Here is a 112,484-nt window from a genome sequence, read left to right on the forward strand (position 1 = left end):
GGTCATACGCTTTGAAGTCACCAAAATACTTGGTGATCGCTGCGGTCAGCGTGGTCTTGCCGTGGTCAACGTGGCCAACTGTACCAATGTTCACGTGCGGCTTATTACGCTCAAACTTTTCCTTTGCCATGATGGCCTCCTTTTTCGGTAATGAAGGGAGCGTGATACCCACGCTCCCTCAAATCGTCGCTTATGCGAATTTTGCCTGAATCTCGTCCGAGATGTTCTGCGGAACCGGATCGTAGTGGTCGAACTGCATCGTGAACTGGGCACGGCCCGACGACATCGAACGCAGAGTGTTGATGTAGCCGAACATGTTCGCCAGCGGAACAAACGCGTCAATCGCGATGGCGTTGCCGCGCGGTTCCTGACCAGACACCTGGCCACGACGCGAGGTCAGGTCGCCGATGATACCGCCGGTATATTCTTCCGGGGTGATCACTTCGACCTTCATGATCGGTTCCAGCAGCTTCGCGCCAGCTTTGCGCATACCTTCACGCATACACATACGGGCCGCGATTTCGAACGCCAGAACGCTCGAGTCAACGTCGTGGAACTTACCGTCCAGCAGGGCAACCTTGAAGTCGATCACAGGGAAGCCAGCCAGCGGGCCGCTATCCATGACCGAGTTGATGCCTTTTTCAACACCGGGGATGTATTCCTTCGGAACAGCACCACCAACGATGCGGCTTTCGAACGAATAGCCTTCGCCTGCCTCGGTTGGCTGGATCTCGAGCTTGACCTCGGCGAACTGACCCGAACCACCCGACTGTTTCTTGTGGGTGTAGGTGTGTTCGACCGGCATCGAGATGGTTTCGCGATAGGCCACCTGCGGCGCACCAATGTTCGCTTCCACCTTGAACTCGCGCTTCAGACGGTCAACCAGGATGTCCAGGTGAAGTTCGCCCATGCCCTTCATGATGGTCTGACCGGATTCCAGATCAGTTTCCACACGGAAGGACGGGTCTTCGGCGGCCAGACGGGCCAGACCCTGAGACATCTTTTCCTGGTCGCCCTTGGTTTTGGGCTCAACCGCGATCTCGATCACCGGATCGGGGAAGGTCATGGTTTCGAGAACCACCGGATCCTTCGCATCACACAGGGTGTCACCGGTGGTGGTGTCTTTTAGACCCGCCAGCGCGATGATGTCGCCTGCAAACGCTTCTTCGATCTCTTCCCGGTTGTTGGAGTGCATCATCATCATACGACCGATGCGCTCTTTCTTACCTTTGGTCGAGTTCAGGATCGAGTCACCCTTGTTCATGGTGCCCGAGTAGATCCGGGTGAAGGTCAGCGAGCCAACGAACGGGTCGTTCATGATTTTGAACGCCAGACCCGAGAAGGCCATGTCGTCATCTGCACGACGTGCGATGTCACGAACTTCTTCTTCGTCGCCGGGTTTGAAGCCCATGTAATCAACAACGTCCAGCGGGCTGGGCAGATAGTCGATCACAGCGTTGAGCAGCGGCTGAACGCCTTTGTTCTTGAACGCAGACCCACCCAGAACCGGAACAAACGCGATGTCCAAGGTCCCTTTGCGCAGCAGGGCGCGCAGGGTCGGAACGTCGGGCTCATTGCCTTCCAGGTATTCCATCATCGCGTCGTCGTCCATTTCGACGGCCGCTTCGATCATCTTGCCGCGCCATTCGTCAGCCAAGTCTTTCAGGCTGTCGCGGATCGGTGCTTTGATCCAGCTTGCGCCCAGATCTTCGCCCTGCCACAGCCATTCTTCCATGGTGACCAGGTCGATCAGACCTTCCAGCTCGGACTCGGCACCAATCGGAATACCAACCGGAACAGCGCGTGCGCCGGTGCGGTCTTCGATCATGCGAACGCAGTTGAAGAAGTCTGCGCCGATCTTGTCCATCTTGTTGACGAAAACCATACGCGGAACCTTGTAGCGGTCAGCCTGACGCCACACGGTTTCGGTCTGGGGCTCAACACCGGCGTTTGCGTCCAGAACGCAGACGGCACCGTCGAGAACCGCCAGCGAGCGTTCAACTTCGATGGTGAAGTCAACGTGGCCGGGGGTGTCGATGATGTTCAGGCGGTGCTTGGGGGTATCGGCGGTCTGACCGTCCTCGGTGCGCTCCCAGAAGGTGGTGGTCGCAGCCGAGGTGATGGTGATGCCGCGTTCCTGCTCCTGCTCCATCCAGTCCATGGTGGCTGCACCATCGTGCACCTCACCGATGTTGTGGGATTTACCAGTGTAATACAGGATACGCTCCGAGCAGGTGGTCTTACCTGCGTCGATGTGCGCCATGATACCGAAGTTACGGTACAGTTCCAGCGGATATTCGCGTGCCATTTTTGATAAGCCTCTGAATTACCAGCGATAGTGGCTGAAGGCTTTGTTCGCCTCGGCCATCTTGTGGGTGTCTTCGCGCTTCTTCACGGCGGTACCGCGGGACTGTACAGCGTCCAGCAGTTCACCGGCGAGGCGTTCTTCCATGGTGTTTTCGTTGCGGCCGCGCGCAGCAGTGATCAGCCAGCGGATGGCCAGTGCTTCGCGGCGTTCGGGGCGAACCTCGACCGGAACCTGATAGGTTGCACCACCAACCCGGCGCGAGCGAACCTCGACCGACGGTTTGATGTTGTCGAGCGCTTCGTGGAACACTTCGACCGGTGCGCGCTTGATCTTGTTCTCAACGCGGTCAAAGGCGTTGTAAACGATGCGCTCTGCGACCGACTTTTTGCCGTCGATCATCAGGTTGTTCATGAATTTGGTCAGTACCTTGTCGCCAAATTTGGCGTCAGGCAGGACTTCGCGTTTTTCGGCGGCGTGACGACGTGACATATCAGCCTCTCCTTCTTACTTGGGACGCTTCGCGCCGTATTTCGAACGACGCTGCTTACGGTCTTTGACGCCCTGAGTATCCAGAACACCGCGCAGGATGTGGTAACGCACACCGGGAAGGTCTTTCACACGGCCGCCACGGATCAGAACAACCGAGTGTTCCTGCAGGTTGTGGCTTTCACCGGGGATGTACGAGATGACCTCGAACCCGTTGGTCAGGCGCACCTTGGCAACCTTACGCATCGCCGAGTTCGGTTTCTTCGGTGTGGTGGTGTAAACACGTGTGCAGACGCCGCGTTTCTGCGGGCACTGCTCCAGGTGCATGGACTTCGAGCGTTTTACTTTGGGCTGCCGCGGTTTGCGGATCAGCTGTTGAATAGTTGGCATTCCGGTTTCTTCCCCGTTTTGCAACACACATGACATGCACGCGGGTTGCGTGCGGTTAAATTCGCTGCACTCATGCGTCCACAAGCGCAAAACCCGCGAGCGTTCCCATTCCGAGGTGAACGTCGCGGTTTGTTATCAGAGGGCGCGAACGATAAAAGTGTCCGGGCCTTGACCAGTTCATTACTGAAATCGGTTATGGGGCGGCCCCCGGTACCGAGATGTCGCGCGTATTAAGCGGAGTCGGCGCCAGTGTCAACAGCGCTTGGGTATAGCCGCCGCTTTGGGCGATTTGCGCCTGGTTATCAGGCTTTGGTCAGGGTTTCCAAGGGCGCAGTGCATTGCAGCGCCCGCCGCGCAAGGGCATAGTCTGCCGGCCATCCAAAGCACTGGACAGAATATGCAAGTCATCGGCCTGTGCCGCTTTTCCTATCCCGCCATCGGTGGCTTTCAGATCGAGCATGACACTGTCGACGCGCGGCGGCGATATCTTTACGCCCCTGAGCGGCTGAATGAGCGGTTCAAACTGTTCGAAACCATCACCCTGCCCTGCTTGCGCAGCCAGACGGTTGAGGCGTTTGATTTTGTGATTGTGGTCGGAGACTGCCTGCCGCAAGCGGCCCGGGACCGGTTGCAGGATCTGACGGCAGGCATGAAACAGGTTCGCATCATCGCCCGCGCCCCGGACGAGCATCGCACGGTTATGAAATCCGTTCTGAATGACGCGCGGCGTGATCCCGCCGCAGGGTGCCTGCAATTCCGGTTGGATGACGATGACGGGGTGGCCGTTGATTTTGTCGAACGGTTGCGCCGCGCCGTCGACGATTGTGCGGGATTGATGCAGGGCAATCACACGGTCGCCATCGATTTCGCGCAGGGTTATCTGGCCGAGCTGGCACAGGGCAGCCTGCGCGCCATGCCGTTGCACCGCAATCTGATATCGGCGGGTCTGGGCATGTATGTCGAGGGCGGCTGCGATCTGACGATCATGAACTTTGCCCATCAACGCATGGGCAGGTTCATGCCTGTTGTCAGCTATGCGGACTCACCGATGTGGATCAGAACGCTGAACGGGTTCAACGACTCGCCCAAGGCGCGCAAGGGCAAGCTGAAACTTGAGGTGCTAACCGGCGATGAAAGCGCTGCGTTCGCCAAACGCTTTGCGATTGATCTGTCCGCAATTCAGCGCGCCTAGCCCGTTGCATGAACGACCCGCTCGCGGAACAGGGTGAAAAGCCCTGCCCCGACGACCAGAGCGGCCCCGATCATCGTGACGGAATCCGGCCAGTCGCCAAAAACCAGCCAGCCCAGTGCCAAGGCCCAGATCAGGCTGGAATAGCGGAACGGGGCGACAAATCCGACCTCGCCCACGCGCATGACCATGACGCTGAACAGGTAACCCATCAGGACAAACACCGCCGCAGATCCGATCAGCGCCCCGGTCAGGGCCGGAACCGGCACCCAGCCCTGAAACGCCGATGCGATCCCGGCGGCCAGCGTGATCGACAGGGATGTGGCAAGCGTCACGACCATGGATGGCACCTCGGGCGACATGCGGCGGGTGATCAGGTCGCGAACGGTGACCGAAGCCACGGCGATGAGCGCATAGATCGCGTAGATGCTGAACCCCTCGGGGCCGGGGCGCACGATCAGCAACATGCCCGCAAAGCCCATCCCGATGGCCAGTATGCGACGCCAGCCGATGCGTTCACCAAAGAACAGTGCAGCGCCAAGTGTTACGGTCAGCGGCAGCGCCTGCAGCACCGCCGTCACATTGGCCAGCGGCATATGCATCAGCGCGGTCAGGAAAAAGAACGTCGCGGACAATTCCGCCACACAGCGAAACGCGATCAGCCATCTGTCATGGTGCGAAAAGTTCAGATGCAGCGCGCCCAGATGGCGGGCCAGCAGATAGACAAGACAGGTGGCCAGCGCCCCCCGCATGGCAACCAGCTGAAACAGGGGCATATCCTGACCGACAATTTTGACAAGCGCGTCATTGACGGTAAATGCCGCCATGCTGCCCATCATCAGCAGCGCGCCTTTCAGGTTCGGGGTCATTCGGGCTGAATCCGATCACAAATGAATGGTCCTATTGGCCCGTCCGGTCGACGCATTGTCAACTCATCAATAGCGGGTCATGCCTGCCGCGCTGCGATCCTGCGGACATCGCCGCGGGGGCTGAAACTTGAAAAGTTTCAGGGACGGTTTCTTTTCAAGAAACCGATCGGCGCAATGAAAAAGGCCCCGCATAACTGCAGGGCCCTGATCGGTTTTATATCTCGGCGCTTATTCGCGGCTTTCCGGTGTTTCCACCAGCACATCCAGCTCGTCACCAACCATATCGTCATCCATGACAGGTGCGGCCAGAGCAGCGGCGGCTTCGGCCTCTTCCCGGCGGGCTTCGATCACCACATTGTCGCGCGATTGCGCAACCTGACGCACGGCCTGGGTCGCCCCACCGGTACCAGCAGGGATCAGACGACCGACGATGACGTTCTCTTTCAGGCCAACCAGTTTGTCCTTCTTGCCCTGAACCGAGGCCTCGGTCAGCACGCGGGTGGTTTCCTGGAACGACGCCGCCGAGATGAACGAACGCGTCTGCAGCGAGGCTTTGGTGATCCCCAGAAGGATCGGCTCGCCCTGTGCCGGACGACCACCGCGCTGAAGCGTCTTCTCGTTGGCTGCGTCGAACTCCTGCTTGTCGACATGTTCGCCTTTCAGCAGGGTGGTGTCGCCTGAATCCAGGATCTCCCACTTCTGCAGCATCTGGCGCACGATGACCTCGATGTGCTTGTCGTTGATCTTCACGCCCTGCAAGCGATAGACGTCCTGAACCTCGTCGATCATGTAATCCGCCAGCGCTTCGACACCCATGATGGACAGGATGTCATGCGGAGCCGGGTTACCGTCCATCAGGTATTCACCCTTCTGGATGAAGTCCCCTTCGGCGACCGGGATGTGCTTGCCCTTGGGTACCATGTATTCGATGGTCTCCATGGACTCGTCCGCCGGTTCGATGCTGATGCGGCGCTTGTTCTTGTAGTCGCGGCCAAAGCGCACGTAACCATCGGCTTCTGCGATAATCGCGTGATCTTTCGGACGACGGGCTTCGAACAGTTCGGCCACACGCGGCAGACCACCGGTGATGTCCTTGGTCTTGGCGCCTTCACGCGGGATACGTGCGACAACGTCACCGGCTTCGATTTGCTGGCCATCTTCGACCGACAGGATCGCATCCACCGACATTGGATAGTGAACCGGGTTGCCCGCGTCATTGCGGACCGGCTCGCCATCTTCACCGACCAGAATGATCTCGGGCTTGAGGTCGCTGCCTTTGGGGGCGGCGCGCCAGTCAATCACGATCTTCTGAGTCATACCGGTTGCATCATCGGTCTCATCGCGGACAGCGAGGCCCGAAACAAGGTCAACGTATTTCGCGGTACCGGCTTTCTCGGCGATGATCGGCAGGGTGTAGGGGTCCCATTCGAACAGCTTGTCGCCACGAGCCACTTTGGTGCCGTCCTTGACGAACAGCTTGGAACCGTAGCCCAGCTTGTGGCTGGCACGCTCTTCGCCGTGCTCGTCGCTGATCACCAGCTTCATGTTCCGGCCCATGACCAGGCTTTCGCCTGCGGCATTGACCAGAATCTGCGGGTTCTCAAAGGAAACGACACCTTCCTGGCTGGCTTCCTGGAACGACTGCTGACCACCTTGGGCAACACCACCGATGTGGAAGGTCCGCATCGTCAGCTGTGTACCGGGTTCACCGATCGACTGGGCGGCGATGATGCCGACAGCCTCACCCGTATTGACCATGGTGCCGCGCGCAAGGTCACGACCGTAGCAGGTTGCACAAACGCCTTCCTCAGACTCACAGGTCAGAGGCGAGCGGATGCGCATCGACGCGATACCGGCCTCGTCAATGGTGTCGGCCATACGTTCGTCGATCAGTTGACCGGCTGCGACCAGAACCTCATCCGTACCCGGACGCAGAACATCGTCTGCGGCCACACGGCCCAGCACGCGTTCGGCCAGCGAGGCGACAACCTCACCGTCGTTCACAGCTGCTTCGGCGGTGATGGCGCGCTCGGTGCCACAGTCGATCTCACGAACGATGCAGTCCTGCGCCACGTCCACCAGACGACGGGTCAGGTAACCCGAGTTCGCCGTCTTCAGAGCGGTATCCGACAGACCCTTACGGGCACCGTGGGTCGAGTTGAAGTACTCGAGAACGGTCAGACCTTCTTTGAAGTTCGAGATGATCGGCGTCTCGATGATGTCACCGTTCGGCTTTGCCATAAGGCCACGCATACCGCCCAACTGTTTCATCTGAGTGACCGAGCCACGCGCGCCCGAGTGGGCCATCATGTAGACCGAGTTCGGTTCCTGCTCGGACCCGTCCTCTGCCCGATCCGACGACGAGATCGTCGACATCATAGCCTCGGTGACGCGGTCGTTACACTTCGACCAGGCATCGACAACCTTGTTGTACTTTTCGCCCTGAGTGATCAGGCCGTCCATGTACTGCTGTTCGAAGTCTTTCACCTGACCGCGGGTGTCATCAACGATGCCCCACTTGTCGTCGGGAATGACCATGTCGTCCTTACCGAACGAGATGCCCGCCTTGAACGCTTCTTTGAAGCCCATCGACATGATCTGGTCACAGAAGATAACCGACTCTTTCTGACCGCAGTAACGGTATACGGTGTCGATCACCTGCTGCACTTCTTTCTTCCGCAGCAGACGGTTGACCAGCTCGAACGGCGCTTTGTTGTTCATCGGCAGCAAGGCACCCAGACGCAGACGGCCCGGAGTGGTCTCGAAACGCTTCTGAACTTCGTTGCCTTCGTCGTCGATCTGCGTGATCCGCGCGGTGATTTTCGAGTGCAGATGCACCTCACCTGCGTCCAGCGCGTGCTGGACTTCTTCGATAGACCCAAAGACCTTGCCTTCGCCGGGCATACCTTCGCGTTCCAGGGTCACATAGTACAGACCCAGGATCATATCCTGCGACGGAACAATGATCGGCGCGCCGTTTGCAGGCGACAGAACGTTGTTCGTCGACATCATCAGAACACGCGCTTCCAATTGCGCCTCAAGGCTCAGCGGAACGTGAACGGCCATTTGGTCACCATCGAAGTCGGCGTTAAAGGCCGAGCAAACCAGCGGGTGCAACTGGATGGCTTTACCTTCGATCAGGACCGGCTCGAATGCCTGAATGCCAAGACGGTGCAGCGTCGGCGCACGGTTCAGCATGACAGGGTGTTCGCGGATCACCTCGTCGAGGATATCCCACACTTCGGGACGCTCTTTCTCGACCAGTTTCTTCGCCTGTTTCACGGTCGAAGACAGACCCTTGGCTTCTAGGCGCGAGTAGATGAACGGCTTGAACAGCTCCAGCGCCATCTTCTTGGGCAGACCACACTGGTGCAGCTTGAGTTCTGGACCGGTCACGATGACCGAACGGCCCGAGAAATCGACGCGTTTCCCCAAAAGGTTCTGACGGAAACGACCCTGTTTCCCTTTCAGCATGTCCGACAGCGATTTCAGCGGACGCTTGTTGGCGCCGGTGATCACGCGGCCACGACGGCCGTTGTCGAACAGAGCATCCACAGATTCCTGCAACATCCGCTTTTCGTTGCGGACGATGATGTCAGGCGCGCGCAGCTCGATCAGACGCTTCAGACGGTTGTTCCGGTTGATGACGCGGCGATAGAGATCGTTCAGATCCGAGGTCGCAAAACGGCCGCCATCCAGCGGGACCAGCGGACGCAGTTCCGGCGGAATGACCGGGATCACGGTCATCACCATCCACTCAGGCCGGTTGCCCGACTCGAGGAAGGATTCAACAACCTTCAGACGCTTGATGATCTTCTTGGGCTTCAGTTCGCCGGTCGCTTCGGCCAGATCAGCGCGCAGCTGCTCGGCTTCGGCTTCCAGATCGATCTGGGCCAGCATCTCGCGGATGGCTTCGGCACCGATATTCGCGGTGAACGCGTCCATGCCGTAGGCATCCTGCGCATCCATGTACTCTTCTTCGGTCAGCATCTGGCCATAGGTCAGGTCGGTCAGACCGGGCTCGATGACAACGTAGTTTTCAAAGTACAGAACGCGTTCCAGATCGCGCAGCGTCATGTCCAACATCAGACCGATACGGGACGGCAGCGATTTCAGGAACCAGATGTGGGCTACGGGCGCGGCCAGTTCGATATGGCCCATACGCTCGCGGCGGACTTTCTGCAGGGTGACTTCCACGCCGCATTTCTCGCAGACAACGCCGCGATACTTCATCCGCTTATATTTGCCGCACAGACATTCGTAATCTTTGATCGGGCCAAAGATACGCGCGCAGAACAGGCCGTCACGTTCGGGCTTGAACGTCCGGTAGTTGATGGTTTCGGGTTTCTTGATCTCGCCATAGGACCAAGACAGGATCCGCTCGGGCGACGCCAGCGAGACCTTGATCTCGTCAAAGACCTTCGGGGGCGTCAGCGGGTTGAACGGGTTGTTGGTGATTTCCTGGTTCATTTGTTACCTCAAATCTTGCGGAAGGGGGGAGAGGGGAGCGGAAACTTTAAAAGTTTCCGCCCAAGAATTTTTTCAAAATTCTTATTCCTCAACCTCCGCATCCAGGAGTTCCATATTCAGGCCGAGGCCACGGACTTCTTTCACCAGAACGTTGAACGATTCCGGTACGCCCGCTTCAAAGTTATCCTCGCCCTTGACGATCGACTCATAGACCTTGGTCCGGCCCGCGACGTCATCCGATTTCACGGTGAGCATCTCCTGCAGGGTGTAGGCGGCGCCGTAAGCTTCCAAGGCCCAGACCTCCATCTCACCAAAGCGCTGACCACCGAACTGCGCCTTACCACCCAGCGGCTGCTGGGTAACCAGGCTGTACGGCCCGGTCGAACGCGCGTGGATCTTGTCGTCCACAAGGTGGTGTAGTTTCAGCAGGTACTTGATGCCCACGGTCACCGGACGCGCGAATTGCTCACCGGTGCGACCGTCGAACAGAACCGACTGACCGCTTTCCGAGAAGCCCGCACGCACCAGCGCGTCGTTGACGTCTGCTTCCTTGGCACCGTCAAAGACCGGGGTAGCGATCGGAACACCGCGGGTCACATTGCCCGCAGCCTCGATCAGGCCATCCTCGTCCAGACCGGTGATGCCTTCTTCGTAGACATCTTCGCCATAGGCCAGCTTCATCGCTTCGCGCACCGGGGTCAGATCGCCGGACCGGCGGTATTCACCCAGAGCGTCGTCGATGTTCAGACCCAGACCGCGCGCGGCCCAACCCATGTGGGTTTCAAGGATCTGACCAACGTTAATACGCGAAGGCACACCCAGCGGGTTCAGACAGAAGTCAACCGGCGTACCATCGGCCAGGAACGGCATGTCTTCCATCGGAACAACCTTGGAGATCACACCTTTGTTCCCGTGGCGACCGGCCATCTTGTCGCCCGGCTGCAGCTTGCGCTTCACAGCGATGAAGACTTTGACCATCTTCATCACACCCGGCGGCAGGTCGTCGCCACGGCGGACTTTCTCGACCTTGTCCTCGAAACGGGCGTCCAGAGCACGCTTTTGCACTTCGTACTGCTCGTTCAGAGCCTCGACGATTTGTGCGTCCTGCTCACCTTCCAGTGCCAGCTGCCACCACTGACCACGGGTCAGGGTTTCCAGCAGATCCTCGGTGATCACCGACCCTGCCTTGACGCCTTTCGGGCCTTTGACAGCGGTTTTGCCCAGGATCAGGCCTTGCAGACGCGCATAGATGTTGCGGTCAAGAATCGCCAGCTCGTCGTCCCGGTCACGGGCCAGACGTTCGACTTCCTCACGCTCGATCTGCAGCGCACGCTCGTCTTTTTCGACGCCGTGACGGTTGAAGACGCGGACCTCAACGACCGTACCGTAATCGCCCGGCTTCACGCGCAGCGAGGTGTCGCGCACGTCAGATGCTTTTTCACCAAAGATGGCGCGCAGCAGCTTTTCTTCCGGGGTCATCGGGCTTTCGCCCTTCGGAGTGATCTTGCCGACCAGAATATCGCCCGGCTCAACATCCGCGCCGATGTAAACGATGCCCGCCTCGTCGAGGTTGCGCAGCGCTTCTTCACCGACGTTCGGGATGTCGCGGGTGATCTCTTCCGGGCCCAGCTTGGTGTCACGGGCGGCGACTTCAAACTCTTCGATATGGACCGAGGTAAAGACGTCATCACGCGCGATACGTTCCGAGATCAGGATCGAGTCTTCGTAGTTGTAACCGTTCCACGGCATGAACGCGACGACCACGTTTTTACCAAGCGCCAGTTCACCCATATCGGTCGACGGACCATCGGCAATAACCTCGCCCTTCTGGACGGTGTCACCCACCTTGATCAGCGGACGCTGGTTGATGCAGGTGTTCTGGTTCGAACGCTGGAACTTGCGCAGGCGGTAAATGTCAACGCCAGCGTCACCCAGTTCCAGATCTTCGGTGGCGCGGATAACGATACGCTGGGCATCGACCTGGTCGATGATACCGGCGCGTTTCGCCTGAATCGCAGCACCTGAGTCGATCGCAACCTTTTCCTCGATCCCGGTGCCGACCAGCGGTGCCTCGGCCCGCAGCAGCGGAACCGCCTGACGTTGCATGTTCGAGCCCATCAGAGCACGGTTGGCGTCGTCATTTTCAAGGAACGGGATCAGCGATGCAGCGACCGAGACCAGCTGTTTTGGGCTTACGTCGATCAGGTCCACATTCTCACGCGGGGCAAGGGTGTAGTCACCGGCCTGGCGGGTCGACACCAGATCGTTGATGAACTTGCCATCAGCGTCCAGGGTCGCGTTCGCCTGCGCCACGGTGTGACGCATTTCCTCGGTCGCGGACATGTAGTGAACCTCATCGGTCACCTCGGCGTCTTTGACGACGCGGTAGGGTGTTTCGATGAAGCCATACTTGTTCACGCGGGCAAAAGTGGCCAGCGAGTTGATCAGACCGATGTTCGGACCTTCGGGCGTTTCAATCGGGCACATCCGACCATAGTGGGTCGGGTGTACGTCGCGCACCTCAAAGCCTGCGCGCTCACGCGTCAGACCACCGGGGCCAAGCGCCGAGAGGCGGCGTTTGTGGGTGACTTCCGACAGCGGGTTGGTCTGGTCCATGAACTGCGACAGCTGCGACGAGCCAAAGAATTCACGAACAGCAGCCGCAGCCGGTTTCGCGTTGATCAGATCCTGCGGCATGACGGTGTCAATCTCGACCGACGACATACGCTCTTTGATCGCGCGCTCCATGCGCAGCAGGCCAACGCGGTACTGGTTTTCCATCAGTTCGCCGACCGAACGCACACGACGGTTGCCGAGGTGGTCGATATCGTCCACGTCGCCTTTGCCGTCACGCAGTTCAACCAGCGCCTTGATGCAGGCCACGATGTCTTCGCGGCGCAGGGTGCGCAGGGTGTCCGGCGCGTCCAGAGCCAGACGCATGTTCATCTTCACGCGGCCAACGGCGGACAGGTCATAGCGTTCACTGTCGAAGAACAGCGTGTCGAACAGGGCCGAGGCCGCTTCGACGGTGGGCGGCTCGCCCGGGCGCATGACGCGGTAGATGTCCATCAGCGCGCTTTCACGGTTCAGGTTCTTGTCCTGAGCCATGGTGTTGCGCATGTAGGGGCCAACATTGACGTTGTCGATGTCCAGAACCGGGATGTCGGTGATACCCGCATCCATCAGGTCCTTGACGGTGCCACCGATCAGATCGCCGTCTTTGTCATACTCAAGGCTCAGCTCATCACCGGCTTCGACATAGATCGCGCCGTTTTCTTCGTTGATGATGTCCTTGGCGACATACTTGCCGACGATATTGTCGAAGGGCACCAGCAGGTCGGTGACAGCGCCTTCGTCGATCAGCTTTTTGACCGCGCGCGGGGTAACTTTCTTACCGGCTTCGGCAATCACTTCACCGGATTTCGCGTCGATCAGATCATATGTCGGACGGGTGCCGCGCACACGCTCTGGGAAGAAGGGCGTGACCCATCCTTTCTTCTTGTCCAGCTTGTAGGACACGGTGTTGTAATACGCGTCCATGATCGCTTCCTGATCCAGACCCAGCGCATAAAGCAGGGTTGTCACAGGCAGTTTGCGGCGACGGTCGATACGGGCGAAGACGATGTCCTTGGCGTCGAACTCAAAGTCCAGCCAGCTGCCGCGATACGGGATGATGCGGCAGGCAAACAGCAGTTTGCCCGAGGAATGGGTCTTGCCCTTGTCGTGATCAAAGAACACACCGGGCGAGCGGTGCATCTGGGAGACGATCACACGCTCGGTGCCGTTCACGATGAAGGTACCATTCGGCGTCATCAGGGGCATGTCGCCCATGAACACGTCCTGTTCTTTGATGTCCTTGACCGATTTCGCGCCGGTATCCTCATCGACATCAAACACGATCAGACGCAGAGTGACCTTGAGCGGCGCGCTGTAGGTCATGTCGCGCTGCATACACTCTTCGACGTCGTATTTGGGTTTTTCCAGATCGTATTTCACGAACTCCAGCACGGAGGTTTCGTTGAAATCCTTGATCGGGAATACCGACTGGAACACACCTTTGATGCCTTCGCCGTCTGTGGGCTGTTCTGCATCGCCGGAGCGCAGGAAAAGATCATAAGAAGATTTCTGTACCTCAATGAGGTTCGGCATTTCCAAAACTTCGCGGATTTTGCCGTAATATTTACGAAGACGTTTCTGGCCAAGGAACGTTTGAGCCATGTCAGATGTCACCTTTCGATGTTCTCAGCGGGCAAAGACACCGTCGGGCCCCGGCATCTTGCACAATCGAGACAACACGTCCGGATCAATTCGTGGCCACCGTCCCGAAGGCGGCCTCCCGATCCGAAAACCGTGTCTTAGAAAACGCCCCCTTGATTGAGGCCCTTTCTAAGACAGGTTCGGCTGGACCCGGATTTCTCCGGACCCAGCCAAATTTTGCGGCGCATCAGCGATGCACCTGTCGGTTGGCTTAGGCCAGCTCGACTTCGGCGCCAGCTGCTTCCAGCTTGCCTTTGACTTCTTCGGCTTCGTCTTTCGACACGCCTTCTTTGATCTTGCCGCCAGCTTCGACCAGTTCTTTGGCTTCTTTCAGGCCCAGACCGGTGATGCCGCGAACTTCTTTGATCACGTTGATTTTCGAAGCGCCGGCGTTCTTCAGAACGACGTCGAATTCGGTTTTTTCTTCCTCAGCTGCGCCACCGGCGTCGCCACCGGCTGCGACCATTACGGCGCCGCCAGCTGCGGGCTCGATGCCGTATTCGTCTTTGAGGATGGTTTTCAGTTCTTGTGCTTCCAGCAGGGTCAGACCCACGATGCTTTCTGCGAGTGCTTTCAGATCAGCCATTTTATCAGCTCTTTCCGTTTACAGTGTGTGTTCCAACGTCAGGGGCAATTCCCTACGCAGATCATTCAGTGCCAACCGCTTACGCAGCTTCCGCCTTCTCTTCGATGGTGGAAAGGATGCTTGCGATATTGCTTGCAGGTGCGCCAATCGCGCCGGCGATGTTCGAAGCAGGTGCGCCAATGCAGCCCACGATCGAAGCAATAAGCTCCTCGCGAGACGGCATTTTCGAAACTGTTTCGACGCCTTTGCGGTCCAGAGCGTTCTCGCCCATTGCACCGCCAAGGATTTCGAACTTCTTGTTCTCCTTGGCGAAGTCCTCGGCCACCTTGGCTGCTGCCACGGGGTCCTCGGAATAGGTCAGAACGGTCATCCCTGTCAGCAGGTCGGCCATGCTTTCACACGGCTTACCCTCAAGGGCGATTTTGGCGAGCCTGTTCTTGGCAACACGCACGGCACCACCCGCGTCACGAGCACGTGCGCGAAGGTCCTGCATCTCGGCAACTGTCAGACCGGCGTAGTGAGCAACCACTACGACGCCAGAGCTTTCGAAGATTTGGCCGAGTTCCTCGACCACTTTCTCTTTCTGGGCTCTATCCACAGTTCTCTCCAAGTTAGGGGCGATACCTCACCCCGGCTCATATTTGCCGAGGGGTTAACCCCGGCGTTCAGGTCCGTTGTTACGGGATTGGCCAAAATGCGCCCGAGGATCGTGACCCTCAGAATTCTTTGGTCTTACCCGTCTCAGGCAGGGAATTAAGGGGCCATATGGCACCACCCACCGTCTTGGACGAAACGAAAGAAAGCGCACGACGAATCGCACGCTTTGTTCCGCAGGTCTACTTAGGGCAGATGGGCGGGGTTTCCAAGAGGTAAATCGCGTCGAACTTTCGAAATGCCGGGCATCCAGTTGGTTCGGCGTTTGACCACTATTGTCCGTAATTCGGCAGACATGATTGTGCAATAATGTCAGATGACATCTTTCGCGTTTTGGCCGAGGTTCCAACTCAGATCAGATACACGCTCAGAGGAGCCTGACACATGTGCCGAATTGCCGCCTATTCCGGGCCCAGCATACCGCTGGAAAACATCATCGTAAAACCGCGTCATTCGCTTCTGGAACAGAGCCAACATGCCAACGAGGCAAAGCTGGCCGTGAACGGTGACGGCTTTGGCATGGCTTGGTATGCCGATCAGGTACGACCCGGTCTTTACCGTGATGTTCTGCCAGCCTGGTCCGATGGCAACCTGAACGACCTGTGCCGGATGATCCAATCGCCGCTATTCCTTGCGCATGTGCGCGCATCCACCTTTGGCGAGGTTTCGCGGTCGAATTGCCACCCTTTCACCTTTGGAAAATGGTCCTTCATGCACAATGGCCAGATCGGGAATTTTGCCCGGCTGCGCAGACGGTTGGAAACAACCCTTACGGATGAGCTGTATGTGGCAAGACGCGGCTCCACAGATTCCGAATTGCTGTTTCTTCTACTGCTGGCCAATGGTCTGGAGGTTTCTGTGATCGATGCCGTTGAAAAGACGCTGCACCAAATCCTATCGCTGGATGTCGATCGGAATGAACCAGACCGAATGGCCGTCGCACTCTCGGATGGCACGACCTTGTATGCGTTTCGCTATTCCTCGGATCAGCGCAGCCCCAGTTTGTACTTTGGAGAGGGGTTGGATCACGGTGGCAAAGTGATCGCGTCAGAGCCTTTGGATAAAGGAACCGGTATCTGGACCCCGATAGAAGAATCCGGGTTCTTTACGCTGAAAAACAATGTGGCGCACCACATTAGCCTGACATTGGAATAAAAAAGAAAGGGCAGCCTCGGGAGGCTGCCCAATACAATTCATAGCATAGCCGCAGGGCTTATTCGCCCGATGCAGCCGCCACATCCAGCGTCACGCCGGGGCCCATGGTCGAGCTCAGCGCGATTTTCTTCATGTAGGTGCCCTTGGCGCCCGACGGCTTTGCCTTGGCCACAGCCGAAACAAAAGCGCGGACGTTTTCGGCCAGCTTGGCTTCGTCAAAGGACGCTTTGCCGACGCCAGCGTGCACAACGCCACCTTTTTCCGCCTTGAACTGAACTTCGCCGCCCTTGGCTGCTTCCACGGCCGCTTTTACGTCCATGGTCACAGTGCCGACCTTGGGGTTCGGCATCAGGTTGCGGGGGCCCAGAACCTTACCCAGACGGCCAACGACAGGCATCATGTCCGGGGTGGCAATGCAGCGGTCGAATTCGATGGTGCCGCCCTGAATGGTTTCCATCAGGTCTTCTGCGCCAACGATATCCGCGCCTGCTTCTTTCGCTTCGTCGGCCTTGGGGCCACGCGCAAACACAGCAACGCGCATCGCTTTGCCGGTGCCGTTCGGCAGGCCGACAACACCACGAACCATCTGGTCTGCGTGACGGGTGTCAACGCCCAGGTTCATCGCGATCTCGATGGTCTCGTCGAATTTCGAAGTTGCGTTGGCTTTGACCAGGGCAACTGCTTCTTCAACCGACAGGTTTTCCTTGCCGGCGACAGCTTCGCGCGCAGCGCGGGTACGTTTACCGAGTTTTGCCATCTTACTTCACCTCGATGCCCATAGAGCGGGCCGAGCCCAGGATGATCTGCATTGCGCCTTCGACGTCGTTGGCGTTGAGATCTTTCATTTTGGCTTCGGCGATTTCGCGAACCTGCTTGGAGGTCACGGTGGCCACGGTCTCACGACCGGGGTTTTCCGCACCGCGGGGACGGTTACGCTTGCCAACCGGCTTCAGACCAGCCGCTTTTTTCAGGTAGTAAGACGCGGGCGGCGTCTTGATGTCCATGGTGAAGGACTTGTCCTGATAGTAGGTGATCACGGTCGGGCAAGGTGCGCCTTGCTCCATATCTGCGGTCTTGGCGTTGAACGCCTTGCAGAATTCCATGATGTTGATTCCGCGCTGACCCAGCGCCGGACCAACTGGCGGCGACGGGTTCGCCTGACCTGCAGGAACCTGCAGCTTCATTGTACCAGCAAGCTTCTTGGCCATTTGGTTTCTCCTTGCTCAACTCTTTCTGGTCGCGACCGGAAAGATATGTGTGATGTGGTCCGATCCGGTGCACGCGTGCGCCTCGTCTCCCACAGGGATTGCTGCCTTTGGCAACAGAGCTGGGCCATACTAGCGTTGCGCCGGGATGGCAAGCATTTTTACGCACGCCCCCGCTTGCCCGAACCTAAGCTTGAAATGGCGGCGTAACACCGCCAGAATTCTAAAATGTGCACCGAAAACCGGGTCGGATGCGCCCTCAGGACTTTCGGTATATGCGACATGTCAGACAACCCGCAGCGATCAAAGAAGATAGATGCCCTGATCGAGTGGATGGCCAACGGGGCCAGACCCGCCGCCAATGCGGTGGACATTATCGAGGGCATTTGCACGCGCCTGCTTGATGCGGGTGTTCCAATTGACAGGTTTGGTCTGTTCATCTGGACCTTGCACCCGAACCTGACCGGGCGGCGGTTCATCTGGAAAACGGGCGGCGGCGTTGACCGTTTCGATGCTCCGTCTCAGATTTTCACTACCGAAATCTATACTGAGAACCCTCTGCCACATGTCATTGAACGCAGAGAACCCATCCGCCGCCATCTGGAAGATCCGGATTGCCCCGAGGATTACATCATCGTCGGAGAACTTCGCGAGCAGGGGTTCACCGACTACCTGGCGCAACCGCTCATCTACATCAACGGCGATACACATGTGTGTACATGGTCCAGCGCCTCGCCCGGCGGGTTTTCAACTGAAGACCTGACCGTCCTGGAGAGGGTTCGCGGCCCGTTGGCGCGGCTGACCGAAGCGTACATGTTGAGGCTTGATGCAACATATCTTCTGTCGACCTATGTCGGTCGCAACAGCGGAGCGCACATCCTGGACGGCAAAGTGCATCGCGGCGATGGCGATGAGATCGAGGCCGTCATTCTGTTTGCCGATCTCAAAGGGTTCACCCAGCTCTCTAACTCGGTTTCAGGCGGCGCGCTTGTCCATCTGCTGAACGATACGTTCGATTGTCTGGTTCCGGCAGTTATGGACCACGGGGGTGAGATACTAAAGTTCATGGGCGACGGTTTTTTCGCCATATTCCCCACAAGCGAAGCCCTGCCACCCGACACGCAGATCAGGGCCGCCAATTCGGCGGTGCGCGCTGGCTGCGACGCGCTGAATGCCGCAGATTTCGGCAACAAGCTTGGCGTTCGAACGGCGATTCACCATGGCCGTTTTCACTATGGCAATATCGGCGGCGGGGACCGTCTGGATTTCACCGCGATCGGTCCGGATGTGAATTTGACAGCACGATTGGTCGCAGCCGCAACCGAGTTGAATTGCGACAACGTATTGTCAGAGGCTGCCGCAGCGATACTGCCTGAACCATGCGAAAGGGTTGGGACCATATCCCTGAAAGGGTTTGGACAGGATCAAACGGTCTGGAAGGTCAGAGACGTGACGTAGCAGAAAGACCGTTCACCCCTGCGCCGGGGGCACGGCCCGCTGATAGAGATGCCAAGTGGTGTGGCCGAGGATCGGCAATGTGATGATCAGGCCCAGAAAGGCCGGGGCCAGCGACAGAATCATGGTGATCGTGATGATCGCAGCCCAGCCCAGCATCACCACCGGGTTTTCCGCCACAACGCGGATCGACGTCACCATGGCGGACACGAAATTGATTTCCCGGTCAAGCAGCATGGGCATGGCGATGACAGTCACCGAGAATAGGGCCGCCGACAGGATCGCGCCGACACAGGTGCCGATCGCAAGGAATGTCCAGCCTTGTGACGTGGTAAAGACAATGTTCAGAAACCCGTCAAAGTCCGAGAAGGATACGTTTTGCAGCGTGATCGCCAGCCAAAGCCGGACCTGATAGATCCACACCCAGAAAATGAACAGGGTGACAAAGGCCATCCAACCCATCTCGCGCTTGCGCTGATTGGCCATGACGGTCAGGATGTCGGACCAGCCAAAAGCCTCGCCCTTCTGCAATCGGCGGGACATTTCATACAGCCCTGCGGCCGCAAAGGGTGCGACCAGCGGAAAGCCGACGATGGCGGGAATGATCATCCAGATCTTGCCAAGCCAAATCAGAGCCCAGACCAACACGATCCCGAACAGTGCATAGAACAGGCCAAAAAAACCGCTTAAGACCGGACGCGCCAGAAAGTCAGAAACCCCGGCCTTCAGCGACGCGACGATATCATCCGCGGTCACCTTGTTGATCTCGGGCATCGCCTGTGGCGGTGGCGTGGAACCCGCAGTTCTGGGCGTCATCACATGGTCCTCCACCCAGGAATGTGCAGCAGCGGGGGCGTGGGGGCAAGGGCGTGTGCGGCAGAGAGGTTTGCATGGGTCACAAAAAACGCCGCGCTGCTTTGGGCAACACGGCGCAATTCTGTACGACGAAAAGCGTTTTAGCTTTGTTTCGTGACCTGCGTGAAGTCCAGTTCGACCGGGGTTTCCCGGCCAAAGATCGAGACCGAGACTTTCAGCTTCTGGTTCTCGTCGTCCACGCCTTCGACCATGCCGTCGAAATCCTCGAACGGGCCGTCGTTGACCTTGACCTTCTCGCCAACTTCAAAGCTGATCATCAGCTTGGGTGCTTCTTCGCCTTCCTGAACGCGGTTCAGGATCTGGTTCACCTCGGCGTCGCGCATCGGCATCGGACGACCTTGAGGGCCCAGGAAACCGGTGACGCGGTTTATCGAGTTCACAAGGTGATAACCCTGATCCGACATTTCCATATGCACCAGCACATAGCCGGGCATGAAACGGCGTTCGGTCGTGACCTTCTTGCCCCGGCGCACTTCAATCACCTCTTCGGTGGGGACCAGAACCTCGTCAATATCGTCCTCAAGGCCCTGTTCAGCCACCGACGTGCGGATCTGCTCTGCGATCTTCTTTTCGAAATTCGAAAGAACGCTGACCGAGTACCACCGTTTCGCCATGAACCTGTCGTCCTTGTTTGCCTTTGGGCCGCGACTGCGCCCGTCGTTGAAATTCTGTCACGTCACCCGGAATAAAAAGCGGCGCGCGGTCCGAATCGCCGCACGCCCATTCCGAATAGTCCCGCGTCACCTACTAGCACATTGCATGAGGTGCAAGGGGGCAGTGCCGCCTCAACCGGCCTAGCTGAACGCGCCCAGCACCAATTGCAGACCGCCGCGAATGCCCAGATCGACAAGCGCAAAGAACACTGCCGTCAGCGCCGCCATGATGAACACCATCACAGTGGTCAACAACACCTCGCGCCGGGTTGGCCAGACGACCTTGGAAACTTCGGCGCGGACCTGCTGAATGAACTGGATCGGGTTTGTGGTGGCCATGAGGCTTGATCTCTCTGCTAGCGGATGGGCCGGACATAACCGGGCATTGCGGCAATTTCAAGGGTGCTCAGGGCTTAGGCCTGTCATCCCATTCATCGTTCAGGATGCGGCGCGAGTCGCCTTCGGGGTCGTCATACTGGTTCGAGCGCACGGTATAGACAAAGGCCACAAGGCCAACCCCGCCCAGAAACAGGGAAATCGGGATCAGATAGACCAGAACTTCCATGGCGTTTACCTCAGCCTCAGCGCGTTGAGCGACACGGTGATCGACGAGGTCGACATGGCCAAGGCTGCGATCAGCGGAGTTGCCAGGCCAGCCACGGCCAGAGGCACCGCGATCACGTTGTAGACGGTCGCGATGCGGAAATTCTCGCGAATCCGTTTGGTGGCCTTGATCGCGGTATCGCAAGCATCGGCAATGGGGGACAGGTCATTGCCCAGCAGTACGATATCGGACGCCACCCGCGCCGCATCCAGCGCCGAAGCCGGAGAGATCGAGACATGCGCCGCCGCCAGCGCCGCCGTGTCGTTCAGCCCGTCGCCCACCATCAGGACGCGATGGCCCTGATCGGTCAGCGCCTGCACCTTGGTGGCCTTGTCCTGCGGCAGGGCCTGCGCGATCCAGTTTTCGATGCCCAGCTTGCCAGCCAGCGCGCGCACCGCGCCTTCGGTATCGCCCGAAATCAAGATGACCTCTTTGCCCGCCTTGCGGAACGCGGCGACAGCCTCGGCCGCGCCAGCGCGCAGGCTGTCGGTAAAGGTAAAGCGCAGGGGCGCTTGCGATCCGATGGCGAGCCACGCAGAGGTCTGCGCGCCATCATCGCCGCCGACCCAGGCCGCACGGCCCAAACGGACGCGTTGATCACGATACAGACCTTGGGTGCCATAGCCGGGCACCTCGACCACGTCGCGCAAGGCAGCTGGTTTGATCCCGGCGTCGCGCGCTGCATTTGCAAGAGCCAGCGACAAGGGGTGCGAAGATGCCTCGGCCAGCGCCAAAGCGACTTCGAGGTCAGCGCGGGAGTGATCGCCCAGATTGGTCAGTTCGGGCGTGCCCGAGGTCAGAGTTCCGGTTTTGTCGAACACAACCGTATCGACCTCGGCCAGCCGTTCCAGCGCAGTGGCGTGTTTGATCAACATGCCATTGCGGAACAACCGCCCCGAGGCTGCAGTCGTCACCGCAGGCACCGCCAGCCCCAGCGCACAGGGGCACGTGATGATCAGAACGGCGGCGGCGATGTTCAGCGCGGTGCGGATATCGCCAGAGTAGATGTACCAGCCCAGAAAGCTGAGCGCTGACAGGATATGTACCCCGGGCGCATATAGCTTGGCCGCCTTGTCCGCCAGTGACGTGTACCGCGAGCGGCCTGATTCTGCGATGGCCACCAGATCGGCCATACGGTGCAGCGAGGTATCTTCGCCCACCGCCGTGGCGCGGATGGTCAGGGGGCCGGTCAGGTTGACCTCACCGGCGCTGACGGCCAGTCCTTCCTGCGCGAATACGGGCAGGGTTTCTCCGGTCAGCAACGATCGGTCGAGTTCGGATTGGCCCGAAACAATCTCTCCGTCCACCGGCATTCGGCCGCCGGGGCGGACAAGGATCAGGTCGCCAACATTCAGCGTGGCGACGGCGACCTCTTCCTCGACGCCGTCTGACAGGCGGGTGGCGCGGGGCACTTCCAGCGCGGTCAGTTCTTCGGCCGCGGAACGGGCAACAGCGCGGGTGCGATAGTCCAAGTACCGTCCGGCCAGCAGGAAGAAGGTCAGCGTCAGCGCGGCGTCGAAATAGGCGTGTTCCCCACTGAGCGCGGTCTCCCAAAGCGATGTCACCAGCGCCAGAAGGATCGCCAGCACGATGGGCACGTCCATGTTCAGGCGGCGCACCCGCAGGGCGCTCCAGGCATTGGCAAAGAAAGGCTGTGCCGAAAAGGCAATCGCAGGCAGGGCAATCGCTGCCGATATCCAGTGGAACATGTCGCGGGTCGCATCCGAGGCCCCCGACCATACCGACACCGACAGCAGCATCACGTTCATCGAGGCGAACCCGGCCACGGCCAGTCGCATCAGCAGATCCCGCCCGGCTTTGTCTGACTGGGTGGCGGACAGCGCGCCGGGGTCCAGCTCGTGCGCCTCGTATCCTGCACCTTCGAGAACCGGGATCAGATTGGCGGCCGTCACATGCGGCCCGGCTTTGATCATGGCGCGCTTGAGGGTCAGGTTGACGCGGGCATCCTCGACACCGGGCACGGCGTTCAGGGCGCGTTCAACGGCTGCGATACAGCCCGAGCAGTGGATGCCCGGCAAAGACAGCGCGATCTGCACGTCGACAGGCACAGGCCGCGCCGGTTCCGCCGGGGCCGCGATGCAGCCGGGGCAGGCTGCGGTGCTGTGGGTGGTCTGCGCCGTCACATCCCTAGCCTTTCACAAAAAGCGGGATGCGTTGGGCGAACTCGGCCCCGTCGCGGTCCTTGGCCAGCAGGCGTATATTCCAGTTCCCTGCGCCCAGTTGTGCAGGTGTGGAATAGGCGGTGCCATCAAAGGTGAACTCGGGCGAGAAATCTTCTTGCACATGAGTCGCGCGGCCCACAACGGCCTGCAACTCGGCCACCTTGACCGGCGCGCCGGTCTGATCGGTGATGCGCAGGATCAACAGGCCGCCGGTAACCTCGGCGTCGATTTGCCATCCCAGCGCCTGCTGTTCCTGAAGGCGTTCGTTAAACTCCTGACTGGCCACATACGAGTTCTTGACCTCAAGCCCCGGAAAAGTTTTGACCGCGTTGTAGGCCAGAACCATGTTGACCGCGATGATCACACCAAAGGCGCCGACAAATACTGCCAGGGCGTGTTTCCCCGTGAATTGACGTTCCGCCATGTTCAGTTCCCCCGTCCGTTGAACGTGGTATCCTTATACGCGCGCTCGCCGCTTTCCAGATCCTCGACCCAGATCCGCACCGATGTCGAATCCGCGCCAGCAGGTGCGGTATCCGGTGCTGCAACAATATACACGCGCGTCAGTTGCGCGGTATCTGCTGCAACAGTCACCGTATCACCCTCGACCCCTTCGATCTGGATCTGCAAGGCGGGGCTTCCGACCAGCGACAGCTGGAACGGGCGCTCTTCGCCGTGCTTGTTGCGCAGGCGCACATCATAGGTGTTGCGGATGGTGCCATCCGACAAGGTCACAAATGTCGGATTGCGCACCGGCGCGACCGTCAGATCGATATCCGAGCGGATGAACAGCGCAAAGAGCAGGGCAAACCCGACCAGAGCCCAGAGCGCCGTATACATAATCGTGCGGGGCCTGAAGATGTGTGTCCAGACGTTCTTGGGCGGCTGACCGGCGCGTTCATTGGCCTCATCACTCAGCGCCATATAATCGATCAGGCCACGCGGCTTGCCGATCTTGGCCATCATGTCGTCGCAGGCATCGATGCACAGCGCACAGGTGATGCATTCCAACTGCTGCCCGTCGCGAATATCGATCCCGACCGGACAGACATTCACGCAAGCCATACAGTCGATGCAATCGCCCAGTTCGCTGTCAGCCGTTCGTTTGCCCTTGCCGCGCGGCTCACCCCGCCATTCGCGGTAGCCGACGACCAGCGTGTCCTCGTCCATCATGGCCGCCTGAATCCGGGGCCATGGGCAGGCATAGATGCAGATTTGTTCGCGCGCAAAGCCCCCAAACAGGAATGTAGTGCCGGTCAGGATCAGTATCGTGGTGTAGGCTACCGGATGCGCGTTGCCTGTCACCAGATCGCGCGCCAGCGTCGGCGCATCGGCAAAGTAGAACACCCACGCGCCGCCGGTGGCCAGCCCGATCAGAAACCATGCCACCCATTTCGTCAGCCGCAGGCGTGCCTTGCGGAAATCCAGCTTTTTCTGCCGGTGTAAACGCAGGCGCGCGTTGCGGTCGCCTTCGATCCAGCGTTCGACCAGAATATAGAGGTCGGTCCAGACCGTTTGCGGGCAGGCATAGCCGCACCAGACTCGACCCAGCGCCGAGGTGAACAGAAACAGGCCCAGCCCTGCCATGATCAGAAGACCGGCAACGAAATAGAATTCATGCGGCCAGATTTCGATCCAGAAGAAATAGAATCGCCGATTGGCCATATCCAGCAAAACCGCCTGATCCGGCAGGCTTGGCCCACGGTCCCACCTGATCCAGGGCGTAATGTAATAGATGCCCAATGTTATGCCCATGATGATCCATTTCAGGTTACGAAATGGACCGTAAACCCGTCTTGGGAAAATAGGCTCCCTGGCCGCGTAAAGGCTGGGGGCGGGGTCGGAATCGCTCACGGGGTTGGCTCCGGATATGGCTGTTTTGCAGGCGACTTTTTCCAGATCATACACCGGTCAACTTTGATTTGGGTCAAAAGCGTATCGAAAAGGCACCTTTTGTCACACCTGACGCGCCTGCCGCTTGAGCCAGCCCAGAAAGGTCTTTACCGCAGGTCTTTGCGGCGTTTGTGGCGTTACGATGTGGTATCCAGCGGCATCGGGCTCGGAATGAAGTTCGACGATGCGCCCGCTGAGGATATCCTGCTCGACGAAATGTCGCACGGTCACAGTCACGCCCTGCCCCGCACGCAGCCCGTCCAGAACCAGATTGCCCGGCATTGCAATCCGTCCGGCCCCCGGCTGCATTTCCGCCCCACGCCGGGATAACCACGCGGACGCCTCGGTGGTGCCGATTTCCTCGAGCCACGGCAATTGCGCCAGTTCTGCCGGGGACCAGTTGGTTTTGCCGCCAAGCAGTTCAGGTGCCGCCACGATGACCATCGGGGTCTGTACCAGCATCTGCGCATCGACGCCGGGCCATCCGCCGGCCCCATAGCGGATGGCAATATCCACACCGCCGGGGCGCAGGTCGACAACTTCGGGCGAGGGGTCCAGAATAAGGTCGATCTCGGGGTGTTCGGATCGGAACGCCGGAAGCCGTGGCATCAACCAGGACGCCGCAAAGGACGGGGTCAGCGATATATGCAAAGGCCGGTCCGAACCGGTGCGCACCAGCTCGTTCACCGCCGCCCCGATCGATCCGAAACCCAAGAGCAGCGCGCGCGCCAGATGTTCACCCTCGGTCGTCAGGGTCAGGGTCTTTCCGCTGCGGTCCAGAAGCGCGACGCCCAGATGCGATTCGAGCGCGCGCAATTGCTGGCTGATGGCAGCGTGGCTAACATTCAGCGCAGCACCGGCCCGGGCCACATTTTTCTTTTCGGCGAAAGCCGCAAAAGCCCTGAGCGAGGCCAGAGGTGGCAGAGACAACCAATCCATATGTAATCCTGACTTACATATGGACAGAGTAATTGAGTCGCAATTCAACCGTCAACGGTGAATTCTAAGGGCAATCGTCCAATCGGAAAGGAGACCGTCATGCTTACGATTTATGCCAAGTCCTTCATGACCGCGACCAGACTTGATGCCCCGCATATCCGCGACGCGCCCAAGCCGAGTGCCCCCAAACGTCGTTGGCTGCCAGTCGGTCATTGGTGGTTGCAGAATAAGCGCGATATCGATTTGTGCGATCTGTGATAAGGTGCACGTCACCGAAACAGGGCGTTGGCCCAATCCGGGAAAATCGGCACCGGCTGTTCAGGAAACGCGCGAACAGATGGAACAGCCGGTACCGCAGCCTCTGGGCGACGTATCGCCCAGAGGTTTTCTTTGACCCTTACTGACCACCGCCCAGCTGGTGGACATAGGCCGTGACCGCCCGGATCTGCGCCTGGGTCAGGCGGTTTTCCCAAGCGGGCATCACGCCAAAGCGACTGTTGGTCACGGTCTCGGTCAGCGCCTCTTCGCTGCCGCCATAAAGCCAGATCGCATCGGTCAGATTCGGGGCCCCCTGTGTGATGTCGCCTGCGCCGTCCTCTCCGTGGCACACCGCGCAATTGTCTGCAAAGACAACCTGCCCAGCTTGCGCCGCCGCATCGTCGGTTTGTGCATTGGACAACGACATCACGTATTGGACCACCTGCTTGATCTCGTCATGTTCGAGGATTTCACCAAAGGCGGGCATCTCGGAGTAGCGGGCATCGTCGCTTTCCTCGTTGCGGATACCATGCGCGACCGAATACTCGATCTCTTCCATCGTACCACCCCAGAGCCACGCGTCATCCAGCAGGTTCGGGAAACCCGGCGCACCCTGCGCGCCCGAGCCGTGGCACTGTGCGCACCATGTCCGGAACACCGCGCCGCCTGCGTTTACCGCATATTGCTGCAGCTCGGCATCCTGCGCGATGTCATCCAGCGAGGTTTCCACCAGCTTGGCATTCCAGGGCGCGTTGGCTTCTTCGAAGGCAACCATCTCTTCTTGCACGAGGCCGCGGGACGACCAGCCCAGCACGCCCGCCGTTGCCGACTGAACCAGCGGCCACGCGGGATACATGATCGTGTAGATCAGGCCCCAGAAAATCGTGGCGTAGAAGGTCCACAGCCACCAGCGCGGCATCGGGTTGTCGAATTCTTCGATACCGTCCCAGCTGTGGCCCGTGGTATTCGGATCGCCCGGCTGTTTATCATGTGTCTTGCTCATTGCCGCGCCTCCTTGGATGTGGCGGGTTTGTCTTGCTGGGGTGCGGGTGCATCAACATGCCGGAAGGGAATGTTGGCGGTGTCCTTGTATTCCTTGCTGGCACCGGGACGGAAAACCCAGATCACGATGCCGATAAAGAACACAAAGAGCAGAAGCAGCATCCAGCTGTCAGCGAACTGTCGCAGGATTGTGTAAAGTTCCATCACACCCTCCTTAGCGGTTTGCGTCCGGGGTGAAGGTCGAGAAATCGACCAGCGTACCCAGCATCTGCAGATAGGCCACCAGCGCGTCCGCTTCGGTCAGCTCGGGCTGGCCGTCAAAGTTGCGCACGCTGACCTTGTCGCCATAGCGTTCCAGCAGTCCGTCATAGTCGCTGTCGGGATCGGCCTGCGCCCGGAAATCCGCCTGCGCATTTGCCAGCATCTCTTCGGTATAGGGCGTGCCCACAACCGCGTTCGCTGCCATGATGTCACCGATATACTTGCCGTCCAGCTTGCGGTGTTCGAGGAAGCCGTATTTCGGCATCACCGATTCCGGCACCACAGATTGCGGGTCACGCAGGTGGTCCACATGCCACTGGTCCGAATAGCGACCACCGACACGCGCCAGATCGGGCCCGGTGCGTTTGGACCCCCACTGGAACGGGTGGTCATACATCGACTCGGCCGCCAGCGAGTAGTGGCCATAGCGTTCAACCTCATCCCGCATCGGGCGGATCATCTGGCTGTGGCAGACATAGCAGCCTTCGCGCAGATAAATCTCGCGCCCTGCCATCTCCAAGGGGGTGTAGGGGCGCATCCCCTCCACCTTTTCGATTGTGTTCTCAAGGTAGAACAGCGGGGTGATCTGCACGAGGCCACCGATGGTCACGACCAGAAAGCTGAAGATCAGCAGGAGGGTCGCGTTGGTCTCGAGGATCTTGTGTTTGTCGAGAATTGCCATTGCTCCGGCCCTCCTTATTCAGCCGGGACCGCGACGGTCAGGCTGGCCTCTTTGGCCGGTGCCTTCCGCACAGTCATCCACAGGTTGTAGCACATGATGACCGAGCCAGCGACGAACATAACGCCACCCAGAGCACGCACCACATACATCGGGAACTTGGCCGCCACGGTGTCGGCGAACGAGTTCACCAGGAAGCCGTTGGCATCCACTTCACGCCACATCAGGCCTTCCATGATACCGGTGACCCACATCGACGCGGCGTAGAGCACGATGCCGATGGTGGCGAGCCAGAAGTGCCAGCTGACCATCTGCAGCGAATACAGACGCTCACGCTTCCACAGGACGGGCACCAGATAGTAGAGCGCACCAAAGGTGATCATACCGTTCCAGCCCAGCGCACCGGAGTGAACGTGACCGATGGTCCAGTCGGTATAGTGGCTGAGAGAGTTCACAGCGCGGATCGACATCATCGGGCCTTCGAAGGTGGACATGCCGTAAAAGCCGACCGAGATCACCATCATCCGGATCACCGGGTCTGTGCGCAGCTTGTCCCATGCGCCCGAAAGCGTCATCAGACCGTTGATCATGCCACCCCAGGACGGCATCCACAGGATCACCGAGAACACCATGCCCAGCGTCGAGGCCCAGTCGGGCAGCGCGGTATAGTGCAGGTGGTGCGGACCGGCCCAGATATACAGGAAGATCAGCGCCCAGAAGTGGATGATCGACAGCTTGTAGCTAAAGACCGGACGCTCGGCCTGTTTCGGGATGAAGTAATACATCATGCCCAGGAAACCGGCAGTCAGGAAGAAGCCCACAGCGTTGTGGCCGTACCACCACTGGATCATGGCGTCCTGGACACCCGACCAGACGATAACAGATTTCGAACCCCAGATGCTGACCGGGATGGTCATGTTGTTGACCAGATGCAGCATGGCGACGGTGACGATAAACGCCAGATAGAACCAGTTTGCCACGTATATGTGGGGTTCTTTCCGTTTGATGATCGTGCCGAGGTAAACCGCCAGATAGGCGACCCAGACAACGGTCAGCCACAGATCGACATACCATTCAGGCTCGGCATATTCTTTCGACTGCGTACCGCCCAGAATATAGCCTGTCGCGGCCAGAACGATGAACAGCTGATAGCCCCAGAACACGAACCATGCGAGGTTGCCGCCCCACAGGCGCGCGGCGCTGGTGCGTTGAACCACATAGAACGAGGTTGCGATCAAGGCGTTGCCACCAAAGGCAAAAATCACTGCCGAAGTGTGCAGCGGGCGCAACCGGCCAAAGTTCAGATAGCCCTGCGCCCATTCGAAATTCAGCGCCGGAAAGGCCAACTGGAACGCAATGAAGGTTCCGGCCAGAAACCCGACAACGCCCCAGAATGCGGTGGCGATCACGCCATAACGGATGACGTCATCCATGTATTCGCCCGAGCGATCTGTAAGTATATCTGGCTCATCGGTGTTTCTAAGCGTCCAGATGAACAATCCTGCGGCGATAATCATCACCAGAATCGCATGTACCTGATACGCCAAATCCCGTGCATAGTTGGACCCTATGGCAGCAAACAGCACCACAAGACCAAGCACGATCAGCTTGATGTAATTCGACATATTGCGTCCCTTTGCCTTACCCCGCGCGAGTCGCTTGTCGCACGAAGCCTTTTTTGCTGGCTGCCGTTCTGTCCGACGACAGCCTCTGCTGCTTTGATCTGTGTCAAGACAATAGCCTGATTTCTGTGACACGCATAAGGAATTGAATACGTTGCGTGGTTGCTTGCGACCAAACGCCCGAACACATGAGGCCGATATGGCGTACAAATCCCTTCTTACGGTCATGACCGAAACCAAGACCGCGCAGGCGGCGCTGTCGCAGATGGTGGCTCTGGCCGAGGCGCAGGACGCCCATGCCGAGGCGCTGTGCCTGGGCGTCGACCGCAGCCAGACCGGATATTACTATGCTGGCGCGAATGCCCTGATCCTTCAGGAAACCCTGAGCCGCGCCAACGCCGAAGCCGAAGAGCTGCTGGGCTTTGCCAATGAGGTTCTGGGAAAATCCGGTGTCCGCTGGTCTTCCGAAAGCGGAGTCGCGCAGATCGCCGACATTGGCCGCCACGTGGCCCATCGGGCGCGGTTTTCTGATCTTGTCGTGCTGCCGCAGCCCTATGGCAAGGACCGCGGCGCCGAGGCAGAACCGATCATCGAGGCCGCCATGTTCGAAGGACACGCGCCGGTTCTGGCCGTCCCTGACGAGAGGCAGCCATTTTCAAAACCGCGCACCGCTCTGGTCGGCTGGAACGAAAGTGCCGAGGCGATGCGTGCCATCCGCCTTGCGCTGCCGTTTCTGACACAAACCGATCTGGTCAGGATCGTCGTGATCGATCCTCCGCGCCACGGGCCCGACCGCTCGGACCCCGGCGGGATGTTGTCGCAAATGCTGTCTCGCCACGGAATCAAATGCGAGATCGACGTGTTGAGCAAAACCATGCCGCGCGTCTCGGACATCCTGAACCGCCACGCCGCCGATACCGAGGCTGACATGATCGTCATGGGTGCCTATGGCCATTCGCGTTTCCGCGAAGCGATTCTGGGTGGCGCAACCCGCAACATGCTGGAACAGGCAGCGGTGCCGGTGTTTATGGCGCATTGATGGGGGTGATGACCCGCCTGCTTTATCCGTCGCGACCGGGCTCGCTTGGGTTGTTGGAGAACAGCGCGATCTTGTTGCCCTGCGGGTCGCGGAGGTAGCCAACATAGAATTGAGGGCCGTAGGCGTCGCGAAAACCCGGTTGCCCCTCGTCATGACCCCCTGCGGCAAGTGCGGTTGCATGAAGGTCTCGCACTTGTTGCTGGTTTCGCGCTTCAAACGCGACCATCGCCCCATTCCCGGTCGATGCAGCGCCTCTGTCAAACGGGCGTTTGACGTAAAATTCGGGCAAAGCCGACAGCTGGCCCGGCTGTACGGGCAGCGAGTAGCTCAGGTCTCCGTGGTAATATTCCAACTGATAGCCAAGCGCAGGCAGGAACGCCGAATAGAACCGTTCCGCAAGGGCAATATCGTCGACACCAACGGTAACATAGGCGATCATTCCGGAAGCTCCCGCTATTGAGGCCATCAGGCCCTTCGACCAGACGGCAAATCGGATCTCAAGCCTTCCGCACCAAACCGATCAGGAACAGCAGGATTACCGCACCAACGGTTGCAAAGAATATCTGCGAGAACAGGCCGCCGCCGACAGCAAAGCCCAGCGCCGGAAAGATTGTACCCGACAGGAATGCGCCGACCACGCCGACGACGATATTGCCGATCAGGCCGAAGCCGCGCCCTTCCATGATCTTGCCGGACAGCCAACCGGCAATCGCGCCGATGAGCAGCATGAACAAAATTCCCATAGTCCCCTCCTGAACTCTGTTTTACCGGCACCGGCCAAAGCGCTGCTCAGACCAGAAAACCACCGTCTGTATCGTCGCCTGCCTCTTCCATCAGCCGACCCATATCGGGGATAGTGACGTGGCGTTTGCCTTGCAGAAGGATCACCTGATCCTTTTTCAGCGCCGAGATCTGACGGCTGACAGTTTCCAGCGTTAGCCCCAGATAGTCGGCCATTGCCTCACGCGTAAGCGGCAGGTCGAACACGATGGGGCCGGACATGCCCCGTTTGTGGACCGAGGCATCCCTGCGGGCGATGATCGACAGCAGGCTGGCGATCTTTTCCCGCGCCGTCTTGCGCCCCAGAACCAGCATCCATTCCCGTGCGGCGTCCAGTTCGTCCAATGTCATCTGCAACAGACGATGCGCGATATGCGGCGTTGTCGCCATCAGCTCTTCGAACGGTTTCTTGCGGAAACAGCACATTACCAGATCGGTGGTGGCCTGCACGTCATACGGAGCCGAGTCGCGCCCCGGGCGGCCCACGAAATCGCTGGGCAGCAGCAGACCGACCATCTGGGTGCGCCCGTCCTCCATCGTTTGCGTCAGCGACGCAATGCCGGAAACGACCGAGCCGACAAACCCCATCTGGTCGCCCGACCACAGGATCGTCTGGCCTGCCTCGAAGCTGCGGTAGTATTTGATGCCATCCAGCAGCTCAAGCTCGTCCTTCTCGCAATGCGCGCAAACCGCCCTGTGTCGGATCGGGCAGGCGTCGCAGTTCGAGTGTTCGTGCAAGGTTTTGAGTGTCATTCGCGTTTCCACTTGATCTCGGTCAAAGTACCCGAGCGTCTGAGCGTATACCCGGTTCAATATGATAGCAAAACGGCAATTGGCAAAGCTTGGACTATTTGACGCGAAAGTACCGCGTTATACAAGCTATCCCACCGCGCCTCACTTCAACAATGATGTGGGCGCGTCTCTTTTTGGTGACTGGATTTCCGGGCTGACCCCCGGCAGCGAGGTGTCGCTTTACATCCATGTACCGTTCTGCCGCAGGCTGTGCTGGTTCTGCGCCTGCCGGACCCAGGGCACCCAGACCGACAATCCGGTCATCGCCTATGTGGATGTGCTGAAGGCCGAGCTTGACCTGTTGGCTGAGCGCCTGCCCGAGGGCGTGACCCTGTCGCGCTTGCATTGGGGCGGTGGCACCCCCACCCTGCTGAACCCCGACCTGATGCGCGACCTTGCCGGGCGGATTTTGGAAACGATTCCGCTTGGGCCGGATGCCGAGTTCTCGGTCGAGATTGATCCCAACGAGATTGACGAAGCGCGTCTGGATGCGCTGGCCGAGGCCGGGATGAACCGGGCATCCATCGGGGTGCAGGATTTCGACGATGAGATTCAGAAAACCATCGGGCGCATTCAGGGCTATGATACCACCCGCAACGCGGTCGATATGATTCGGGCGCGCGGAATTGCAAGTCTGAACGCCGATATTCTGTATGGTCTGCCACATCAGACCAAATCCCGGATGACCGAAAGCGTGCAAAAGCTGCTGTCGCTGTCGCCCGACCGGGTTGCGCTTTATGGCTATGCGCATGTGCCGTGGATGGCCAAGCGCCAGCAGTTGATCCCATCGGATGCGTTGCCCACGCCCGAACAAAGGCTGGAGTTGTTCGACACCGCGCGGCGGCTGTTTCACTGGGACAACTACGCCGAAATCGGTATCGACCATTTCGCAACGCAGGATGACGGGCTGACCCACGCCCTGCGCGCCGGTCGGCTGAAACGGAATTTCCAGGGCTATACCGACGATCAGGCCCCGGTGCTGATCGGGTTGGGGGCCAGCTCGATCTCGCGCTTCCCCCAAGGCTACGCGCAGAACGCGCCTGCCACATCCGCGCATATCAAGGCAATCCGCGAGGGGCGATTTTCCACATCGCGCGGGCATTTGTTCAAAGGACAGGATGTTTTGCGCGCGCGTCTGATCGAGGCGCTGATGTGCGATTTCCGCATCGATACCGCCGAAATTCTGCGCGATCACGATATCACCGCTACGGCGCTGCGCCGGATGTATGACGATGCCAATGCCGCGTTCGAGGGGTTGCTGCGTGTCGATGACAGCGGGCTGTATATTCCGCCCGAGGCGCGGGCACTGACCCGGATGGTTGCGCGCAGCTTTGACGCCTATGACCTGAGCAAGGCGGGCCATAGTTCGGCGATCTAGATCGGCGCGGGGGCTTGACGCGGCCCTTTGATTTTCTCCACACTCGGGATGTAGGGCGCGTTGCCGCCCTGCGGCCCGAGGCAGGCCATCTTGCAGACAGATCGTGTCGGCGCATATGCGTCGCGCAGCCCCTTTCGCGCAGCCATTCTGCAACCTGAAAGAGGGACAGCACCTATGCGCGTTTTCACCGTCCTCGGCCCCAGCCAATCGGGCAAATCCACTCTGGTCGAGGCCATCAGCCGCCTCGACGGGCGGCCCACCACATTCGATGTTTCCGGAACCGTGCATTTGCACGGTTTTTCTTATCTGGACGAACCCTGGTGCGCGATCGACGTAGACGGCGGCGGCGATGCACTGGCCTATGTCGGCCCTGCCATGGCAATCTCGGACGCTGCTGTTGTTGTGGTTCCACCTGATCCGGACGCGGCAGTTCTGTGCGCCCCCTATCTGCGGCTGGTGGAAGAGGCGGGCATTCCCTGTTTCCTGTTCATCAACCGGATGGACAATCCCAATGGGCGCATCCGCGATATCATCGCCGCGCTGCAAACCTACTGCACCCACCATATCGCCCTGCGGCAGGTGCCGATCCGCGAAGGCGACACAATCATCGGTGCAGTCGATCTGATTTCGGAACGCGCATGGAAGTATCAGGAAGGCCAGCCCTCGGCCCTCATTGAACTGCCCAAATCGGTCGAGGATCGCGAGCAGGAAGCGCGCACTGAGTTGCTGGAAACCCTGTCGGATTTTGATGACCACTTGCTTGAACAACTGATCGAGGACAAGCAGCCCCCAAGCGCCGAGGTTTATGATCTGGCCGCACAGGTTCTGCAGAACCACCAGCTGATCCCGGCTTGCCTTGGCGCGGCCAGCCACGGCAACGGGCTGACCCGTTTGATGAAAGCGCTCCGCCACGAAGCGCCCGAGTTTGACATCGCTGCCGGTCGGGACGAGGCCGAAGAAAGCGCCCGTGCCATCGCAGGGTTTGCAGATGTCAAAAAGCACATCGGCAAGATCATCGTTCTGCGCGGACTGGGCGACGGGGTCAAAGCACACGAAGCCCTGGGCGGCGAGACGGTTGGCAACCTGACATCGCTGGACGCCAAAACCCAGATCGGCGCGCTTGAGGCCGGGCAGATCGGGCTGGCGGTCAAATCCGACCACCTGAACCCCGGCAACCTCTATGACAGTAAATCCGCAACGCCTTTGCCGGAATGGGCCTCTGCGCATCCGGTCGCGCATCGGCAGGTTGTCTCTCCGGCGCATGAGCGTGACGATGTGCGGTTGTCCAACGCGCTCAGCCGCATGGCAGAGATCGACCCCGGCCTGCATCTGGAACAGGATGAACTAAGCGGTCATGCCGTTCTGGGTTCGCAAGGTCCACAGCATATGCGTCGGGTCTCGGCCAAACTGGCCGAAGATTTCGGGATCGAAATAGCAACCGAACCGGTTGAGACCGCCTATCGCGAAACCATCCGGTCGGCGGTTGAACATCGCCACCGCCACCGCAAGCAATCGGGAGGTGCGGGACAGTTTGCCGATGTGGTGATTTCCGTGGCCCCTCTGCCGCGCGGATCGGGCTTTCAGTTCGAAGAGGTCGTCAAGGGCGGCGCGGTGCCCAAGAATTATATCCCCTCGGTCGAGCACGGCGCACAGGATGCTCTGGTGCAGGGCCCCGAGGGGTTCCCGGTTGTGGATGTCAAAGTTACGCTGAGCGATGGCAAACACCATAATGTCGACAGTTCGGACTATGCCTTCCGCACAGCCGGAAAGAACGCAGTGCGCGAGGCGCTGCCCGAGGCAAAGCCCGTGGTTCTGCAACCGATCCTGAACGCGGAAATCCACCTGCCATCAGACTTTGTGGGCGATCTGGTTCCGACGATCAGCACCTTGCAAGGTCAGGTTCTTGGGTTTGAAGGCAACCCCAATGCCTCGGGCTGGGAGATTTTCAACGCCATGCTGCCCGCCGTAGCCGAGGATGAGTTGCACCGCACCCTTGCCAGCGCCACGCGCGGGACGGGCTGGGTGAAGTTGAAATTCGACCACTATGAGGAACTGCGCGGCCCGGTGCCAAAAGCGGCTAACCGCGAAAAGGCCAACGCCTGACGGAATCGTAGGGCGGGCTTCAGCCCGCCGCTGCGATCAGTTCGCGGGTATAGTCGGTTTGCGCATGTTCAAACAGATCTTCGGCTGTGCCCATTTCGATCACGTCGCCGTTTCGCATGACGATCACGTTATGCGACATGGCGCGCACGACCTTGAGGTCATGGCTGATGAACAGATAAGCCAGCCCGTATTTCCGTTGGAGATCACGCAACAGATCGACGATCTGCACCTGCACCGTCATGTCCAGCGCGCTGGTGGGTTCGTCCAGCACCAGCAGCTTGGGCCGCAGCACCATCGCGCGGGCGATTGCGATGCGTTGCCGCTGACCACCCGAAAACTCGTGCGGATACCGATCCATTGATGCGGGATCGAGGCCCACCTCGGTCATCACCTCGGCCACCAGATCGCGTGGGGCGCGGTGGGGGTCAACCTTATGGATCGCCAGCCCTTCGGCGATAATCTGCATACAGGTCAAACGTGGGCTGAGGCTGCCGAACGGGTCTTGGAACACGATCTGCATATCCTTGCGCAACCGGCGCAGTTCTCGCGTGGACCAGCGACGCACGTCCTGATCGCGGAAGGTGATCCCGCCCTCGGACGCGATTAACCGCATGATGGCCAATGCAAGCGTGGTTTTGCCCGAGCCGCTTTCGCCCACGATGCCCAGCGTCTCACCTGCGCGGACGCTGAGCGTTGCGTCATTGACCGCCTTCACATAGCCAACGGTGCGTTTCAGGAAACCGCGCTGGATCGGGAACCAGACTTTCAGGTGATCGGTGCGCGCGACCTCTTCGGCGTCTGTTGCCACCGGATCGGGGTGGCCCGAGGGCTCAGCCGCCAGCAGTTTTTGCGTGTAGGGATGCTGCGGATTGTCAAAGATTTCGGTGGTGACGCCGGTTTCGACAATCTCACCATCCTTCATCACGCAAACCCGGTCGGCGATGCGGCGCACGATGCCAAGGTCATGGGTGATGAACAGCATTCCCATGTTTTCGGATTTTTGCAGCTCGGCCAGAAGTTCCAGAATCTGCGCCTGAATGGTCACGTCCAGCGCCGTTGTCGGCTCATCTGCGATCAGAATGTCCGGCTTGTTCGCCAGCGCCATCGCGATCATCACCCGCTGCCGCTGTCCACCCGATAATTGGTGCGGATAGCTGTCCAGCCGTTCCTCGGGATCGCGGATGCCGACCTTGGTCAACAACTCGACAATCCGACCGCGTGCCTCGTCGCCGGTCACGTTCTGGTGCAGAGCCAGCGATTCCGCCATCTGTTTCTGGATCGTATGCAGCGGGTTGAGCGAGGTCATCGGTTCCTGAAAGATAAAGCTGATGTCGTTGCCGCGCACATCCATCAGCTTGTCCTCGGACGCGCCGATCATTTCCTGCCCGTCATAGGTGACGGATCCTTCGACAATCGCGCTGTCGCCCAGCAGCGACACGGTGCTGAGCGCGGTCACGGATTTACCCGAGCCGGACTCGCCCACCAACGCCACCGTTTCTCCGCGATCCACCGTGAAGGACACGCCTTTGACCGCTGCCGAAACCTGCCCGTCCTGCCGGAACGAGACCTTGAGGTTGTTCACATCCAGCAGGCTCATGAAAAGGTCTTTCTGGGATCAAACGCATCGCGCACGCCTTCGAAGATGAAGACCAGCAGCGAGAGCATGATGGCAAAGGTGAAGAACGCGGTAAAAGCCAGCCACGGCGCTTGCAGGTTCTGCTTGGCCTGCAAGGTGAGTTCACCCAGCGACGGGGCCGAGGATGGCAGACCGAATCCAAGGAAATCCAGCGAGGCCAACCCGCCAATAGTGCCGGTGACGATAAAGGGCATGAAGGTCAGCGTTGCCACCATCGCGTTGGGCAGCATGTGGCGGAACATGATGGTCATGTTGCCGACCCCCAGCGCACGGGCCGCGCGGACATATTCAAGGTTTCGCGCGCGCAGGAATTCAGCGCGGACAACCCCCACAAGGCCGGTCCAGCCGAACAGGATCATCAGCGCCACAAGTAGCCAGAAACTTCGCCCCAGAATCGCGAACATGATGATGATCACATAAAGCGAGGGGGTGGCTGACCAAATCTCGATGATCCGTTGGAAGATCAAGTCCAGCCATCCGCCGAAAAAGCCCTGAATGGCCCCGGCGAAGATGCCGATCAGACTGGCCGCACCGGTGACGACAAGAGTGAACAGGATCGACAGGCGGAAACCATAGATCACCCGCGCCAGCACGTCGCGCTTGGTGTCATCCGTGCCCAACAAGTTCTGCCCGTTGGGCGCCAAAGGTGCGGCTCCGGGCCGATCCACGCTGGTGTTGTAAGAATACGGGATCAGCGGCCAGATGGCCCAGCCGCGCTCGAACCCCTCGGCCTCGAATGTACCCGCTTTGATTTCGTCGATGATACCTTCGGGATCGTCAAAACACTGATCCAGACCACCACTGTCAATCAGGCACATGACTTCGGGGTCGCGATAGATCGCTTCGGTCTGGAAATCGCCGCCGAACTCGGTTTCGGCGTAGAAGTTGAAGACCGGCATATAGAACTCGCCGCGATATTTCACGAGGATCGGTTTGTCATTCGCCACAAACTCGGCAAAGAGCGATATCCCGAACAAAACCGAGAAGATGATCAGCGACCAGAAGGCGCGTCCATTGCGGCGGAAATTGCGCCAGCGGCGCTGGTTGAGAGGGGAAAGCGCCATCTACCCCTCCCGCTTTTCAAAGTCGATGCGCGGGTCGACCAGAACATACATCAGGTCACTGATGATGCCGACGACCAGACCCATCAGGCCAAAGATGAACAGCGTCCCGAAGATCACCGGATAGTCACGCGCCACAGCAGCCTCGAAACCCAATCGTCCCAGACCGTCCAGAGAGAAGATCGTCTCGATGATGATCGAGCCGCCAAAAAATACGCCGATGAACACCGCCGGAAAACCCGCGATCACGATCAGCATCGCATTGCGGAAGACATGTCCATAAAGCACGCGGCCCTCGCTCAGGCCCTTGGCGCGGGCGGTCATGACGTATTGTTTTTTGATCTCATCCAGAAACGAGTTCTTGGTCAGCAGCGTCAACGTCGCAAAGGCTGAGATGGTCAGCGCGATGATCGGCAGGGTGATGTGCCAGAAATAATCGGCGATCTTGCCGAACAGGCTCAGGCTTTCCCAATTGTCAGACGTCAGGCCGCGCAGCGGGAAGATCTGCCAGTAAGAACCGCCGGCAAACAGCACCAGCAGCAAAATGGCGAACAGGAATCCAGGGATGGCATAGGCCACGATGATCGTGCCACTGGTCCAGGTATCGAAGGTCGAGCCGTCCTTGACTGCCTTGCGAATGCCCAACGGGATCGACACCAGATAGGCGATCAGGGTCGACCACAGACCCAGAGAGATCGACACAGGCATCTTCTCCAGCACCAGATCGATCACGCTGATCGAGCGGAAATAGCTCTCGCCGAAATCCAGCGTCAGGTAGTTGCCCATCATGGTCAGGAACCGCTCGACCGGGGGTTTGTCGAAGCCGAATTCTTTTTCCAGCTCTTCGATGAACTCCTTGGGCAGACCGCGTGCGCCGATGTATTCGCTATCTGATCCAAAGGTTTCTTCGACCGGGGCGCTATCGCCCCCGGCAAACCCGGCAAAGACGTCGCCCTCGCCCTGCATCTGGGCCAGTATCTGTTCAATCGGACCACCTGGGACAAACTGAACCAGAGTGAAGTTCACGATCATGATGCCCAGCAAAGTCGGGATCACCAACAGCAGTCGGCGAAGAATATACGCGCCCAAAGTCTGTTACCTCACCGCGCCAGCCGCTTTGAGCTTTTGATATTTCTCTTCGTTGAACCACCAGAAATCAAACTGACCAACTGCAAGCGGCGGCAACACTTCGGGATGTTCGAACATGTCGTAATAGGCCACCCATGTGTCCGACACGTATCCGGTTGGAATCTGAATGCGCAGATACCGGAGGACGCGGTCCAGAGATTTGAGTGCAGCGATCTCTTCTTCGCGCGACTTCGTGTCCAGAGCGGCGTCGATGATCGCGTCCACCAGCGGTTCCTGCAGAGATTGCGGATTGTAAGACGATACAACTGCGGTTTCTGCCCCATAGGACTGTTTCAATCCGGTGCCCGCCTCAAGGAAAGACTGGTTGCGGAAAAAGATCATGTCGAAATCTTTGTCGTAGTACCGCTGAATCCACTGCGCGCTGTCGATCTTTTCCACCGTGACAGCGACACCAAAACTCTCAAGATTTGAAGCATATGTTGTCACGATGGCTTCGGCTGTATCCGAAGACGATGCGTTCAGCATTATGGTGATTTCCAGCGGCTTGCCCTCGGCATCTTGTAGTTTACCGCCGCTGGAAACGGTATATCCGGCTTCTTCGAACAGTTTCAGTGCTGTGCGCTTGTTTCGACGATCAACCGTGCGAGAGGCATTCGAACTATGCGCGCGCACCGCTTCCTGTGTGAATAGTTCATCAGGCACAATGTCGCCCAAAGACTTCAGGAATGCAGTTTCCATCTCGTCGGGCAAGCCATCCGCAGCCACCTCGGAATTCTCGGCAAAGGAATGGCGCTGTTCCGTGAGGCCGAATTGCAGCGACTCGGAGGTCCATTCAAAGTTAAACGCCAGCCCCAACGCCTCGCGGACCTTGATGTTGTCGAAAGGCGCCCGCTGCATATTGAATATGAAGCCAGATGGTGATGGTGGCGACATAACGGGGATGCTTTCGCGTTTTACATACCCGTTCTGAACGGCCGGGAAATCATATCCCGTTGCCCATTTTTTTGTGCTGCCTTCCGCCCGGAACGTATAGACGCCTGCTTTGAAAGCCTCGAACTCGGCTGCGTCGTCGGCAAAATATTCGACCCGGACGGTTTCAAAGTTGTGCCGCCCGACATTGATCGGCAAATGCCAGCCCCAATAGTCGGGATTCCGGCGATAGACGATATAGCGGTTAATTTCGTAGTCATCGAGCACATACGGCCCGCTGCCCATCGGTGTCACAAGACTTTGCTTGTCGAGACGTTCGCCCGTTTTTTCGTACCATTCCTTGGAGAATACCGGTGTTCCACCAACCTGAGAAATAAGCGACCGTCGGGAAATTCCGTCGACGAAGTTGTACTTGATCGTATGGTCGTCGATGATCTCGTAGCCTTCGATGCGCTGTTTGACGGCGCGGGCATAGCTTCGGATGCCCTGTTCCAGAAACAAGTCATGCGTAAACGCGGCGTCATGCGCCGTCAGCGGCGTTCCATCCGCAAATCGCGCCTCGGGGCGCATGTAGAAGATGCACCATTCCTTGGTATCGGGGTATTCGACGGCTTCGGCCAGCAGACCATAGGCTTCGGTTATGGAATCCGCCGGAGAGGCCGACCCGAAGGGGCTGTCACCAAACATCGATTCCGCGATCAGGCCGGAATAGAGGCCCGCCTTGCCCTGCCAGTTAAAGCGGTTCATGCCATCAAACGTACCCCGCGACGAGACCGAGATCTGACCTCCGACAGGTGCATCGGGATTGACATAGTCAAAGTGCTTGAAGTCCGGCGGGTACTTCAGATCGCCGAAAAATGAATACCCGTGGGCCCTGATGATCTTGGCTTCGCCGTCATTAGACGCAAACGCACCCGGGACACCCGGTATAACCGAGGCGACCGCACTGCCCCCCAACAATTGCAGGGCCGTCCGCCGCTTGATTGTGGTTTGCGTCGGCTTTTTGCGACTATCGGTCATGCCCGCCTCTCCTGCATCTTGTTGAGGGTCTTTATGTGCTCAAACATAGCTAAAAGACCAGCACTGTCAGTTGCAAGTTTAGAACGTGTGAACGCAATGTGAAGATTCTCTCAGACAAAAAATAAGGCCGCAGCGGAAAGCTACGGCCTTTAATTGTTCGGTCGTGATCGCGGGATCAGTTGCCGATGGTCTGCAGATAGGCAATCAGATCGGCGCGTTCCTGCGGTTTTCTCAGACCCGCAAAGCTCATCGAAGTGCCCGAGATATAGCCGCTGGGGCGTTCCAGGAAAGCGTCAAGCGCTTCGGGCGTCCAGTTGCCGCCATGGGCCTGCATCGAAGCAGAATATCCGGTGAACCCTTTGGCCGACGCAACAGGGCGATCCACGATGCCATACAGATAGGGGCCTGTGCCGTTGGCGCCATCTTCCAGCTTGTGGCAGGCGGTGCATTTGCGGAACACACGTGCGCCCTTTTCCGGGTCAGCTGCGGCCAGCAACTCTTCGAAAACAACCTCTTCGCCGTCAGCGCTTTCACCTGCGCTTTCGGTTTCGATGATATAGGCCGCCTCGGCGCTGTGCCCGCCGACGTGATACAGGACGTCGCCGCCCCATTTTGCCAGAAGAAGCACAAGGAAGGTTCCAAACAGGCCGGCTGCGGCCTTGGTAACTGTCATCGTGTCGAACATTTTGATCGCGATCCATTTCAGCTGTCTGCCGGGGTGTCTAAGGCTTCCCCTCGCAAGAGGCAAGGTATAGACACCGCGACGAAACGCCCACTACGGGAACTTGTTGCATGGAATCGACCAAATGACCAAACGCATCGCATTTCAAGGGGAACCCGGCGCTTACAGCCACGAGGCCTGCCGCAATGCAAGGCCCGATATGGACGCCCTGCCCTGCCGCACGTTTGAGGATGTGATCGAATCGGTTCGATCAGGTGAGGCTGATCTGGCGATGCTACCGGTCGAAAACTCGACCTATGGCCGGGTCGCTGACATTCACCGGCTGCTGCCCCATAGCGGGTTGCACATCATTGAAGAGGCATTTGTACGTGTTCACATCAATCTTCTGGGCGTCCCCGGTGCGACACTTGAAGATATTCAGGAGGCGCATTCCCATCTGGTTCTGCTGCCACAATGCGCGGGTTTCCTGAAAGAACACGGCATTCGCGGGCGCGTCAGCCCGGATAACGCACGCGCCGCGCGTGAGGTCGCCGAGGCGGGCGACATGCATTCAGCCGCGCTGGCCAGCGAGCTTGCGGGCGAGATTTACGGCCTGAATGTCCTGGCGCGGCATATCGAGGATCAGGGTGACAACACCACGCGCTTTCTGGTGATGTCGCGGCAGGCGGACATGACCCGCCGGGGCGAGCATGAGATGATCACCAGTTTCGTCTTTCAGGTGCGCAACATCCCGGCCGCGCTTTACAAGGCGATGGGCGGCTTTGCCACCAACGGCGTCAACATGACCAAGCTGGAAAGCTATATGATCGACGGCTCCTTCACCGCAACCCAGTTTTACGCGGATATCGTCGGCCACCCCGATGACCGCAACGTCCAGCTTGCCATGGACGAGTTGGAGCATTTTACGACCAATGTCGAAATTCTGGGCGTCTACCCGGCGGTGCGGCCAAGAGGGTAGCCGGGCTTCAGCTGAAATCCGAGTTCCGAACGCCACTGCGCCACGCGTTCAGAATGCGACCCACATTTGCGTCGATACCCTCCTGGGAATTGACCTCAAGATCATAGACGCGCCCCTGGTGAATGATGCGCTGATCGCGCTCGGCGCTGCCCACCTGCCGGTCCGCCCTTTTTCGCTCGCGGTCTATCAGCACCGGAAGCGGGCAGTGCACAGCGACAAAGAGAACGGAGTGTGAGCGCAAAAGGTCGCGGAGCGTTTCGGTCCAGCCTTCGGTGTCCAGAATATGCTCTAGAATCAGGTTGTTTCCGGCCTCTGCATAGGCTGCGACAGAGCGGTGGAATCCGTCAAAAATCCGGTCACGCTCTTGCTGCCAGTCAAATGCGCCGCTGCGAAACCGATCCATCGGCAAGGCACCCGAATCCCGTAGGTGATCAATCGAGACATGCCAGAACGGAATTTCGAGTCGTTGCTGCAATGCACGGGCAAGCGTCGATTTTCCGCTGCTTGAGGCTCCGTGCAGAAAGATGATCTGCGCCATTTATTGTTCATCACCCTGCAACCGCTGGTCGGGTGAGATTATACAAGCGCGAAAGACTTTGAAATAGCGTCCGCGTTCCGCCTGTATTCGCGAAACCCCATCGCCTCGTAATAGGCCAGACCTTCGGCGTTGTTGAGGCCGATGGTGGCATCGATCGCTGGCATTTCAAGTTCCCGCGCTATTCCTAATGTGGCTTCGAACAAAGCCCGCCCGATGCCGCGTCTTGCTGCCGAAGGGCGAATATGAGTGCCAATCACACCCCACCCGACGGGCGCGCCATAAGGGTTGTTCTCGACCGCCCGTTTCAACGACTGAAATCCAAGGACACGACCGCCGTTATCCACGGCAAGTGAGCACCGAACCTGATCCGGATGGCCGATATAGTGCGCTTTTGCGAAGGCCGCGTCGCTGTTTTTGTTCCGCTTTCCTGCTCTTACAAGTTCTTGCAGCACCTCAGAGATGCCTTCGGCGTCACTCTCGTTTGCTGACCTGATGACAAACCCAAGCATAAGGCGCCTCCTTCTTGCTTGCCCCGTCAGGCACCGTGCCGGTAACGCTCTTCCATTTCACGGGCGAAATCGCTCAGCCGTGACTGGAATTGCCGCCGGATGCGGGATTGGCCCAGTTTCAGCGATTGCAGCAGTAACCGCGCGGGCAGGGTTCTGGCCGAGAGCGACATGACAACGCTCAGCCGGGTTTGGCGGCGGGACAGGGCCAGCAATTCCACCAAAGTATCCCCTTTGACGCCCTTGCTGCGGGCGTGAAACTTCATACCGGCGGGGCGGTCGTAGTCGGTCATCTCGATCGTGAACTGGCGCGGCTTGCCCCGGATTACGACCGAGGTTTCCCAGGTCGCGCCTGCCGTTGCCGGGCCCTGCCCGGTCACGCGGCGCACATCCACCCCCCGCCGAAGGGCCATGCGCTCGAACCGTTCGAAATCGGCGACCATCGCAAACACGTCGTCAATCGGGGCTTCGATGTCTTCCTGCGCTGAAAACTGCATCTTCGTCTTTTTCTCTGCCCTTTGGTGAGGCCCAATCTTTCGTCAGTCCAATGTGTCCGCAAGCCAGTGTTGTAGCAAGAAATGCGCAATCGCGCCCTTGCGGGCAGGCAACATGGTTGGATGTTCCCCCGCAAACACCTGCATCATCTGGGATCGTGTGACCCAAATTGCATCCTCGATCTCGACCGGATCAATCTGAATGTTGCGCGACAGGGCTTGCCCCGCGCATCCCATCATAAGTGACGCCGGAAAGGGCCACGGCTGGCTGGCCAGATATTGCACCGCACCGACCGGCACACCGGCTTCTTCCATCACTTCGCGGCGCACGGCGGCTTCAAGCGTTTCACCCGGTTCGACAAACCCGGCGAGCAGCGAATACATCCCCTCGGGCCAGCCGGGGGAGCGCCCCATCAGAACAGAGTTTCCGTGCGTTATCAACATGATCACCACCGGGTCGGTGCGCGGGAAATGCTGTGCACCGCAGGCGGGGCAGCTACGTTGCCAGCCCCCTTGCGCGATTTCGCTGGGCGCGCCGCAGCGGGCGCAAAAACGGTGAGTCTCGTGCCACGCGATCACCGCCTTGGCCGTTGCGGCCAGTTCCGCATCGCGCGGCGACAGGCGGGTCATGATCCGGCGCAGCTCGGCAAAGACGTGGCCGTTTGGCAAATCGGGATGCTGCTGCTCGGTCCGGTCGACAAACGCGCCAACGTCCGACAGGTCCAGCCCCTCGGCCTGCCAATCTGATATGTCCATCGCAAAAAGCGGGGTCGCATCCTGATCCAGACCCAGGAAAATCGGCCCCTCGACCGATCCCCCCGGCCCTTGCTGCACCAGATCGTGCTGCATCGACACCGGTGCGAGATGATCCAGCGCCTCACCCCGAACCAGCACTTTGCCACGCCACAAAAGCAGGCATTGCGCCTTGGGATCGGTACGCGCCTGATCCAGTCTTTGCGGATCGCCACGAATATGCGCTGCACGGTCCAGCCCCGAGCCGCCGAATGTCACCTGTTCCGCGCGTTTCATTTTCATCGCCCCTTGATCTGAAGTGAAGGGCTGCCACGTCTTGGCCTCTGGCGCAACGGCGTTTCCTCGGGCAATAGTGATATGCTGCCGTCGAAAGACCGCAAAAGCGCCCCTGAAATTGCATTAATTCGAAATTTAGTGACCACAAAGTTACCAAGACAGTCAGAAGCACGTATTTTGAACAAAAAGACCAAAGTGCCATTGGGCAGCAACCGGAAGTCACGGAGTTTTGTCCGGATTCTGGCCACTTCTGATCTGCATATGAACCTGACCGGTTACGATTATTATGCCGATTGCGCTGACCCGCATATCGGGTTTACCCGAACGGCCAGCCTGATCCGGCAGGCACGACAGCAGGCGCTTGACCACAACGGGCTGGTTTTGCTGTTCGACAACGGCGACGGCCTGCAAGGCACGCCATTGGGCGATTGGGCGACCGAGAGCTGTGCCTCTGCACATCCGCTGCCGCAGGCGTTTGCGGCGTTGGGATACGACGCGGTCGGGCTGGGTAATCACGATTTCGGATCCGGCATCGGGTTTCTGAAGCAGATCACAGAACAGTCCCCATTTCCGGTGGTTTGCTGCAATGCTTCGTGCCCTTCAGCCAACACGCCCTGGCAGCGATCAGCGATTCTGGCGCGTGAGGTCTGGCACGCTGGCAGGCCCGAGCCGATCCGCATCGGCATCCTGTCTGTCCTGCCACCGCAGACCGCCCTGTGGGAAGCGCACAAACTGCAGGGGCGGGTCGCGTTTCAGGATATCCTTGCCACTGCGCGTGCAAGCGCGGTGGAGTTGCGAGAACAGGGCTGCGATCTGGTGATCGCTCTGGCGCATACCGGCCTTGGGCAGGCCGCCGCCGCACCGGGGCTTGAGAACGCAGTCATACCGCTTGCCGAAATTAACCAGATTGATGCAATCGTCGCGGGGCATACCCATCTGACGCTGCCCGGCCCGGCGCACGAGGGGCTGGACGCGGTCGATTGCTCTAACGGGTTGGTCCATAACACGCCCGTTGTGATGCCCGGTTGGGCCGGTTCGCATCTGGGCGTCATAGATCTGCAGCTTGACCGCGACGCAGCAAACAAGTGGCGCATTGTCGGTAAAAAGACCGAGGTCCGGGCGATACACCCCGGCGCGGATGAAGTACCGGTGCCGGAAGACCCCGAAATCAAGCAACTTTTGGCCGCGGCACATACGGCCACCCGCACCCGCGCAGCGCAACCTGTGGGGCGTGTGGACCGTCCGATGCACAGCTATTTCTCGTTCTGTGCACCGGATCGCGGGCTGGCATTCATGGCTGCTGCTCAGGCCGCGGCCTTGCGCCCTTACCTGCGCAACACGCCATTTTCCGACCTGCCGGTGCTGTCCGCCGTTGCCCCGGCAAAGTTCGGAGGCCGCGCGGGTCCGCGATATTATACCGAAGTGCCGGCCGGAGAAATCTCCTTGCGTCATCTTGCAGATCTGCATGTTTTTCCCAACGAGCTGCGGGCGGTCGTGGCCACGGGTGCGCAAATCCTTGACTGGCTGGAAATGTCTGCCGGGGTCTTCAATCAGCTGTCCCTGAAAGATGCAACTTTGCTGGTCGACCCGCAGCGCGCCGGTCATAACCTTGACCTGCTGCACGGGATGAGCTGTCAGTTCGATCTGTCCCAACCTGCCCGGTTCGATTCCGGCGGGCGGATCATAAGCCCGAACAGCGCGCGGGTTCGGGATGCAAATGTAAACGGGGTTCCAATCACACCTGATCGGGTATTTGTCGTGGCAACCAACAATTATCGCGCAAATGGCGGTGGCAATTTTCCAATAGCCAACCATCCGCAGCTGGTGCCCTTGCCCGCGCTGCGCATTCAGGACGTTCTGCGCGATTATCTGGCCACACCGCAATCGCCGGACCCGCTGGAGAACGCCCCGCGCCCCTTTTCCTTTGCACCGTTGGATGGGGCCACTGCGATCCTGCAAACCAGCCCCAAGGCACGGGGTTTCTTAGACGAGTTATCCGAATACGCCCCCCGTGATCGGGGGCTGGACGAGGACGGGTTTCTAAGAATTGCACTTACACTCTGACGGGTTGCCATTTTGCGGCGGGACACCTATATCCACGGTTGAGAGGTTGGCGCGGGCGAGCGCCTCGCCAACCTGGTCAGGTCCGGAAGGAAGCAGCCACAACGAGCCCCGCTTGGGTCGATGTCCAACCTCTCACTTATCAACCCCGCGCCTTCGCGCGCCTGAACCCCAAGCCGCAGGAGGGCCTTTATGATTGTAGCAGTGACCCTTCGGGCAGTTCGGTTCTAAAACACCCGCCGATATTTGCCTGAACACATCACCAACGGATGCGCGCACGCCATTCGTGTGGTTTTCTGTACCTGAACACAGGCAGATCAATGGTTTTTTCTCTATCGGACCTTGGATGGTCCTCTCACTTTGCCGCGCAGGCAGCGGCAGACACGTCTTACACTCCGTTTCGGATTTCAGCGGTTCATCGCGATCGTCTGAATGGGCTTTCAACAGATGGTGAAAGCCCTCTGCTGACACCGGGTCGGTCGACCGGGGATTTCACGGTCGGAGATTGGGTGCTGGTCGATGCTCAACAGCGGGTCCAGCGCCTGTTGGAACGCCGCAGCCTTCTGCAACGTCGCGCCGCCGGAACGGGTGCCGAATCGCAGTTGATCGCTGCGAATGTGGATGTGCTGTTCATCGTCAGTTCCTGCAACGCCGACTTCAACCTGCCCCGGTTGGAGCGCTATCTGGCGCTGGCGCATCAGGCCGGGTGCTATCCTGTGGTTGTTCTGACCAAGGCGGACACCTGCGCGGACGCAGCGGACTACGTTTCGCAGGCGGAAAAGCTGGCGCCGTTTCTGACGGTTCTGGCGATCAATGCGTTGGACCCAGCAGATGTTTCGCAGGTTTTGACGTGGTGTCCCACAGGGCAGACAGGTGCGCTTGTCGGCTCGTCCGGCGTTGGCAAGACGACGCTTGCAAATGGCATGACAGGTCAGGACGAGGCGACAGCGGGCATTCGCGAGGATGACGCGCGTGGGCGACACACCACAACTGCGCGGGCTCTGCGCAGGATGCAGAACGGCGGTTGGCTGATCGACACCCCCGGTATGCGAGCCTTGCGATTGCTGGACGCACAAGAGGGTGTGGACGAGGTCTTTTCCGACCTGACGGAGCTTGCAAGGGAGTGTCGGTTTGCCAATTGCCAGCACGAGGCCGAACCGGGCTGTGCGGTGCAGGCCGCGATCGCGGCAGGACCGCTGGACGCAGCACGGCTGGAACGATGGCGCAAGTTGCGGCGCGAAGATCAGCGCAATTCGGAAACAGTTGCCCAATCACGCGCGCGTGACAAGGCGTTTGGCAAGATGGTGCGGTCAGTGATGCAGGACAAGAAATCCAGAAAGGGGTTTTGACCTACGCGGCGATCAATCGGGGCCAGACGGCTGCGTTCTTGCGGGCGAAAGCCCCGATATGACCAATCTCGGGCAAGTCAAAGTCGCGCGGTGACAGCAGATGTCGCCGCGCTTTTGCACCGTACAGATCGGCCAGCCGCCAGACAGCATCCGGGGGAACCATTTCATCATCCTCAAATGTGAACAGGTCCACCTGCGCACCGTCCGAGGGCCAGCCCGCCTCGGGCAAGCCGCTACCAATCTCGGGCACATAGTTCAACGGAGCGGTGCACCAACGCCGCCACTGCCAATAGACCGGTGCAGGCAAATCCGTTCCAAAGCCCGTCAGCTTGCCCGGCAGATATCCCAAAGCCCGCGTCATCAAAGGCGCGTGCCCGTGCCAGAACAGCCAGGCCAGAGCGCGGTAAGGCCAAGGGTGATCGGTCAGGGTAACGAGACCGGAACAGACACAGATCATGCGGTCGATCATCGCCGCGTCCGGTTGAACCGGACCCAGCATCGCACCAACCGAATGCCCGATTGTCCAGTGCTGCGCCTGCGGGAATCTGCGCCGCATTTCAGCGCGCGCAGCAGGCATATCAATCAGCGCCCAATCGGCCATCGAAACCTTTGACCGGGCCAGTGGTCCGTTGGCCGAATGCCCAAAGTCACTGTAGTCATAGGTCAGGCAGGCCATGCCACGCTCTGCCGCAAGCCACGTCGCAAAGTGTCGATAATAGTCCCGCGGCACACCTGTGGCGCTGTTGAGAACCACGACCGTCTCAGGGTCGGCAACCGGGCGGTATAACCGGGCCGACAACTTGGCCGTACCGGACGGGATCAGAAAATCTTCGGTCAGAGCCGTGTCTTGGGTATCCAGCATGACAACCCTCCGAAAGCGATCTTGCAGCGTCTGAACTGATTGGTTCACTTCAACCACACGATACGCCTCGGCTGCCTGAGTCAAGGCGTGACAAAGATGACCTCGCGTCTACCCGCACAATGAAAATCCGAGGTGTTCGCCAATCATCGCGCATTCTGCTTGACTCGCAGGGAGATTGCCCGCTAGCGATTGGGCGATGGTTTTCGCGCCCCGCCTGGGGCCGGAATGAAAAGGGAACACGGTGCGGCCCTACCGGGACTTCCGGGACAAGCCAAATCCGCGACTGCCCCCGCAACTGTAAGCGGAGAGCGATGCCGAAACACCACTGGCCGCAAGGCTGGGAAGGACGGCAAAGCTGCGACCCGCAAGTCAGGAGACCTGCCATCAGAAACTGAAACCGAAACTCGGGCGGGGTGTCCGGGACGGGTTGAAACGCAGATTGCGGATCTTCCTGCGCCATTGCCCTTGCTCTTATGTGCGGAGGGCACATCATGATCTGGAAGACCGAAACGCATCAGTTCACGGCAACCATCTGTCAACACACCGGCAAAACCTGCCCTGCACTGGCCCGCGTGGCGCGTGCGCTGGTTCAGTCAGTCTCGGTCGCCGGGGCCGCAACCTCGCCAGAGTTCGAGATCGAGGGCAGCGCTGAGCTGGCCCACTGCGCCACCGGATGCACGGCACGTTTCAGGGCACAAAGCGACGAAGCCCACATTTATTGTGGCGTCGCGCCTTCAGCAGAAATCGAGCAACTGGAAAGCTATGCCGAAATGATGTTTGGGACAGAGATAAGCGCGATGCCATCCGGCAGCCTTGCGACCCCGCCCTGCGCCATGTTGCAAGTCTTGCCGGTGGCCCCAAAGGCGTCTGCCACGGCTGAACTGCGCGCAAGCGCCTGACGCTACATCGCGGCCAGTGTCCTTGCCGGGGCAGTGGCCCAATTCATCTGACCGTCTGTCTCGACGGCGCAGGGCCTCAGATTGCGCAGACGCGTCAGCGCCGTATCCGGGCTTTCGCCGCATTCGACCATCAGGCGCAACACGATCATGCCGGAACGACCGCACCCGCCCTTGCAATGCACAAGGATGCGACCGCCACCAGACAGCGCCTGCCGGGCCGAGGCACTGACCGCTGTCCAACGTTCGCGGATTTCCGCCGATGGCACGCCAAAATCATCGACCGGCAGGTGAACCCAGCGACTCGCGCGGCTTTGTACATCGCGCCCAAAGTCCCGTGCGCCATCCATGATCATCTCGATCTCGGTCGCCATCGAGATCACCAGACCGGGCTGCCAATCCGCGATCATATCCAGATCACCCTGATAATCACCCGTGCGCCCGGGCATTGAGGTTAGTGCAAGCGAACCACCGCCAACTTGCAATGCATGGATCACCATCTGAGACATCTTGCCGTTCCCCCCGAAACGTAAAAGCGAAAGCCCAGGCTCTGGCCTATGAATCAGGCATTTTAGCTGTGCCCATCCCGTTTCCAAAACGAAAATCCTGACGACCCGCTGTGGACGCGGGCAGCGGGGGCCTCTACGCTGCGGTCTGAACGAATCCGACCGAGCAGACATGACCGACACACCCAGCCCCGCCTATCAGGTTCTCGCCCGCAAATACCGCCCGGAGACCTTTGCCGATCTGGTGGGTCAGGACGCCATGGTGCGTACCCTTAAAAACGCGTTCGAGGCGGACAGGATCGCGCAGGCCTTCATCATGACCGGCATCCGCGGGACCGGGAAAACGACAACCGCCCGGATCATCGCCAAAGGCATGAACTGCATCGGCCCGGACGGCAAAGGCGGACCAACCACCGAGCCTTGCGGTCAGTGCGAACATTGCACCGCCATCATGGAAGGCCGCCATGTCGATGTAATGGAGATGGACGCCGCCAGCCGAACCGGCGTGAACGATATCCGCGAGATCATCGACAGCGTCCGTTACCGCGCCGCCAGCGCACGCTACAAGATCTACATCATCGACGAGGTCCACATGCTGTCGACCAGCGCATTCAATGCGCTGCTCAAGACGCTTGAGGAACCGCCCGAGCATGTGAAATTCATCTTTGCGACCACCGAAATTCGCAAAGTTCCGGTCACGGTTCTGTCCCGATGCCAGCGCTTTGATCTGCGCCGGATCGAGCCTGAGGACATGATTGGCCTGCTTGGCCGGATCGCGGCTGCGGAAAACGCGCAGATCGCCGAAGACGCGCTGGCGCTAATCACCCGCGCCGCCGAAGGCTCGGCCCGCGATGCGACGTCGCTGCTGGATCAGGCAATTTCCCATGGCGCGGGAGAAACCAACGCCGATCAGGTTCGTGCGATGCTGGGGCTCGCGGACCGGGGCCGCGTTCTGGACCTGATGGACATGATCCTGCGCGGCGACGCTGCGGGCGCGCTAACGGAATTGGGCAGTCAATATGCCGAGGGTGCGGACCCTCTGGCGGTGCTGCGCGATCTGGCCGAAATCACCCACTGGGTCTCGGTCGTCAAGATCACCCCGGACGCCGCCGAAGACCCCACGGTTTCGCCCGATGAACGCGCGCGCGGCCAGCAAATGGCCGAAGCCCTGCCAATGCGAGTCCTGACCCGAATGTGGCAAATGCTGCTGAAGGCACTTGAAGAGGTTTCGGCCGCGCCCAACGCCATGATGGCGGCCGAGATGGCAGTGATCCGCCTGACCCATGTGGCCGACTTGCCCAGCCCGGAAGAACTGATCAAACGCTTGCAGGACACGCCGCCCCCACCGCCAAATGGCGGTCCGGGAGGAGGCGTTCCGACCTCGGGCGAGCGCGTTGTCACTGCAAAGGCAGCCGCACAACCCGCCTACACGGCCGCGCCACGGGGCACTGCTGGTGCCCCCACGGCTGCGCTGGCTCAGGATGTACAAACGGCGCTGGCGCGGTATCCGACCTTTGATCACGTCGTCGAACTGATCCGCTCGAATCGCGATGTCAAACTGCTGGTCGAAGTCGAAAACGGTGTGCGCCTTGCCTCGTATCAACCCGGTCGGATCGAGTTCACGCCAACAGAACAGGCCCCAACCGACCTGGCGGCTCGTCTGGGCTCGGCGCTGCAACGCTGGACCGGAAATCGCTGGGCCGTTTCAATTGTGTCCGTTGGGCAGGTTCCGACAATCGCCGAGCTGCGCGACGCAGCAGAAATGGCCTTACGCAATGAGGCGGAAGCGCACCCGCTGGTACAAGCCGTTTTGATGCAATTTCCCCAAGCCCGGATTACAAAGATCGAAACCCCCGAACAACGCGCTGCGCAGGTCGAAACCGAAGCCCTGCCCGAGGTCGAGGATGAATGGGATCCGTTTGAAGAGGATTAGATTCAGCGATTTTGTCGCAAACAAACCAGACCAACCTTCAGGCGCGCCTCACCTTAGCCCCGGCACCTGACGGAGGCGTTTGATGCGCACAACACCATTGCATCCCAGATTCGGACTGACAGTTCATGACATCGACCTGCGCGATGTGACGCAGGACAATCTATACCCACAGATCAGACAGGCATTCGAAACGCATTCCGCTCTGCTTTTCCCGGCACAGTCGATCTCGGACGAGGATCACGTCCGGCTTGGCGAATTGTTCGGGCCACTGGAAAATCGCGAACAAATGGCTACGGGGCGTGACATCGAATTTCAGGTCTCGGAACTGTCCAACCAGACCAAAGATGGGCTGCACGCGCAGGACGATCTGCGCCTGCTTGATCTGCAAGCCAACATGCTGTGGCACACAGATAGCACATTCCTGCCCATACCGGCGTTGATCAACATTCTCACAGCACATGTCGTCCCCCCAAGCGGTGGCGAAACCGAGCTAGCATCGACCCGTGCTGCCTGGGCAGACATGCCCAACTATCTGAAAGAACCGTTGAAAGAGGCCATCATCTGGCATCGCCTGTCGCATTCCCGGACCAAGATCGACGCCGACCTCGCAGCATTGCCCAGAATGACCCGCTGGCCCGACCGCCCCTGGCGCGCAGTTTGGCCAAACCCTGTGACCGGCGACGAAGCCCTATTCATCGCCTCACATGCTTTTGCCATCGAGGGGATGGGGCACAAGGAAAGTCAGGCCATACTGGATGAGGCCATCGCATTCTGCACGCGCCCTGAATACGTCTATTCGCATCAATGGCGTGTGGGCGACGTTCTGATCTGGGACGAACGGGCGACACTGCATCGCGGACGACCCTGGGATTACGACCATCCGCGAACATTGCGGTCCATCTGCTGTTCGGTGACCGAAGCAGATGGGCTCGATCGCGTGCGCGTTGTGTAGGTGCAATCCAGAAACGCTGCTGGGCCGCCCCTCTGCCCTTGTGCACACCGTTTGCCACCCGTATTTAGACCTCAAGCTGAGATACAGGAGAAGAGCGATGCTCAAAGGACTAGGTGGCCTGGGCGACATGGCCAAGATGATGAAATCCGCGCAGGATTTGCAGACCAAGATGACCGACATGCAGGAAGAGCTGAACACCATCATGGTTGTCGGCGAATCCGGTGCCGGGCTGGTCAAGGCCACCGCCTCGGCCAAAGGCGAGTTGAAAAGCCTGGACATCGACCCGTCGATCTTCAACGGCGACGACAAGGAAGTGGTCGAGGATCTGATCCTTGCCGCCATCAAAGATGCCCAATCGAAGGCCGCAGAACGCTCGCAGGAAGAAATGGGCAAACTGACCGAAAGCATGGGCTTGCCAAAAGATATCAAGCTGCCATTCTGAGCTTCATCTTTTCAGAAATACTCCCGCCGGAGGCACCTTCCGGCGGAACGCAGGGCAGACCGTGAGTTCGAACAGCGAAATTGACAACCTGATCGACCTGATGGCCAAACTGCCCGGCCTCGGCCCCCGTTCGGCCCGCCGAGCGGTGCTGCACCTGATCCGAAAACGTGCCCTGCTGCTGACACCGCTTTCAGACGCCATGCAGCAGGTGGCCGTCACCGCCCGCGAATGCCTGAACTGCGGCAACGTGGGCACCACCGATATCTGTGACATCTGCGACGCCGAGGCCCGCGCAACCGGAGAGCTCTGCGTGGTCGAAGATGTGGCCGACCTCTGGGCGATGGAGCGCGCAGGCGTGTTCAAAGGCCGCTATCACGTGCTGGGCGGGACTTTGTCGGCGCTGGACGGCATCGGCCCGGACGAGCTGCGCATCCCACGCCTCAAGGACAGGGTCATGGCCGAAGGCATCACCGAGATCATCCTCGCCCTGAACGCCACCGTCGACGGCCAAACCACCGCCCATTACATCGCAGACCAGTTGGAAGGTCAGGTCCGACTGACCTCATTGGCGCAAGGCGTGCCGATTGGGGGGGAACTGGATTATCTGGATGATGGGACGATTACGGCTGCGTTGAGGGCGCGGAAAGAGTTGTAGTTTGAGTCATTTAATTGCGAATTTTCTGACAACTAAGATGCACAGACTGGAAAAATCTGTACGCCCGCAGGCGGTGATGCTCAGCATTTTGGTATTGTTTTGCCTTATAAGTGCGGCAAAGGCGGACAACCTGAGATTAGCCGTGATCTCTAACATGAATGATAGGACACTTGATGCATTCTATCATAGAATTGCCTCGGAAAACCCAGTTGTAGACCCTTCGGCGCGGCCAGACGGAATTGACGACTCAGATATACTTGTCATCCTGCTGGATACGTGGGCTGATATAGGCCTTCTCCCCCAGGATGTCCCCATAAGTCTTTTGTTCAAAAGAATGGAAAACAATCGATCAGATACCATCAGGTCGTATACTGTAGCCACAAAATCTGGCGGTACCGAACTCCATGTTATTGCCTATGCACTCAAAAGCACAGGCTACAAATCGTTGAGTTGTTACGCCAAAGATATCGCTGCTGTACTTCGTAACGAATTTGACGTTTTAAACTCGGAAGACTGTCGTTAGTTTGCGAATGCCCTCATTTTGATAAATCGTACGCAGCAACATATCCATCTGGTGATTTAGTCTACTAACCCATTGAAAATCAGATTTTCCACGTACCATTGAGGAACCAAGCCATGACCCGCCTTCTCGCCCTCACCTTCGCCGCCTTCACCGCTACAGCCAGCTTCGCCCAAGAACTCATTGACAAAGGCTTTGTCGAAGGCTGGAACATCATGATGGATCCTGCGCTTGGCAATGGGTGCCTGATCCAGACGGTGTATCAGGATCTCTCGGTGGTGCGGATCGGGTATGATGCGTTGGACAATCGCGGGTATTTTGCCGTCTTCAACAAGGCTTGGGGCGATATCAAACAGGGTGAAAGCTATCCCATCCGGTTTGAACTCGATGGTAAGAGTTTCGATGCCACCGCCATTGGCTTTAACCAACGCGATGTGCCGGGCGCGACGGTGTTTTTCACCGACCGCAGTTTCGTCAACGCGATCGCTCAGAACAAGACCCTGACCGTTTACAACCCAGCGGGCGAAACTGTCATGGCGATTGATCTGAAAGGCACGGCAAAGGCGCTGGAATATGCGCGCGAGTGTCAGAACCGCGAGCTTTAACGAATCGGATCGAACAGGGCGTCCTTGGCGGTACAGTCGCGGATTACGTCTCTACCACAGGGCACCGGGTCCAGGTCGCGGGACAGGCACAGGCGCACTTCTTCGATATAGCCCTGTTTACAGGTGATGGTTATCATGTCGGGCTCAAGCGCCGGATTAGCTTTCAGAAAAGCCTCTTCAACGACCGAGGCAGGCAGTTTGACCGACGTGTCCAGCTTTCGGAACACCTGCGGGCGCTGAACGCCCTCGTAGGCCTGCCGTGACAAGGCGAAATAGTCGGGCGCGCTCAGGCCCGAGCATGTGCCGTGTTTCTTCCATTGGTGCCATGCCAGCCCGGAACTGCCCTGAATGTCTTCCATATCCCGTGTCATCCGGCGCGACGGCGGGGCCTCGGGCGTGCGGCAATAGGACGGCCAGCCCTGATGGAATTGCGGCCAAAGCCCGTGCAGGATCCAGCCGTGATCGTGCCGCGCATCGCATTGGTCCGATCCGCGCGCATCTCCTTCGCGGGCGCACCAGTTGGGTGACCAGCTGAGCGACAGGACGTAATAGTCGAACGCGCCCGCTTTTTCGCCTTCGGCCAGCGCCGCCATTGCACTAAATACCCACAAAACAAGCCAGCGCATTCGCCTCTTTCCTTCTGTACCTGACGCGACTATATAAGCCCCAAGTTCCCCGACAACGGAAACCTGCCCCAAAGCCACGGGGCCGCCGAATTCCGGCGACGGGACAGATGTATTCATAAGGAGGCAGCCTGATGGCAAAACCCCTGATGGCCAAGGCAACCGCCGTATGGCTGGTGGACAACACCACGATCAGCTTCAAGCAGATCGCGGATTTCGTAGGGATGCACGAGCTTGAGGTGCAGGGCATCGCAGATGGCGACGTGGCAGCTGGCGTCAAAGGGTTCGACCCCATTGCCAACAACCAGCTGACGCAGGAAGAGATCGACGCGGCTCAGAACAACCCGCTGCACAAGTTGAAGCTCAAGTTCAACCCCGCCGCCAGCGGTGAAGAAAAGCGCCGTGGCCCGCGGTATACCCCGCTGTCCAAGCGTCAGGACCGTCCGAACTCGATCCTGTGGCTGGTCAAGTTTCACCCCGAACTCAGCGACGGTCAGATTGCCAAGCTGGTCGGCACGACCAAGCCGACGATCCAGTCGATCCGCGAGCGCACACATTGGAACATCGCCAACATGCAGCCCATCGATCCGGTTGCGCTGGGGCTGTGCAAACAGTCCGAACTGGATGCGATCGTGCAGAAGGCTGCGGCCAAGAAAGCGGCCGAAGGCGGCGTGATGAGCGATGATGAGCGTCGCAAGCTGGTCTCGACCGAGCAGTCGCTGGAAATGGATTCGGCACCGAAGATCCCGACCGCGATCGAGGGGCTTGAGACCTTCTCGCTGTCCGACGATCCCGAGGACAAAGAGGATGATGAACCCATCGTCGATGCCGACAGCTTCTTCAACCTGCCCAAGGGCGGCGGTGAGGAAGAGGACGAAGATACACGTCCCTGATAGGCTGCAAGCCCCGCCGAGAGATCGTCGGGGCTTTGATATTCGGGTAATACGATGCTGAACATATTATCTGCGATCTTTGGGCCCCACCGCGCCGTCTCGATCTATGTTTTTCTAAAGACCAAAGGTCTGGCGATTGCCGGGGCGCTTGTGATGGTCGTCATCGTTTCAAGCCTGTTTGTGCTGGGTGGCGATGGTGAGCACGAGCACGATGCGTTCATGACCGTTCCGGTACTGTCTGCCACGCCGATCAATGGCGACCTCAAGAACGGCGTCATCGCCTCGGTCCGTCTGCCGGATGGAAGCGCGGCTTCCATTACATCGACCGAAGGTCCCGTCTCGCAAACCGTGGGCACCAGCGCCTGCGTAGAAAAGCGGATCTATGTGGACAGTGGCGAGGCCCGTTACAGATTCAAGCTGCCGCGATACTGCGAGGCAGGTTGACGGAAATACCGCCCGGAGCAATTTCCGGGCGGCTTTCGTTTCAAAGCAGTTGGAACAGGATACCGGCCACAATCGCGCCGCTGATCCCCAGCCCCAGATAGGTTGCAAAGACACGCGGTTTGACCAGTGACCAGACGGCGGCCATTGCGGGGATTGAACTGACCGCACCAGCAACCATGAAGGACATCGCGGCGCCCGCGCTCATCCCCTGTTCCATCAATCCAGCCAGCAAGGGCGGCGCAACGTAAGAGTTCAGATAGGCAGGCATCCCGACCAGCGCCGCGATCACGATAGGCAGAACGCCCTCTCCGCCGACAACGCCAGCGATCAGGTCTGCCGGGACGTAGTTCACCAGCAGGGCCTCCAGCACATAGGCCAGCGCCAGCCATTTGAGCAGGAACAGGCCGTTATGCACGAATTCCGAGCGGAAGCGCTGGCGGCGTTCCGGTTCCTGCCAGAACCGCCAGACCGGCTTGTCGTCTATCTTGGGGCCGCATCCGCAGCATCCGGCAGGTTTGTATTCGCGCAAGGGTTGGGCAAAGGCCCCGCCGCGCATCAAGGCGCGCGCCATGAAGCCACCGAACAGGCCCAGCGCCACGGCGGCCACTGCCTTGCCGATGGCAAAGGGCCAACCCAGTGCACCCGCCGTTATCAACAGCGTCGGTGGATCGATTAGAGGTGAGCTGAGCCAGAACGCCATCACCGCTGACAAAGGCGCACCCAACGCCAGAAGACCGGCGATAAACGGAATAACCTCGCAGGAACAGAAGGGCGCCAGACCGCCGAACAGTGCGGCCAGAAAGATCATCCGGCTCTCTCGCCCTTCAAACGCGCGTGCGACCATAACCTCGGCCCCGGTGGCCTTGAGATACGATAGCAATAGAACGGCAAACAGGATGTATTGCCCTGTATGCGCCAGCGCCTTGCCCGCAAAAGTGACGACGGCGATCCAGTTTCCGGGGTCGAGCACAGCGACCGCAGCCAGAATTGCGACGATCAAAGCCCACGGGGTCTTGATCAGATCAATGATGGCCCGTGACGTCACCTTGGGGTTTTGTGTCAGTTCAGCCATCGTTTGCCGCCTTCTTCTCATCATCCGCACAGCATTCGCTGAGGATGAACTGTGCCAGAGTTCTCAGTTCGTCATAGTTGGCGCGGTTAATCGTTGTCCGACCGGCTTTCTCCTGCTCGACGACGCCACCAGCGGACAGAAACCGCAGGTGATGCGCCAGTGTCGAGGGCGCGATTCCTGTGCGATCCTGGATTTCGCCAACGGTCAGACCTCCTTCACCCGCGCGCACCAGCGTCTTGAGAACTTTCAACCGGGCCTCAGACCCCATCGCCGAAAATCCTGCTGCAGCTGTTTCCCACATTGGATTTCTCCATTAAACTAATTTTCTGGTTATTTAGTTTATTCCGCTGCCCACGTCAATACGGCAAGCAGCAAAGTTTCGATCCAGCATTATGTCCAGATTGCCCAAGCGTTAAGTCCAGCCTATAACCTGATTATGAGCATCTCGGTCGACACGTTTTTTCTTGAGCCCAACGGGCAAGGCACCCTGCAGGCCCAGATTCAGCAGATGATCGCCGAGGGCATCCTGTCCGGTCGATTTCATGTCGGGGAAAAGCTGCCTTCGTCCCGCAATCTTGCGTCGCATCTTGGGGTCAGCCGGATCACCGTGACGCTGGCCTATACCGAGTTGCTGGCCAATGACTATCTGACCGCGCGGGACCGTTCGGGATATTATGTGTCGCAGAATGCGCCGGTCCCACCGCAATACACGCCGCTGCAGCGGGGAACCGAAACCGTGGATTGGGATGCAGCACTGGCCCGGCGGTTTTCAGGCGGAGACTTTCTGCAAAAACCCAGCGACTGGCAGGATTATCGCTATCCTTTCATCTACGGGCAGGCCGACAGAACCCTGTTCGATCATGCCAACTGGCGTCTGTGCGCGGTGCGCGCGCTGGGGCATAAGGATTTTGACTCGCTAACCGGCGATTACGTGGATCGCGACGACCCGCTTTTGACCGAGTTCATCGCCCGGCACACTTTGCCTCGCCGGGGTATTTCGGCCCGACCGCAAGAGATTCTGATTACCCTTGGTGCGCAAAATGCGCTGTGGCTGGCGGCGCGGGTTCTGCTGAACCGCAACAGCAAAGCCGCGATTGAAGACCCCTGCTACTATGCGCTGCGCAACCTGCTGAACCACAGCGAGTGTGACGTCGTGCCCATCAACGTGGATCAGGACGGCCTGCCGCCAGACGCAATTCCCGATGATACTGACGTGATCTTTACCACGCCCAGCCATCAATGCCCCACCACGGCTACGATGCCCATCGACCGGCGCGACGCGCTGCTGGCTCGCGCACGCGAGATGGACGCGATCATTGTCGAGGATGACTATGAGTTCGAAATGGCCTTTCTCGGCTCGCCCTCTCCGGCGCTCAAGTCGATGGATCGCGATGGGCGCGTGATCTATGTGGGCAGCTTCTCGAAATCACTGTTTCCCGGATTACGCCTTGGCTACATGGTTGGGTCGGAACAGTTCATTCACGAGGCCCGCGCACTGAGGTCGCTGGTCCTGCGGCATCCGCCGGGGCATATTCAGCGCACCGCCGCCTATTTCCTGTCGCTGGGCCACTACGACGCCCAGATCCGGCGCATGTCCAAGGCACTGCGGCTGCGCCGCGAGGCGATTGAGGACGCAATTGCAAAACAGGGGCTGACCATCGCGGGGCGTGGCGTGTTCGGCGGTTCGTCGATCTGGATGGAGGCTCCGGAGCACATCGACACAACAGGGCTGACGCGCCAGCTACAGCACGCCTCGGTTCACATCGAACCGGGCGAGATGTTCTTTGCAGGGCCCCACCGCCCGCAAAACTATTACCGCCTTGGCTATTCCTCGATCGCGCCGGATCGCATCCCTACCGGAATCCAGCGTATTGCCGAGGCCATTCGGCAGGGCTGATCCCTCTGGACCTATCCCGCCCCGCATTCTGGCCCTAACGCAACTGTCAGCCATGGGCGAAAACTCCATGGAACTGTCGGGGTGCACTGCCCCGTCGCGCCTATTCAGCCCGGAGAAACCCAAATGAAAATGACCACAGAAGAGGCCTTTGTTAAGGTTCTGCAAATGCACGGGATCGAACATGCGTTCGGTATCATCGGCTCGGCCTTCATGCCGATCTCGGACATTTTCCCCAAGGCCGGGATCACTTTTTGGGACTGCGCGCATGAAGGCTCGGGCGGGATGATGGCGGATGGCTATACCCGTGCCACCGGCAAGATGTCGATGATGATCGCGCAGAACGGCCCCGGTATCTCGAACTTTGTGACCGCTGTTAAGACCGCCTATTGGAACCACACGCCACTGCTGCTGGTCACACCGCAGGCCGCCAACAAGACCGTGGGTCAGGGCGGGTTCCAGGAAATCGAGCAGATGAACATGTTCGCCGATTGCGTCTGCTATCAGGAAGAGGTCCGCGACCCCTCGCGCATGGCCGAGGTGCTCAGCCGCGTGATCCAGAACGCCAAACGCTATAGTGCGCCGGCGCAGATCAATGTGCCGCGCGATTACTTCACGCAGGTGGTGGATATCGAACTGCCCCGCATCGTCGATTTCGAACTGCCCTCGGGTGGCGAGGCCGCGCTGGATGAGGCCGCAGAATTGCTGTCGAACGCCCGCTTCCCGGTGATCCTGAACGGCGCGGGCGTGGTTCTGTCGGGTGCGATCCCCTCAACCGTTGCACTGGCAGAGCGTCTGGATGCGCCGGTCTGCTGCGGCTATCAGCATAACGACGCCTTCCCCGGCTCGCACCCGCTGCACGCAGGGCCCTTGGGCTATAACGGCTCGAAAGCCGGAATGCAGCTGATTGCAAAGGCGGATGTGGTGCTGGCACTGGGTACGCGTCTGAACCCGTTCTCGACCCTGCCCGGATATGGCATCGACTACTGGCCGACCGAGGCGAAGATCATTCAGGTTGACGTCAAGCCCGAGCGGATCGGCCTGACCAAGCCTGTCACCGTCGGCATCGTCGGTGACGCCAAGAAGGTCGCCGACACCTTGCTGGAAAAACTCTCGGGCACTGCCGGAGATGAAGGCCGTCAGGCGCGCAAGGACATGATCGCCACAACCAAATCGGCCTGGGCGCAGGAACTGTCCTCGATGGATCACGAGAATGACGATCCCGGCACCACCTGGAACGAACGCGCCCGCGCGGCCAAGCCCGACTGGCTGAGCCCTCGCAAGGCATGGCGCGCCATTCAGGCCGCCTTGCCGAAAGAAGCAATCATCTCGTCCGATATTGGCAACAACTGCGCCATCGGCAACGCCTATCCGTCCTTTGAGGAAGGCCGTAAATATCTGGCCCCCGGCCTGTTCGGCCCCTGCGGCTATGGTCTGCCTTCGGTGATCGGCGCCAAGATCGGCTGCCCGGATACGCCGGTTGTTGGATTCTCGGGCGACGGGGCGTTCGGCATCGCCGTCACCGAACTGACCGCAATTGGCCGCGAGGAATGGCCCGCAATCACGCAGGTTGTCTTCCGCAACTATCAGTGGGGGGCCGAAAAGCGGAACTCGACCCTTTGGTATGACGACAACTTTGTCGGCACTGAGCTTGATACTCAGGTCTCTTATGCCGGTATCGCGCAGGCTTGCGGCCTGAAAGGCGTGGTCGCGCGCACGATGGACGAGCTGACGGCTGCCCTTGCACAGGCCATCGAAGATCAGAAAAACGGCACCACCACCCTGATCGAAGCCATGATCAATCAGGAACTGGGAGAGCCCTTCCGCCGCGACGCGATGAAAAAACCGGTAGCCGTCGCCGGGATCAACGCCAATGACATGACGCCGCAGACCGGAGCGTGACCGCGTGACGCCACTGCGCACAATCCTTGGAACTGCAAGCAGTTCCGACAAGATCATCGCCCTTGCCGAGGGCGATGATCCACGCGTAGTGGAAGGGGCAGTAAAGGCCCGTATGGACGGTGTCGCGCGCATCATTCTGGTCGGTGAGACGGACAAGGTATCTACACTGCTCGCCGATCAGGCAGACAAAGACGTTGACGGCATCGAAATACACGACCCTGAAACGTCTGTGCACACAAAAGCCTTTGCCACTGAGCTGTATGAGCGACGCAAGCACAAGGGCATGACGCCGGAAAAGGCGGCCGAGCAGATCACCAGACGCCTGAACTACGCGGCGATGCTGGTGCATATGGGCCTTGCTGACGGGACCGTCGGCGGAGCGGTCGAAACCACTGGCGATACGGTTCGCGCAGCGTTGCAGATCATCGGCAAAGCACCCGATGCAGCGATGGTTTCGAGCTTTTTTCTGATGCTCTATTGCCGTGATCATCATCAGGTTCGCGGAGCCCACATTTTCGCCGATTGCGGGCTGGTTGTGGATCCGAACGAACAGGAACTTGCCGATATCGCCCGCGCCTCTGCCACGTCCTTCAGGGCGCTGACCGGCGAGACGCCACGCGTTGCGATGCTGTCCTTTTCCACCAAGGGCAGCGCCGATCATCCCAAAGTGACCAAAGTCATCGATGCGCTTGCCATCGCCAAGACAGCCGATCCGGATCTACTGATCGATGGCGACCTGCAATTCGACGCGGCCTTTGTTCCCGAAGTCGCAGCAAAGAAAGCCAAGGACTCGCCGTTGGGGGGTGAAGCGAATGTGTTCATCTTCCCCAATCTTGACGCGGGAAACCTGGGTTACAAGATTGCGCAGCGCATTGGCGGGGCCGACGCCATCGGTCCGATCCTCCAGGGGCTTGCCAAACCTGCGAACGATCTGTCGCGCGGCTGTTCCGCCGAAGACGTGCTTCACATGATCGCGGTGACGGCGGTGCAAGCAGAAACAACTCAGCCTCGGACAGACGTCTCGTAATTCCGGCGAAAGCGAAATAATGTTCCAATCATTCTCCGATTCAGAGAATGACAGGGGCAGATGCCACAGGGACCAGAAATGAACCAGCCAATCATCAACACCTCTCCCAAGGTCTCTGACGAGGTTCGCAAAACCACGTGTTACATGTGCGCCTGCCGCTGCGGGATCAATGTGCACATGAAGGACGGCAAGGTCGCCTATATCGAAGGCAACCGCGACCATCCGGTGAACAAGGGGGTGTTGTGCGCCAAGGGCTCGGCAGGGATCATGCAGGTCAACGCGCCCTCGCGCCTGCGCAAGCCGCTGCGTCGGGTCGGGCCGCGCGGCTCGGGCGAATTTCGCGAGATCGAATGGGACGAGGCCATCAGCACCGCCGTTGGCTGGTTGAACGAGTTGCACGAGACCGCGCCGCAGAAACTGGCCTTTTTCACCGGGCGCGACCAAAGCCAAAGCTTCACCAGCTTCTGGGCGCAGAATTTCGGCACCCCGAACTATGCGGCCCATGGCGGGTTCTGCTCGGTCAACATGGCAGCGGGCGGCATTTATACGATGGGTGGAGCCTTCTGGGAATTCGGCCAGCCCGATTGGGAGCACACAAAGCTGTTCATGCTGTTCGGCGTGGCCGAAGACCACGACAGCAATCCGATCAAGATGGGCATCGGCAAGATCAAGGCCCGCGGCGCACGGGTGATTGGGGTCAACCCGATCCGCTCAGGCTATAACGCGGTGGCTGACGATTGGGTCGGGATTACCCCGGGCACTGATGGGCTATTCATCCTGTCGCTGATTCATGTGCTGATGAAGGCGGGCAAGATCGATCTCGATTACCTCAGCCGCTACACCAACGCGCCGGTTCTGGTGAATGCCGCCGAAGGGCCTGAGAAAGGCTTGTTCCTGCGCGATGCAGACGGCAAGCCGCTGGTGATCGACCGAGTGACCGGCGAGCCGACTGCCTTCGACAAACCGGGCGTGCGCCCCGACCTGTCGGCGACCTACGACAAAGACGGCGTCACCCACCGACCCGTCTTTCATCTGATGGCCGAAAAATATCTGTCAGACGATCATGCCCCCGAAAAGGTGGCCGACCGCTGCGGCATCCCGGCCCGCAAAATCCGCGCCATCGCCGCCGAAATCGCCCGTGTTGCCTTTGACGAAGCGATCGAGCTGGAGCACGAATGGACCGACTTCCGGGGCGAAAAACATAGCAAAATGACAGGCCGCCCGGTCAGCTTCCACGCCATGCGCGGAATCTCGGCCCATGCCAACGGCTTCCAGACCTGCCGCGCCCTGCATGTGCTGCAAATCCTGCTGGGCACGGTCGAGGTTCCCGGCGGTTTCCGCTTCAAACCGCCCTACCCCAAGCCCATCGAGGCTCACCCCACGCCGCACGGCGACCGCCGTCCGGGCCGTCCTTTGGAAGGCCCGCATCTGGGCTTCCCGCGAGGCCCCGAAGACCTTCTGCTGGACGAAAACGGCAACGCCCAGCGCATCGACAAGGCGTTCACCTGGGAAAACCCCATGTCGGCGCACGGGCTGATGCATATGGTGATCTCGAACGCCGCCGCCGGTGATCCGTACAAGATCGACACTCTGTTCATGTATATGGCGAACATGTCGTGGAACTCGTCCATGAACACCAAGGGTGTTATGGAGATGCTGTCGGCCCGCAACGACGACGGCAAATACGTGATCCCAAGGATCATCTATTCCGACGCCTACTCGTCCGAGATGGTCGCCTATGCCGACCTGATCCTGCCGGATACCACCTATCTGGAGCGCCACGACTGCATCTCGCTGCTGGATCGTCCGATCTGCGAGGCTGACGCCGCCGCCGATGCAATTCGCTGGCCCGTGGTCGAACCCGACCGCGACGTGCGAGGTTTTCAGTCCGTTTTGATCCAACTGGCAAACCGCATGAGCCTGCCCGGTTTCACCAACGAAGACGGCACGCCCAAGTGGAAGGACTACGCCGACTATATCGTCAATCACGAACGCAAACCCGGCATCGGTCCTTTGGCCGGCTTCCGGGGCGAGGATGGCGACAAGGAAGGGCGCGGCGCAGTCAACCCCGATCAGTTGAACCGCTACATTGAAAACGGCGGGTTCTACGTGGCGCATATCCCCGAAGGTGCGGATTATTATAAACCGTGGAACACAGCCTATCAGGACTGGGCGGTTGGCATGGGTCTCTATGACAGCCCGCAACCCTACCTGTTCCAGCTCTATTCCGAGCCTATGCGCAAATTCCAACTGGCTGCCGAAGGGCACGGAGACCGCCAGCCCCCGGACCACTTGCGCGCGCGTCTGCAGCACACGATGGACCCGCTGCCCATCTGGTACGAAACCGACCAGCAAGGCAACGAGGGCTTTACCGTCAACGCCCTGACTCAGCGCCCCATGGCGATGTATCACAGCTGGGGCACGCAGAACGCATGGCTGCGGCAGTTACACGGACGCAACCCGCTCTACGTGCCCACCAAACTGATGCGCGAACATAACCTGCAAGACGGCGACTGGGCCAAAGTCACCTCTCCACACGGCGAAATCACTGTCCCGGTCATGGAAATGGCGGCGCTTAATAAAAACACCGTCTGGACATGGAACGCCATCGGCAAACGCAAAGGCGCATGGGCCCTGCAGGAAGACGCGCCCGAGGCCACCAAGGGCTTCCTGCTGAACCACCTGATCCACGAATTGCTACCACCAAAAGGCGACGGGATGCGTTGGGCCAATTCCGATCCCATCACCGGGCAAGCGGCCTGGTTTGACCTCAAGGTCAAACTTGAAAAGGCCACCCCGCCCGCAGACGCCGAAAGCCAGCCCGAATTTGCCCCGATCAAATCCCCTGTCGGGACCGGCCCGAAAGACTTAGCGTGGAAGGTCGGCAAATGATCCGGTCCGCGCTTCATCTGTCCAAAAATATCCCGGGGAGCGCGAGGGGCTGGCCCCTCGCTCCTGCCCTCACCATATGCTCGAAGGAATGCTGACATGACCCAGCTTCCCACGTCTACAGACCGCAAGATGGGTCTGGTCATCGACCTGGACACCTGCGTCGGCTGCCACGCTTGCGTGATCTCCTGCAAAGGCTGGAACACCGAAAACTACGGTGCGCCCTTGTCCGACCAAGACGCCTATGGGGCCAACCCATCGGGCACGTTCCTGAACCGCGTCCACTCCTATGAGGTGCAGCCCACCGAAGGCCCCGCCCAACTGATCCACTTCCCCAAATCCTGTCTGCATTGCGAAGACGCGCCCTGTGTGACTGTCTGCCCCACCGGGGCCAGCTACAAACGGATCGAGGACGGGATCGTACTGGTCAATGAAAGCGACTGCATCGGGTGTGGCTTATGCGCATGGTCCTGCCCCTATGGCGCGCGCGAGATGGATATGGCCGAGGGCGTGATGAAGAAGTGCACGCTCTGCGTGGACCGGATATACAACGAAAATCTGCCCGAGGTGGACCGGGTTCCATCCTGCGTGCGCACCTGTCCTGCCGGTGCTCGCCATTTCGGCGATCTCGGCGATCCCAACAGCGATGTCAGCCAACTGGTCGCCGCGCGGGGCGGCATGGACCTGATGCCCGAAATGGGCACCAAACCCGTCAACAAATACCTGCCGCCACGACCCAAAGATCAGATTGAAGACCAGATCGACATACTGGCCCCGCTGCTGGCCCCCGTCGCCGAAGAGCCCAAGGGCTTCCTTGGCTGGCTGGACAAGACTTTGGAGAAGCTCTGATGCATCCCGCACCTTCTGTCATCATCTTCACAACCCTTTCGGGGCTGGGTTTTGGTCTGCTGTTCTTTCTGGGCCTCGGTCTGCCTGATGTGTCGGGCTGGGTGGCCTTTGTGTTCTTTGCCATCGCTTACGGGTTATCCGTTGGCGGTTTGATGGCCTCGACGTTCCACCTTGGTCATCCCGAACGGGCGTTAAAGGCTTTCACCCAATGGAAATCCAGCTGGCTCAGCCGCGAGGGGTGGTGCGCGGTGATCGCTCTGATCGTCATGGGCCTCTATGCGATCGGAGTGATCTTTCTGGGTCAGCGCTGGAGCGGTCTTGGCTGGATCGGTGCGCTGTTTTCGCTGGCGACTGTTTTTACCACATCCATGATCTATACGCAGCTCAAGACCATTCCACGCTGGAATATGAAGCTGACCCCGGCATTGTTCCTGAGTTTCAGTCTTGCCGGAGGCGCGCTTTTGGCCGGGCAAGAGCGTGTTGCCCTTGTCCTGCTGCTGATCGCTGCGCTGGTGCAGATTCTTTACTGGAAGCAGGGCGATAAGGCGTTCGAGTCCTCTGGCACCGATATGGGCACAGCCACAGGCCTGGGAGGCGGCGGAGCCGTTCGCGCATTCGAGCCGCCCCATACCGGAACCAACTATCTGCTGCGCGAGTTTGTACATGTCGTGGGCCGCAAGCACGCGGAAAAGCTGCGGGTGATCTCGTTTATTCTGGCGTTCTTTATGCCGGTTGTTCTGCTATTGCTGCCCTTCAACCACTTCTTCGCCTTGTTGGCCGTGCTGTCACATCTGGCAGGGGTCGCCACGTCGCGGTGGCTGTTCTTTGCGCAGGCCGAGCATGTCGTTGGATTGTATTACGGGAAACGCTAGAGGGGGCTCTGCCCCCGCCGCGGCAGGCCGCGACTCCCCCGGGATATTTCCGGACAGATGAAGATTGGATCCCGCATGAAATAAAGGCGGCTCTCGGAATTCGAGGCCGCCTTTTGTTCGTCTTTTGATTGGCTCAGATCAAGCCAGCATGGGCCATCGCGGCGTCAATTGCAGCTTTGGTGCCGTCGTCCAGCAGGGTCAGCGGCGAGCGGACCTGTTCGCTGCAGCGGCCCAGTTTGCTGAGCGCATATTTTGCGCCCACAAGGCCGGGCTCGATAAAGATCGCCTCGTGCAGAGGCATCAGGCGGTCCTGGTATTGCAGGGCGGTGGCATAGTCCCCCGCCAGCGTGGCCTGCTGGAATTCGGCGCAGAGTTTGGGCGCGACATTTGCCGTGACCGAGATGCAGCCGACCCCGCCATGGGCGTTGAAGCCCAGAGCCGTCGCGTCCTCGCCCGACAGTTGGCAGAACTCAGTGCCGCAGCTGGCGCGCTGCTGGCTGACGCGTGCCAGATCACCTGTGGCGTCCTTAACGCCGACAATGCGGGGCAGTTTGGCCAGTTCACCCATTGTGTCAGGTGTCATATCAATCACTGAACGCCCGGGGATGTTGTAGATCACAATAGGAATTTCGGCGCAGTCGTGCAGCGCGCGGAAATGGGCCAGCAGGCCCTTTTGGGTCGGCTTATTGTAGTAAGGTGTCACGACCAGTGCCGCGTCGGCACCTACTTTCTGGGCGAATCGCACAAAGCGAATTGCCTCGACAGTGTTGTTGGACCCGGCCCCGGCAATAACCGGAACCCGGCCCGCAGCCGTTTTGACCACTTCTTCGACGACCGTTTCATGTTCTTCATGACTCAGCGTTGGGCTTTCGCCGGTCGTACCAACGGGGACCAGACCGGTTGAGCCTTCCTGAATTTGCCATTCCACCAGGTGTTTGAGCGTATCCAGGTCCAACTCGCCGTTGTGGAACGGGGTGACGAGTGCTGGCATAGAGCCTGAGAACATGGGTGCGCTCCTTGAAGTGCAGTTGCGGTTTTTGCGTCCCGATCACGCACAATCCTGGGTTTGTGAGTTGATCCCGGCGACGCAGGGCTTATCCTGCATGGCTCTATCCTTGGTTGGTCAGGAAATGCAAGGGATGACACGCTTTCTAGCCCTGTTGATGACGGTGATTCTGGTTGTAGCGCTGCACGCGCCGTCTGCGCGCGCGGATGCGGCAGCGGATTTGCGCGCCGGGCTTCACGAGATGCGCAAAGGTGACTGGAACGCGGCACTGCAAGTATCAGGTGCCCGGGGCTCGGTTTCGCGCGACATCATCGTCTGGCATTGGCTGCGCGAAGGGTTCGGATCTTCGGGCGATGTTCTGGTGTTTCTGGACCGCCGACCGGATTGGCCGGGGTTGGCGTGGCTACGTCGCCGCAGCGAGCCCGCCTTTACCGGGGCCGATCCGGACCGAGTACTGAAGTTTTATGCCGAGACGCCGCCGCAAACAGCCGAAGGGGCGCTGAACTATGCTGTGGCGCTGATGGCCAAAGGTCGTCAGGGTGAGGCGCAGGCCGACATTGTTACAGCGTGGCGCACGATGCCTATGGGGTCGGGCCTGCAAAAGGATTTCATCGAAAATTTCAATTCGCTTCTGAAACCGCATCACGAAGCGCGATTGGATCGGATGTTGTGGGATGGTCATCTGGTCAGCGCGGGCCAGATGTTACCATTGGTCAACGCGGATCAGCGTAAACTGGCAGAGGCGCGGATTGCGCTGCAAAAACGCCAACCGGGTGTCGACGGTAAGGTCTCGGCCGTGCCAGAGGCGCTGGCCAAGTCACCCGGTCTGGCATTCGACCGCTTCGTGTGGCGCGACAAGAAGGAACTGGACGATAGTGCCATCGACCTGATGCTGGCGCGATCTACCGGGCCGGATGCTTTGGGAGAACCTGACAAATGGGCGGAAGGACGTCGGCGGCTGGCGCGGTTGGTGATGCGTCAGGGGAACCACGCGCGGGCCTATGATATTGCGGCCAACCATCATATGACGCCGGAAATGGGCTATGGCTATGCTGATCTGGAGTGGCTGGCTGGCTTTCTGGCGCTGCGCAAGCTGAACGACCCGGATACGGCGGTTCGCCACTTCCAGAACTTCCTGCCTGCAGTCAAGTCACCGATTTCCAAGGGGCGGGGTGGCTATTGGCTGGGGCGGGCCTATGCCGCGCAGGGGAATGCTGACAAAGCCTATGAAGCCTATGCGATGGGCGCAGATTATCAGACCTCGTTCTATGGGCTTTTGGCTGCCGAACAGATCGGGCGTCCGTTTGACAGTGAACTGTCAAATCCCCGCCGGGCGCCCCATTGGAAACAGGCCGGATTTGCCGAGTCCAGCGTGCTGGAAGCAGGGCTTTTGCTTTTGCGCGCGGGTGAGGCGAATCTGTCCGAGCGGTTTCTGACGCATCTGGTTGAAAGCCTCGATCCGGTTCAGGCGTCGCAACTTGGGGATTTGGTAATCGAACTGAAACAGCCGCATCTGGCAGTAATGATCGCCAAACGCGCTGCAACCACAGGAACCGTGTTGCCTGCCGCCTATTACCCTGTTCATCCGGTGGCCGATATGGGCCTGCCGATGGCCAAGGAAATGACACTGGCGATTGCCAGACGCGAAAGTGAATTTGATCCGGTTGTTGTCAGCGGCGCAGGGGCGCGCGGTCTGATGCAGGTTATGCCCGCAACGGCAAAGCTGGTGGCGAAAGAGCTTGGCATTCTCAGCGGGCACCAAACCGGGCGTCTGACCTCGGACTGGCAGTATAACGCCAAGCTGGGTGCCAATTACCTGTCCGGTCTGGCGGCGGACTTCAACGGGAACGTCGTGATGATGGCCGCCGGGTACAACGCTGGCCCACGACGGCCGATTTCGTGGATGGACCGCTTTGGCGACCCGCGCCGCGGTGAGGTGGACGTGATCGACTGGATCGAGACCATTCCGTTCACCGAGACCCGGAACTACGTCATGCGCGTGGCCGAAAGCCTGCCGGTTTATCGGGCACGGCTGGGCAAACCTGCCCTGCCGGTTCCGTTCTCGCAGGAACTAACCGGCTCAACTCTGGCGTCGTTCGCGCCATAGGGTGAACAGACCCGCAGCCACCACAAGGGCTGCGCCCACAACCACGGCTGGGCGCAGAACCTCACCAAAGACCGAGATGCCGAGGATCGCGCTCCAGACCAGATGGAAATAGGCAAAGGGCTGAACAGCGCTTGCCTCGGCCATCTCATAGCATTTGATCAGCAGCCAGTGGCCCAACGCTCCGGACACGCAGAGCAGGCCCATCCAGAACCAGTCCTGGGTTTGCATCGGCTCCCAGAACCAGATGCCAACCATTGTCATGGCGACGGACCCGGCAATGCCGGTCCAGAAAAAGCTGGTGGCGGTACTGTCCCGGCGCGCAGCATATCGCGTCAGCAGGCCATAGACGGCGAACATCAGGGCGGAAATCAGCGGGATTACGGCCCAAGGGTTAAAGACCTCGACACCGGGTTGCAGTATGATCAGAACCCCAATGCACCCCACGCCGATCGCGGCCCATCTGCGCCAGCCGACCTTTTCACCCAGTACCGGCCCGCTGAGCGCTACGATCAACAGCGGATAACAGATGAACACGGCCTGGCTTTCGATCAGGCCCAGAATCGTGAACGCATAGACCGCCACGCAGATTTCGGCTGCCAAAAGAACGCCGCGCCCAATCTGCAAGCCCAGCTGACTGGTGCGCGCCGTTGCTTTGATGCCACCCGGCGCGCGCAGCGCCAGTGTGACAACGAAACCGGCAAAGAACCAGTAGCGGATCATCACAACCATATAGGTGTTGTAGGTCCCCGCCAGATGACGCGAGATACCGTCTTGCAAGGCAAACACAATCGTGGCCGCAATCATCAGTGCAATCCCGGCGCGGACATTGTTCTTTTGCGTCATGTCTTCGCGGCCCGTGTCATGTGACGCTTGCGACCAAAGCCCGGCGCGCGCGTAACGGTGAACCCGGCGTCCTCCAGCCCGCGCCGGACAAAACCAGCGGCGGTGTAAGTGGCTGCGGTGCCGCGGGGTGCGGTATGATCCGCAACCTGCTGCATCAGGTCTGCCCCCCAAAGTTCCGGATTCTTTGCCGGAGAAAACCCATCAAGAAACCACGCATCCGCCGACCCGTCCCAATCAGGTAGAGTGTCGCGTGCGTCCCCGGAAATGACTTGCAAGTGCAACGTATCCAACTTGCACGTCCCGCCCCGCCATTCTGCCAAAAACCGGGTGCTCCAGCCGGACAGCTCTGAGAAGTGCTGCAGGGCGCGGGCCATGTCGGCGAGGTCCATGGGGAAGGCTTCGAAGCTGGTAAAGCGCAAGGGTGTCGTCTGACCCGATTTTTCCCATTCGGACCAAACCGTCAACATGTTCAGACCCGTTCCGAAACCCAGTTCAGCGATGTGAAATCCGGGCGCAAACCGCGCGGGCAGGTCATTGCCTGCCAGAAAGACATGCCGCGTTTCTTCCAACCCGTTTTGCAACGAGTAATACGGGTCGTCGAAGCGATCCGAGACGGGAATCTTATCCTCTCTCCACGTCAATTTGGCGCACTGGTCTGCCATCGGGTATTCCTGTAGCTAGGCGGCGCGACACTGAACAAGGAAAAGGGGATTGGCAATGGTCGATGTGACAGTGCGCGGCGCAGGAATTTTCGGCCTGTCCATCGCCTGGATGTGCGCGCGTCGTGGTGCACAGGTTCAGATTGTTGACCCCTTTGGTCCCGGATCAGGCTCCAGCGGCGGGCTGGTCGGTGCTTTGGCCCCGCATGTGCCGGAAAACTGGAATGCCAAAAAGGCGTTCCAGTTCGAAAGCCTGATCCTGGCCGAACCCTTCTGGAAACAGGTCGAGGCCACAGGCGGCGTTTCCCCCGGCTATGGCCGTTTGGGCCGTATCCAGCCGATACCGGACGCGCGTGCGCTGGAACTCGCGCGGGCGCGAGAGGCCACTGCAAAAACCCTATGGAAGGGGCACGCAGATTGGCAGGTCAGGCCGGTTGAAGATGTTGGTGCGTGGTGTCCGCCCAGCCTGACGGGCCATGTAATCCATGATACCCTGACAGCGCGAATGCATCCCCGCAGGGCCTGCGCTGCGTTGGTGGCCGCCTTGGACGTGATGGGTGTATCGGTTCTGACCGAAGCGGATGACCGAGGCCGGGTTGTTCACGCCACAGGTGTGGCGGGGCTGAAGGAACTCAGCGCGGGTTTGGGCAAAACTGTCGGCAACGGCGTCAAGGGTCAGGCGGCGCTGCTGCGCTTTGATGCAGGTGAGGTGCCGCAGCTATTCGCCGATGCGATCCACATCGTTCCACATGCCGACGGGACTCTGGCCATTGGTTCGACTTCGGAACGCGAGTATGACGACCCCACCAGCACGGATGCCCAATTGGACGATGTGATCGACCGCGCCATGCGTGCCCTTCCCGTGCTGCACGGTGCCGAGGTCATCGAGCGTTGGGCAGGTGTGCGCCCCCGCAGCAAAAGCCGGGCCCCGATGCTGGGCGCGCATCCCCTGCACAAAGGTCAGTTCATCGCGAACGGAGGGTTCAAGATCGGGTTCGGCATGGCCCCAAAAGTGGCCGAAGTCATGGCCGATCTGGTGCTGGAGGATCGCGATACCATTCCCGACGATTTTCGACCCGAAGCGTCACTCTGACGCCGGGGTCGCCAATGCCTGCATACATTGCCGCCCATCCGGTCCCCGCACCCACATGTCCTTGCCATTCCGGCACAGAGCCGCGGTTTCGAAATGCATAAGTGGAGAGGAGGCGCGAAACGAAAACTCTGCCAGCGGCCCCATCAGATGGGTTGCAAACAACATCAGGTGCTGCGCCAGAAGCGGGCCGTGAACCACCAGCCCGGCATAGCCTTCGACATCTCGGGCATAATCCAGATCATAGTGAATCCGGTGACCATTGAATGTGAGTGCCGAGTACCGGAACAGCAGGGTTGAATCGAACGAAACCTCCCTAAGATCCGTTTCATCCGTTCGTGCAACCGGTGGGGCGGGTGCCTGTTTCTCTGGTGCCGGATCTTCGCGATACACCAGATCCTGATGTTCGGATACGCGCAGTGCGTCTTGCTGCCAAATCTCATGCCGAAGCGTCACAAACCCCAACGGACCCGTGCGGCCGGATTTTTCTGCCGAGTTCTCAAGAACAGACCGACGCTGGGCCTGAATACCAGCGATCAATGGCGCGTGGAAGCGTAACCGGCCGCCTGCCCACATCCGGCGCGGCAGACCCATGTCTGGGATAACGCCCTGACCGACCCGAGGGTGGCCGTCGCGACCAAGCGCGTCTGGCGGCTGTGGTGACCAGAAGTAAAGCTGATGGAAAAAGGGCGGCAGGGGGCTGCCCGCTTCTATCGTCTCCTCGTGACCCAACGCCGCCTGAAAAGCAGCGGCGCGGGCGGGATCAAGCACATCGGTTTGGCATTTGCTCGTCATGCCGCCAACCTAGAGCGATCCTGCCTGCTGGAACAAGCAAGCAGTCAGAATCCAGCCTCGGACCGTAATTTCTGCATCAGCGTGTGCAGGCTTTTCTCATAACGCTCATTGCTCAGACGTCCGTTCTCATCAAACTCATTCGAACTGTGCGCCAGATGGATTTCCGGCCCTTGCAGAATGCGCGTTTGAAACGGCACCATGAAAGCGCGCAGGATCATCTGTGCGCGTTCTCCCCCGGCGCGACCCGCCGCAGCAGACATCACGGCAACAGGTTTGTCTTTCCACGGGTTGCCCTCAGTCCGACTGACCCAATCAAGCGCGTTTTTGAGAACACCTGATGGCCCTTTGTTGTATTCGGGTGAGGAAATCACAACTGCATGTGCCTGTGCGATCTGATCGGCCAGAGTTTGAACCGAAGCTGGAATGCCTTCGTTGACCTCCAGATCACCGTCATAGAGCGGCAGGTTAAGGTCGGCCTCGACAAAGCTGCCAGGCTCGAACAGGCGTGCAGCTTCGCGCATCAGCTTTCGGTTGGTTGCGTCCTTACGCAGCGATCCGGACAGGCCAAGCAGGATAGGGTCGGACATCAGGGGAAACTCCGATTGTTGTTTCCCCGATAGATATACCGGTACGTGGCCGGACCAAAGACCTGTTGACGCACAGTCACTGCGCACAAACAGGGCATCTTGCGGGATGCCCTGCTTTGGAAGCTAAGTGTCAGCTATTACCGCTGGGGACGATCACGATCTCAACCCGCCGGTTCTGGGCTTTGCCTTCCGGCGTCAGGTTCGAGGCAATCGGGTTGTTCTCGCCCTGACCGATGGTGGTAATCCGGCCAAAGCTGACGCCATTGGCCTGTAGAATGTCCGCGACCGCATTGGCGCGCCGCACCGATAGAGCCTGATTATAGTCCGCAGCCCCATCACTGTCGGTATGACCGATGATCTGGACGTTCGAATTGGGATAGTTGACCAGGTTCTGACCAACCCGCGACAGATCAGCCCGCAGCGCGGGGCGCACGGTGGCGCTGTCGGTGTCGAAGGTAATGTCGTTTGGAACAGTTACGATCAACCGATCTCCGGCATTCACGATTGTGATCCCGTCATTGGCCAGTTGCTGGCGCAGCTCAGCCGCTTGCCTGTCAAGTTGGTTGCCGATCAAACCACCGCCTGCAGCACCGATAGCCCCACCGGCCAACGCACCCAGCAACGGGTCCGAGTCATTGGCAATGGCCCCGACACCCGCGCCGACAAGACCGCCCAGAATGGCACCCTGCTTGGCGTTTTGATTGGGGTCGCTGGGTAGGCTCAAGGTTCCGGGGTCGGTACAGGCCGCCAATGCCAGCACAGAACACAGCCCCAAGGGCAGGACAAACTTGGAAATAGTCATGAAATCACCTTCTGCTCCGAATACCCGTTCGCCGGGTTTGCTTCGTTTGGCGCAGTATAACACCCCGTCCGCAGGGGGCCTCAAGCAACAAATCGGTGAAATGGGCAAATACCCGCCCTTCAGGCGGATGATCTGTCCCAGGTGTTCTGTTCCTGCCAGATCGCACGCAGAGGCTGGCCCTGACCGCAAAAATGTTCATCGACCAACTCGCAGGACCAGATCCGGTCGGTTCGGAAATGACGGAACCCGCTGCGCATCTCGCACCAGCCGGCCAGCATGGTGCATTCGATGTGATAGATCAAAGCAACCGGCCGGATGATCCGGTCCGTGCGCTTGTCGTCTGAATCCTGATAGGTGATCCGCAGCTTCTGCTCGGCTCGGATGGCTTCGCGATAGGTGGCAATCGAAATGCACCCCTTTGCCGGGTCATCCGCCGGTGCGCCCCATGGCGCGACCTGCAACCAGTCGGCAGGCGCGCGCAAAGCCTCGATCTTGCGGCACACACGGTTGGCGGCCTGTTGCAACGTACTGTCGCCTGTGCGCGCCAGCATCGATAGGCCAACCCACAACGCCTCAACCTCTTCAGCATCGAAATTCAGCGGCGGCAAATCATAGCCGCGCCGCATCAGATACCCCACGCCCGCCTCACCTTCTATGGGCGTCCTCTGCGCCTGCAAGGCAGCAATGTCGCGATACACCGTGCGTACTGACACTTCGAGCTTCGCCGACAGCTCCTCTGCCGTCACCGGCCCAGAGGAAGCGCGAAGAATCTGAATGATTTCAAACAGGCGGGCGGAACGGCGCATGTCAGTCTCCTGATGTTCTACTGACACATTAGCACATACCCCTGACACCGTGGTGGCAGGAGCATTGCGCAATTCTGAACAGGAATTCAGCGCAGGAGAGTGCTATGCCATACCACGACAACCACGTCATGATGACCCTGAAACTGGACCGCTGGGCGCAAGACCATAGCTTGCGTGCGTTCGAAATTGAACGCGAACTGGCCGGGGCTCGGCACCGCCAAACCGTGCGCCCGCAAAGCCCCAGACGTCGATTTTCACTGGGGAACCTCAAAATGCTGTGGACAAGCCAGGCTTGAGGTTAGAACGCCGCGGCGGCCCGAAACTTCATTGCCACACCGCCGTCGGGGTTTTTCAGGCGCAGTTCTTCGGAATGCAGCATCAATCGAGCAAAATCCCGCGACGGCCCCTGGGCATAGAACGGATCGCCCAGAATCGGATGACCCAGAGCCTGCATGTGAACGCGCAACTGGTGCGAGCGCCCGGTCTTGGGAAACAGACGAACACGCGTGGTCTTGTCCTCGTATCGCACAACACGCCAATCAGTCACTGCCGGTTTTCCAGTGTCGTGACACACCTTTTGAAGAGGACGGTTGGGCCAGTCGACAATCAAAGGCAGGTCCACAGTGCCCGTCTTCGCCTCAATATGCCCCCAGACCCGCGCGACATAGGTCTTGCGGGTCTGCCGGTTTTCAAACTGCAGGCCCAGATGACGCTGCGCATGGGGCGTTTGGGCAAAAACCATAACGCCTGATGTATCCCGATCCAGCCTGTGCACCAGCAGCGCCTGCGGAAAGACCGCCTGAACGCGGGTCAGCAAGCAATCGGCCAAGTGCTCTCCGCGACCCGGGACGGATAACAGGCCCGAGGGCTTGTTCACCACAATCAGCTGCGCATCTTCGTGCAGAACTTCCAGCGGCGTATTCGGGGGATCATAGGTTGCGCTCATGCGGGCCTGACTATCTCAGCGATCAACCTCCCGCAACGTCGTCCTTGCCTGAATGCCAGGGTTCGGCAACTCTGACGGCAATCAAAGGAACTGGACATGCACCCAACGATCGAACACATGAAAGAGGTTGTCGCCAAGGGTGACGAAAGCCTGATCCAGGCCTTGCTGGCCGAGGATGTCCGCTTCTCCCCGCCGACCTACTACAGCACCTGGACGGGACGTGCGCCCGTGGCAGCGGTGCTTGGACATGTCGGGCAGGTTTTCTCAGAGTTTCGGTATCGCCGGATCATGGGCGAAGGTCATGACTGGGCACTCGAATTTCAGTGCAAGGTCGGAGAACTGGATGCGGTCGGGGTCGACCTGATCACGCTGAACGGTGACGGGCTGATACAGGAATTCGAAGTGGTCATGCGCCCCTACAAAACCATCGGTGCGCTCCGCGAGGCGATGATGGCACGCGTGATGACCGACCCCAGATTCCTCGATTTCAAGGATGCTCTGGGTTAACCATGCCGACCCCGATCGCCGTGGATCAGATCTTGCGACTGCCCTTGTTGCCGGTTCTGGCTGTGCAAGGGCTGGCAGTGCGGCGGAATGCGCAACTGCTGCCAGAACCGACCGGCCCGCGCGAAGGACGCAACGGCAGCGGTCCTAGGCTGCGCCTGCTTATCACCGGCGACAGCTCGGCAGCGGGCGTCGGAGCCGGAACTCAGCAACAGGCGCTTTCGGGTCATCTGGTAGACCAGTTGGCGCGCCATTACAGCGTTGAATGGCGGCTTGAGGCCACGACGGGACACACGACACAAGATACGCTCGACAGGTTGAAACAGCTTGAGGGCTCCTTTGACGCCGCGGTGACCGCTTTGGGTGTCAACGACGTCACGCGTGCCGTGACACAACAGCAGTTCGTCACGCAGCAAACCTGTTTGCTGGAGCATCTGACCGGGCCCTTGGCTGTCCGCCGGATCGTCGTGACCGGTGTGCCGCAGATGGATCGCTTTCCCGCACTGCCGCAACCGCTTGCCTGGGTGCTTGGAAAACAGGCGGCAAGGCTGGACGAAGGGCTGCAACAGGTCGTACGTTCCTTTTCTCAGGCCCGCCATCTGCGCTTAGATCTGCCGGATGACCCTGCACTTGCCGCCCTCGACGGGTATCACCCCAGCCCTAAGGCCTATCGACTATGGGCCGAAGCCGCTGCGGAACGACTTCGTCAGGACTGAGCCCGCAGTTGACGGATCATCGGCACGCTATAGACCACCAGCGCTGACCAGATCAGTGGAAAGGCAATCATGCGTCCTCGGTCGATCTGTTCGCCAAACAGCGTAATCGCAGTAATGAAAATCATCGTGGGTGCAATGTATTGCAGAATGCCCATGGTCGACAGGCGTACCAGCTTGGCCCCATTCGCATAGACCAGCAGCGGGATCGCCGTCACCAGACCTGCCGCCGCCAGCAGCAACGTATCCGTAGCACCGGACCCAAAGCTTCCCCGCCCTTGGACCCCAAGCCAGGTGACGTAAGTCAGAGCGGGGATCAGCAGGATCAGAACCTCAAGCAGAAATCCCTGATTGGGGCCAATTGGCAGCGACCTTTTGAAGAACGCATAAAAACCCCAGCTGAACATCAGACCAAGCGCGGCCCAGGGCAGCTTGCCCGCCTCAAGAACCAGCACCAGAACCCCAAGGGCTGCCAACCCGACCGCCACCAGCTGCGTCCGGGTCAAGGGTTCTCGCAACAAGATCGCGCCGAGTGCGATACTGAACAGAGGGTTGATGTAATAACCAAGCGCCGCGTCCAACGCATGACCACTGGCAATCGCCCACACGTAGATCGCCCAGTTCACCGAAATCAGAGCAGCCGTCAAACAGGCCATGCCCAGCATTCGCGGATTTCGCAGCGCCGCTTTCAAATCTGCGGTGCGCCCCAAGGCTACCAACAGCAACCCGGCCACCGGTACTGACCAAATGATCCGATGCGCCACAATCTCGACCGGACCGATATGCGCCAGAGCTTTCATATAAAGCGGCAAGAACCCCCAAAGCACATATGCGGTGACGGCCAATGCTAGCCCATTGGGTGTATCTGCATTCTGGTCAGAGGGCGGAATTGTAGCCATGAAACATCTCCGGTTGGCGACGCTTCTGTCTAAAGGACGAAAGCCGGGAATGGGAACCGCATATTCTGTTGGGGTACCAATCACGAATATTGATGCATCTCTACCCCGTGGCGGCATTTTGCGAGGCTCTGCCTCGCGCTCCGGGATATTTTCAGACAGGTGAAGAACGGATCCCCTGCTTCATCTGTCCAAAAATATCCCGGGGGAGTCGCCCGGAACGGGCGGCGGGGGCAGCGCCCCCAACCGCTATACTATCAGACTTTGACCCGCTCGGATTTCGGGTCGTACATCGGCTTGATCGACGCTTCGGCTTTGACTTTGACGCCGCAGACGTCGATCTCATAGGTCGAAGCCAACACATCCGCCGGTTTTTCTCCTTCGCAGGGGACGTAACCCAAGCCGATTGCTCCGCCCAGCGTGTGGCCGTAGTTGCCCGAACTGAGATACCCCACATATTCGCCGTTCCGCACAATGGGTTCATTGTGGAACAGCAGCGGCTCGGGGTCGGTCAACCGGAACTGAATAAGGCGGCTTTTTGGTCCGCTTTCCTTCCGGGCAATCACCGCCGCGCGACCGATAAAGTCGCAGCCCTTGTCGGTTTTCACCGCAAAGCCAAGCCCGGCGTCGACGACGTGATCCTCGCAGGTGATGTCATGGCCGAAATGGCGGAAGCCTTTTTCAATCCGGCAACTGTCCATCATGTGCATCCCGCAGAGTTTCAGGCCCATATCCTGCCCAGCCTCGTGCAGCGTTTCAAACACATGCCCTGCCATGTCGGACGAGACATAGAGTTCCCAACCGAGCTCACCCACATAGGTCACACGATGGGCGCGGGCCAGACCCATGCCGATCTCGATCTCTTGTACCGTGCCGAACGGATTGGCAGCGTTTGTGAAATCATTGGGTGAGACTTTCTCCAGCAGCGTGCGCGCATTTGGCCCCATGATGGCCAGAACACCTTCGCCAGCTGTGACATCAGTGATGACGACATTGAACTGGCCTGAATGACGCTGCATCCATGTCTGGTCCGCCAGTCGCGTCGCGGCCGGGGTTACGACCAGATAGGCCGTTTCGGACAGACGGGTGACGGTCACATCCGCTTCGATCCCGCCTGCGCGGTTCAGGAATTGCGTATAGACGATCTTGCCAGTGGGCACGGCGTAATCGCCGCCCCCGATATAGTTCATGAATGCTTGGGCATCTGGACCTTCGACCCGGATTTTGCCAAACGAGGACATATCGTACATGCCCACATTCTCGCGCACCGCGCGGTGTTCAGCGGCCGCGTTTTCGAACCAGTTCTGACGCTTCCAGCTATATTGGTACTCCCGCTCCTGACCTTCGTTTGCAAACCAGTTGGCGCGTTCCCATCCCGCCAACTCGCCAAAAACGGCGCCATGTTCCTTCAGGTGGTGATGAAATGGCGTGCGACGCACGCCGCGCGCGGTGGCCTTTTGACGATAGGGGTAGTGGTCGGCGTAAAGCAGGCCCAGCGTTTCTTTCGAACGCTCGAACAGGTACTTTTTGTTACCCTGAAACGGCTGCATCCGGCTGATATCCACATCGCCCAGATCAAACGGTTTTTCGCCGCTGTCCATCCATTCAGCCAACGCCATGCCAGCGCCGCCGGCAGACTGAATACCGATCGAGTTGAAGCCCGCCGCGACCCAGACGTTGTCCATCTCGGGCGCAAGGCCAAGATGATAGGCGTCGTCAGGGGTGAAGGATTCGGGTCCATTGAAGAATGTGTGGATGCCTGCCTCGGCCAGCATCGGCATACGTTCACACGCGGCCTCGAGGATCGGTTCAAAGTGGTCAAAGTCCTCGGGCAGTTGATCAAATTCGAAACTGTCGGGGATGCCGTTCATCGCCCATGGTTTGGCATTGGGTTCGAACGCACCCAGCAGGATCTTTCCTGCGTCTTCCTTGTAATACGCACATTCATCCGGGACACGCAGAACCGGCAATTGGGTCAGGCCTTCGATATGTTCGGTCACGATATAGAAATGCTCGCAGGCGTGCAGTGGGATATTGGTGCCCGCCATGCGGCCAACCTGATGCCCCCACATACCGGCGCAGTTCACCACCATGTCGCATTCGATGTGACCCGAGGCGCTGCCGTCATCTGCGACCCAGTCAACACCCGTAACCGTGCGGCCCTCTTTGACAATGTCAGTGACCTTGACGCGTTCCTTGATAAGTCCGCCCCGTTGCCGCGCGCCCTTGGCCAGTGCCAACGCGATATTGGCTGGATCGCCCTGCCCGTCCAGCGGCAGGTAGACGGCCCCCTTGACGCCTTCGAGATTGAGATGCGGGTATAATTCCTGCACCCTCTCGTTCGAGATTTCCTCGACCTCGACACCGAAGGCGCGGGCCATTGCGGCCTGACGATAGATCTCCTCCTTGCGTTCATCGGTCAAAGCCACGGTGATCGACCCGCAGCGCTTGAAGCCGGTGGCGACGCCCGTTTCCTCTTCGAGCGAATTGTAAAGCTCCTGGGTGTATTTAGCCAATTTAGTCATGTTCGACGACGCGCGCAGCTGCGCGATCAGACCCGCCGCGTGCCATGTTGTACCGCTGGTCAATTGCTTGCGTTCAAGCAACACCACGTCTTTCCAGCCTTTTTTGGTCAGGTGGTAGGCAACTGAACACCCGATCACGCCGCCGCCGATGATGACCACACGGGCCTTGTTTGGAAGATCCGCCATTTTCATGACTCCGAACGATTAGATTTTGCTCATATTTGCATGACCAAGCGACGCAGAATGTATCAAAAGCGTCAGAGCCTTTGCAAAAATCACCGTTCTGAAGATTGCCGCTTTTGCCGGCGCAAGACATGAGGCGTTATGCCGAAAAAGCTTTTGTAGACCGTCGAAAATCCGTTCGGGAAACCGCAGGCCAGACCGATCTCGTGCACACTCATTGTGGTGTTGAGCAACAGGTTGTTGGCCTTTGCCAACCGCATTTCTCGGTAAAAGCCGTTCGGCGTTGTCCCGAAGAATGCCTTGAACTTGCGCTCGAGCGAGCGGTTGGACAAGTTCAGTACCTCTACGATCTGATTGATTGGCAAAGGGTCTTCGATATTGGCCTGCATCAGCTTGATGCATTGATCCAGTTTGGCATCACCCGTGGCCGTGTTTTTGGACCCCGAAAAGGGCTGCAGCGACGAAAAATCCCGGATGTTTTCGTGCAGCATGATATCCGCCACCGTCATTTTGGCAGGGCCCGAGATGTGCCGACCTATTACTGCCAGCGCAACATCGGTCGTTGCCTCCATCCCGGCGCAGGTCACCACCGCGCCCTGTTCCGTTGCCAGCGACAGCTTGGCCTCGAACCGGGCACCGCGTTCGCGAAGGAACGAGGCGTTTTCCCAATGCGTCGCCATGTCAGCCGTGCCCTGTTCATCGATATAACGGCTGGCGGCTTCAGCAAGCAGAAATACCTGTGCGCCGTTATAGGTATAGTCCGATACAATGCGGCCAAGGGACAGATCGGGCTGATCCGGGTCTGAATTGCCGATCACGAACAAGTAATCCGCGCTTGGCCGGGGCGGGATCGGATCGGTCGGAACCATCGCGTTGCTGCTGCTATCAACAGCCCCACCCCTAAGCGAGCGATACGTGAAACTGAACGGAGGCTGCGGGCAGACGCGGTTTGCCAGACGCAAAACCTCGACCAATGCAGCAAATTCCAGCAGGACAAAGCCCGGCGCAACCAGTATGTCGAACTGGAGCTGTTTGGCAGAGGTTTTGGTCCCCGTGTTTGCCGATCCGGCCCGCATACTGTCCCCTTAGACAATCCTGTGCCCAGCGGCCTGCAGCTGTTCAGCCATCGCTTGGATATGATCCGGCCCAACCTCGCAGCAACCGCCCACAATGGTCGCCCCTTGTGCTACCCAGGCCAACGCGTGTTTGGCATAGGCATCGGGGCCAAGATCTTGTCGCCGTTCCAGCGCATCCACGGTGGGCGCGTCCTGTAAAAACCCGTCGGTGATCCCTGTGAACCCGTTGGCATAGGCGCCGTAGGGCAGACCAAACCGTGACAAGATATCAAGCGCGGCAGGAATCGCTTCGGGGCGCGAGCAGTTTATCAGCAACGCCTGCGGAGCGTAACGCGCGACCAGCGGTGCGATGTCGCCTAGCGCCTCGCCCGACCGCAGGCGTGTGCCATCATCGTCCATGACAGACAACGCCAGCCAGACGGGTTTGCCACAATTTTCCGTACCGCGCAGCGTGCCCTCGGCCTCTAGCACAGACGAAACGGTTTCGATCAGAAACAGATCAACGCGGTCCGCCATCAACTGCACCAGTTCTCGATACTTGGCTGCGGCGTCATCAGGGTCAGGTTTCAGATCCGGGCGGTAGGTCGCGAGCAATGGACCCAGAGCACCGGCAATCCGGCCTTGTCCCTTGCCCCGCGCCCGCTCGGCCTGCGACAGGGCAGCGTCGATCAGCGTGGGCAGCTGATCCTCAAGTCCGACACGTTCCAGCCGCGAACGGTGAATGGCGTAGGTATTCGTTGTGGCAATCGTCGCACCCCGGTGGAAATAGTCAGCATGAACATCGCCCACCAGATCAGGCTGATCCATCATCACCCGTGTGGACCATAGCGGAGTGGGTTTATCACCACTGCGTATAACCAGCTCCTGCCCGATCGAGCCGTCCAGCAATGTAATGTCCGCCATGCGCCAATCTCCTTACGGAACCAGAACAATCTTTCCCGGCAGAGCCTTTGATTGGAACATCTCCTGCGCCTTAGCAATCTCGCGCAGCGGAAACGTCTTCGAAACCAGAGGTTTGATGCGGCCTGCATTTATCAACTCTACCAGACGTTCAAATACCTCAAACGTCTGATATGTGCAGCCGTGAATTGTGATGTCACGCAGATAAATCTCGCGCAGGTCAGCCTGCACTATGGGACCGGCAATCGCCCCTGAAACCGCATAGTGCCCACCTGGTTTCAGCGCCCCGATCAGGTTTGGCCAGGCAGGGCCGCCAACAATGTCGATCACGACATCCACGCTATCCTTGGGTAGCGGAGCGTTGCGGTCAAAGGTGTCCGCAGCACCTTGCGCTTTGACCACGTCGGCCTTGGCCGCACTGGTCACGCCCCAGACGGTTGCACCACGCAGAGCGGCCAGTTGCACGGCGGCAAGTCCCACCCCGCCAGAGGCACCCGTGATCAACACCTTATGTCCGGCCGTAACCCCAGCACGGGTCAACAGGTTCTCGGCGGTGCCAAAGGCACAAGGGATGGCGGCGATTTCGATATCCGACAGCGGAGACCGCGTTATGTCATAGAGATCATCCGCCTGAACCAGACAATATTGCGCAAAAGCGCCGTCGATCTCGGACCCCAGCGCGATAAACCCCTGTGGATTGCCCGGGCGCGGGCGCGGCAGGTTGATCGGACAGGTCACGCGCTGGCCTTGGGCAAAGCCGGTTTCAGGCCCCGCAATTTCGACGATCCCGCACAGATCGCCACCCTGAATGCGCGGGAACTGCAGGGCACCGCCCCAACCTCCGGCCTCGACCTTCTGATCGACCGCATCGGTGGCCCCGGTCACGTCCGGCGAATACCAGCCGATCCGCGTGTTGATATCGGTGTTGTTCACCCCGGCGGCTGCAACCCGAACCAGAACCTGACCGGGTCCGGGCCGCGGCACTGGGATATCCTCGCGCCACTGCAGCGCCTCTGGCCCACCGTGGTGGGTCAGATAGACACCTTGCATGACGCTTGGGACAGACATGGTCACGCCCGCAGCCGTGTGTTTTCAGGATCCCAAAGGGGTTGATCTTCTTGAACCACCGCCGGGTATTTCTGCCCGTAAATCTCGACCTCAAGCGCGGTTCCCACTACGGCCAGTTCGGGGCGGACCATGCCCAAGGCAATGGACTTGCCCACCCGATAGCCCCAGGCGCCCGAGGTGGTCTCGCCCACAATCTGATCGCCATGCCAGATGCAGGACATATAGGGCGCGTCGGCGTCACCCGCCTCGACAACCAGTGTGGCAAAGGCTTTTTTGATACCCTGCTGCTTTTCGTTCTGGATCGCGGGTTTGCCCGGGAAATCCTGTGGCTTGTCCAGTTTAACGAACCGTTCCAGCCCACCTTCAAGCAGCGAGTAATCGGTCGACAGATCGCCCTTCCACGCGCGATAGCCCTTTTCGATGCGCAGCGAATTCAAGGCGTACATGCCGAATGGCTTGGCGCCTGCTTCGAGGATCGCGTCATAGATGGCGGGCATATGGTCGTTCAGGGCATGCACCTCCCAGCCCAGCTCACCCGCGAAAGAGACGCGGATCAAGAAAACGGGTTGACCTGCGACAGTGGCGGACTGATGGGTTAGCCAGCCGCTGGACAGGTCCGCATCCGACAGGCCCGACAGGATGTCGCGCGATTTCGGGCCGGTGACGATCAGCGTATCGCGGGTGGTGGTGACATCCTCGACGCTGACGCTTGCGGGCATCGCGGCCAAAAGGATGTCGCGGTCATGCCATTGCGCGGTGGCGGCGGTGATCATGACGAATTCGTCCTCGCCCAGACGGATGCAGGACATTTCGGTCAGGATGCGACCCCGGTCATCCGAGATATAAACCAGATTGATCCGCCCCACCTTAGGCAGGCCGCCAGTGATCAGCCCGCGCAGAGCCTCGGCCGCGCCCTCGCCCTTGACCTCAAAGCGCGAAAACCCCGGCAGGTCCAGCACGCCGCAGTGATCGCGCACCGCCTCGCATTCTTCTTTGATCCGCTGCTCCCACGGGCCGGAGCGACCCCATGTATGCGTGGCCTCAAGCGAGGTATCGTCGCCCGGCTGCGCGAACCAATTGGCGCGTTCCCAGCCGTTATAGGCCCCCATGACACCGCCCATTTCCTTGATTTTGGCGTGAACGGGTGAGACTTTCTTGTCGCGGGCGGCGGGCCATTCGTGGTGCGGGAAATGCATGGCGTATTCGTTGCCATAAACCTCCATGCCCTTCTGGTTGCAGTAGTCCTGATCGGTGTAATCGGTGTAACGACGCGGATCGACGGCCCACATGTCCCATTCGGTCGCGCCATCGACGATCCATTCGGCCAGCACCTTGCCAGCCCCGCCGCCCTGCGCGATGCCAAAGGTAAAACTGTGCGCCTCGAACGCGTTTTTCACACCGGGCATCGGGCCGATCAGAGGCAGACCATCCGGCGCATAAGGGATCGGGCCGTTGATCACGCGCCCCACGCCCGAGGTCGCCATCAGCGGCACCCGCTCCATCGCGTCGGTGACGATGTCCTCTATCCGGTCCAGATCGTCATTCCACAGCTGGAAGCTGAAGTCCTCGGGCATTAGATCGTCTTCGGTCATCCAATGGCCCTTGCAGTTGGGTTCATAGGGACCAAGGTTGAACCCGTTCTTCTCCTGCCGAAGATAATAGGAAACATCCACGTCGCGCAGCAGAGGCAGCTTGCCGCCGTTTTCCTTCGACCATGCTTCGACCTCGGGGATTTCGTCGGTCAGCAAGTACTGGTGGCTCATGACCATGGCCGGCACGGTGCGCCCACCGTAGGGTTTGAACATTTCACCCACACGCTGCGCGTAGTAGCCGGCAGCGTTGACCACATAATCACAGGCAATGTTGCCCTTATCCGTGTGAACGATCCACGTGCCATCGTCCTGCTGGGTCACACCCGTCGCCGGGCAGAAGCGGATGATCTTCTGCCCCAGATCTCGCGCGCCTTTTGCCAAGGCCTGCGTCAACTGAGCCGGGTCGATATCTCCATCAGTCGGGTCGTACAACACACCCTCAAGATCATGGGTTTCGAGGAACGGATAGCGTTCCTTGGCCTGTTCGGGCGTCCACATCTCCATCGGGATGCCCTGATAGCGGCCCATCGCCATAGCGCGCTGAAACTCCTGCATCCGTTCCTTGCTGTGCGCCAGACGGATCGAGCCCGAGACGTGATAGTTCATCGGGTAATCGACCTCATCCGCAAGGCGCGAATACAGCTCGGTCGAATAGCGCTGCATGTTCATGATCGCCCATGAGGTCGAAAATGTCGGCACGTTGCCCGCCGCGTGCCAGGTGGACCCGGCTGTCAGCTCGTTCTTTTCCAGCAGAACGCAGTCGGTCCAGCCCTTTTTGGCCAGATGATAAAGCGACGAGCAGCCGACAACGCCGCCGCCGATGATGACCACACGGGCCTTGGTTGGAAAGTCACTCATGCGCTTGGTTCCCTGTTAGTGTGCCCGTTGGGGCAGATCGTCCTGAATGTCGTAATAGTCGCCCTTGTCGGCGACAAAGATGTGCTGGGCGAGCCCAAGCCCGGTGGGTTCGTCCAGTGACCCAACCGAAACGGCGATCGTATCCTCATCATTGTGCTGCCAGAACAGGAATGAGCCGCAGGCGCTGCAAAAGCCGCGCTTGGCAATGTCCGAGGCGCAATACCAGCGCAGCGTCTCGTCGGCAGTAAAGCTGAGGTTGTCCTGATGCGTCACGCTGGATGCCCACAGATGCCCCGACTGCTTGCGACATTGACCGCAATGGCAGGCATTGGGCGGGGTGAGGTCTCCGGCAATAGTGAACGCGACCTTGCCGCACAGGCAGGATCCTTTGTGCATGTCATTACCCCTTTGCTGCAGGCGCAGTACTGGTGCCCAGTAACACGCCATAAATGATGAAACAGGCCGCCATGATGCGGCGGACCCATTTGTTGAACACAGCCCCCAGCGCCGCTTTACCCATCAGCGCGCCTAGCAGAGTGAAGCCCGTATAGCTGAGCGTTGTGATGATCAGTGCAGTCGGCATGATGACCGACATCTGCTGCCAGATCGGCACGTCGGGCTGCACGAATTGCGAAAACGCGGCGAGGTATCCCGCAACGCTTTTGGGGTTGATCGTCGCCACCACCAGCGCGTGCAGATAGACATGCCGAGCAGGTCGTTCCGAGGCGGGCGCGGGTTTCGAAGCATTCATCCAGCCGCGAACACCAACCCAGATCAGAAACCCTGCCCCGACCAGCTTGGCGATGAAAAACCCGGTGGGTGAGGCCGCGATCAGCGCCGTCACGCCCAGCGCCGACAGGATCAGAAACCCGCTGGCCTGTGTCAGGATCGCCAGCACGCCCAGCATCGCCTTGGCAAACGGCAGGCTCATCCCGTTTGAAATACAATTGACCGCGTTCGGCCCGGGCGTGGTGACAAACACCACCCAGAACAGCGCGAATATGGTCCAAGTCTCGAAACTCATCAGTAGACCGGCGGGGCGATGACCCAGATGGCCACGGCGGGCTCATCATAAGGGTTGGCCCAGTGATAAGGTTCATGCTTGATGCGGAAACTGTCGCCCTCTGCGACAGTGAACTTCTGCGTGCCGATCGTCAGATCAAGGCGGCCCGAAACCATAAAGCCCACTTCCTGAGTTGGCCGGTTGGCCGGGGTCTGCATTCTGGACTGCGGCTCGAATGTGGAATGTACCATCTCGAAATCATCCGTCAGGTCGGGCGAAAGCAGTTCTTCGATCAGCCCTTCCTTGTCCGAGCCCATCGGGCGGCGTGTGCCGGACCGGACGATATAGCCCTGTTCTTCAACTGGTGCGGCGGAATGGGCAAACAGCATCGACATCGGCACACCCAGACACTCTGCAATCTGGCGCAGGTCCGAGATCGATGGGTCGGACATGTCCCGTTCGACCTGACTGAACCACCCGACCGAGCGATTCAGCCGTGCCGCAATCTCAACCAGCGTCAATCCGCGCGCCTTGCGAAGGGCCCGGATATCGGCACCAAGCGTCGCGCTGTTGGGGGCCTGAGAGTTCAACGGAAGCTCCGACGTTTCGTGAAATTTTACCTCTGATTTTCACGATGGGGCGAATCGGTGAAAATTCCAAGCGTTTTTTCACTTGGTCCTAAGCCCGCTTTTGGATATGCCGCGCCCATGTGGATCGCGGTGGCTTATCTGTGGGCAATCAACGCCCTGACATTGCTGGCCTTTGGCTGGGACAAGCTGCGTGCACGCCGCAGACGCAAACGGGTGCGCGAGCGTACTTTGCTATGGTTCGCAGTCCTGGGCGGAAGTCCCGCAGCGCTGGTCGGGCGGTGGATATTCGGTCACAAAACACGCAAACGGCGTTTTACGTTCTGGTTGCTGTGTATTTTGGGCGCTCAGGCAGGTGTCTGCTATTTTCTTCTGTCCGAGGATGTCACCCGATGGCTTTTGCCTCAAGCGTGACACTCGTCAATTGATCAAAGCGCCCGGCTATTTTGAAAGCACCTCAAGCGCCATTTGCTTCAGGTGACGCATATCCGTGCCGCAACAGCCGCCAAAGACCTGAATGGATGGGTTGTCCCGCATCGCGGCGGCAATCTCTTGACCAAGTTGGACCGGATCGCCATCGTCAAGTTCCTCGGCCTCATCCAGCTCGGCGTGCGAGCAGCTTGACGCGTTTGCAACAACACCTTTGAGCCTTGGATGCGCCTTGATCGCATCGGCAAAGTGGGTCGGGTGGGCGCAATTGACCATGTAGAACAGCGCTGCGCCGTCTGTTTGCACTTCGATCTGATCTATTGCATCGATTAGGGGTGTCCCGTCAGCCAGACAACCATCGGTTTCGACCACCAGCGACATGATGATCGGCAACCCAATGTCCTGCGACGCCAGAATACAGCCCGCCGCTTCACCTGTGCGGTTGAATGTATAGCCCGTCACCAGATCGACACTGGTTTCTTTCAGGGCCGAAAGCTGCGCAGAGTGATATGCGCGCGCCTGCCCGACAGAAATGGGAGGAACGTCGGCATAGGGATCGTATCTTGGACCTATGCAGGCAGATACCAACACATCGTCCCGGTCCGAGCCTTGCCGTACCTCTTCCATCAGGGCAACACCGTCCTTGTTGACCACACGCAGACGCTCGGCATCGTAGCCCAACGGGGCCGCCCGATCTGCATTTGCCATCCAGGTTGGTGCGTCCAGAATGCATCCCAACCCCATATCCGCAGACAGTTCAACAAGATCACGCATTTGCTGCGCCAGAATTGCCCGGGTTTCAGGGTTTTCCAACAGCGGAAACGAGGCAAACCCCGGAAGCTCGACCCCGTGGTTGAAGATCAGGTCCGTACCTGTGCCTGCGTAGACAAGAAATTTACTGTCAGTCTCATGTGGGAGTTTCTTTGCCATATCTACGCCCCTCGATCATCAACGTTGGCCAATGATAGCAATGATCGGAGCGTCCACAAAATCGGAGGGCTGGTTGCCGCGACTCTATAGGTTGGAAAACACTTGCGCCAGAATAGCACCCAGTTGCGCCGCGTCTTCTTCCGTAAATGCATCCGGCTGATCGCTGTCGATGTCAAAGACCGCAATGACCTGACCTGTGGCATTTCTGACTGGTAGCACAAGTTCCGACCGGGTAGAGGATGCGCAGGCGATGTGGCCCGGGAAAGCGTCCACATCCGGGACAAGCTGAACTTCTCCGGTTCGGGCGGCGGCGCCACAGACGCCGCGTTCGAACGGGATCACAAGGCAGCCGTGACCACCTTGATACGGGCCGATTTTCAACAGCCCTGGTTCGGTCACACGATAGAACCCGGTCCAGTTGAACCGGTCGTCTGAATGGTGCACCTCGCAGGTGATCGTTGCCATCAAGGCAACTGCATCGGTTTCACCTTCGGTCAGCGCGGCGATGGTTTTGGCGAGTGTTTCGTAATCGGCCGTCATGGATCGTGCTTTGTGCTGGGTCCAAGGGGACGCTGCCCCCTCTTGAGCCGCAGGCTCAATTCACCCCCGGAGTATTTGGAAAAAGATGAAGGGTCAAACACGTTCTAAGGCGATGGCCGTGCCCTCGCCGCCGCCGATGCAGATTGCGGCAACGCCCCGTTTAAGGTTTCGTTTCTCCAGCGCGTTCAGCAGGGTGACTATGATCCGCGCCCCTGATGCGCCGATCGGGTGGCCCAACGCGCAGGCGCCGCCGTTTACATTCACTTTTTCGCGGGGCAGGCCCATTTCCTGCATGAAGGCCATCGGGACAACGGCAAAGGCCTCGTTGACCTCCCACAGATCCACGTCGTCTTTGCTCCAGCCGATTCGCGCCAGCAGTTTCTGTGCCGCCGGGACAGGCGCGGTGGTGAACAGGCCCGGGGCCTGCGCGTGGCTGGCGTGGCCCAGGATGCGGGCACGGATGGTCAGGCCCTGCGCCTGGGCGGCGTCGGCTGAGGCGAGGACCAGCGCGGCGGCACCATCAGAAATCGACGAGGCATTGGCTGCCGTCACCGTACCGTCCTTTCGGAAGGCGGGTTTCAGGGTCGGAATTTTCTCGGGCCGGGCGGATTTGGGCTGTTCGTCGGCCTCCTGAATGACCTCTCCCTTGCGGGTTCGGACCGTGACCGGGGTGATCTCATCGGCGAACGCGCCGCTGTCCTGTGCGGCCAGCGCGTTCGACAGGGATGTCAGGGCGTATTCATCCTGAGCCTCGCGCGTGAATTGGTAGGTTTCGGCGCAATCCTCGGCGAAGGTGCCCATCAGGCGGCCCCTGTCATAGGCGTCTTCGAGCCCGTCGAGGAACATGTGATCAACAACCTGACCGTGGCCGATGCGTGCGCCGCCGCGCATCTTTGGCAAAAGATAGGGCGCGTTGGTCATGCTCTCCATCCCGCCTGCGACCATGGTATCCGCGTGGCCTAATGCGATCTGGTCGAACGCCATCATCGCAGTCTTCATCCCCGAGCCGCACATCTTGTTCAGCGTCGTCGCGGGCACATCCTCGGACAGTCCGGCGGCAAACCCGGCTTGTCTCGCCGGGGCCTGCCCCTGACCGGCGGGCAGGACACAGCCCATCAGCACCTCATCCACCGTATCGGCCCCCGCACCTTGCAACGCCGCGCGAATCGCGGTTCCGCCCAGTTCTGCGGCAGTAACGCCATCGAACATACCCTGAAACCCGCCCATCGGCGTGCGGGCAGCCCCTGCGATCACAACCTGTTTCATATTGCGCCTCCCGTGCGTTTTCCTCTCTTGGATACCGAATGGTAAGAATTGTCGTCTAGCGTATTTCTACGATGCTTTTCCCGGATCGGAGGACGGCTGACTATGGCGCTCAGCAGCAATATGACCGACGAAGCCCAGATCATCACGGTTCAGTGTGACCGGATTGATGCCGCGATGGCGATTCAATTCAAAGTAGATATGCGTACAGCCACCGAAAATGACGCCGCACGGGTTATTCTGGATCTGTCGTTGGTGGAGTTTATTGATTCGAGCGGGCTTGGGGCCATCGTCGCATCGATGAAGCAGCTGGGCGATGGCCGCCGGCTGGATCTGGCGGGGTTGCATCCCGTCGTCGAAAAGGTCTTTCGTCTGACGCGCATGGATAGTGTTTTCCGATTATTCGGGTCTCTGGACGACGCGATTTCAACAGGTTCGAACTGACGCCTGCCGGGAGTGGATGAGCATGCCCCGGTACTGCCAGCAGGACTGCGTTGACCTGAGCTTTCCGGCCAGCGAGGTGGCGGCAAGTCACGGTATTGCCGTGCTCAGCCAGCAATTGATCGACAGCGGCGTGCCGGCAAGCCGCGCCGGTGATATCAAGATCGCGCTGGCCGAGGCGATCAACAACGTAGTCGAACATGCCTATGCCGGCGTGAAGCGCGAAAAAGTGCAGATCCATTGCCGCATTTGCAAGGAGGCGCTGGAAGTGCAAATCTTGGATACGGGCAAACCGATGCCGGGTTTGGAACCGCCGGACGGGTCCCCGCCCTCAATCGAAACGCCGCGCCAGGATCTGCCCGAAGGTGGATTCGGCTGGTTCCTGATTCTGCAATTGGCCAGCAAAGTTCGGTATGAAAAGCAGGATGGGCACAACTGCCTGCGGCTTTGGTTCAATTTCGCCGACCCGCGGTAACGAGCACTAAATGGCCACAATAATGCCCCGATCGCATCATTGTCGCGCCGCAAATCCCCGTCAAACATAGGGTGTAGCTCAGATAGCTTCTCCTCGGCGCCCTATGTCACAGCCCCCACCCAGTGAACGGCGTCGAGGACCTCCCTTCCTTCAGACCGATGTTATTGGACAAATGGAGACGCCGCCTTAGTGTCTGCCTGTCTGAAACAGGGAATACTCTATGCGCGATTTTCAGCAACAGGGCCGGTCCGAAGTGCTGGCGACCGATGGGATGTGCGCCACGTCGCACCCGCTGGCGGCAAAGACGGCGCTGGATATTCTTGCGCGCGGCGGCAACGCCATGGATGCGGCGATTGCAGGGGCGGTTCTGCTGGGCATTTGCGAACCGCAGATGACCGGAATCGGCGGCGATTGCTTTGTTCTTTTCAACCGCGCCGGAGGGGATGAGGTTCATGCCCTGAATGGCTCGGGTCGTGCCCCGGCGAGTGCGGATGCCGGAAGCCTTCGGAGCAAAGGGCTGAACGCCATTCCACTGACAAGCGCGGATGCGGTGACGGTCCCCGGGGCGATTGACGCGTTTTACCATCTTGCACAGACCGAAGGACGGCTAGGGTTGGACGCAATTCTGCAGCCTGCAATCCACTATGCCGAAACTGGCGTTCCGGTGGCCGCCCGCGTTGCGTTTGATTGGGCCAATGGTCAGGCTACTTTGCAGGGTGCTGCGCGCAAACACTACCTGCTGAATGGCAATGTTCCCGAAATAGGCCAGATATTTCGCGCGCCCAAGCAAGCCGAAGTCTTGCGCCGCATCGCCAGGGACGGTCGCGACGCATTTTATTCGGGCGAGATTGCACAGGATATGGTGGATTCTTTGACCGCATTCGGCGGCGTGCATACCCTCGAAGACTTTGCGGCTGTCAAGTATGATGAAACTCAGCCGATTGGCGTGAACTATGGCGGCCTTGAGCTGTTGGAGCATCCGCCTAACGGTCAGGGTGCAACGGCGTTGCTGTTACTGAATATCCTAAAACATTTCGACATCGCTGCGATGGATCCTTGGGGCGCCGAGCGTGTGCATATTGAGGCCGAGGCGTCCAAGCTGGCCTATGATGCGCGTAATCGCTTTATTGCTGACCCGGATCACATGGCCCGGACAGAACAATTCTTAAGCCCCGAAATCGCCGAGCGCCTTGCCGCGCTGATCGATCCGAACCGGGCCATGCCAGCGGCAGCGCCATTGACCGAGGCCATCCACAAGGACACCGTCTACATCACGGTTGTTGATCGGGATCGGATGGCCGTTTCCATGATCTATTCGATCTTTCACGGTTTCGGCTCGGGCATAGCATCCGAGAAGTTCGGAATACTTCTGCAAAACCGAGGCGCCGGATTTACGTTGGAACAGGGGCACCCGAACGAATTGGCGGGTGGCAAGCGGCCCATGCACACAATCATTCCCGGTATGCTGCGCCAAAACGGGCGCGTTGTGATGCCGTTTGGCGTAATGGGCGGGGCCTACCAACCAACAGGACACGCGCGATTTTTGTCGAATCTCACAGATTTTGGCGTCGACCTGCAACACAGCATTGACGCCCCCCGAGCCTTTGCGGATGGCGGAGTGCTGAAAGTCGAACGAGGTTACTCGGACGACGTCAGGCAACAATTATCGGAAATGGGGCACACTGTTGAAACACCGCCCACCCCACTGGGCGGCGCGCAGGCCATTCGAATCCGTCACGATGGTGTTCTGGAGGGGGCAAGCGATCCCCGTAAAGATGGTTGTGCGTTGGGATACTGACGGTCCGGTCAAAGGTTTCGTCAGTTTAGTTCAGCTGAAAATGCAGCGGGTAGGATCCATCCTGAAACGGGCCGAACATGTTGGGGATGTCTGGGTGGTCCACGGGCTCACCCGACTGGTCCTCAACCAGATTTTGTTCTGAAACATAAGCAACATAGAAGGATTGGTCATTCTCGGCCAGCAAGTGATAAAACGGCTGATCCTTGACCGGACGGCTATCCTCGGGGATGGCCTGATACCATTCCTCGGAGTTCGAAAATTCCGGATCCACGTCAAAAATCACCCCTCGAAAGGGATGTCTGCGATGTCGAACCACCTGACCCAGGCGGTACTTGGCTTGTGTCTTTAGCATTGTTTCGGCCCCCAAACGTATTACTACATCTTTCCGGGCCGAAATGCCAATCGTTGAACTGAAAATCCGGGAAACAGTCTGTGAACCTCTTAACGACAGTGTTTGAAATCGCGGCCCCGGTCTTTCTTTTGGCCGGGATCGGGTATGTTTGGGTCAAACTGGGTTTTGAATACAGGCTTGAGTTTGTAACACGGCTTGGCGTCACGCTGGCGGTACCCAGCCTGATTTTTGTGGCGCTGATGCAGACCGAAATCCCCGGTGGGGATCTGACCCGATTCACGCTTGCGTCAATTGCGGTTCACGTCGCGCTGGCCGCCGTGTTCTGGGTCTTTGTTCGCATCAGCGGGCTGGAACGTCGCACATACCTGTCACCGCTGATTTTTGGCAATACCGGCAATCTGGGCCTACCGCTTTGCATCTTCGCCTTTGGTCAAGCCGGGCTGGGTTACGCCGTCATTTTTCTGGCCGTTACCGCCCTGTTTTCCTTTACTTATGGCATCTATCTTGTCGCCGGTCGCGGCGCCTTTGGCAAGGTTCTGCGCGAGCCGATGGTCTGGGCGACATTATTGGGGGCGCTGTTTCTGTGGCGGGGATGGCAGACACCGGTATTTGTAACCAACACGCTCGAGTTGCTGGGCCAAATGGCGGTGCCCCTGATGCTGATCACGGTGGGCGTCGCGATTGCGCGGCTGACAACACGCAAGCTGCGTCAGGCGGTCTGGTTGTCGGTTCTCAAACTGATCGTGTGTTTCGGCCTAGGATGGGTGCTGGCGTTGGTCTTTGCCCTTGAACCGGTGGCTTTCGGCGTGTTGGTTTTGCAAGCCTGTACGCCGGTTGCCGTCACTTCGTACCTGCTGGCCGAACGGTTCAAGGCAGATGCGGATGCGGTCGCAGGCATGGTTATGGTGTCAACGCTGCTGTCTGTGGCCGCTTTGCCTGCAATTCTAGCTATTATTCTGTAACGATTGTGATTTCCTAAAGGCTCAATCTGCGCTAGAATAAAGAAAAAAAGGCACGAGGCACATGAGCAGAATTCTTTTCGTACTCTTCGGGGTGCTGCTTTTGGCATCCTGTGGCGGGGGGTCAAAGCAACCGCCCAGCAGATTGAATGACGCGTGCAGTATTGCGCGCGAAAAGCCGGATTATATCAAAGCCTTCCAAAAGACTGAGCGGAAATGGGGCGTCCCTGTTCACGTTCAGATGGCGACGATCTACCAGGAAAGCCGGTACAAGCACGACGCGCGCACGCCGCATAAATACGTGCTGGGCGTCATTCCGATGGGCCGCCAAAGCAGCGCCTATGGGTACAGCCAGGCATTGGACGGCACCTGGAAAGAGTATCAGCGCGAAACCGGAAAGCGCCGCGCGAAACGGGACCGCATCCGTGACGCGTCTGACTTTATCGGCTGGTATATGAACAAGACCTACGAACGTAACGGCATCCACCCAACCGATACGCGCAACCAGTATCTGGCTTACCACGAAGGCCACACCGGTTACGCTCGTGGCAGCCACAACCGCAAGTCATGGCTGCTGAACGTCGCCGGTGACGTGGACGCACGCGCGCAGCTTTATCAGGCTCAACTCGCGGGTTGCCGTTACTGAAACCACGCGGATCAGCGATCGTCTGATCCGCGTTTCTTACCGTCCGAGAACAGGCTTTGGTCCAAGCGGCCGCCTTCTGCGAGCGGGCCAAGCAAGACCGTTGTCTGAGATCCGGCATTATCGTGGATGACCCATTTGCGCAGTTCGATGGGGTTGCTGGTGAACATCAGTTCAATCCGACCGCTATCCGGGTTTTTAGGATCCTGAGCGGTAACGACCGTCGAGGTGCCGTCGAAGTCGTGCCCAACAACCATATTGGCCTGTCCCAGATTAACGTTGCGGGCCAGTACCAGTGACAAGGGCGTACGCCTTAGTGGGTATTGCTCGGGCGGTTGGTTGGATTTTGCATCATAGATCAGAACCGAACCGGACCGGGCCAGAACCACCGCATCATTGGGCGCATCATACTCGAACCGCATCTTTCCGGGGCGCTCAAGCCAGAGCTTTCCGGTGTCCATCGATCCATCGTCATTGATCTGCGTGAATGTGGTCTGAACCGTTTTCATCTGGTTCAGATAGTTGGATATCTGCGACAGCGGCAACTTATCGGCCGCCCAGGCCGCAGGCGCGGCCAGTGTCAAAGCAAGGGCAAAAGCAATCTGTTTCATACGTCCCAGATAAGCCTTCTGCCCTTGTTATTAAATATCCTACTGCTCGGGGACGAGGATTTCGCGTTTGCCGACATGATTTGCCCCGGAAACAACGCCTTCGTCCTCCATCTGCTCGACCAGACGCGCGGCTTTGTTATAGCCGATGGCAAGTTTTCGCTGGATGTATGAGGTCGAGCATTTGCGATCCTTGATCACAATCGCCACCGCCTGATCGTAAAGGGCGTCTTCTCCGTTCGTGTTGCCGCCCGTGTTCAGACCCAGAACAGCGTCGATATTATCAGCCTTTTCCTCGGCCGGGCCATCAACCACGCCGCTCATATAGTCCGGTGGGCCGAACTGTTTCAGGTGGTTGACGATTTCTTCGACCTCTTCATCCGAGACAAACGGGCCATGGCACCGGGTGATCTTGGCGCCACCCGCCATGTACAGCATGTCGCCCTGCCCCAGCAATTGCTCGGCGCCCATCTCGCCCAGAATGGTGCGGCTGTCGACTTTGGACGTCACCTGGAACGAGATCCGGGTCGGGAAGTTCGCCTTGATCGTACCGGTGATCACATCGACCGAAGGCCGCTGTGTGGCCATGATCAGGTGAATGCCCGATGCCCGCGCCATCTGTGCCAGACGCTGGATACAGGCTTCGATCTCCTTGCCCGCGACCATCATCAGGTCGGCCATCTCGTCGACGATGACAACGATATAGGGCATCGACTCGGGTGCGAATTCTTCCGTCTCGAACATCGGCTCACCGGTTTCATCGTCAAACCCGGTTTGCACGGTGCGGCTGAACATCTCGCCCTTGGCCAGTGCATCTTTCACGCGGCCATTGTAGCCCGCGATGTTGCGCACGCCCATCTTGGACATCTTGCGATAGCGATCCTCCATCTCGCCCACGACCCATTTCAGAGCGACAACCGCTTTTTTGGGGTCGGTCACAACGGGGGACAGGAGATGCGGGATGCCGTCATAGACGGATAGTTCCAGCATCTTGGGGTCGATCATGATCAGGCGGCATTCGTCTGGCGACAGCTTGTACAGCAGTGACAGGATCATCGTGTTGATCGCCACCGACTTACCGGAACCAGTCGTACCGGCGATCAGCAGGTGGGGCATTTTCGCGAGGTTCGCCACAACGGACTCACCGCCGATATCCTTGCCCAACGCCAGTGGCAGCGCGTGATTTCCATCGCCAAAATCACGGCTGGCCAGGATTTCGCGCAGAACGACCATCTCGCGATTCTCATTCGGCAATTCGATCCCGATCACCGAGCGCCCCGGCAATGTCGAAACACGAGCCGAAAGCGCCGACATCGACCGCGCGATGTCGTCAGCCAGACCGATCACGCGGCTGGCTTTCAGACCCGGGGCCGGTTCCAGTTCGTACATGGTGACAACAGGGCCCGGGCGGACACTGACGATCTCTCCCTTGACGCCATAGTCGTCCAGCACGTTTTCCAGCATCCGCGCGTTTTCTTCCAGCGCCTCATCGCTCAGATGATGGCGCTGAATGCTGGCCGGATTAGATAGAAGCCCAAGCGGTGGCAGTTCAAAGTCAGAATGCTTTTCCTCAAAGGAAAGCGCCGGCTGCGCTTCGGCCTGCGCCCGGCGCGAGGGTGGAGGCGTACGTCGAACGGGTTGCGCGACAACTGGTTTGCGCGGCTCGGCGACGGGAATTTTCACCGCCTGACGTGGTTGCATTGCCGGTGCGGGTTCATCTTCGAAAACGTCCGCATCGTCATAATCCGGCTCAACCATCAAACCGTGATCCTGTGCGTCCTGCCAATGCGTAACTGCGGCTGCGGTCATCGGCGGCTCGGGCGGCAGGTCGTCTGCGGCGGTCAGCGCAGGTTCGGGTGGCAATTCACCAACGCCGCCCGAATTCAGAATAAGAGGGTCCGGGCCACGGCCACGACCCTTGGTCAGTGGCAGGTTCGGATCATGCTCGGGTGCCATCTCGCCAGTAGCAACCTTGCGGTTGCGTACAGCGGCGGAAATCTTTGAACGAATGCGATCCTCACCCGGCATTTCATCAAAACCCTGCACCGGTTCCGGTGAGACCAGCTCGGGCTCTGGCATCGGATCGGGACGGCGGATCAGTGACGGCATCCGCGCAAGCAGGCCGGTTTTTTGTGCGGGCTCTGGCGCATCAATCATTGGTTCTTCAAAGATCGGATCAGCATAAGCCAGATCATCGTCAAACTCGGCCTGCGCCGGCTCGACGCGCTCTGCTTTGCGTTCAGCCCATTGTGCGTGACGATCTTTTGCGGCCTGTGCCGTTGCCGAAGCACCCCGGCCAAGCACATTCATCAACATGTCGTAGGACATCACCAGCCCCAGCAGGAAGGCACGGAAACCGCGTTTGACATCGGCCTTCGTGAACCCAAGCACGAACACGCCCAGCGCCAACATGCCAACAGCCATGGCCAAAGACATCAACTTGACCATGAAATGAGACGAGATCGGCAAAAGCGTCAACAACGCGCCCATGACTGTATCGCCGAACAGGCCACCCAGCCCATAGCTATGCGTCGCGCGCCAAGCCTCATCCGGGACCAGCGTTGCAGCATAGACAGAGACGATGGCAATCCAGATCGGCGCAAAGATCAGTCTGGCGATGGCGCGTTCTTCCGAGAAATGTCCGGTGAACCGCACGCCCCAGCCCATCAGCACCAGCGCCACGCCCCAACTGCCCCATCCGACGATCATGAACAGAGGTGCGGCGATCGAAGCCCCAACGCGGCCCATCCAGTTCTGCACCGGCGCATCGGTCGACACCATCCAGTTTGGATCATCCGGCGTGTAGGACCAGATCATCGCCGCAGCGGCCAGACCAAGCAGGATCAAGGCGATCCCGATCAGTTCTTTACTGCGCCGCTCAATTGCGGCCTGGGTCGTGCTATCCAGTAACGGATCGCGGTTACGCGCGTTCAAAGATGCCATTTTGCCCTCGTACCTCACGAATAGATGCAGTCGCGCAGCGTAATCAGCCCGCGCCGCAACTCTGTTTTTGGGGCCACTAACGCAACCCGGATAAAGGATTCGCCCGGGTTTTGCCCCGGATCACCTTGTGAAAGATATGCGCCCGGCAAGACCCGAACCCCGGTGTCCTGCCAGACTTTCAATGCTGTTTCCTCGCCGTTTTCCACCGGCAGCCACAGGAAAAACCCGGCCTCGGGCGACATGTAACCCTGCACCCCGGCGAACACCTCGTCGGCGATGGCGTATTTTTCCTGATAAAGCGCGCGGTTTTCGCGCACGTGCTCCTCATCCGCCCAGACCTTGGCGGCAGCGGCCTGTAGCGGCAGCGGCAACGGCGCCCCTGCATAAGTGCGCAGCTTTTTGACGTGCTTGATTGTCTCGGGGCCTCCAGCAATCAGGCCAGACCGCAATCCGGCCAGGTTTGACCGTTTCGACAGCGAGTTGAACAGAGTGATCCGTTCTGGATCAGCGCCCAGTTCCTGCGCAACAGTCAAAACGCCAACCGGGGCTGTGTCGCGGTAGATTTCCGAATAACACTCGTCCGCAAAAATCCGAAAATCGTATTTTTCAGCCAGACGGATCAGCTCGGCCCAATAGTCCCGCGACGCAACCGCGCCCTGCGGGTTTGCGGGCGAGCAGATATAGGCCACGGCGGTGCGGTTCAGCACGTCCTCAGGCAGGCCCGCATAGTCGGGCAGATGGCCGGTCGCTGCGGTTGCAGGCACAAAATAGGGCTGTGCACCGACCGAAATCGAGGCGACCATATAGACCTGATAAAACGGATTTGGGCACAGAACGATTGGCTGCTGGCCATTCTTCTGCTCGGGACACAGCGCCATGGCAGCGTTATACAGCCCCTCGCGCGTGCCGTTCAGCGCCATGACATTTGTTTCAGGATCCATCGTCACGCCGTAGCGCCGCCCGATCCAATCGGTAATCGCCCCCCGCAGCGCGTCCGAGCCCTCGTTGGGCGGATACCCCTGAAACCCCGCCGCGTTTTCCATGATCACATCCGTGACCCATGCCGGAAAATCATGGGTGGGGGCGCCAATCGTCATGTGAATAACATCACCGCCCGGCTGATGATGATCCAACAGGGCGCGCAGACGCGGGAATGCATATGCCGGTAGGTCCGAAAACCGCTCGGGGAAATTCATAACAACTGCCTCAATGCCGGGATCGTTTTCGCCCCGTTTTTTGTCAGATTACAGGTGAGGGCCCGCTTCGTCCAGACAAAGAGGTTCCGAATCAGGGGATTGTGGCATTCAGGCCAACGCGGATTCGGCGGCAGAGCCAAGCCTCAGCAGCGCCTCTTCCGAGCCCGGATAGCCTAACATCATCAAGCCGCAACTTGGCGTGCCAGTCGGCAGAGTCAGCGCCGCCAGCCCCATCAGATTGCCGATCCGGGTGTTGCGCAAGGCCAGCAGATTCTCGGTGACGTAGTAGTCATGATCATTCATCAGCCGCTCCAGATTGGGTGGCAAAATTGGCGCGGTCGGGGCGAGGACCGCATCAAAACCTGAGGTCGCCGCATCCCATGCGTTGCGACACGCCTTGAGTTTCGACCACGCCGCCACATAATCCGGGCCGGAAAACGATTTGCCCATGCGGAATCGCTCTAAAATCTCGGGATACATCGCCTCGGGGTTCGCCTCGATCACATCGCGCCACAACCCATAGGCTTCGGTCGTGTATAAAACACCCGTCAGACTCATCGCGTCGGTCAATTCCGGCACTTCCAATGGCACGATCTCGGCCCCGGCGTCCTTCAGCTTTGCCAAAGCATCGGAATAGGCTTTCCCCGGCTCATCACGCAGATCATCTTTGGCGACGTTCTGCAAATCCGCAAAACGGCGACCTTTCAATGACGCACCCCGCAGATCGGGTACCGAACTGCCTTCAAGCAGCGCCAGCATTTGCGCGGCATCCTCAACCGAACGCGCAAGCGGACCAACCGTATCGAACCGAAGACACAGTGGTACCACGCCTTCAAGGCTCAACCGGCCGGACGTTGTCTTGAGCCCAACCAGATCATTCCACGCGGCAGGAATGCGAACTGATCCGCCGGTATCCGACCCGATACCACAGGCCGCAAGGCCCCAGGCGACCGAGGCGCCAGCGCCCGAGGATGACCCGCCAGGCACTGCGGCCTTATCATGTACACAAGGCGGCGTGGCGGTGATCGGGTTCAGACCAAGGCCCGAGAATGCCAGTTCGCTCATATGCGTTTTGCCCAGACAGACCGTGCCCATGGCTGTGGCATTTCGTACAACCTGCGCATCGGCTTCGGGCACGCGACCTTTCAGCAGGGCCGAGCCTGCCTCGGTCGCGATCCCGGCGGTATCGAATAGGTCTTTCCAACTGATCGGCACGCCGTCCAGCAAGGACCGGCGCAGACCCAGCTTGACGCGATCTTGTGCCGCTCTGGCCTCGGCCCGCGCCCGATCATGGGTCACTTGCGAATAAATTGCGTCGCGATGCGGGTGTGCGTCGATTGCAGTCAGGTAGGTTTCGGTCAGGTCCACCGGATCGATCTGACCCATGCCAATCCCGCGACCCAGATCACATGCCGTCATGGTCAACCAGTCCTGCATCCCCTACCTCCTGACATTTACCGTTGTGGGACGGTAGCGACAGGACCGCACATGGACAATCCCGAAAGGGCGCGCATATTGCAGGGCATGACACAAGGCTCCGATATCCTGATCGTAGGCGGTGGGCTGAACGGCCCGGCCCTGGCGCTGGCCTTGGCGCAGACCGGGCACTCTGTCACCGTGATCGACGCGCTGGCTGAAAAAACGCGCAAGAATGCCGCGTTTGACGGGCGCGCCTATGCGCTGGCGCTTGCGTCGCAGCGATTGCTGGACGCTGTTGGCGTCTGGCCCCGGGTTGCGGAACATGCTCAGCCAATGCTGGAAATCAAGGTTACGGACGGACACGCAGGCACCGGGCCGTCGCCCTTTTTCATGCATTTCGATCATGCCGAGATCGAGGAAGGCCCGATGGGCTATATGGTCGAAGATCGCCACCTGCGCCGTGCCCTGCTGGATGCCATGCAAGATGAACCTGCGATCACGATCATCAATGGCAAAGCAGTAACTGCGCAAAACATTCACGTTGCGGGTGTGGACCTGACGCTGAATGACGGTTCAACCGTCGTGGGCAGCTTGCTGGTCGGATGCGACGGGCGCAGCAGTGGAACCGCGGCGCGTGCGGGCATCAAGCGCACCGGATGGGACTATGGGCAAACCGCATTGGTCTGTGCCATCGAACATGATCTGCCCCATCACGGGATCGCGCATCAGTTCTTTATGCCGCCCGGACCACTGGCAATCCTGCCGCTGACCGGCAATCGCAGCTCAATCGTATGGAGCGAACGGAGCGAGACCGCCCAACGCATCAATGCCCTGTCCGAGGCTGACTATCTTGAGGTTCTGCGCCCCCGTTTCGGGGATTTTCTGGGTGACATCCGTCTACAGGGCGACCGCTTCACCTATCCGCTGAACCTGACGATTGCCAATTCCTTTGTCGCGGATCGGTTGGCTCTGGTCGGTGACGCAGCGCATGGGATGCACCCGATTGCAGGTCAGGGTCTGAACGCGGGTCTGCGTGATGTGGGAGCCTTGGCCGAGGTTCTGACACTGGCCGGACGGCGGGGTGAGGATATCGCCTCGGCACTGGTTTTGGAACGCTATCAGGAGTGGCGGCGATTCGACACCGCGTCGCTAGCCTTGGCGACGGATGTGTTCAACAAGCTGTTTTCAAACGACAATCCCCTGCTCAGGATCGGCCGAGATATCGGCATGGGGATTGTTGGATCGCTGCCCGGCCTGCGCCGCGGCTTTGTGCGTGAAGCGGCAGGATTGACCGGAGACCTGCCCAAGTTGCTGCAAGGTCGGCCGATTTAGATCGCTTTGCCCCAAATGAAACGCAAAACGACTTAGTCCAGCACCCGCGCCTCATCAACCAGCATCACAGGAATGCCGTTGCGGATCGGAAAGGCAAGCCCGGCTGCCTTGGACACCAGTTCCTGCCGTTCAGCGTCGTAGTGCAACGTCGTGTGCGACTTGGGACAGATCAGCGCCTCTAACATGTGACGATCAAAGGCGTGTTCCGGGGTCTGTTCGCTCATTGCAGTTTTTCCTCATTCGAACCGCCGCGCATGGCAAATTCGATCAACGTAACCAATGTCTCACGCCGGGTACGCAAACACGGTGCTTCCAGCAAGGCCTGCTTGTCTTCGGCGTCGAAATCCAGAAGCATCGACAGGGAATTAACCAGCAATTCATCGTCTGCATCTTTCATCGTTTCCCAGTCTGTCGAGACCTGTCGGGACAAAAAGAAGCGTTCAAGCAAAGACAGGAACCCCATCCGGTCAAACCGATCATCGGTTTCTGCTTTGCCCAGATCGCGGTCAAAGCCGCGCCAAGACACGGCGCAACGGCGATATGGCGTAAAACTGTCCAGCTCTTCAGTGACACGAAAGCGCGAAATGCCCGTTAATGTGATCAAATAGCGCCCGTCTTCGGTTTCTGAAAACTGCGTGATACGACCCGCGCATCCGATTTGATGCAGCTTGGTTTCATCACCTTTGCAAGTGTTCGGCTGCACCATCGCGATCAGCCGTTCCTTGGTTTTCAGGGCGTCGTCCAGCATCTGCAGGTAACGCGGCTCGAATATATGCAACGGCAGGCGCGCCCGCGGCAGCAGCAGCGCACCGGGCAAAGGAAAAACGGACACCGTGTCCGGCAAATCAGCGGGATGCATCATAACCCGAGTCTAGCCCTGATCGGCGTTTAGGCAAATATCATCGAGCTAAGCTTGCGCCGACCGTTCAGCACAATCGGGTCATTGGGTTTGAGCGCATCAAAGATCGTGAACAGCTGCGCCTTGGCCGCGCCTTCGTTCCATTCGCGATCACGGCGGAACAATTCCAGCAATTGCGCGACGGCTTCTTCGACATCCCCATTGGCGTGCAGGGCCTGCGCCAGATCGAACCGCGCTTGGTGATTGTCTGGGGCGGCCTCAACCGCTGCGGTCAGATCGCCCACGGGCCCCGCATCAGCGGCCTGTTTGGCCAGTTCCAACTGCGCATGTGCGGCTTCCAGCTCGGGCGAGGCTGAAATCTCGGCTGGGGCGCCGTTCAGGATCGCCTCGGCCTGATCCAGATCACCAAGGGCGATATGCGCCCGAACCAAACCGCCATATGCACCTGCGTGATTGGCATCTTCGCCCAAAATGGCAGCAAAGGTCTGCGCGGCATCCACTGCGGCACCTTCGCTCAGCATCTCTTCGGCGGCCTGCACCGCATCTTCCAACTGACCGCCGGGGCTTTCACCACCTGCGGCCTCGATCACGCGATCCACGAATGCCTTGATCTCGGACGCGGGTACCGCGCTTTGGAAACCATCCACCGGTTGCCCCTTGTAAAAGGCATAGACCGTCGGGATCGACTGAATCCGCATTTGCGAGGCGATCATTTGCGCCTCGTCGACATTGATCTTGACCATTTTCACCGCGCCTTTGGCGGCGGTCACGGCCTCTTCCAACATCGGCCCCAGTGTTTTGCACGGGCCGCACCACGGCGCCCAGAAATCAACGATCACCGGTGTTTCCTGAGAGGCTTCGACCACATCGGCCATGAATGTGGCTTCGGTTCCGTCCTTGATCAGGTCGGTGGCTGTGGTGCTGTCTGCGCCGTTCAGAAGATCCATGGCATTCACTCTCCGGTTCTTGTTTGCGCCCTATATGCAACCGCTGCGCGCGGAAACCAAGGGCCGAGTTGCGGGTTTATTCGACGGCTACAGGTCGAAACTCGCAAAGACCGGCGCGTGATCACTGGGTTTTTCCCACCCGCGTGCATCACGCAGGATACGGCTGGAATGGCCTGCGTTCGAGATATCCGGTGTGGCCCAGACATGATCCAGCCGCCGCCCCTTGTCTGCCGCGTCCCAATCGCGCGCGCGATAGGACCACCAGCTATACAGATTGCCTTCGGGGATATCCTGCCGCGTGATATCGACCCATCCGCCTGCATCCTGGGTTTCGGTCAGATGCTCGACCTCAATCGGCGTGTGCGATACGACCTTGAGCAACTGCTTGTGCGACCACACATCATCCTCGCGCGGGGCGATGTTCAGGTCGCCAACGAGAATGGATTTTTCGGGCTTTTCCGCATGGAACCAATCGCGCATGTCGGTCAGATAATCCAGCTTTTGCCCAAATTTCTCGTTTTTCTCGCGATCCGGAACGTCACCTCCGGCAGGAACATAGAAATTGTGGATTGTCACACCGTTTTCCAGACGGCCAGCAATGTGCCGGGCATGTCCCAGACCGGCGAAATCCTTGTCGCCCACCTCCTCCATCGGCAGCCGGGACAGGATCGCCACGCCGTTATACCCCTTTTGCCCGCGCGCAACCATGTGGGTATATCCGAGCTCAGCGAACCCCTCTGTCGGAATTTTCTCGACCGGCGATTTACATTCCTGCAGACACAGAACATCCGGAGCCTCTTCCTGCAGCAATTTCAGCACGATAGGTTCGCGCAAACGGACCGAGTTGATGTTCCAGGTGGCAAGAGTGAACGGCATGGGGGATTCCTTTGTCGCGGTTGGCGCGAGGTTAACGCGGCGGCGGTTAACGCGCCATCGGAAAAAGGCCGCGTGGCTTGAGCCGGTAATGGCGGAAACTTGAAAAGTTTCCGATCCGATTTCGTTTCATGAAATCGTTGTGCCAGACAAAAAAAGCCGGGCCAAAGGCCCGGCAGTCCAACAGGGAGGTGCATGTCATAACCCGGACATGCGCGGGTTGCGAGAACTCTAACTTAGACACAGAGTATCACTTTGAGCCGCTTCAATCCAGCGTGCGTCAAGATACCAGTCGATATCCGCCCGATTCTGTGACCAAAAGGCGCGCATTCGAGGGATCGGGCTCAATTTTCTGGCGCAAACGGTAGATATGCGTCTCAAGCGTATGGGTGGTTACACCTGCGTTATAGCCCCAGACCTCGTGCAGCAGGACATCCCGCGCCACCACACCATCGGTCGAGCGATAGAGGAACTTGAGGATATTCGTCTCTTTCTCGGTCAGGCGGATTTTGCGGTCATCCTCTGTCATCAGCATCTTCATGGCGGGCTTGAAGGTGTAGGGGCCAAGCACAAAGACCGCATCCTCGGATTGTTCATGCTGACGCAGTTGAGCCCGGATCCGGGCCAGAAGCACCGGGAACTTGAAAGGCTTCGTCACATAATCATTGGCCCCGGCGTCCAGACCCAGAATGGTATCGGCGTCGCTGTCGTGGCCGGTCAGCATCAACACCGGGCTTTTGACGCCTTGTTTGCGCATCAGACGACACAGCTCGCGACCGTCGGTGTCGGGCAGGCCGACATCCAGAATGACCAGATCATAAATCGCCTCACGCGCACGCTCCATCGCGGAAGCACCGTCTGACGCTTCGAACACATCAAAATCCTCGGTCATCACAAGTTGCTCGCTCAGCGCCTCGCGCAGGTCTTCGTCGTCATCCACCAGCAGGATTTTCTTGAGCTGTGCCATGTCCGGTCCTCCGTAAGCCTTTTCCATCACTTGCGTCCGAAGAATGCAATCGGCAAGATTTGCTGCAACCGTCTCACGCCCTCGTGTCTGACGCTGAGGAAATGTTTCACATTTCGACCGGATCGGGATAGGAGACTGACGAAACGTTACAGGATAACATGCATGAGTCTTATCCCCGACATCACCGAATTGCTGGCGCGCGCGCGGGCGGATCTGCGCATGGGTGTGCCGGTGGTCCTGAGCGATGACAGCGGCTCAAGTGTTTTGGCGCTTGCGTCCGAGACCCTGACACCGCAGCGGCTTGCCGATCTGCGTGCGCTGGGCGGGACACCGGTCGTTGCAATCACCGTGCGGCGCGCCGAGACGTTGAAGGCACGTGCATATGACGGGGATCTGGCCCGGGTCATCATTCCGGCGGATGCCGATCACGGCTGGGTTCAAGCCGTCGCAGATCCTTCGGACGATCTGAATGCACCGATGAAGGGCCCGTTGATGTCAGAGCGGCAAGGCAATGCCAATTTGCACCGGATCGCGATTGCGCTGACGAAATCCGCCCACCTGCTGCCCGCAGCAGTCATCGTCCCCATCGATGACGGGGTCGTATTTGCGGCAACAAACGGCCTGACGCATATCGACCACACACGCGCAGCCCCGCATCTGGCAGATCGCAGCCCCCTGCGCGCGGTAGTTGCAGCGCGGTTGCCCATGGAGGTGTCCGAGGCCGGTCGCCTGCATGTCTTCCGGCCAGATGATGGTGGCGAAGAGCATTATGCCATCGAAATCGGCCGTCCGGATCGCAGCAAGCCGGTGCTGGCGCGGCTTCATTCGGCCTGCTTCACCGGCGATCTGATGGGCAGTCTCAAATGCGATTGCGGCCCGCAATTGCGCGGCGCGCTGGCACAGATGGGGGCCGAAGGCACCGGAGTCCTGCTCTATCTCAATCAAGAGGGGCGCGGCATCGGGCTGGCCAACAAGATGCGTGCCTATTTCCTGCAGGATCAGGGCTTTGACACGGTCGAGGCCAACCACCGGCTGGGGTTCGAAGATGATGAGCGCGACTTCCGTCTGGGCTCGGACATTCTAAAGTCCCTCGGCTTTGGTTCAGTACGTCTGTTGACGAACAATCCGGCCAAGATCGCGATGATGGAAAAGACCGGCATTGCCGTGACCGAGCGCGTTCCGCTTAAAGTGGGAGAAACGGCGCATAACCGTGGATATCTCGCAACCAAGGCCGCGAAATCGGGCCATCTGTTGTGACACCCTGGGATCTGGTTCTGACACCCAAAGGCATCCGCTTTATGGGCCGCATGTTTCCCTGCGCAATCGGCAAGGGCGGGCTAAGCAACTCAAAACGCGAAGGCGATGGCGCAACCCCGACAGGTGCGCATCGAATCGTTGGGATGTTATACCGCCCGGACCGGGTATCTCGCCCCGCCAGCTGGGCGCGCCCGATCGGACCTTTGGATTTGTGGTCAGACGACCCGTCCGCCTCGTCATACAACCAACTGGTCCAGTCGCCATATGAACACAGCCATGAAAAGCTGCGCCGCGCTGACCCGCTTTATGATCTGGTGTTGATTACCGACTGGAACTGGCCAAACGCAGTGCCCGGTCGCGGGTCGGCCATTTTCCTGCATCAATGGCGTCGTCCGCATTATCCAACCGAAGGCTGCGTGGCCTTCCGTCGAGATCATCTGCACTGGATCGCTGGGCAGATAGCGCCCGGCACAAGGCTGATTATTCCTGTGGCCTGACACGTTCGCCAAAAATGGCAGATCCCACGCGCACATGGGTTGCACCCAACGCTATGGCAGATTCAAAATCACCGCTCATCCCCATAGACAGCCCATTCAGCCCGTTGCGTTCGGCGATCTTCGCCAACAAGGCAAAATGCAGCGACGGTTCTTCGTCCACAGGTGGGATACACATCAGGCCCTGCATCGGCAAATCCAACCTCCGGCATTCCGCGATGAAACCGTCCGCATCCGCAGGCAAAACGCCTGCTTTCTGATCCTCTTCCCCGGTATTGACCTGAATGAACAAATCAGGACATGCACCAAGCTCTTGCGCCAGCCGAGCAAGAGTTTTCGCCAGCTTGGGCCGGTCCACTGAATGGATGGACTCACATAGCTCCATCGCCTGCCGTGCCTTGTTGGTCTGAAGCGGGCCAATCAGATGCAAATCAATGCCCTGATACCGTTCCCTGAACTCTGGCCATTTGCCAGCAGCCTCTTGCACGCGATTCTCGCCAAAGCACCTATGGCCTTGTTCCAGCACCGCCTCAACCCTGTCATTTGGCTGAACTTTCGACACGGCTATGAGCGTGACTGAGCCCGCCGCCCGCCCGGCTGCTGTTTCGGCTTTGGCAATACGTGTTGTGATGTCTTGCAGCGACATGGGGCCTCTCATTCCAAGCGTTTGACGCAGGAAAACACCATGTGGGCGCAAAAGAAAAGGGCGGGTCCGAAGACCCGCCCTCAAACCTTGCGGTTCACATCAACTTAGAAGTTGAAGCGAGCACCGAAGTCAGCACGCAGCTGGCTGTCGCCGTCGCCGCGCTTCTGGTTGCCGATACCACCGCGCAGCGATGCACCGCCACCCAGGTCGTAGATGGCGCCAACGCCGTACTGCTGCAGGTCGTCATCAGCCGAACCGTCACCGTAAGCTGCGGTGATGGTGGTTGCTGCGC

111 protein-coding genes, 1 other RNA gene and 1 riboswitch (1 of these 113 running past the window's edge) are annotated in these 112,484 nt (G+C 59.2%); of the genes, 40 read left to right on the top strand and 72 right to left on the bottom strand.

Annotated features, from left to right (window positions below):
• The 4 genes from ACR0FG_RS14375 to rpsL all read right to left on the bottom strand — a co-directional run.
• Positions 1-130, bottom strand: a 130-nt coding sequence (locus ACR0FG_RS14375; protein ID WP_480893869.1) for a GTP-binding protein, incomplete at its 3' end; no start/stop codon positions are given.
• Between the two features lie 60 nt (positions 131-190).
• Positions 191-2,308, bottom strand: coding sequence for an elongation factor G (gene fusA, locus ACR0FG_RS14380; RefSeq protein WP_480893676.1), 2,118 nt, complete (start codon positions 2,306-2,308; stop codon positions 191-193).
• Positions 2,309-2,326: 18 nt separating this feature from the next.
• Positions 2,327-2,797 (bottom strand): 30S ribosomal protein S7, encoded by a 471-nt coding sequence (rpsG, locus tag ACR0FG_RS14385; RefSeq protein ID WP_039529242.1) that lies wholly within the window; start codon positions 2,795-2,797, stop codon positions 2,327-2,329.
• Between the two features lie 15 nt (positions 2,798-2,812).
• Positions 2,813-3,184, bottom strand: coding sequence for a 30S ribosomal protein S12 (rpsL, locus tag ACR0FG_RS14390; protein ID WP_005621086.1), 372 nt, complete (start codon positions 3,182-3,184; stop codon positions 2,813-2,815).
• Positions 3,185-3,581: 397 nt separating this feature from the next.
• Here rpsL and ACR0FG_RS14395 point away from each other — a divergent pair, with 397 nt between their 5' ends.
• Positions 3,582-4,376 carry a putative rhamnosyl transferase gene (locus ACR0FG_RS14395; protein ID WP_480893678.1) on the top strand — a complete coding sequence of 265 codons (795 nt, stop codon included), beginning with the start codon at positions 3,582-3,584 and terminating at the stop codon, positions 4,374-4,376.
• On the opposite strand, the gene ACR0FG_RS14400 is transcribed toward ACR0FG_RS14395, so the two are convergent.
• The 5 genes from ACR0FG_RS14400 to rplJ all read right to left on the bottom strand — a co-directional run bounded on the left by ACR0FG_RS14400 (position 4,373) and on the right by rplJ (position 15,153).
• Complete coding sequence (locus tag ACR0FG_RS14400; RefSeq protein WP_480893680.1) at positions 4,373-5,242, bottom strand: DMT family transporter; 870 nt, start codon at positions 5,240-5,242, stop codon at positions 4,373-4,375. The genes ACR0FG_RS14395 and ACR0FG_RS14400 overlap by 4 nt on opposite strands.
• A gap of 228 nt (positions 5,243-5,470) precedes the next feature.
• On the bottom strand, positions 5,471-9,712 hold the full coding sequence (rpoC, locus tag ACR0FG_RS14405) for a DNA-directed RNA polymerase subunit beta' (RefSeq protein WP_480893682.1): 4,242 nt from the start codon (positions 9,710-9,712) through the stop codon (positions 5,471-5,473).
• An 81-nt stretch (positions 9,713-9,793) separates the two neighbouring features.
• Positions 9,794-13,930, bottom strand: coding sequence for a DNA-directed RNA polymerase subunit beta (gene rpoB, locus ACR0FG_RS14410; RefSeq protein WP_480893684.1), 4,137 nt, complete (start codon positions 13,928-13,930; stop codon positions 9,794-9,796).
• Between the two features lie 250 nt (positions 13,931-14,180).
• Positions 14,181-14,555 carry a 50S ribosomal protein L7/L12 gene (gene rplL, locus ACR0FG_RS14415; RefSeq protein ID WP_010441182.1) on the bottom strand — a complete coding sequence of 125 codons (375 nt, stop codon included), beginning with the start codon at positions 14,553-14,555 and terminating at the stop codon, positions 14,181-14,183.
• Positions 14,556-14,634: 79 nt separating this feature from the next.
• Positions 14,635-15,153 carry a 50S ribosomal protein L10 gene (rplJ, locus tag ACR0FG_RS14420; RefSeq protein ID WP_209252870.1) on the bottom strand — a complete coding sequence of 173 codons (519 nt, stop codon included), beginning with the start codon at positions 15,151-15,153 and terminating at the stop codon, positions 14,635-14,637.
• Positions 15,154-15,593: 440 nt separating this feature from the next.
• Between rplJ and ACR0FG_RS14425 the strand changes: the two genes are divergently transcribed.
• Positions 15,594-16,364, top strand: a complete 771-nt coding sequence (locus ACR0FG_RS14425) for a class II glutamine amidotransferase (RefSeq protein ID WP_480893685.1) — start codon at positions 15,594-15,596, stop codon at positions 16,362-16,364.
• 58 nt (positions 16,365-16,422) lie between these two features.
• Here ACR0FG_RS14425 and rplA read toward each other — a convergent pair whose 3' ends face one another.
• Positions 16,423-17,121, bottom strand: coding sequence for a 50S ribosomal protein L1 (gene rplA, locus ACR0FG_RS14430; protein ID WP_480893686.1), 699 nt, complete (start codon positions 17,119-17,121; stop codon positions 16,423-16,425).
• A gap of 1 nt (position 17,122) precedes the next feature.
• Positions 17,123-17,572, bottom strand: a complete 450-nt coding sequence (gene rplK / locus ACR0FG_RS14435; protein ID WP_037314971.1) for a 50S ribosomal protein L11 — start codon at positions 17,570-17,572, stop codon at positions 17,123-17,125.
• A 279-nt stretch (positions 17,573-17,851) separates the two neighbouring features.
• Here rplK and ACR0FG_RS14440 point away from each other — a divergent pair, with 279 nt between their 5' ends.
• Positions 17,852-19,027: an adenylate/guanylate cyclase domain-containing protein gene (locus tag ACR0FG_RS14440; RefSeq protein ID WP_480893687.1), complete on the top strand. Its 1,176-nt coding sequence runs from the start codon at positions 17,852-17,854 to the stop codon at positions 19,025-19,027.
• Between the two features lie 12 nt (positions 19,028-19,039).
• Here the strand turns inward: ACR0FG_RS14440 and ACR0FG_RS14445 are convergent, their stop codons facing one another.
• The 8 genes from ACR0FG_RS14445 to ACR0FG_RS14480 form a co-directional block, all read right to left on the bottom strand.
• A complete protein-coding gene (locus ACR0FG_RS14445; RefSeq protein WP_480893688.1) occupies positions 19,040-19,840 on the bottom strand; it encodes a DUF2189 domain-containing protein in 801 nt (266 codons plus the stop codon).
• Between the two features lie 140 nt (positions 19,841-19,980).
• Complete coding sequence (gene nusG / locus ACR0FG_RS14450) at positions 19,981-20,514, bottom strand: transcription termination/antitermination protein NusG (protein ID WP_170415591.1); 534 nt, start codon at positions 20,512-20,514, stop codon at positions 19,981-19,983.
• 180 nt (positions 20,515-20,694) lie between these two features.
• The gene (gene secE, locus ACR0FG_RS14455; RefSeq protein WP_170460241.1) at positions 20,695-20,892 is read right to left on the bottom strand and encodes a preprotein translocase subunit SecE; all 198 of its coding nucleotides are present in this window, start codon (positions 20,890-20,892) and stop codon (positions 20,695-20,697) included.
• A 67-nt stretch (positions 20,893-20,959) separates the two neighbouring features.
• On the bottom strand, positions 20,960-21,118 hold the full coding sequence (gene ccoS / locus ACR0FG_RS14460) for a cbb3-type cytochrome oxidase assembly protein CcoS (RefSeq protein ID WP_170714623.1): 159 nt from the start codon (positions 21,116-21,118) through the stop codon (positions 20,960-20,962).
• 5 nt (positions 21,119-21,123) lie between these two features.
• Positions 21,124-23,301, bottom strand: coding sequence for a heavy metal translocating P-type ATPase (locus tag ACR0FG_RS14465; protein ID WP_480893689.1), 2,178 nt, complete (start codon positions 23,299-23,301; stop codon positions 21,124-21,126).
• Positions 23,302-23,305: 4 nt separating this feature from the next.
• Positions 23,306-23,764 carry a FixH family protein gene (locus ACR0FG_RS14470; RefSeq protein WP_480893690.1) on the bottom strand — a complete coding sequence of 153 codons (459 nt, stop codon included), beginning with the start codon at positions 23,762-23,764 and terminating at the stop codon, positions 23,306-23,308.
• 2 nt (positions 23,765-23,766) lie between these two features.
• A complete protein-coding gene (ccoG, locus tag ACR0FG_RS14475; protein WP_480893691.1) occupies positions 23,767-25,194 on the bottom strand; it encodes a cytochrome c oxidase accessory protein CcoG in 1,428 nt (475 codons plus the stop codon).
• Between the two features lie 102 nt (positions 25,195-25,296).
• Positions 25,297-26,172 carry a LysR family transcriptional regulator gene (locus ACR0FG_RS14480; protein ID WP_480893692.1) on the bottom strand — a complete coding sequence of 292 codons (876 nt, stop codon included), beginning with the start codon at positions 26,170-26,172 and terminating at the stop codon, positions 25,297-25,299.
• 99 nt (positions 26,173-26,271) lie between these two features.
• Between ACR0FG_RS14480 and ACR0FG_RS14485 the strand changes: the two genes are divergently transcribed.
• Complete coding sequence (locus ACR0FG_RS14485; RefSeq protein ID WP_480575725.1) at positions 26,272-26,430, top strand: hypothetical protein; 159 nt, start codon at positions 26,272-26,274, stop codon at positions 26,428-26,430.
• A gap of 139 nt (positions 26,431-26,569) precedes the next feature.
• On the opposite strand, the gene ccoP is transcribed toward ACR0FG_RS14485, so the two are convergent.
• From ccoP to ccoN, 4 genes are read right to left on the bottom strand one after another with little or no spacing between them, the layout of a single operon-like run.
• Positions 26,570-27,433 (bottom strand): cytochrome-c oxidase, cbb3-type subunit III, encoded by an 864-nt coding sequence (gene ccoP, locus ACR0FG_RS14490; RefSeq protein ID WP_480893693.1) that lies wholly within the window; start codon positions 27,431-27,433, stop codon positions 26,570-26,572.
• Positions 27,430-27,636: a cbb3-type cytochrome c oxidase subunit 3 gene (locus tag ACR0FG_RS14495; RefSeq protein WP_170714598.1), complete on the bottom strand. Its 207-nt coding sequence runs from the start codon at positions 27,634-27,636 to the stop codon at positions 27,430-27,432. The genes ccoP and ACR0FG_RS14495 overlap by 4 nt, the downstream gene beginning before the upstream one ends.
• 10 nt (positions 27,637-27,646) lie before the next feature.
• On the bottom strand, positions 27,647-28,375 hold the full coding sequence (gene ccoO / locus ACR0FG_RS14500; protein ID WP_170714596.1) for a cytochrome-c oxidase, cbb3-type subunit II: 729 nt from the start codon (positions 28,373-28,375) through the stop codon (positions 27,647-27,649).
• A 14-nt stretch (positions 28,376-28,389) separates the two neighbouring features.
• Positions 28,390-29,997: a cytochrome-c oxidase, cbb3-type subunit I gene (ccoN, locus tag ACR0FG_RS14505; protein WP_170714592.1), complete on the bottom strand. Its 1,608-nt coding sequence runs from the start codon at positions 29,995-29,997 to the stop codon at positions 28,390-28,392.
• A gap of 196 nt (positions 29,998-30,193) precedes the next feature.
• Here ccoN and ACR0FG_RS14510 point away from each other — a divergent pair, with 196 nt between their 5' ends.
• Complete coding sequence (locus ACR0FG_RS14510) at positions 30,194-31,033, top strand: universal stress protein (protein ID WP_480893694.1); 840 nt, start codon at positions 30,194-30,196, stop codon at positions 31,031-31,033.
• A gap of 22 nt (positions 31,034-31,055) precedes the next feature.
• Here ACR0FG_RS14510 and ACR0FG_RS14515 read toward each other — a convergent pair whose 3' ends face one another.
• The 3 genes from ACR0FG_RS14515 to fnrL are packed head-to-tail and all read right to left on the bottom strand — an operon-like array spanning position 31,056 to position 32,566.
• On the bottom strand, positions 31,056-31,472 hold the full coding sequence (locus ACR0FG_RS14515; RefSeq protein WP_480893695.1) for a VOC family protein: 417 nt from the start codon (positions 31,470-31,472) through the stop codon (positions 31,056-31,058).
• A gap of 58 nt (positions 31,473-31,530) precedes the next feature.
• Positions 31,531-31,776, bottom strand: coding sequence for a GlsB/YeaQ/YmgE family stress response membrane protein (locus ACR0FG_RS14520; RefSeq protein WP_480893697.1), 246 nt, complete (start codon positions 31,774-31,776; stop codon positions 31,531-31,533).
• A gap of 46 nt (positions 31,777-31,822) precedes the next feature.
• Positions 31,823-32,566: a transcriptional regulator FnrL gene (fnrL, locus tag ACR0FG_RS14525; RefSeq protein ID WP_480893698.1), complete on the bottom strand. Its 744-nt coding sequence runs from the start codon at positions 32,564-32,566 to the stop codon at positions 31,823-31,825.
• A gap of 61 nt (positions 32,567-32,627) precedes the next feature.
• Here fnrL and hemN point away from each other — a divergent pair, with 61 nt between their 5' ends.
• Positions 32,628-33,983, top strand: a complete 1,356-nt coding sequence (gene hemN, locus ACR0FG_RS14530; protein WP_480893700.1) for an oxygen-independent coproporphyrinogen III oxidase — start codon at positions 32,628-32,630, stop codon at positions 33,981-33,983.
• Between the two features lie 174 nt (positions 33,984-34,157).
• A complete protein-coding gene (locus ACR0FG_RS14535; RefSeq protein WP_480893701.1) occupies positions 34,158-36,086 on the top strand; it encodes an elongation factor G in 1,929 nt (642 codons plus the stop codon).
• 19 nt (positions 36,087-36,105) lie between these two features.
• Here ACR0FG_RS14535 and ACR0FG_RS14540 read toward each other — a convergent pair whose 3' ends face one another.
• From ACR0FG_RS14540 to ACR0FG_RS14560, 5 genes are all read right to left on the bottom strand, one after another.
• Positions 36,106-37,683: an ABC transporter ATP-binding protein gene (locus ACR0FG_RS14540; RefSeq protein WP_480893702.1), complete on the bottom strand. Its 1,578-nt coding sequence runs from the start codon at positions 37,681-37,683 to the stop codon at positions 36,106-36,108.
• A complete protein-coding gene (locus ACR0FG_RS14545) occupies positions 37,680-38,786 on the bottom strand; it encodes an ABC transporter permease (protein ID WP_480893703.1) in 1,107 nt (368 codons plus the stop codon). Before ACR0FG_RS14545 ends, ACR0FG_RS14540 begins: the two co-directional genes overlap by 4 nt.
• A complete protein-coding gene (locus ACR0FG_RS14550; protein ID WP_480893704.1) occupies positions 38,787-39,872 on the bottom strand; it encodes a microcin C ABC transporter permease YejB in 1,086 nt (361 codons plus the stop codon).
• A gap of 6 nt (positions 39,873-39,878) precedes the next feature.
• Positions 39,879-41,822 carry an extracellular solute-binding protein gene (locus ACR0FG_RS14555; RefSeq protein ID WP_480893705.1) on the bottom strand — a complete coding sequence of 648 codons (1,944 nt, stop codon included), beginning with the start codon at positions 41,820-41,822 and terminating at the stop codon, positions 39,879-39,881.
• 175 nt (positions 41,823-41,997) lie between these two features.
• A complete protein-coding gene (locus ACR0FG_RS14560; RefSeq protein WP_170714562.1) occupies positions 41,998-42,507 on the bottom strand; it encodes a c-type cytochrome in 510 nt (169 codons plus the stop codon).
• 121 nt (positions 42,508-42,628) lie between these two features.
• Here ACR0FG_RS14560 and ACR0FG_RS14565 point away from each other — a divergent pair, with 121 nt between their 5' ends.
• Positions 42,629-43,462 (top strand): prephenate dehydratase, encoded by an 834-nt coding sequence (locus tag ACR0FG_RS14565; RefSeq protein WP_480893706.1) that lies wholly within the window; start codon positions 42,629-42,631, stop codon positions 43,460-43,462.
• Positions 43,463-43,469: 7 nt separating this feature from the next.
• On the opposite strand, the gene ACR0FG_RS14570 is transcribed toward ACR0FG_RS14565, so the two are convergent.
• From ACR0FG_RS14570 to nudC, 4 genes are read right to left on the bottom strand one after another with little or no spacing between them, the layout of a single operon-like run.
• On the bottom strand, positions 43,470-44,000 hold the full coding sequence (locus tag ACR0FG_RS14570) for a chloramphenicol phosphotransferase CPT family protein (RefSeq protein WP_480893707.1): 531 nt from the start codon (positions 43,998-44,000) through the stop codon (positions 43,470-43,472).
• 38 nt (positions 44,001-44,038) lie between these two features.
• Positions 44,039-44,509 carry an N-acetyltransferase family protein gene (locus ACR0FG_RS14575; RefSeq protein ID WP_480893708.1) on the bottom strand — a complete coding sequence of 157 codons (471 nt, stop codon included), beginning with the start codon at positions 44,507-44,509 and terminating at the stop codon, positions 44,039-44,041.
• 26 nt (positions 44,510-44,535) lie between these two features.
• The gene (locus tag ACR0FG_RS14580; protein ID WP_170714551.1) at positions 44,536-45,003 is read right to left on the bottom strand and encodes an SRPBCC family protein; all 468 of its coding nucleotides are present in this window, start codon (positions 45,001-45,003) and stop codon (positions 44,536-44,538) included.
• Positions 45,004-45,045: 42 nt separating this feature from the next.
• Positions 45,046-46,029: an NAD(+) diphosphatase gene (gene nudC, locus ACR0FG_RS14585; protein WP_480893709.1), complete on the bottom strand. Its 984-nt coding sequence runs from the start codon at positions 46,027-46,029 to the stop codon at positions 45,046-45,048.
• Positions 46,030-46,206: 177 nt separating this feature from the next.
• On the opposite strand from nudC, the gene ACR0FG_RS14590 reads away from it, so the two are divergent.
• From ACR0FG_RS14590 to rsgA, 3 genes are all read left to right on the top strand, one after another.
• A complete protein-coding gene (locus ACR0FG_RS14590) occupies positions 46,207-48,093 on the top strand; it encodes a bifunctional 2',3'-cyclic-nucleotide 2'-phosphodiesterase/3'-nucleotidase (protein WP_480893710.1) in 1,887 nt (628 codons plus the stop codon).
• A 39-nt stretch (positions 48,094-48,132) separates the two neighbouring features.
• Positions 48,133-48,231: signal recognition particle sRNA small type (gene ffs / locus ACR0FG_RS14595), an RNA gene on the top strand.
• A gap of 179 nt (positions 48,232-48,410) precedes the next feature.
• Positions 48,411-49,439, top strand: coding sequence for a ribosome small subunit-dependent GTPase A (gene rsgA, locus ACR0FG_RS14600; RefSeq protein ID WP_480893711.1), 1,029 nt, complete (start codon positions 48,411-48,413; stop codon positions 49,437-49,439).
• Between the two features lies 1 nt (position 49,440).
• Here rsgA and ACR0FG_RS14605 read toward each other — a convergent pair whose 3' ends face one another.
• The gene (locus ACR0FG_RS14605) at positions 49,441-50,301 is read right to left on the bottom strand and encodes an alpha/beta hydrolase family protein (protein ID WP_480893712.1); all 861 of its coding nucleotides are present in this window, start codon (positions 50,299-50,301) and stop codon (positions 49,441-49,443) included.
• Between the two features lie 180 nt (positions 50,302-50,481).
• Positions 50,482-50,701: riboswitch (cobalamin riboswitch) on the top strand.
• Positions 50,702-50,792: 91 nt separating this feature from the next.
• Here ACR0FG_RS14605 and ACR0FG_RS14610 point away from each other — a divergent pair.
• The gene (locus ACR0FG_RS14610; RefSeq protein WP_480893713.1) at positions 50,793-51,200 is read left to right on the top strand and encodes a hypothetical protein; all 408 of its coding nucleotides are present in this window, start codon (positions 50,793-50,795) and stop codon (positions 51,198-51,200) included.
• A gap of 2 nt (positions 51,201-51,202) precedes the next feature.
• Here the strand turns inward: ACR0FG_RS14610 and ACR0FG_RS14615 are convergent, their stop codons facing one another.
• On the bottom strand, positions 51,203-51,706 hold the full coding sequence (locus ACR0FG_RS14615; protein WP_170714532.1) for a dual specificity protein phosphatase family protein: 504 nt from the start codon (positions 51,704-51,706) through the stop codon (positions 51,203-51,205).
• 169 nt (positions 51,707-51,875) lie between these two features.
• On the opposite strand from ACR0FG_RS14615, the gene ACR0FG_RS14620 reads away from it, so the two are divergent.
• From ACR0FG_RS14620 to ACR0FG_RS14645, 6 genes are all read left to right on the top strand, one after another.
• Positions 51,876-53,636 (top strand): DNA polymerase III subunit gamma/tau, encoded by a 1,761-nt coding sequence (locus ACR0FG_RS14620; protein WP_480893715.1) that lies wholly within the window; start codon positions 51,876-51,878, stop codon positions 53,634-53,636.
• Positions 53,637-53,718: 82 nt separating this feature from the next.
• Positions 53,719-54,588 carry a TauD/TfdA dioxygenase family protein gene (locus ACR0FG_RS14625; protein WP_480893716.1) on the top strand — a complete coding sequence of 290 codons (870 nt, stop codon included), beginning with the start codon at positions 53,719-53,721 and terminating at the stop codon, positions 54,586-54,588.
• Between the two features lie 97 nt (positions 54,589-54,685).
• Positions 54,686-55,030 (top strand): YbaB/EbfC family nucleoid-associated protein, encoded by a 345-nt coding sequence (locus tag ACR0FG_RS14630; protein WP_480893718.1) that lies wholly within the window; start codon positions 54,686-54,688, stop codon positions 55,028-55,030.
• 61 nt (positions 55,031-55,091) lie between these two features.
• Complete coding sequence (recR, locus tag ACR0FG_RS14635) at positions 55,092-55,685, top strand: recombination mediator RecR (protein ID WP_480893720.1); 594 nt, start codon at positions 55,092-55,094, stop codon at positions 55,683-55,685.
• 37 nt (positions 55,686-55,722) lie between these two features.
• Positions 55,723-56,208: a hypothetical protein gene (locus ACR0FG_RS14640; RefSeq protein ID WP_480893721.1), complete on the top strand. Its 486-nt coding sequence runs from the start codon at positions 55,723-55,725 to the stop codon at positions 56,206-56,208.
• A 113-nt stretch (positions 56,209-56,321) separates the two neighbouring features.
• Positions 56,322-56,810, top strand: a complete 489-nt coding sequence (locus tag ACR0FG_RS14645) for a hypothetical protein (RefSeq protein ID WP_480893722.1) — start codon at positions 56,322-56,324, stop codon at positions 56,808-56,810.
• Here ACR0FG_RS14645 and ACR0FG_RS14650 read toward each other — a convergent pair.
• On the bottom strand, positions 56,807-57,436 hold the full coding sequence (locus tag ACR0FG_RS14650) for a ribonuclease T2 family protein (RefSeq protein ID WP_480893723.1): 630 nt from the start codon (positions 57,434-57,436) through the stop codon (positions 56,807-56,809). The genes ACR0FG_RS14645 and ACR0FG_RS14650 overlap by 4 nt on opposite strands.
• 131 nt (positions 57,437-57,567) lie before the next feature.
• Between ACR0FG_RS14650 and ACR0FG_RS14655 the strand changes: the two genes are divergently transcribed.
• The gene (locus tag ACR0FG_RS14655) at positions 57,568-58,326 is read left to right on the top strand and encodes a DUF1013 domain-containing protein (RefSeq protein ID WP_170714507.1); all 759 of its coding nucleotides are present in this window, start codon (positions 57,568-57,570) and stop codon (positions 58,324-58,326) included.
• A 54-nt stretch (positions 58,327-58,380) separates the two neighbouring features.
• Positions 58,381-58,770 carry a hypothetical protein gene (locus ACR0FG_RS14660; protein WP_170714505.1) on the top strand — a complete coding sequence of 130 codons (390 nt, stop codon included), beginning with the start codon at positions 58,381-58,383 and terminating at the stop codon, positions 58,768-58,770.
• Between the two features lie 40 nt (positions 58,771-58,810).
• Here the strand turns inward: ACR0FG_RS14660 and ACR0FG_RS14665 are convergent, their stop codons facing one another.
• Positions 58,811-59,842, bottom strand: coding sequence for a permease (locus tag ACR0FG_RS14665; RefSeq protein ID WP_480893725.1), 1,032 nt, complete (start codon positions 59,840-59,842; stop codon positions 58,811-58,813).
• Positions 59,835-60,143, bottom strand: a complete 309-nt coding sequence (locus tag ACR0FG_RS14670; protein ID WP_170714499.1) for a metalloregulator ArsR/SmtB family transcription factor — start codon at positions 60,141-60,143, stop codon at positions 59,835-59,837. Before ACR0FG_RS14670 ends, ACR0FG_RS14665 begins: the two co-directional genes overlap by 8 nt.
• 135 nt (positions 60,144-60,278) lie before the next feature.
• Here ACR0FG_RS14670 and pdxR point away from each other — a divergent pair, with 135 nt between their 5' ends.
• The 6 genes from pdxR to ACR0FG_RS14700 all read left to right on the top strand — a co-directional run bounded on the left by pdxR (position 60,279) and on the right by ACR0FG_RS14700 (position 69,275).
• A complete protein-coding gene (gene pdxR / locus ACR0FG_RS14675; protein WP_480893726.1) occupies positions 60,279-61,739 on the top strand; it encodes a MocR-like pyridoxine biosynthesis transcription factor PdxR in 1,461 nt (486 codons plus the stop codon).
• Positions 61,740-61,862: 123 nt separating this feature from the next.
• Positions 61,863-63,638 carry a sulfoacetaldehyde acetyltransferase gene (gene xsc / locus ACR0FG_RS14680; protein ID WP_480893727.1) on the top strand — a complete coding sequence of 592 codons (1,776 nt, stop codon included), beginning with the start codon at positions 61,863-61,865 and terminating at the stop codon, positions 63,636-63,638.
• Between the two features lie 4 nt (positions 63,639-63,642).
• The gene (pta, locus tag ACR0FG_RS14685) at positions 63,643-64,665 is read left to right on the top strand and encodes a phosphate acetyltransferase (protein WP_480893728.1); all 1,023 of its coding nucleotides are present in this window, start codon (positions 63,643-63,645) and stop codon (positions 64,663-64,665) included.
• 78 nt (positions 64,666-64,743) lie between these two features.
• A complete protein-coding gene (locus ACR0FG_RS14690; protein ID WP_480893729.1) occupies positions 64,744-67,557 on the top strand; it encodes a molybdopterin oxidoreductase family protein in 2,814 nt (937 codons plus the stop codon).
• A 96-nt stretch (positions 67,558-67,653) separates the two neighbouring features.
• The gene (locus ACR0FG_RS14695) at positions 67,654-68,403 is read left to right on the top strand and encodes a 4Fe-4S dicluster domain-containing protein (RefSeq protein WP_480893730.1); all 750 of its coding nucleotides are present in this window, start codon (positions 67,654-67,656) and stop codon (positions 68,401-68,403) included.
• On the top strand, positions 68,403-69,275 hold the full coding sequence (locus tag ACR0FG_RS14700; protein WP_480893732.1) for a dimethyl sulfoxide reductase anchor subunit family protein: 873 nt from the start codon (positions 68,403-68,405) through the stop codon (positions 69,273-69,275). The genes ACR0FG_RS14695 and ACR0FG_RS14700 overlap by 1 nt, the downstream gene beginning before the upstream one ends.
• Before the next feature lie 133 nt (positions 69,276-69,408).
• Here the strand turns inward: ACR0FG_RS14700 and dapA are convergent, their stop codons facing one another.
• On the bottom strand, positions 69,409-70,281 hold the full coding sequence (gene dapA, locus ACR0FG_RS14705; protein ID WP_480893733.1) for a 4-hydroxy-tetrahydrodipicolinate synthase: 873 nt from the start codon (positions 70,279-70,281) through the stop codon (positions 69,409-69,411).
• A gap of 133 nt (positions 70,282-70,414) precedes the next feature.
• Here dapA and ACR0FG_RS14710 point away from each other — a divergent pair, with 133 nt between their 5' ends.
• On the top strand, positions 70,415-72,388 hold the full coding sequence (locus tag ACR0FG_RS14710; RefSeq protein ID WP_480893734.1) for a lytic transglycosylase domain-containing protein: 1,974 nt from the start codon (positions 70,415-70,417) through the stop codon (positions 72,386-72,388).
• On the opposite strand, the gene ACR0FG_RS14715 is transcribed toward ACR0FG_RS14710, so the two are convergent.
• Both ACR0FG_RS14715 and mnmC2 read right to left on the bottom strand, forming a co-directional pair.
• A complete protein-coding gene (locus tag ACR0FG_RS14715; RefSeq protein WP_480893735.1) occupies positions 72,362-73,231 on the bottom strand; it encodes a DMT family transporter in 870 nt (289 codons plus the stop codon). The two genes, ACR0FG_RS14710 and ACR0FG_RS14715, sit on opposite strands and share 27 nt — an antisense overlap.
• Positions 73,228-73,893 carry a tRNA (5-methylaminomethyl-2-thiouridine)(34)-methyltransferase MnmC2 gene (gene mnmC2, locus ACR0FG_RS14720; protein WP_480893737.1) on the bottom strand — a complete coding sequence of 222 codons (666 nt, stop codon included), beginning with the start codon at positions 73,891-73,893 and terminating at the stop codon, positions 73,228-73,230. The genes ACR0FG_RS14715 and mnmC2 overlap by 4 nt, the downstream gene beginning before the upstream one ends.
• A gap of 55 nt (positions 73,894-73,948) precedes the next feature.
• On the opposite strand from mnmC2, the gene ACR0FG_RS14725 reads away from it, so the two are divergent.
• Complete coding sequence (locus ACR0FG_RS14725; RefSeq protein WP_480893738.1) at positions 73,949-74,983, top strand: NAD(P)/FAD-dependent oxidoreductase; 1,035 nt, start codon at positions 73,949-73,951, stop codon at positions 74,981-74,983.
• On the opposite strand, the gene ACR0FG_RS14730 is transcribed toward ACR0FG_RS14725, so the two are convergent.
• The 4 genes from ACR0FG_RS14730 to ACR0FG_RS14745 all read right to left on the bottom strand — a co-directional run bounded on the left by ACR0FG_RS14730 (position 74,975) and on the right by ACR0FG_RS14745 (position 77,970).
• Complete coding sequence (locus ACR0FG_RS14730) at positions 74,975-75,775, bottom strand: HTD2 family dehydratase (protein WP_480893739.1); 801 nt, start codon at positions 75,773-75,775, stop codon at positions 74,975-74,977. The two genes, ACR0FG_RS14725 and ACR0FG_RS14730, sit on opposite strands and share 9 nt — an antisense overlap.
• A gap of 44 nt (positions 75,776-75,819) precedes the next feature.
• Positions 75,820-76,362, bottom strand: coding sequence for an NADPH-dependent FMN reductase (locus ACR0FG_RS14735; RefSeq protein ID WP_480893740.1), 543 nt, complete (start codon positions 76,360-76,362; stop codon positions 75,820-75,822).
• A gap of 130 nt (positions 76,363-76,492) precedes the next feature.
• The gene (locus ACR0FG_RS14740; protein ID WP_480893741.1) at positions 76,493-77,164 is read right to left on the bottom strand and encodes a YiaD family glycine zipper/OmpA-like lipoprotein; all 672 of its coding nucleotides are present in this window, start codon (positions 77,162-77,164) and stop codon (positions 76,493-76,495) included.
• Between the two features lie 119 nt (positions 77,165-77,283).
• Positions 77,284-77,970, bottom strand: coding sequence for a helix-turn-helix transcriptional regulator (locus ACR0FG_RS14745; RefSeq protein ID WP_480893742.1), 687 nt, complete (start codon positions 77,968-77,970; stop codon positions 77,284-77,286).
• Positions 77,971-78,074: 104 nt separating this feature from the next.
• Between ACR0FG_RS14745 and ACR0FG_RS14750 the strand changes: the two genes are divergently transcribed.
• Positions 78,075-78,266: a hypothetical protein gene (locus ACR0FG_RS14750; RefSeq protein ID WP_480893744.1), complete on the top strand. Its 192-nt coding sequence runs from the start codon at positions 78,075-78,077 to the stop codon at positions 78,264-78,266.
• 2 nt (positions 78,267-78,268) lie between these two features.
• Here ACR0FG_RS14750 and ACR0FG_RS14755 read toward each other — a convergent pair whose 3' ends face one another.
• Positions 78,269-78,916, bottom strand: a complete 648-nt coding sequence (locus ACR0FG_RS14755) for an RluA family pseudouridine synthase (protein ID WP_480893745.1) — start codon at positions 78,914-78,916, stop codon at positions 78,269-78,271.
• A gap of 96 nt (positions 78,917-79,012) precedes the next feature.
• Here ACR0FG_RS14755 and ACR0FG_RS14760 point away from each other — a divergent pair, with 96 nt between their 5' ends.
• Both ACR0FG_RS14760 and ACR0FG_RS14765 read left to right on the top strand, forming a co-directional pair.
• Positions 79,013-79,423 (top strand): nuclear transport factor 2 family protein, encoded by a 411-nt coding sequence (locus ACR0FG_RS14760; protein WP_170714441.1) that lies wholly within the window; start codon positions 79,013-79,015, stop codon positions 79,421-79,423.
• A 2-nt stretch (positions 79,424-79,425) separates the two neighbouring features.
• A complete protein-coding gene (locus ACR0FG_RS14765) occupies positions 79,426-80,136 on the top strand; it encodes an SGNH/GDSL hydrolase family protein (protein ID WP_480893747.1) in 711 nt (236 codons plus the stop codon).
• Here the strand turns inward: ACR0FG_RS14765 and rarD are convergent.
• The 9 genes from rarD to ACR0FG_RS14810 all read right to left on the bottom strand — a co-directional run bounded on the left by rarD (position 80,127) and on the right by ACR0FG_RS14810 (position 90,824).
• The gene (gene rarD, locus ACR0FG_RS14770; protein ID WP_480893748.1) at positions 80,127-81,032 is read right to left on the bottom strand and encodes an EamA family transporter RarD; all 906 of its coding nucleotides are present in this window, start codon (positions 81,030-81,032) and stop codon (positions 80,127-80,129) included. The two genes, ACR0FG_RS14765 and rarD, sit on opposite strands and share 10 nt — an antisense overlap.
• Before the next feature lie 254 nt (positions 81,033-81,286).
• On the bottom strand, positions 81,287-83,740 hold the full coding sequence (locus ACR0FG_RS14775; RefSeq protein WP_480893750.1) for a GcvT family protein: 2,454 nt from the start codon (positions 83,738-83,740) through the stop codon (positions 81,287-81,289).
• 89 nt (positions 83,741-83,829) lie between these two features.
• Complete coding sequence (locus tag ACR0FG_RS14780; protein WP_480893752.1) at positions 83,830-84,813, bottom strand: GlxA family transcriptional regulator; 984 nt, start codon at positions 84,811-84,813, stop codon at positions 83,830-83,832.
• A gap of 9 nt (positions 84,814-84,822) precedes the next feature.
• The gene (locus tag ACR0FG_RS14785) at positions 84,823-85,716 is read right to left on the bottom strand and encodes a homocysteine S-methyltransferase family protein (protein ID WP_480893753.1); all 894 of its coding nucleotides are present in this window, start codon (positions 85,714-85,716) and stop codon (positions 84,823-84,825) included.
• Between the two features lie 12 nt (positions 85,717-85,728).
• Positions 85,729-86,781 (bottom strand): alcohol dehydrogenase family protein, encoded by a 1,053-nt coding sequence (locus ACR0FG_RS14790; RefSeq protein WP_480893755.1) that lies wholly within the window; start codon positions 86,779-86,781, stop codon positions 85,729-85,731.
• Between the two features lie 2 nt (positions 86,782-86,783).
• Entirely contained in the window at positions 86,784-89,231 is a 2,448-nt protein-coding gene (locus tag ACR0FG_RS14795; RefSeq protein ID WP_480893757.1) for a GcvT family protein, read from the bottom strand.
• Positions 89,232-89,246: 15 nt separating this feature from the next.
• Positions 89,247-89,627: a GFA family protein gene (locus ACR0FG_RS14800; protein ID WP_480893759.1), complete on the bottom strand. Its 381-nt coding sequence runs from the start codon at positions 89,625-89,627 to the stop codon at positions 89,247-89,249.
• Between the two features lie 4 nt (positions 89,628-89,631).
• The gene (locus ACR0FG_RS14805) at positions 89,632-90,255 is read right to left on the bottom strand and encodes a LysE family translocator (protein ID WP_480893760.1); all 624 of its coding nucleotides are present in this window, start codon (positions 90,253-90,255) and stop codon (positions 89,632-89,634) included.
• Positions 90,255-90,824 carry an XRE family transcriptional regulator gene (locus ACR0FG_RS14810; RefSeq protein ID WP_170714414.1) on the bottom strand — a complete coding sequence of 190 codons (570 nt, stop codon included), beginning with the start codon at positions 90,822-90,824 and terminating at the stop codon, positions 90,255-90,257. Before ACR0FG_RS14810 ends, ACR0FG_RS14805 begins: the two co-directional genes overlap by 1 nt.
• Before the next feature lie 57 nt (positions 90,825-90,881).
• Here ACR0FG_RS14810 and ACR0FG_RS14815 point away from each other — a divergent pair, with 57 nt between their 5' ends.
• Entirely contained in the window at positions 90,882-91,235 is a 354-nt protein-coding gene (locus ACR0FG_RS14815) for a DUF1294 domain-containing protein (RefSeq protein WP_480893761.1), read from the top strand.
• A gap of 27 nt (positions 91,236-91,262) precedes the next feature.
• Here ACR0FG_RS14815 and ACR0FG_RS14820 read toward each other — a convergent pair whose 3' ends face one another.
• The 3 genes from ACR0FG_RS14820 to ACR0FG_RS14830 all read right to left on the bottom strand — a co-directional run bounded on the left by ACR0FG_RS14820 (position 91,263) and on the right by ACR0FG_RS14830 (position 93,986).
• Positions 91,263-92,180, bottom strand: coding sequence for a homocysteine S-methyltransferase family protein (locus ACR0FG_RS14820; protein ID WP_480893762.1), 918 nt, complete (start codon positions 92,178-92,180; stop codon positions 91,263-91,265).
• Positions 92,181-92,264: 84 nt separating this feature from the next.
• The gene (locus ACR0FG_RS14825; protein WP_170714410.1) at positions 92,265-92,720 is read right to left on the bottom strand and encodes a GAF domain-containing protein; all 456 of its coding nucleotides are present in this window, start codon (positions 92,718-92,720) and stop codon (positions 92,265-92,267) included.
• A 93-nt stretch (positions 92,721-92,813) separates the two neighbouring features.
• A complete protein-coding gene (locus tag ACR0FG_RS14830) occupies positions 92,814-93,986 on the bottom strand; it encodes a thiolase family protein (RefSeq protein ID WP_480893763.1) in 1,173 nt (390 codons plus the stop codon).
• 102 nt (positions 93,987-94,088) lie between these two features.
• Here ACR0FG_RS14830 and ACR0FG_RS14835 point away from each other — a divergent pair, with 102 nt between their 5' ends.
• The 3 genes from ACR0FG_RS14835 to ACR0FG_RS14845 all read left to right on the top strand — a co-directional run bounded on the left by ACR0FG_RS14835 (position 94,089) and on the right by ACR0FG_RS14845 (position 96,697).
• A complete protein-coding gene (locus ACR0FG_RS14835; protein WP_480893764.1) occupies positions 94,089-94,427 on the top strand; it encodes an STAS domain-containing protein in 339 nt (112 codons plus the stop codon).
• Positions 94,372-94,899, top strand: coding sequence for an ATP-binding protein (locus ACR0FG_RS14840; protein WP_480893766.1), 528 nt, complete (start codon positions 94,372-94,374; stop codon positions 94,897-94,899). Before ACR0FG_RS14835 ends, ACR0FG_RS14840 begins: the two co-directional genes overlap by 56 nt.
• A 220-nt stretch (positions 94,900-95,119) precedes the next feature.
• A complete protein-coding gene (locus ACR0FG_RS14845) occupies positions 95,120-96,697 on the top strand; it encodes a gamma-glutamyltransferase family protein (RefSeq protein ID WP_480893768.1) in 1,578 nt (525 codons plus the stop codon).
• 25 nt (positions 96,698-96,722) lie between these two features.
• Here ACR0FG_RS14845 and hspQ read toward each other — a convergent pair whose 3' ends face one another.
• Positions 96,723-97,049 (bottom strand): heat shock protein HspQ, encoded by a 327-nt coding sequence (hspQ, locus tag ACR0FG_RS14850; protein WP_170714393.1) that lies wholly within the window; start codon positions 97,047-97,049, stop codon positions 96,723-96,725.
• An 80-nt stretch (positions 97,050-97,129) separates the two neighbouring features.
• Here hspQ and ACR0FG_RS14855 point away from each other — a divergent pair, with 80 nt between their 5' ends.
• Together ACR0FG_RS14855 and ACR0FG_RS14860 are read left to right on the top strand one after the other, a co-directional pair.
• The gene (locus ACR0FG_RS14855; RefSeq protein WP_480893769.1) at positions 97,130-98,011 is read left to right on the top strand and encodes an AEC family transporter; all 882 of its coding nucleotides are present in this window, start codon (positions 97,130-97,132) and stop codon (positions 98,009-98,011) included.
• Positions 98,012-98,072: 61 nt separating this feature from the next.
• Positions 98,073-98,654 (top strand): transglycosylase SLT domain-containing protein, encoded by a 582-nt coding sequence (locus tag ACR0FG_RS14860; RefSeq protein WP_170714385.1) that lies wholly within the window; start codon positions 98,073-98,075, stop codon positions 98,652-98,654.
• A gap of 11 nt (positions 98,655-98,665) precedes the next feature.
• On the opposite strand, the gene ACR0FG_RS14865 is transcribed toward ACR0FG_RS14860, so the two are convergent.
• From ACR0FG_RS14865 to ACR0FG_RS14880, 4 genes are all read right to left on the bottom strand, one after another.
• Positions 98,666-99,262, bottom strand: a complete 597-nt coding sequence (locus ACR0FG_RS14865; RefSeq protein WP_480893770.1) for a LolA family protein — start codon at positions 99,260-99,262, stop codon at positions 98,666-98,668.
• Positions 99,263-99,301: 39 nt separating this feature from the next.
• The gene (locus ACR0FG_RS14870) at positions 99,302-102,202 is read right to left on the bottom strand and encodes a DNA translocase FtsK (protein WP_480893772.1); all 2,901 of its coding nucleotides are present in this window, start codon (positions 102,200-102,202) and stop codon (positions 99,302-99,304) included.
• A 14-nt stretch (positions 102,203-102,216) separates the two neighbouring features.
• Entirely contained in the window at positions 102,217-103,398 is a 1,182-nt protein-coding gene (locus tag ACR0FG_RS14875; RefSeq protein WP_480893773.1) for an aminotransferase class I/II-fold pyridoxal phosphate-dependent enzyme, read from the bottom strand.
• A 108-nt stretch (positions 103,399-103,506) separates the two neighbouring features.
• Positions 103,507-104,835: an amidase gene (locus tag ACR0FG_RS14880; RefSeq protein WP_480893775.1), complete on the bottom strand. Its 1,329-nt coding sequence runs from the start codon at positions 104,833-104,835 to the stop codon at positions 103,507-103,509.
• 51 nt (positions 104,836-104,886) lie between these two features.
• Between ACR0FG_RS14880 and ACR0FG_RS14885 the strand changes: the two genes are divergently transcribed.
• Positions 104,887-106,149 (top strand): FAD-dependent monooxygenase, encoded by a 1,263-nt coding sequence (locus ACR0FG_RS14885; RefSeq protein WP_480893776.1) that lies wholly within the window; start codon positions 104,887-104,889, stop codon positions 106,147-106,149.
• A 32-nt stretch (positions 106,150-106,181) separates the two neighbouring features.
• Here ACR0FG_RS14885 and ACR0FG_RS14890 read toward each other — a convergent pair whose 3' ends face one another.
• From ACR0FG_RS14890 to ACR0FG_RS14910, 5 genes are all read right to left on the bottom strand, one after another.
• Entirely contained in the window at positions 106,182-106,373 is a 192-nt protein-coding gene (locus ACR0FG_RS14890; RefSeq protein WP_170714367.1) for a Trm112 family protein, read from the bottom strand.
• On the bottom strand, positions 106,370-107,011 hold the full coding sequence (locus ACR0FG_RS14895; protein WP_170714363.1) for an LON peptidase substrate-binding domain-containing protein: 642 nt from the start codon (positions 107,009-107,011) through the stop codon (positions 106,370-106,372). The genes ACR0FG_RS14890 and ACR0FG_RS14895 overlap by 4 nt, the downstream gene beginning before the upstream one ends.
• Before the next feature lie 26 nt (positions 107,012-107,037).
• Positions 107,038-107,955 carry a thioredoxin gene (trxA, locus tag ACR0FG_RS14900; protein WP_480893779.1) on the bottom strand — a complete coding sequence of 306 codons (918 nt, stop codon included), beginning with the start codon at positions 107,953-107,955 and terminating at the stop codon, positions 107,038-107,040.
• Positions 107,956-108,042: 87 nt separating this feature from the next.
• Complete coding sequence (locus ACR0FG_RS14905; RefSeq protein WP_480893781.1) at positions 108,043-108,831, bottom strand: exodeoxyribonuclease III; 789 nt, start codon at positions 108,829-108,831, stop codon at positions 108,043-108,045.
• Between the two features lie 277 nt (positions 108,832-109,108).
• Positions 109,109-109,795: a response regulator transcription factor gene (locus tag ACR0FG_RS14910; RefSeq protein WP_170568318.1), complete on the bottom strand. Its 687-nt coding sequence runs from the start codon at positions 109,793-109,795 to the stop codon at positions 109,109-109,111.
• A 162-nt stretch (positions 109,796-109,957) separates the two neighbouring features.
• On the opposite strand from ACR0FG_RS14910, the gene ribA reads away from it, so the two are divergent.
• Entirely contained in the window at positions 109,958-111,052 is a 1,095-nt protein-coding gene (ribA, locus tag ACR0FG_RS14915) for a GTP cyclohydrolase II (RefSeq protein ID WP_480893782.1), read from the top strand.
• Positions 111,049-111,549, top strand: coding sequence for a L,D-transpeptidase family protein (locus tag ACR0FG_RS14920; protein WP_480893783.1), 501 nt, complete (start codon positions 111,049-111,051; stop codon positions 111,547-111,549). The genes ribA and ACR0FG_RS14920 overlap by 4 nt, the downstream gene beginning before the upstream one ends.
• Here ACR0FG_RS14920 and ACR0FG_RS14925 read toward each other — a convergent pair.
• Positions 111,533-112,192, bottom strand: coding sequence for a YggS family pyridoxal phosphate-dependent enzyme (locus ACR0FG_RS14925; protein ID WP_480893784.1), 660 nt, complete (start codon positions 112,190-112,192; stop codon positions 111,533-111,535). The genes ACR0FG_RS14920 and ACR0FG_RS14925 overlap by 17 nt on opposite strands.
• Before the next feature lie 104 nt (positions 112,193-112,296).
• Positions 112,297-112,484 carry the 3' portion of a porin gene (locus ACR0FG_RS14930; protein ID WP_170714344.1) on the bottom strand. It continues 760 nt past the right edge of the window, so only the last 188 of its 948 coding nucleotides appear in the window; its start codon lies off the right edge, out of view; the stop codon is at positions 112,297-112,299.

The organism is Ruegeria sp. E1 (assembly GCF_056534225.1).

What these genes read in the sequence shown, in the direction of transcription:
- fusA (WP_480893676.1), bottom strand. Translation starts at nt 2,308, where the DNA reads ATGGCACGCGAATATCCGCTGGAACTGTACCGTAACTTCGGTATCATG.
- rpsG (WP_039529242.1), bottom strand. Translation starts at nt 2,797, where the DNA reads ATGTCACGTCGTCACGCCGCCGAAAAACGCGAAGTCCTGCCTGACGCC.
- rpsL (WP_005621086.1), bottom strand. Translation starts at nt 3,184, where the DNA reads ATGCCAACTATTCAACAGCTGATCCGCAAACCGCGGCAGCCCAAAGTA.
- ACR0FG_RS14395 (WP_480893678.1), top strand. Translation starts at nt 3,582, where the DNA reads ATGCAAGTCATCGGCCTGTGCCGCTTTTCCTATCCCGCCATCGGTGGC.
- ACR0FG_RS14400 (WP_480893680.1), bottom strand. Translation starts at nt 5,242, where the DNA reads ATGACCCCGAACCTGAAAGGCGCGCTGCTGATGATGGGCAGCATGGCG.
- rpoC (WP_480893682.1), bottom strand. Translation starts at nt 9,712, where the DNA reads ATGAACCAGGAAATCACCAACAACCCGTTCAACCCGCTGACGCCCCCG.
- rpoB (WP_480893684.1), bottom strand. Translation starts at nt 13,930, where the DNA reads ATGGCTCAAACGTTCCTTGGCCAGAAACGTCTTCGTAAATATTACGGC.
- rplL (WP_010441182.1), bottom strand. Translation starts at nt 14,555, where the DNA reads ATGGCTGATCTGAAAGCACTCGCAGAAAGCATCGTGGGTCTGACCCTG.
- ACR0FG_RS14425 (WP_480893685.1), top strand. Translation starts at nt 15,594, where the DNA reads ATGTGCCGAATTGCCGCCTATTCCGGGCCCAGCATACCGCTGGAAAAC.
- rplA (WP_480893686.1), bottom strand. Translation starts at nt 17,121, where the DNA reads ATGGCAAAACTCGGTAAACGTACCCGCGCTGCGCGCGAAGCTGTCGCC.
- rplK (WP_037314971.1), bottom strand. Translation starts at nt 17,572, where the DNA reads ATGGCCAAGAAGCTTGCTGGTACAATGAAGCTGCAGGTTCCTGCAGGT.
- ACR0FG_RS14440 (WP_480893687.1), top strand. Translation starts at nt 17,852, where the DNA reads ATGTCAGACAACCCGCAGCGATCAAAGAAGATAGATGCCCTGATCGAG.
- ACR0FG_RS14445 (WP_480893688.1), bottom strand. Translation starts at nt 19,840, where the DNA reads ATGACGCCCAGAACTGCGGGTTCCACGCCACCGCCACAGGCGATGCCC.
- nusG (WP_170415591.1), bottom strand. Translation starts at nt 20,514, where the DNA reads ATGGCGAAACGGTGGTACTCGGTCAGCGTTCTTTCGAATTTCGAAAAG.
- secE (WP_170460241.1), bottom strand. Translation starts at nt 20,892, where the DNA reads ATGGCCACCACAAACCCGATCCAGTTCATTCAGCAGGTCCGCGCCGAA.
- ccoS (WP_170714623.1), bottom strand. Translation starts at nt 21,118, where the DNA reads ATGGAAGTTCTGGTCTATCTGATCCCGATTTCCCTGTTTCTGGGCGGG.
- ACR0FG_RS14470 (WP_480893690.1), bottom strand. Translation starts at nt 23,764, where the DNA reads ATGGCGGAACGTCAATTCACGGGGAAACACGCCCTGGCAGTATTTGTC.
- ACR0FG_RS14480 (WP_480893692.1), bottom strand. Translation starts at nt 26,172, where the DNA reads ATGGATTGGTTGTCTCTGCCACCTCTGGCCTCGCTCAGGGCTTTTGCG.
- ACR0FG_RS14485 (WP_480575725.1), top strand. Translation starts at nt 26,272, where the DNA reads ATGCTTACGATTTATGCCAAGTCCTTCATGACCGCGACCAGACTTGAT.
- ccoP (WP_480893693.1), bottom strand. Translation starts at nt 27,433, where the DNA reads ATGAGCAAGACACATGATAAACAGCCGGGCGATCCGAATACCACGGGC.
- ACR0FG_RS14495 (WP_170714598.1), bottom strand. Translation starts at nt 27,636, where the DNA reads ATGGAACTTTACACAATCCTGCGACAGTTCGCTGACAGCTGGATGCTG.
- ccoO (WP_170714596.1), bottom strand. Translation starts at nt 28,375, where the DNA reads ATGGCAATTCTCGACAAACACAAGATCCTCGAGACCAACGCGACCCTC.
- ccoN (WP_170714592.1), bottom strand. Translation starts at nt 29,997, where the DNA reads ATGTCGAATTACATCAAGCTGATCGTGCTTGGTCTTGTGGTGCTGTTT.
- ACR0FG_RS14510 (WP_480893694.1), top strand. Translation starts at nt 30,194, where the DNA reads ATGGCGTACAAATCCCTTCTTACGGTCATGACCGAAACCAAGACCGCG.
- ACR0FG_RS14515 (WP_480893695.1), bottom strand. Translation starts at nt 31,472, where the DNA reads ATGATCGCCTATGTTACCGTTGGTGTCGACGATATTGCCCTTGCGGAA.
- ACR0FG_RS14520 (WP_480893697.1), bottom strand. Translation starts at nt 31,776, where the DNA reads ATGGGAATTTTGTTCATGCTGCTCATCGGCGCGATTGCCGGTTGGCTG.
- fnrL (WP_480893698.1), bottom strand. Translation starts at nt 32,566, where the DNA reads ATGACACTCAAAACCTTGCACGAACACTCGAACTGCGACGCCTGCCCG.
- hemN (WP_480893700.1), top strand. Translation starts at nt 32,628, where the DNA reads ATGATAGCAAAACGGCAATTGGCAAAGCTTGGACTATTTGACGCGAAA.
- ACR0FG_RS14535 (WP_480893701.1), top strand. Translation starts at nt 34,158, where the DNA reads ATGCGCGTTTTCACCGTCCTCGGCCCCAGCCAATCGGGCAAATCCACT.
- ACR0FG_RS14540 (WP_480893702.1), bottom strand. Translation starts at nt 37,683, where the DNA reads ATGAGCCTGCTGGATGTGAACAACCTCAAGGTCTCGTTCCGGCAGGAC.
- ACR0FG_RS14545 (WP_480893703.1), bottom strand. Translation starts at nt 38,786, where the DNA reads ATGGCGCTTTCCCCTCTCAACCAGCGCCGCTGGCGCAATTTCCGCCGC.
- ACR0FG_RS14555 (WP_480893705.1), bottom strand. Translation starts at nt 41,822, where the DNA reads ATGACCGATAGTCGCAAAAAGCCGACGCAAACCACAATCAAGCGGCGG.
- ACR0FG_RS14560 (WP_170714562.1), bottom strand. Translation starts at nt 42,507, where the DNA reads ATGTTCGACACGATGACAGTTACCAAGGCCGCAGCCGGCCTGTTTGGA.
- ACR0FG_RS14565 (WP_480893706.1), top strand. Translation starts at nt 42,629, where the DNA reads ATGACCAAACGCATCGCATTTCAAGGGGAACCCGGCGCTTACAGCCAC.
- ACR0FG_RS14570 (WP_480893707.1), bottom strand. Translation starts at nt 44,000, where the DNA reads ATGGCGCAGATCATCTTTCTGCACGGAGCCTCAAGCAGCGGAAAATCG.
- ACR0FG_RS14575 (WP_480893708.1), bottom strand. Translation starts at nt 44,509, where the DNA reads ATGCTTGGGTTTGTCATCAGGTCAGCAAACGAGAGTGACGCCGAAGGC.
- ACR0FG_RS14580 (WP_170714551.1), bottom strand. Translation starts at nt 45,003, where the DNA reads ATGCAGTTTTCAGCGCAGGAAGACATCGAAGCCCCGATTGACGACGTG.
- nudC (WP_480893709.1), bottom strand. Translation starts at nt 46,029, where the DNA reads ATGAAACGCGCGGAACAGGTGACATTCGGCGGCTCGGGGCTGGACCGT.
- rsgA (WP_480893711.1), top strand. Translation starts at nt 48,411, where the DNA reads ATGGTTTTTTCTCTATCGGACCTTGGATGGTCCTCTCACTTTGCCGCG.
- ACR0FG_RS14605 (WP_480893712.1), bottom strand. Translation starts at nt 50,301, where the DNA reads ATGCTGGATACCCAAGACACGGCTCTGACCGAAGATTTTCTGATCCCG.
- ACR0FG_RS14610 (WP_480893713.1), top strand. Translation starts at nt 50,793, where the DNA reads ATGATCTGGAAGACCGAAACGCATCAGTTCACGGCAACCATCTGTCAA.
- ACR0FG_RS14615 (WP_170714532.1), bottom strand. Translation starts at nt 51,706, where the DNA reads ATGTCTCAGATGGTGATCCATGCATTGCAAGTTGGCGGTGGTTCGCTT.
- ACR0FG_RS14620 (WP_480893715.1), top strand. Translation starts at nt 51,876, where the DNA reads ATGACCGACACACCCAGCCCCGCCTATCAGGTTCTCGCCCGCAAATAC.
- ACR0FG_RS14625 (WP_480893716.1), top strand. Translation starts at nt 53,719, where the DNA reads ATGCGCACAACACCATTGCATCCCAGATTCGGACTGACAGTTCATGAC.
- ACR0FG_RS14630 (WP_480893718.1), top strand. Translation starts at nt 54,686, where the DNA reads ATGCTCAAAGGACTAGGTGGCCTGGGCGACATGGCCAAGATGATGAAA.
- ACR0FG_RS14640 (WP_480893721.1), top strand. Translation starts at nt 55,723, where the DNA reads ATGCACAGACTGGAAAAATCTGTACGCCCGCAGGCGGTGATGCTCAGC.
- ACR0FG_RS14645 (WP_480893722.1), top strand. Translation starts at nt 56,322, where the DNA reads ATGACCCGCCTTCTCGCCCTCACCTTCGCCGCCTTCACCGCTACAGCC.
- ACR0FG_RS14650 (WP_480893723.1), bottom strand. Translation starts at nt 57,436, where the DNA reads ATGCGCTGGCTTGTTTTGTGGGTATTTAGTGCAATGGCGGCGCTGGCC.
- ACR0FG_RS14655 (WP_170714507.1), top strand. Translation starts at nt 57,568, where the DNA reads ATGGCAAAACCCCTGATGGCCAAGGCAACCGCCGTATGGCTGGTGGAC.
- ACR0FG_RS14660 (WP_170714505.1), top strand. Translation starts at nt 58,381, where the DNA reads ATGCTGAACATATTATCTGCGATCTTTGGGCCCCACCGCGCCGTCTCG.
- ACR0FG_RS14665 (WP_480893725.1), bottom strand. Translation starts at nt 59,842, where the DNA reads ATGGCTGAACTGACACAAAACCCCAAGGTGACGTCACGGGCCATCATT.
- ACR0FG_RS14670 (WP_170714499.1), bottom strand. Translation starts at nt 60,143, where the DNA reads ATGTGGGAAACAGCTGCAGCAGGATTTTCGGCGATGGGGTCTGAGGCC.
- pdxR (WP_480893726.1), top strand. Translation starts at nt 60,279, where the DNA reads ATGAGCATCTCGGTCGACACGTTTTTTCTTGAGCCCAACGGGCAAGGC.
- xsc (WP_480893727.1), top strand. Translation starts at nt 61,863, where the DNA reads ATGAAAATGACCACAGAAGAGGCCTTTGTTAAGGTTCTGCAAATGCAC.
- ACR0FG_RS14690 (WP_480893729.1), top strand. Translation starts at nt 64,744, where the DNA reads ATGAACCAGCCAATCATCAACACCTCTCCCAAGGTCTCTGACGAGGTT.
- ACR0FG_RS14695 (WP_480893730.1), top strand. Translation starts at nt 67,654, where the DNA reads ATGACCCAGCTTCCCACGTCTACAGACCGCAAGATGGGTCTGGTCATC.
- ACR0FG_RS14700 (WP_480893732.1), top strand. Translation starts at nt 68,403, where the DNA reads ATGCATCCCGCACCTTCTGTCATCATCTTCACAACCCTTTCGGGGCTG.
- dapA (WP_480893733.1), bottom strand. Translation starts at nt 70,281, where the DNA reads ATGTTCTCAGGCTCTATGCCAGCACTCGTCACCCCGTTCCACAACGGC.
- ACR0FG_RS14710 (WP_480893734.1), top strand. Translation starts at nt 70,415, where the DNA reads ATGACACGCTTTCTAGCCCTGTTGATGACGGTGATTCTGGTTGTAGCG.
- ACR0FG_RS14715 (WP_480893735.1), bottom strand. Translation starts at nt 73,231, where the DNA reads ATGACGCAAAAGAACAATGTCCGCGCCGGGATTGCACTGATGATTGCG.
- mnmC2 (WP_480893737.1), bottom strand. Translation starts at nt 73,893, where the DNA reads ATGGCAGACCAGTGCGCCAAATTGACGTGGAGAGAGGATAAGATTCCC.
- ACR0FG_RS14725 (WP_480893738.1), top strand. Translation starts at nt 73,949, where the DNA reads ATGGTCGATGTGACAGTGCGCGGCGCAGGAATTTTCGGCCTGTCCATC.
- ACR0FG_RS14730 (WP_480893739.1), bottom strand. Translation starts at nt 75,775, where the DNA reads ATGACGAGCAAATGCCAAACCGATGTGCTTGATCCCGCCCGCGCCGCT.
- ACR0FG_RS14735 (WP_480893740.1), bottom strand. Translation starts at nt 76,362, where the DNA reads ATGTCCGACCCTATCCTGCTTGGCCTGTCCGGATCGCTGCGTAAGGAC.
- ACR0FG_RS14740 (WP_480893741.1), bottom strand. Translation starts at nt 77,164, where the DNA reads ATGACTATTTCCAAGTTTGTCCTGCCCTTGGGGCTGTGTTCTGTGCTG.
- ACR0FG_RS14745 (WP_480893742.1), bottom strand. Translation starts at nt 77,970, where the DNA reads ATGCGCCGTTCCGCCCGCCTGTTTGAAATCATTCAGATTCTTCGCGCT.
- ACR0FG_RS14750 (WP_480893744.1), top strand. Translation starts at nt 78,075, where the DNA reads ATGCCATACCACGACAACCACGTCATGATGACCCTGAAACTGGACCGC.
- ACR0FG_RS14755 (WP_480893745.1), bottom strand. Translation starts at nt 78,916, where the DNA reads ATGAGCGCAACCTATGATCCCCCGAATACGCCGCTGGAAGTTCTGCAC.
- ACR0FG_RS14760 (WP_170714441.1), top strand. Translation starts at nt 79,013, where the DNA reads ATGCACCCAACGATCGAACACATGAAAGAGGTTGTCGCCAAGGGTGAC.
- ACR0FG_RS14765 (WP_480893747.1), top strand. Translation starts at nt 79,426, where the DNA reads ATGCCGACCCCGATCGCCGTGGATCAGATCTTGCGACTGCCCTTGTTG.
- rarD (WP_480893748.1), bottom strand. Translation starts at nt 81,032, where the DNA reads ATGGCTACAATTCCGCCCTCTGACCAGAATGCAGATACACCCAATGGG.
- ACR0FG_RS14775 (WP_480893750.1), bottom strand. Translation starts at nt 83,740, where the DNA reads ATGGCGGATCTTCCAAACAAGGCCCGTGTGGTCATCATCGGCGGCGGC.
- ACR0FG_RS14780 (WP_480893752.1), bottom strand. Translation starts at nt 84,813, where the DNA reads ATGCGGGCCGGATCGGCAAACACGGGGACCAAAACCTCTGCCAAACAG.
- ACR0FG_RS14785 (WP_480893753.1), bottom strand. Translation starts at nt 85,716, where the DNA reads ATGGCGGACATTACATTGCTGGACGGCTCGATCGGGCAGGAGCTGGTT.
- ACR0FG_RS14790 (WP_480893755.1), bottom strand. Translation starts at nt 86,781, where the DNA reads ATGTCTGTCCCAAGCGTCATGCAAGGTGTCTATCTGACCCACCACGGT.
- ACR0FG_RS14795 (WP_480893757.1), bottom strand. Translation starts at nt 89,231, where the DNA reads ATGAGTGACTTTCCAACCAAGGCCCGTGTGGTCATCATCGGCGGCGGC.
- ACR0FG_RS14800 (WP_480893759.1), bottom strand. Translation starts at nt 89,627, where the DNA reads ATGCACAAAGGATCCTGCCTGTGCGGCAAGGTCGCGTTCACTATTGCC.
- ACR0FG_RS14805 (WP_480893760.1), bottom strand. Translation starts at nt 90,255, where the DNA reads ATGAGTTTCGAGACTTGGACCATATTCGCGCTGTTCTGGGTGGTGTTT.
- ACR0FG_RS14820 (WP_480893762.1), bottom strand. Translation starts at nt 92,180, where the DNA reads ATGGCAAAGAAACTCCCACATGAGACTGACAGTAAATTTCTTGTCTAC.
- ACR0FG_RS14825 (WP_170714410.1), bottom strand. Translation starts at nt 92,720, where the DNA reads ATGACGGCCGATTACGAAACACTCGCCAAAACCATCGCCGCGCTGACC.
- ACR0FG_RS14830 (WP_480893763.1), bottom strand. Translation starts at nt 93,986, where the DNA reads ATGAAACAGGTTGTGATCGCAGGGGCTGCCCGCACGCCGATGGGCGGG.
- ACR0FG_RS14835 (WP_480893764.1), top strand. Translation starts at nt 94,089, where the DNA reads ATGGCGCTCAGCAGCAATATGACCGACGAAGCCCAGATCATCACGGTT.
- ACR0FG_RS14845 (WP_480893768.1), top strand. Translation starts at nt 95,120, where the DNA reads ATGCGCGATTTTCAGCAACAGGGCCGGTCCGAAGTGCTGGCGACCGAT.
- hspQ (WP_170714393.1), bottom strand. Translation starts at nt 97,049, where the DNA reads ATGCTAAAGACACAAGCCAAGTACCGCCTGGGTCAGGTGGTTCGACAT.
- ACR0FG_RS14860 (WP_170714385.1), top strand. Translation starts at nt 98,073, where the DNA reads ATGAGCAGAATTCTTTTCGTACTCTTCGGGGTGCTGCTTTTGGCATCC.
- ACR0FG_RS14865 (WP_480893770.1), bottom strand. Translation starts at nt 99,262, where the DNA reads ATGAAACAGATTGCTTTTGCCCTTGCTTTGACACTGGCCGCGCCTGCG.
- ACR0FG_RS14870 (WP_480893772.1), bottom strand. Translation starts at nt 102,202, where the DNA reads ATGGCATCTTTGAACGCGCGTAACCGCGATCCGTTACTGGATAGCACG.
- ACR0FG_RS14875 (WP_480893773.1), bottom strand. Translation starts at nt 103,398, where the DNA reads ATGAATTTCCCCGAGCGGTTTTCGGACCTACCGGCATATGCATTCCCG.
- ACR0FG_RS14880 (WP_480893775.1), bottom strand. Translation starts at nt 104,835, where the DNA reads ATGCAGGACTGGTTGACCATGACGGCATGTGATCTGGGTCGCGGGATT.
- ACR0FG_RS14885 (WP_480893776.1), top strand. Translation starts at nt 104,887, where the DNA reads ATGGACAATCCCGAAAGGGCGCGCATATTGCAGGGCATGACACAAGGC.
- ACR0FG_RS14890 (WP_170714367.1), bottom strand. Translation starts at nt 106,373, where the DNA reads ATGAGCGAACAGACCCCGGAACACGCCTTTGATCGTCACATGTTAGAG.
- ACR0FG_RS14895 (WP_170714363.1), bottom strand. Translation starts at nt 107,011, where the DNA reads ATGATGCATCCCGCTGATTTGCCGGACACGGTGTCCGTTTTTCCTTTG.
- trxA (WP_480893779.1), bottom strand. Translation starts at nt 107,955, where the DNA reads ATGGATCTTCTGAACGGCGCAGACAGCACCACAGCCACCGACCTGATC.
- ACR0FG_RS14905 (WP_480893781.1), bottom strand. Translation starts at nt 108,831, where the DNA reads ATGCCGTTCACTCTTGCCACCTGGAACATCAACTCGGTCCGTTTGCGC.
- ACR0FG_RS14910 (WP_170568318.1), bottom strand. Translation starts at nt 109,795, where the DNA reads ATGGCACAGCTCAAGAAAATCCTGCTGGTGGATGACGACGAAGACCTG.
- ribA (WP_480893782.1), top strand. Translation starts at nt 109,958, where the DNA reads ATGAGTCTTATCCCCGACATCACCGAATTGCTGGCGCGCGCGCGGGCG.
- ACR0FG_RS14925 (WP_480893784.1), bottom strand. Translation starts at nt 112,192, where the DNA reads ATGTCGCTGCAAGACATCACAACACGTATTGCCAAAGCCGAAACAGCA.